Source organism: Cellvibrio polysaccharolyticus (genome assembly GCF_015182315.1).
GTDB lineage: Bacteria > Pseudomonadota > Gammaproteobacteria > Pseudomonadales > Cellvibrionaceae > Cellvibrio > Cellvibrio polysaccharolyticus.
Genome location: NZ_PRDL01000001.1, coordinates 2532714 through 2648056 on the forward strand (window position 1 = coordinate 2532714; position 115343 = coordinate 2648056).

The window sequence follows — 115343 nt, forward strand, 5'->3', positions numbered from 1 at the left end:
AAAGTCAGCCCGAGTGCTTCACTTTGCTTTTGATAATGCGCAGAGAGCTGACCTTCGGACAAAGAGTCAGACTGATTGGCCAGGTAGTCAACAAGGCGCCCGCCCAGTTGTTCTGTTTGCGTCGGTGTGCCATCGTCGGCGATGCGGTCAATAAAAAAACCGAGCAGAAAAAGCGACAACACACTGGCAACTATCAAACCGGCTATCAATCGCATCATGGTTTATGCCCAGGCATCTGCAACAAATAAATACCCCTCTCCCCATACCGTTTTAATCCGTTGCGGCTGGCTGCTGTTATCGCCAAGCTTACGGCGCAATACCGAAATCAACATATCCACGCGGCGATCAAGGCCGTCATAATCGCGGCCGGTCATTTCCCGAAACACATCCTGCCGCCCCAACACCACACCCGCCTGGCGAGCAAGAAACCAGAGCAATTTGAATTCGGTGGCCGACAGGTTTATTTCTTCATCGGCCAGGTTGACGCGCCGCGAGGAGTAATCAAGTAATAGTTTGCCAAATTGCAAGCGCTCGGCCTGCAGTGGCGATTGCTGCTGATATTTCTGGTGCTGCCGCAAAATACTGTTCAGCCTTGCCAGCAAGGCACGCGGTCTGACCGGTTTTACCAGATAATCATTGGCACCACTTTCCAGTGCCAGTACTTCATCCAGCTCTTCGCCCTGCGCGGTTAACATCAGCACCGGAATATCGGATTGCTGACGGATATGTCGGCAAATTTCCAGGCCGTTAACGCCGGGCAACATCAGGTCAAGCAAAATCACATCGGCGCCCGCTGTTTGCCATTGCTGCAAGGCTTCATCACCGCGAGCAAAATGCACCACGTTAAAACCTTTCGATTGCAAATAGTCGGCAATCCAGGCAGCCAAAGCGAGATCATCCTCGACCAATAATACGGTGCCGTAGGGCTCCATGATTTTCTCCTGTCGGATGCGCAGGCTCCCACTCTGGCAGAATGAAATACCCGCGCTGCCAATAACGTCAACATTAAAAGCGCAGCTTCATTGCCACATAAGGGAAGATGCCCAAATCGTCTTCGGTGTTAATACGGTAGCCCTGCTCACTGTCGTTGTTCAGCAAGTAATAGCCACTGACATTTTCACGGTTATAAAGATTTCTCACCGCCATCGTGTATTCCACCGGATGGTTAAACAACTCGGCGGAACGACGGAATTCCACATCCAACCGGTGATAGAACGGCAAACGTTTGCTGTTCAACTCACCGTACTCCGGCAACAAATAATCCGGATGCCAGGGGTTTTGTTTTGCGCCGACAATCGGCGAATACAAACTGCCGGAACGACCGGTAAACACCGCACCAAAGGTCCACGCCTTGCTCAATTCATAATTGAATACTGCCTGCACCACAATCGGCGTATCCAGCCGATAGGCGGTGGATTTTTCCGTTATCGGATCGGTTCGTTCCGATTGTGAATAGCTCACTGCAAGCCAACCGGACCACCTGTCCTCCCGCACTTTTTCCAGCATCAATTCAATGCCTCGACTGGTGCCTTTGACATCACTGACATAGCGTAACTTTTCGGCATCCTGCTGCGGATCAAGCGCGCGCGGCAAATGGCGCATGGTTTTCCGGTAGCCCTCCAGCTTGAGATTCCAACCCAACAGGCTGTAACGAAATCCGGCGGCGTAATGATCCGAGCCTGGCGATTGCAATAACGAGTTACCGGTTTCCGGCAAGGATTTATCGAGTTCAGCCATTTGCTGGTGACGACCGGCACTGGCGATCAACTCAAGCCCTGGAGTAACAAACCAGCTGACACGGGCGCGCGGCGCGAACAGCGATTCATCGCTGTATTCCTGTTTGTCATAGCGACCGCCAATCTCCCAGGTTAATGAGGGAATCACTTGCCATGTGGTACTCAGCCAGGCGGCCTGATACGGCCTGTTCACCTTGTCGCTGCCCTGCTCCCGTTCACCGCGATTGGCTTCACAATCCTGCTGGTGATCGGTGCAGTAATACATAATCATATCGTACTGATAGTCAGCTTCGCGCTGACCAGCTTCCACACCCGCCTGCCACGACAACCATTCCGTTACAGGTTGCTGCCAGACAAGCTGCACTTCATAAATATCTTCCTGCACGCGGTAAAATTGTTCGCTACCAAAACCCACGTGATCGCGTTGCGTCAGGCTGAGCAGAGACGCGGTAAAGGTTTGTTCCTGCTGCCCGATCGCTTCATAACGTAACTGTCGGCTTTGCCAGCGGTTGTTAATAAAAGCATCACCGATCACATCCGGATCAATACGCCCGGCTTCGGACGCCTCCGACAAATGCAGCCCGGCCTCTTCATCGACACCCAGCACTGTGAGGGTCAGTTTGTGCTGCTCATGCGGCTGCCACTGATAGCGCAGCTGATAATCATGAAGTGTGGGCAGGCGATTGATTTGTTCGCCATCGTCCAGTTCTTCGCCATCTTCCAAAAAAAACTGCATGGTGCTTAACCGGTAACTCGTATAAAAACGCTGGGTTTCACTCAGCGCGCCCTCAAAGAGCAAGGAGGTGCGCAACATATTGAGGTCTACCACCGTTTCTATCGGTTGATCACGGGGATCACGCAAACGCACATCAAAAACAGCACCGGTAGCGTTGCCGTAAGGCGCGGCAAACGCAGCGGGATATAACGTAAAATCCTGCAGCAAATCGCCATTAATCGCGCTGCCATACAACTGATTCAACAACGGGCCGGTGCGCTGTCCGTCCACCATAAAGTGGTTGTCACGCGGTGAAGAACCGCGCACCGCCGGTGCAGACTCAGCCGTGTCGTAGACCACGCCGGGCAAGGTATAAATGGCTTGTATCGGATCGCCCATTTGACCGGCGACACTTAATAATTTTTCTGCCTCATAGCTGACCTCGGCAGACGAACGCCCCCGCTCTCCTCTCACCAGCAATTGTTCTATCTCCGCAGAAGATGACCCGGTATTTTTTGGTTGGGCGCGCAACACCGATGAATGCGAGGCTATCGCAACGGCTAACAGGGATAAAACAAAGGGTTTGGCGTAACTCACAGCATTAGTCTCCGATATGAATAATGCTGTTATTGTGGTGAACACGACGACCGGATGATTTAGTCAGGTTGTTAGCAAAATGTCAGTAACTGTCAGATCAAAAGCGCCGCCACAAGCGTTTTTTATGCGTATCCTGCACCCAGCTGACTTCCACCTTTCCCGTCGCCAACGTTTCTGCCGGGACGCCATCCGGTAGCATCCTGCGCAAACTCAGCAACCGGGTGCGGGTGTCGGCAAACGACCACTGCCATTCCCCACGGGAGGCCTCGGCCCAGCACTGCAATAGCTGCTCATCAAGATAAAGGCACACCGCCTCCGCTTGCTGCAACTGCCACTGTATTTGCACCTGCGCATGACACTGCCGCCCTTCCTGCAAGGTGACACAAGTCGTTGGCCATAGCGTCAATGCCGTTTGCGCATGAACAACGGATGATAAAAACGCACTGGCCAGCCCGAGCAGCCAGGCGCGCTTAAAACAGATAACGAACCAGGCCAAACGACACCAGCTCCTTATTGCCACGGGTGAGAGGGCTACGGGAAAAACTGTTTGAATACCAGTTTCCACCCACGCCCGTTTCAAAAATCCAGCGTGTGCTCAGCGGATAAACACCGACTACACCGCTGTGCCAGCGCCACCCCTGATCCGCCCTGTAAACCGGGCGGCCAGCACGACTCTCCGCTGGCGTAACGCCGTAGTAATAATCCACCAGCGACGCGCTGTACCACTTGAGCTCGCTGTTCAAGTAAATATCCCAGTTACTTTTTTCGAAGCGAACACCATAAAACGCGCTGGCAACACTGCCTTGGTGCGTTCGCAAATCGCGCCCCCAATTCAGGCTTAGCAATTGTTTGTCGGTTGCCTGGTATTGATAGCGGAAACCGAGCAAAAGATCGTCTTCGCGATCATTCAGCCCCTCCAGCGCCCTGGTGCGAATGCCTTCCGCTGCCCCCACCGTTGGCCCGAAAGCTTCGTGGTTGCTCGCCAGAACCAGAGAAAATTCATGCAGGTCATTGCGCTGAAGTCGATACCCCAGCGTGGCATCGTCCACCAATCGGCCCGCTCGCAAGCCGGGTGTTTCCATAAACAGGTTTTTGTATTCCAGCGCGAACAACAATTGCAGTTGCGGCTTTTTATTCTGCTCATCGTCAAACTCAGGGATCAGGTTGTAACTGTGGTTAATGCCCAACCCCAACCCGAGCTGCCACGAAAAATCCGCAGGCGCGGCATAGGCTGGCGCGGCCAATGAAAGGCAGCCAATTAACAGCGATGACAACAGCTTTTTCATGAGGGGAAACCGGCTGGCCGATAAAAGGCGCCACTGTAGCGAATAACGGAAGAAAAAGTTGTCCGAAAAATGTCAGAAATTCGAGGAGGAAAACGCACAGGTGGTTACATCAGAAGGGATCGCAGCAAACACGCAGAATGACTTTTAAAAACACGGATAAAAAACGCAGCAACCCGCTATGGAGTTGCTGCGATCGAAGGGATTAACGCGGGCCCATGCCTGGTGGCAAACCGCCACCGGGAGGCAGCATACCGCCCATGCCGCGCATCATTTTCGCCATGCCGTTGCCTTTCATCTTTTGCATCATTTTCGCCATTTGCTTGTACTGCTTGAGCAAACGGTTCAGATCCTGAATCTGGGTTCCGGAACCCTGAGTAATACGGCGCTTTCTTGAACCGTTCAAATCGTCCGGGTTGCGGCGCTCTTCCGGTGTCATGGAATTGATGATGGCTTCCATGGTTTTGAATTGCTTGGTCATATTGGCTTGCTGGGCCATCTGCGCCATATTGCCCATGCCAGGCAATTTGTCGAGCATGGAGGTCAAACCACCCATGTTTTGCATTTGCTGTAACTGGTCGCGCAGGTCTTCAAGGTTGAAGCGCTGCCCTTTAACCACCTTTTTAACCAGCTTGTCGGCTTTTTCCTTATCGATGCTGCGCTCGGCCTGCTCGATCAGCGACAGCACGTCACCCATACCGAGAATACGCGAGGCAATACGATCCGGATGGAAGGGTTCCAGGGCATCCACTTTCTCGCCAACGCCCAAAAATTTGATGGGCTTACCGGTGATCTGACGCACCGACAAAGCCGCACCACCACGGGCATCACCGTCTGCTTTGGTAAGAATAATACCGGTCAGCGGCAAGGCTTCGTTGAAGGCTTTGGCGGTATTCACCGCATCCTGGCCGATCATGGCATCAATCACGAACAGGGTTTCTACCGGCTTGATTGCCTGATGCAGGTCCTGAATCTCTTTCATCAGGTCGCTATCAATGTGCAAACGGCCTGCGGTATCCACGATAACGACATCAAAAAATTGACGTTTGGCATGATCAATGGCGCCACGCGCAATGGCAACCGGCTGCTGGTCGCTGCTGGAGGGGAAAAATTCAACACCTACTTCAGTGGCCAGCGTTTCCAACTGCTTGATCGCGGCCGGGCGGTAAATATCCGCACTGACCACGAGGACTTTTTTCTTTTCACGCTCTTTCAGAAAGCGCGCCAGCTTGGCAACGGAGGTAGTTTTACCCGCCCCTTGCAAGCCTGCCATCAAAACAACGGCCGGTGGCTGTGCTGCCAGATCAAGGCTTTCGTTGGCTGCGCCCATTACCGAAACCAGTTCATTTTGAACAATCTTGATAAACTGCTGGCCCGGGTTAAGTGCCTTGGCAATCTGCTGCCCCAGCGCCTGGCTACGAACCTGATCAATAAAGGTTTTTACCACAGGCAAGGCTACGTCGGCCTCCAGCAATGCTTTGCGAACATCGCGCAAGGCATCCTTGATATTATCGTCACTCAGGCGAGCCTTTCCGGTAATGCTCCGTAGGGTGTGAGATAAGCGATCTGTCAGATTTTCAAACATAGGAATTCCGGCTTACTAGCGTTCACAATAATCGCCCGCACGGCGTGGGGCACACTAAATTCGCGATTATACCTGCATTCACTCGCAAGGAATAACCGTTTAATCGGCAACGATTATCAACTGCATGCATCTTCTCTTTAGGCGGCGGCTGTGACACACTCCCCTCCGGTATTTTTTTCTCAACCAGGTAACGCCGAATCTCCTTTTTTGACGGATAAGGCACTGATACACGGAACCCCATGGCAACCCAATACGCGAACCTGATCGCCATCTTTTTGTATGCGATAGCCAGTGTTTATCTGCTTCGCAAAGTGCTGCGCCAGGAAACACCGGAGCGTAATCTGCTGCTCGGTCTGGCACCATTAATTCTTATCGTGCACGGGGTGGGTGTTTACGGATTAAGTATCCATCAACACGGCTTCCAGCTGGGCTTTTTTGCTGTTTCGTCATTGATCTTCTGGGTAATTAACCTGATCGTGTTATTGAGCAGTATTAAAAAGCCGCTGCACAATTTGTTTATCATGCTGTTCCCGCTTTCCGCCCTTTCCGTAGCTGCCTCCATGATTGGCCATACGGACAAGCCGGACACCATGTTGAGCTTTACCCTCGCCAGCCATATTTTGCTGTCTATTCTCGCCTACAGCCTGCTGACCATTGCCACCCTTCAGGCCATGTTGCTGGCCTACCAGAATCATCAGCTGAAGCACCGCCAGGCGGCAGGCATCATTCGCTTGCTGCCGCCGCTGCAAACCATGGAGTCGCTGTTATTCGAATTGTTGTGGGCGGGGCAAATTATCCTCACCCTGTCGATTTTGACCGGTATTGTTTTTCTGGATGACATCCTTGCCCAGCGACTCACCCATAAAACCGTATTTTCAATACTGGCCTGGTGTATTTATGCTGTGCTGCTGTGGGGTAGACATGCGCTGGGTTGGCGCGGTTACACGGCCATTCGCTGGACTCTGGTAGGGTTTTCGATGCTGATGCTGGCCTACTTCGGCAGCAAGCTGGTACTGGAAATTATTCTGCAGGACATCTGAGACCTGCGGAAACTCTGAGTCCTGCAGAAACTCTGAAATTTGCAGGAGCTCTGAAACTTCCGCTCTGAAACTGCCACGCTAAAAATAGACGTTACAAAAAAACAGATGTTTCGCCCGATACCAGAGCGAAACATCCATTTTTGTTAGTCCCTGCGGTTCATTAATTTGTTCAACAAATAGCCGCCACCGAATGCCAATCCAATCACAATAACCAGACCGATAATCAGTGCCACCAGATAAGAAAACGCTTCTCTGACCGGCAAGCCCCAGCCATAAATAGCCAGAAAAATAAAAGCCAGACAGGCAATCAACTGTATTGTTATTGCGCGTCTGCGTTTGAATTTTCGAAAGAGAGCCATGGCTTTCCCCTGTAATATTGGGATCACCACTATGGGTGATCAGAAAAAGTTGCCGTACCTCTAGCAACGCAGACCGCTGACAAACGCACAGGCCTTTATGGCACAGCTGAAATTACTCCCGGCGCCAGAGCGTTGCTCCCTCTTTGGTATCTTCCAATACAATACCTTGTGCGGTCAGCAACTGGCGAATCTCATCAGCACGGGCAAAATTGCGGGTTTTCTTGGCATCAATACGCTCGGCGATCAACGCTTCAACGTCCTCACCGGTAATGCTGTCCGCACTGCCCGCCTGCAAGAAAGCTTGCGGGTCGTCGCCCAGAATACCCATCACAGCGCCCAGCGCCTTCAAAATAGCCGCCAGGTGGCGCGCTTTGGCAACATCACTGGTCGCATTCAGTTCACGCACCAGATCGTACATGCCGGCCAACGCCACACGGGTGTTGAAATCGTCCAGCATGGCATCAACGAAAGCCTTGTAATAGCTGCTGTCGGTAAGCGCATCGCCCGACAAAGGCGCAACATCCACGTAATCCCGCAAGGCGCTATAAAAACGCTCAAGGCCGGTACGCGCCTCGATCAGGTTGTCTTCTGCGTAGTTAATCGGGCTGCGGTAATGGCTGCTGATCAATAAAAAGCGCACCACTTCCGGGTGGTATTTTTCAAGCACGTCACGAATGGTGAAAAAATTGCCCAGCGATTTGGACATCTTTTCGCCATCCACTCGCACCGCACCGGCATGCATCCAGTAATTCACATACTTGCAACCATTGGCCGCTTCACTTTGCGCAATTTCATTTTCATGGTGCGGAAAGGGTAAATCCGGGCCGCCGCCATGAATGTCAAAGGTGGTACCGCAGCAGGATTTACTCATCGCTGAACATTCAATATGCCAGCCAGGGCGGCCATTACCCCAGGGAGACGCCCAGTGAACCTCACCCGGCTTGACCGCTTTCCACAAAGCAAAATCGCGCGGATCTTCTTTGGACTCACCAATATCGATACGTGCACCGGCCAATAGTTCATCCGGATTTTTATTGGTGAGCTTGCCGTAGTCAGCAAAGCTGCCAACACGGTAGTAGACATCGCCGTTGGCGGCCGGGTAAGCGTGACCACCATTGACCAGGGTGCCAACCATATCGAGAATATTATCGATATAAGCCGTAGCACGCGGTTCCTGATCCGGTCGCTGAATACCGAGGCGCGCCTCATCTTCATGCATGTACTGGATAAAGCGCGCCGTCAGATCGGTGTATTGCTCACCGTTGTCATTGGCTCTGTTAATAATCTTGTCGTCGATGTCGGTAATGTTTCTGACGTAATTGACATCCCACCCCTGGCTGCGCAAAAAACGGGTGATCACATCGAAAGCCACCAACACGCGGGCATGGCCAATATGACAGTAGTCATAAACGGTAATGCCACAAACGTACATGGAAATTTTTCCGGGAACCAAAGGAACAAATTTCTCTTTTTGACGGGTGAGCGTGTTGTATATGTGCAGCGCCATTAACAAAATTCCACAATCGACAGGCCGGCTTTAGCAACGCAGGCAGGATTAAAAAATTATCGGATGCCGTGGCATCCGATGTCGGTTTTCAACAACAGTGTATTACCGAAAACGGACGATTATTCGTCGTCCATTTTTGCCCAGGTATCACGCAATCCGATAGTGCGATTGAATACCGGTTTTTCCTTGCTGTGATATTTGCTATCCAGACAGAAATATCCCTGACGTTCAAACTGAAAGCGCTCATCAAGGGTCGCCTCGGCAAGACTGATTTCTGCTTTACAGCCCTGCAAAATTTCCAGGCTGTCGGCGTTAATCGTTTCAAGGAAATTTTTGCCACCGGCATCCGGCGCTTCATCGGTGAACAACCGATCGTAAAGTCGAACTTCACAATCAAGGTTTTCGGTAGCAGAAACCCAGTGAATAACGCCTTTGGGTTTAATGCCATCGGCGGGGTCTTTACCCAGCGTATCTTCAATAATGTGCGCAACAATTTCAGTAATGTTGCCGGCGTCATCACGAATTGCCAGGTCGGCTTCAATCACATACGCATTACGTAAACGAACGCGCTTGCCCAACACCAGACGCTTGTACTTCTTATTGGCTTCCTCGCGGAAGTCGTCCTGCTCAATATAAATGGTGCGGGTAAATGGCAATTTGCGCTCACCCAGCGACTCAAGAGTCGGATGGCGAGCAGCGGTCATGTACTCAACCTGTTCTTCGTCAACGTTGGTCAGCGTCACTTTGATCGGATGCAAGACGCACATCGCACGCGGCGCGGTTTTGTCGAGATCATTGCGCACCGAGAATTCATACATGGCTACGTCAACCAGACCATCTGAACGGGTAACACCGATACGCTCGCAAAAATCGCGCAGCGCAGCCGGTGTTACACCACGGCGGCGCATACCGGAAATAGTCGGCATACGCGGGTCATCCCAACCATCTACATGATTTTCATCAACCAGCTGCTTCAGCTTGCGCTTGCTGGTTACGGTGTAATTCATATTAAGACGGGCAAATTCATACTGATGCGGAGTTGAGGGCACCGGCAAGTTCTGAATAAACCAATCGTAGAGCGGACGGTGATCTTCAAATTCCAGGGTACAAATGGAATGGGTAATGCCTTCAATAGCATCGCTTTGCCCGTGAGCAAAATCGTAGGAAGGGTAGATATTCCACTTGTCGCCAGTCTGGTGATGGTGCGCTTTTTTAATGCGATAAATAATCGGATCCCGCAAATTCATATTGGGGGCCGACATATCAATTTTGGCGCGCAAGGAGCAGCTGCCCTCTTCCATTTCGCCCGAGCGCATTTTTTCAAACAACGCCAGGTTCTCGGCAACACTGCGATCGCGGTAAGGGCTGTTTTTGCCCGCTTCCACGAGAGTGCCGCGATAGTTTCTCGCTTCGTCCGGGGTCAAATCGCACACATACGCATTGCCTTGTTCAATCAGGTGAACAGCCCAGGCGTATAATTGGTCAAAATAGTCCGAGGTATAGCGAACCTCGCCATCCCAACGAAAACCCAGCCACTCGACATCGCGTCGAATCGCGTTAACGTATTCTTCGCTTTCTTTTTCCGGGTTGGTATCGTCAAAACGCAGGTTGCACACACCGCCAAACTCGTCGGCAACACCGAAGTTCAGGCAAATGGATTTGGCGTGTCCGATGTGCAAATAGCCATTCGGCTCCGGCGGGAAACGGGTAACAATTTTCTGATGGACCCCTTGCTCAAGATCCTTGCGAATCAATTGCTGGATGAAATGCGCCGGCTTGGTGGCATTTTTGTTTTCACTGTTTTCTGTGGCGTTCGAATGTTCGCTCATACTACGTTAGGTCCGTTGGGGTCTCTGGTCTGTTGTAACAATGCATTGCGCAAACGGGCTATTGTAACGACTCGCTGCTTTTTTTCCACCGCCAGCCATTGGCTGGCGATATCAGGGCGTTTGCCCCGGTTTCAGGGTAGACCGGTAATCCTGTCGACGCTGTATTTGATAGCGGCGTACCGCCTGGTTGTGTTGTTGCAGGGTATCTGAAAACTGCGTAGTGCCATCGCCTTTCGCCACAAAGTACAAAGCGGTGCCCTCCTCCGGGTTAAGTGCCGCCGCAATAGACGCACGCCCTGGCAAAGCGATAGGCGTAACCGGCAAGCCGGAAATTACATAGGTATTGTAAGGGGTGGATTCCTGCAAATCGGCGCGAGTGATTCGTCCCTGGAAGCGCTCGCCCATGCCGTAGATAACAGTCGGGTCAGTTTGCAAACGCATGCCTTGCTGCAAACGGCGCACAAACACGCCAGCCACTTTTTCCCGCTCCCAGGATGCACCGGTTTCCCGCTCGATGATAGACGCCATAATCAATACCTCATACGGGTCTTTGTAGGGCAAGCCATCCGGACGCGTTTCCCACAGCGGTAACAGCACTTGCTGCATGTGTTGCCAGGCACGGCGCAGCAGCTCTACATCGGTGGTACCGCGGGTAAAAGTGTAGGTATCCGGAAAAAACCAGCCTTCGGGGTGCTCAATAGGTAAATCCAGAATGGCCATGATGTCATCATCGCTCAGATCCTGAAGTTTTACTTGAACCGCTTCGTGGGCCTGCAGCGTTTGCAGCGCCTGGCGAAACGTCCAGCCCTCAACCAGCGTCAACTGATGAAGAACCACATCACCCTGATTCAATTTTTGCAGCAATTGCCGGGGAGTCAGCGCAAAGGGCAACCAGTATTCACCGGCTTGCACCCGGGTTTGCTCTTGCCAGCGGGCAAAATAGACCAGCCACTGTGCATGCGTGAGAATACCTTCAGCAGATAAATCGCGGGCCATGTGCCCGAGGCTTTTTCCGGGGGTCAGCAGGTAATAATGACCGGCTTCCGGCAAATTCATCGGGTGGTCAAGCCAGTTGTTAAGGTATCGCCATGCCGCCCAGACGCTGGCAACGGCCGACAACAGCAGAATGAACATTGCCAGCAAAATTTTTCGATAATGTCGGCGCAGCCAACCTGTAAACAACATCAAATCACCTTTCCGGAAAAGTATGCTCGAAGCGCTTGCTGCAGTGCAGCGGTTATATTTCCCTGAGAAAAGATCATCGGATTCGCCTCACTGCGAATTTCCACTACCGGCCAGATACCATTGACCGCATTACAAATAAAAACTTCGTCAGCCGATTGCAAATCCGACAAAGTGACGCTGCCGATTTCTGTGGTAATACCCGCACCGGGAGCAAGCACGTCCGTGATCAGCTGCCGCATAATACCGGCCACACCACAGCGCGAAAGATTCGGGGTTAGCAACTGGCCTTTTCGCACAATAAAAAGATTGCTGCTGGTAGATTCAATAAAATGACCATTCTTATCCATCAGTAAGCCATCAACAATCGCCGTATCCTGCCACTCGGTACGCGCCAGAATTTGCTCGAGCCGATTGAGGTGTTTGATACCCGCCAGGCTGGCATTGCGCGCAAGGCGCTGCTGGCAAACTCTCAGAACCACACCTTGTTGATGCGCCAGGTTAATAGCCGTGTCATACAACGCCAGGCAATAGGTCGGAAAAACCTCGGCAGGCAGTCCATAGCCGCGCCCGCCAACGCCGCGCGTTACGGTTACCTTGAAAATACCTTCTGCAAGGGCAGCAGCTGAAAGCAGCGCTGCCAGATAGTGCTCCAGCAGGGCTTCATCGAGAGGGATTCGCAAACGCTCGCAACCGGCGCGAAGCCGCGCTTTATGCAACGCCCACAGGGGAATTACGCCCCGGGTCAGGCGGCAGGTTTCAAACAGGCCATCGCCATAGGCAAAACCCCGATCCAATGGAGAAATTTGCTGGCCGATAACACCGTTAACAGAGATGAGCGGATAGGAATTTGACATGCCATGAGTCTATACAAAAACGCCGGTCTGTCTCCAGTCCGGCGTTAACATTCATGAAGCAGATTTTAAACGCTTCAGATTTTGCGGAAAATCAATGATCCGTTAGTGCCACCAAAACCAAAAGAGTTGGACAGCACGGCATCAATTTTACGCTCCTGAGCGGTATGCGGCACCAGGTTGATATCGCAGCCTTCATCCGGGTTATCCAGATTGATGGTTGGCGGAGCAACCTGATCGCGAATAGCCAATACACTGAAGATGGCCTCTACCGCACCGGCAGCACCCAGCAAATGGCCGATCATGGACTTGGTCGAACTGACCGCAACCTGATCAATAGCGCTGCCCATAATCGTTTTCACCGCATGGCATTCAGCCTTGTCACCGGCCGGCGTGGAAGTACCGTGCGCGTTGATATAGTGAATCAGCTCTGGCGAAATATTGGCATCCACAATGGCATTGCGCATGGAAGACGCAGCACCGGCACCGTCTTCTGGCGGTGAAGTCATGTGGTAAGCGTCACCGCTCATACCAAAACCGATCAGCTCGGCATAAATGCGCGCGCCGCGAGCCTTGGCATATTCGTACTCTTCCAGCACCAGCACACCGGCGCCATCGCCCAGCACAAAACCATCGCGGTCTTTATCCCACGGGCGGCTGGCCGCTTCGGGGTTGTCATTGCGGGATGACAGTGCGCGGGCCGCAGCGAAACCACCCAGACCGACCGGGGTGGTAGCCATTTCGGCACCACCGGCAATCATCACATCCGCATCACCGTATTGGATCATACGCGCCGCAAAACCAATGCTGTGCGTACCTGTGGTACACGCCGTGGTCAGCGCGATGTTTGGCCCCTGTATACCATGCATGATAGACAGGTTGCCGGAAATCATATTGATAATGGCACTTGGCACAAAAAACGGAGATATGCGTCGCGGCCCTTTATGCTCAACAACCAAAGCACCTTCTTCGATACTGCCAATGCCGCCAATACCGGAGCCGATGGATACACCGATGCGTCCACGGTTGGCATCGGTCACTTCCAGCCCGGCATCACGGATAGCCTGAATACCAGCCACCATGCCGTATTGGATAAACGGATCCATTTTGCGCGCTTCTTTAGCCAGCAAATAATCTTCAACAACCAGATTTTTGACTGATGCACTGAATTGCGTGGAAAAAGCAGAGACATCGAATGTCGTGATAGGAGCCACACCACTCTTGCCGTTGACAATACCGTGCCATGTTTCTTCGACAGTATTACCCAGTGAACTGACCATACCAAGACCAGTGATTACAACTCTTCTGCGCGACACGTAAGGGCTCTCCCGAAGCGTAAAAAAAGACGGGTGCGATTATAGATAGCACACACAATGAATACAGACGTCTGATCGGCAAGCTGAATAAATAAGTCCGTTATGCACAGAAATTATTATTAAATTCATTATTCCGAAAATAAAAAGCCGTATTATTTCTCAATAATACGGCTTTTCGCAAACTGGAAATCAGCTGGCTTGAAGATTACGCCAGATTGGCGTTGATGTAATCGATAGCCAATTGAACTGTGGTGATTTTCTCAGCTTCTTCGTCTGGGATTTCAGTTTCAAACTCTTCTTCCAGAGCCATAACCAGCTCAACGGTATCGAGTGAATCCGCACCCAGATCTTCAACAAAAGAAGCTTCGTTTTTAACTTCTTCTTCTTTCACACCCAGTTGCTCAGCAACGATTTTTTTTACACGTTCTTCAATGCTGCTCATGATGCTCTTTAACTCCTAGTGGTGGTATCGACGAAACCGTCATTCTATGAAACCACGAAGGGTGGTTCCTTCATTATGTTTCGGCCAAAATCGACGCGCATTTTACATCTATTTTCGCCACGTTGTAATGCATAGAGACAAAATTCTTCATTTTTTAAGAAAATTTCCTTAAAAAACAAAGAACTAAACACATCAGGACATATACATGCCGCCGTTAACATGGATAGTTTCGCCGCTGACATAGCCTCCTGCTTCGCTGGCAAGGAAGCCAACAACCGCAGCAATCTCTTCCGGCTTACCCAATCTTCCAAGCGGAATCTTTGACAACAATCCGTGCTTTTGTTCCTCGGATAATACCTTGGTCATATCAGTATCAATAAAACCTGGCGCAACCGTGTTTACTGTAATGCCCCGCGAACCGACTTCAGCTGCCAGCGAACGGGCAAAACCGGCCACACCGGCTTTGGTAGCAGCATAGTTGCTTTGGCCAGGATTACCCATAGCACCCACAACCGAGCTGATATTAATAATACGACCCCAGCGGGCTTTCATCATGCCACGCAATACCGCTTTGCTCAAACGGTAGACCGCACTCAAATTGGTATTGACTACATCAAACCACTCTTCTTCGCTCATGCGCATCAACAAGTTGTCTTTGGTGATGCCGGCATTATTTACCAGAATGGCCGGGGCACCAAATTCTTCCTGGATGCTGGCAAGCAGCGCTGCAACCGATGCAGGATCGGTCACATTCAACACTTTGCCTGCGCCGCGAACACCGGCCGCCTGCAGACGTTCGGTAATTTTTGCTGCGCCGGACTCACTGGTAGCGGTACCGATAACGATAGCGCCCGCAGCGCCCAACTGATCAGCGATGGCTGCACCGATGCCGCGGCTGGCACCTGTGACCAATGCCACTTTATTCTCAAGACTCATAATATATGCCTGCTTTAAAAAACCGTGCTCAACACCGTCTGCAACTCTTCCGGTGTTTCAATAGATAATGTGGTCAACTCTTTGTTGATCCGCTTGTTCAAACCTGACAAAACTTTACCAGGGCCACATTCCACTGTGAAATTTATCCCGGCAGCGCTGATGGCGTTTACGCAATCGACCCAGCGAACCGGACTGTAAATCTGCTCAATCATCAACGACTTGATAGCTGCCGGATCACTTTCAACAGCCGCCGTTACGTTATGAATAACGGGAATGGTCGGTGCGCTGAACAGCGTGCTATCAATAAGTGATCGCAGGCGCTCGGCAGCGGGCTTCATCAATGAGGTATGAAACGGAGCACTTACTGGCAATGGCAAGGCGCGCTTGGCACCCGCCTCTTTGCACAAAGCACTGGCGCGCTCAACGGCAGCCGCTGCACCGGCAATAACCACCTGGCCGGGAGAGTTGAAATTCACGGCAGAAACCACGTCGCCTTGCGCAGCTTCGGCGCAAGCGGCAAGGATTTTATCATCATCCAGCCCGATAATCGCAGCCATACCGCCCTGACCGGCCGGCACAGCTTCTTGCATGTAACGTCCGCGGTGTTGCACCAGCTTGACCGCATCGGCAAAAGCCAGCACATCGGAACACACCAGCGCAGACCACTCACCCAGGCTGTGCCCTGAAACCAGCGCTGGCGTAACGCCGCCCTGCTCTTTCCAAATTCGCCACACGGCAACACTGGCGGTCAGCAACAAAGGCTGGGTGCGCTCGGTGAGATTAATATCTTCCTGACTACCGGTTTGCACCAGTTGCCACAAGTCGTAACCCAAAACGTCAGATGCTTCGGCAAATAAATGTTGTACCAGAGGATATTGATTGGCCAGCTCAGCCAGCATGCCCGGCTTCTGGGAACCCTGCCCGGGGAAAACAAAGGCGAGATTTTTTTGCATGGAGAGATCTCTCAGGTTAAACAAGGGTAAATTTATTGATGCGCCAGTTGTGCGCCAATTTTCTCGGCAACACGCTGATCAATTTGCTCAATAGCAACTCGCAAAGCTTGCTCAAAGGCGTATTCGTCAGCACCGCCATGACTTTTTATAACTGTTTTTTGCAAGCCAAGAAAAATAGCGCCATTAAACCGCGCAGGATCAAATTCTTCTTTCAGCCGATAGAAAAATGGTCGCAACCAAAAGGCCATCAGCTTGCGCCAGAAACCGGCATGAAATGCCTGCTCCAGCTTTTTGGAAATAAATCGCGAAGCACCTTCACTGGCCTTCAGCGCAATGTTGCCGGCAAAACCATCACAAACAATGACCTGGGATTGACCGAGAAACAACTGGTCTGCCTCCAGAAAACCGGCGTAATTGATACGCGGATCTTCTTTGAGCAAATGTTGCGCAGCCCTTACCACAGCGGTACCTTTTTCCTCTTCGCGCGCTACATTCAGCAGCGAAACACGAGGATCAACCGTCAATGTCGCGCGAGCGAGAATGCTACCCATCAGCGCAAATTCAGCAAGCTGTTCGGCCGAGCACACCAGATTTGCCCCCATGTCCAGCATGTAGGTTCGTCCGGAAATAACCGGCAGGGATTTGCAAATGGCAGGCCGCTCAATACCGGGAAAGGTTTTTAACAGATGCTTGCTTATCGCCATTAAAGCGCCCGTATTACCGGCACTCACACACGCGTCAGCCTTGCCGTCGCGCACCATTTCCAGCGCCAACCACATGGACGATTGTTTTTTATGGCGCAATGCCACCAGAGGATCTTCATTCATGGTGACCACATCGGCCGCATGATGAATGGAAAGACGGGAAATAAAAGGTGCAGAAAAGCCGCTCAAAAGTTGTTCCAACTGGGCACTATCACCAACCAGTAACAACTCAAGACGCTCAAAAGAGGCAATAACTTTCAGTGCAGCCGAAATAACAACGCGGGGACCTAAGTCCCCGCTCATAGCATCAACGGCTATACGAATGTTGGCAGACAAGGTGCTGTCTGGTCTCAGAGATTACTCGTTGCTGCCAGTATCGATCACTTTACGGCCACGGTAGAAACCGTCTGCAGTAATGTGGTGACGCAAGTGTTTTTCGCCGCTGGTTGCATCAACTGACAGGGTTGGGCCAGTCAAAGCATCGTGTGAGCGACGCATGTCACGTCTGGAACGGGATTTTTTGTTTTGCTGAACAGCCATGATTTTCTCCTGATGACTTTACACTGAAGCCGAGGCGCCTCTTTCCCCGCAGGGTTATTTCGGCGAGCTCTTTAATTGCTCCAGCACTTGAAACGGGTTTTTCGCTTTTTTTACCACCACCGGCTCACCACTGGTCAACAACTTCTCATCAATACAAAGTGTTTCGTGGTAGGCCACTGCCGGCAAATTCAATAACAGCTCTTCTTCGATCATGCTGTAGAAGTCAGCTGCACCCTCACCGGTAATCCAGGGATCAAGATGCGAAGGCAATGCCTCCATATCTTCTTCACTCCAGATAATTGCCAGTGAAATGTCACAATGCACAGGGACCGCCGCAGGTTGCAAACAGCGCTGACATATCTGCGATACGTTAGCGACTGCAGTTCCGGTGACAACTCTGTGTCTATCTTCAGTCACACCAAACGCCAGGTTAACATCAACCTCACCGTCTCCGGATTCGACAGCTTCAAGCAGTCGTGGGAGCGATGAAACAGGTACGGTTCCGCTTACCGAAATGCCTTGTTGGGCAAATTTTCGCGGGTCGCCGAGTCTGGGTAGCGTTTTTTTTGAGAGTGCCTGAGACATAAGCGCGCCATAATAGGGATCACCAGGGGTTCTGTCAAAGAAAAAACGCATCAAAAGCACGCTATTACTGCCTTAGGCGTAGAATGGCGACTTTTTACCGCCAACCAGAGGCTTTTTGTCATGCTTCCCCTCATTCTTGCATCGAGTTCACGGTACCGCCGGCAGTTGCTCGACAAGCTACAGCTTCCTTATATATGGCATTCACCGGATATTGATGAAACACCGCAAGCGAATGAATCGCCAGAACAACTGGTGAAGCGCCTTGCCAGGCAAAAGGCGCTCGCCCTGCGCGACCACTTTTCTGAAAACCTGATTATCGGATCAGATCAGGTGGCCACCCTGGAGGGTCGCATCCTCGGCAAACCCGGAACTCACCAGAAGGCCGTGCAGCAATTGCTACTTATGCAGGGAAAGTCCGTTGACTTCATAACCGGACTGGCGCTCCTTAATAGCAAGAGCGGCAACCTGCAAGTAATCTCGGACATTTTTAGCGTAACTTTCCGCCAGCTCACAGCCGCCGAAATTGATAATTACCTGCTGCGCGAGCAACCCTACGATTGTGCGGGCAGCTTTAAATGCGAAGGATTGGGGATTGGACTTTTTTCAAGTATGAACGGTTCTGACCCTAACAGCCTGATTGGCCTCCCGCTGATTCAGCTGACAAATCTGTTGCAGCAGGAGAATGTGCACCTGTTCCGACAGGCGGTCGATTAAACCCCGCGCCACAACAAAAGCTGATCAATAGAATCCAGCACCATCTCCGGCTGATAGACTTTCAGCCTGTCCGGATGGTGCGCACCGTAAGCAACACCGATGCGCGGCATATCGATAACTTTCGCCATCTCCATATCGTAGGTAGTGTCGCCCACCATAACCGCCTGATCAGCCGCCACCGAAAAATGCTGCAGCAATTCATGCAGCATTTGCGGGTGCGGCTTGGATGCCGTCTCGTCAGCACAGCGCGTAGCATCAAAGGTTACCGCCATGGACTGCGCACTCAGGATACGATCCAGCCCTGCCCGGCTCTTGCTGGTAGCTATCGCCAACTGGTGGCCCTTTTGACGCAACACCGCAAGCGTCTCATCAACACCTGCAAACAAATCAACTGGCCGGGTATCGAGCAAGCGGTAGTTGCTGGAATACTGCAACTGAATATCCGCTCTCAATGCATCACTCAGCGCCGGAAACAAAACCTCCACAGCCACCGGCAACGCGAGGCCAATAATATTATGTACATCCGCCTCCGCCGGTACGGCCACCGCAAGATCCCGTGCCGCCGCCTGCATTGCCTGGGTGATTCTCGCGGTTGAATCGCTTAAGGTGCCATCCCAATCAAAAATAAATAACAAAACTTACTCCAACATCTACAACTTTCATCTATTGCAACCCGGTCAGCGCCTGCGCCAAATCATCCGGCAGTGCTGCATCCACACGAATGCGCTGCGGCACACCCGGCAAGTCAAACTCAAGCGCCGCCGCATGCAAAAATAAACGACGAAAACCATGACTTCTCATCGCCTCATTAATACCGTCATTACCGTATTTTTCATCGCCCAGCAAACTATGCCCTGCATATTTGGCATGCACGCGAATTTGATGGGTTCTTCCGGTAATGGGACGCGCCTCTATCAAGGTAAAATCCTGAAAGCGCTTCAGCACCGCAAACTCGGTAAGGCTCGGCTTGCCATCGGTGCTCACCCGCACAATGCGCTCACCACCAGCGACCTCGCGCTTGAGCAAAGGCGCATCAACACGCAAACAGCTATTCGGCCAATGGCCAATCACCAACGCCTGATACACCTTGCGAATAACGCCGGGGCCGGTTTTGTCCCGCAATGCGGACTGCAAGTGACGTAAGACACTGCGCTTTTTGGCAATCATGATGCAGCCGGAGGTATCTTTATCAAGGCGATGCACCAACTCCAGAAAGCGATTCTCCGGCCGGATCTGACGCAGAGACTCAATCAAACCAAGATTAACGCCGCTGCCGCCATGCACCGCAAGCCCGGAAGGCTTGTTAATTACCAGCAAACCGTCATCTTCATAAAGCACCGCCTGCTCCAGATGCTGAACCAGCGACTTTCCGGGCACCGCCACAGCGGCACTTTCAGCAACACGTACCGGAGGTATACGCACCACATCACCAGCTGCCAGCTTGTAGTCGGGCTTGCTCCTTCCTTTATTAACACGCACCTCACCTTTACGAATGAGGTTGTAAATTCTGGACTTGGGCACGCCTTTCAAGCGTGGCGATAAAAAATTATCAAGCCGCTGACCGGCCTGATCTTCGTCCACTGCTACCAAACGTACGGAGAGATTTCCGCCAGACGCATCGGTTTTAACCACTGTTGCTCACCACCATTATTGAGATGTGCGCATGATACAGGAGGGCGCCATCAAAAACCTGAGCCAATTGCTGCCTGCGCGGATAACTGCTATATTCAGCGGGCTGCTCAGGGCTGGTTTCCGGATAACGCGTAAAAGACAGGCGTATCGCTGGGAAATACCGCTGACAGCAGAAGCCTTTTCGCAACGCTCAGCCACCTTGCTGATCAGAATCCAAAGGCTTCCGGTAACTAAACAAAGAGTATTGATGTTTACCTTTTATAACGTCAGCACAACGTAAACTCGCGCGACATCGCGCAATAGCAGTAGCTAACACCGGATTTTGTAAAACTCGTATTGCAAGTATTGTTTGTTCCAAAGCCCAAAGCCCGCACTTCAGATGTTCTGACGGTCCCGGCAGTCGGGGAAGCATGAGAACAACCGCTAACCGGACTCTCCCCCTACCTGATTCGAGAGCAAACAATACCCTTAATCAAGCTGAATAATCAGCCCGATAAACAGAGTTAAATGGGAACAGAACTATTGATCAGCCCTGGATTTTTACCTGTCACCGGCAGAAGCATCGCCGCTGAACAAACTCCCGACTGAATTTCTGCCCGGCAGCAGTTGCATCGGGTGTTCAGCACCCTGGATTGCAACTGAACTACAAAAAACGCTGCAGGCTCCGGCTCTTGTGTATGTTTATGCGCAAAAACCGAGTATCTATAGCAAATGAAAAGAATGTTAATCAATGCAACCCAGCCGGAAGAGCTGCGCGTTGCGCTTGTAGACGGCCAATGGCTGTATGATCTGGATATTGAAAATCGCAACCGCGAACAGAAAAAATCCAACATCTATAAAGGCCGCATTACCCGTGTAGAACCCAGCCTCGAAGCTGCTTTTGTTGACTATGGTGCCGAGCGCCATGGTTTCCTCCCCCTGAAAGAAATCGGTCGCGAATATTTCAGCAAGCAATCCGGCGACTCCGAAGGCCGCATCAAGATTCGCGAAGTGCTGAAAGAAGGCACCGAAGTTATCGTTCAAATCGATAAAGAAGAGCGGGGCAACAAAGGTGCCGCACTGACTACTTTTATCAGCTTGCCCGGCCGCTATCTGGTTCTGATGCCCAACAACCCTCGCGCTGGCGGCATTTCCCGTCGCATCGAAGGTGAAGATCGCGCCGAACTGAAAGACGCCTTGAGCGCCATCGAAATTCCATCCGGCATGGGCGTTATTATCCGCACCGCTGGCGTTGGCCGCAGCCCCGAAGAACTGCAATGGGACCTGGATTACCTGCTGAAACTCTGGGCATCCATTGATTCTGCCGCCAAAGTTAACCCGGCCCCCTCCTTCCTGTTCCAGGAAAGCAACGTAATCATTCGCGCTATCCGCGATTACCTGCGTCAGGACGTAGGTGAAGTTATCGTGGATAACAAGGAAGCCTATGATCTGGTTTCCGGCTTTATTCAGCAAGTAATGCCCAACTACCGCAGCAAAGTAAAGCTGTATCAGGACGATATTCCGCTGTTCAATCGTTACCAGATTGAAAGCCAGATCGAAACCGCTTTTGAGCGCGAAGTAAAGTTGCCTTCCGGCGGCTCTATTGTTATTGACGTGACCGAAGCGCTGGTTTCCATCGACATCAACTCTTCTCGTGCCACCAAAGGCGGCGATATTGAAGAAACCGCCCTGCAAACCAACCTGGAAGCTGCTGACGAAATCGCCCGCCAATTGCGCCTGCGCGATATGGGCGGCCTGGTGGTTATCGACTTCATTGACATGCAGCCGGTTCGCAACCAGCGCGAAGTAGAAAACCGCGTGCGCGAAGCCTTGGAAATGGACCGTGCCCGTGTACAAATCGGCCGCATCTCCCGCTTCGGTCTGCTGGAAATGTCTCGCCAGCGCCTGCGCCCATCATTGGGCGAAACCCATTCCAAAGTGTGTCCACGCTGTAGCGGCCAAGGCACCATTCGCGGCACCCGCTCACTGGCACTCTCCATTCTCCGCCTGGTAGAAGACGAAGCACAGAAAGAGCGCAGCGCCGAAATTCGCGCGATTGCACCGGTACCGGTGGCCACTTATCTGCTGAATGAAAAGCGTAAAACCATTTCCAGCATCGAAGCACGCAACAACACCCGCGTGGTCATTGTTCCCGATGCAGAGATGATGACCCCGCATTTCGAAGTACAGCGCTTGCGCGACGACGACGAAGGCACTCTGGAAACCAGCTACAAAATTGTTGCCAATACCGAAGAGCATCATCACGAAGAGGAAGAGGAAACCAACGTCAAGGCGCCACCACTGCCAAAACCGCTGGTACAACACTCCGCCCCCAGCCAGCCAGCTCCTGCGCCGGTTGTACGCAAGCCGGAAGGTTTGATTGCCCGCTTTATCGCGCTCCTGGCCGGTCTTTTTGGCGGCAAAGCAGAGACTGAAGAACGCAAAAAGCAAAATCGACGCGAGCAGGGTCGTAATGGCCGCAATCGCCAGCAGACACAAGGCCGCAATCGTCGCGACAGCCGCAATCGCCGTGATCGCAAGGATGATCGCGACTCCCAGGAAATCACCACCAATCGTGACAACTACGAGAAGCGTGAAGCCCCGGAGAAACGTGACTCCCGCCAGAACACAAAAGATGCAAACGATACCAATGCGCGTGACGACCAGCCTCGCCAGAATGGCCGCCAGCCTCGCAACAATGATCGCAACGACCGCAATGCCGAGCGCAACAACGGTAACGAGCGCAATGGCAATGAGCGTAACAGCAACGATGGCGAAGTTCGCGAGCCGCGCCAGCAACGCCAGCCGCGCAACGCCCAGCGTGAAAACCCGGACGCTCGTCGTCAGGCGCCTGCTCAGGAAGCTGCGGTAGAGAACAAACCGCTGGTAGTTGATGAGCGCACCGAAAACAGTGAGCAGGACGATCAGCGCCCGGGCAAACGCCCAGCTGGCAGAAGAACCCGCTCACAGCAACGTCGTCGTGGCCGTCGTGATGAATCCGGAGCAGAAGTACAAACTTCAGAATCCGGCGATAACGAAGCTACCGAAAACACCAGCACTCGCCCGGAAGTTGCAAGCGCAGTAGCTGCCGAGGTGGTTGCAGAACAGGTACAACAACCGGTTCGAGCCAGACCGCAGCCAGCAAGAGAAGAAGCACCGGCATTTGCTGCTGAGAAATCTTCTTTTGAAGCCCCTGCCGCTGAAGTGGTTGCCACACCGGAGCCCGTCACCGCAGAACCGGCCGCACGTGAACCACGCCCGGTAGAGCGAGTTGAAGCTGCACCTGTGGTAGAAGCTGTTCGTGAAAGCAAGCCGGTAGCTGTCGAAGCGCCAGTCACACTTAAAGCGCCCGAAGCAGACGCTGTAGCCGCTCCGGTAGAACGCACGATTGCAGAAGCTATCGAAACACCTGCTCCGGCAGCCGAACCAGCACCTGTCGCAGTTGCAAGCATCACCGAAGAAGCACCCGTAGATGCAGACAGTAGCGCACCGGCAAAAAGAGCCAGTAACGATCCGCGTACCCGCTCTCGCGTAGTGACTGCATCCATCATTACCGAAACCATTGAGCGCCCGGTTGCAGACGCATTGAACACCGCAGAGCCGGCGGTAATCGAGCACAACCCACGCCCACTGCGCCGACCTACCAATGATCCGCGCAGATCACGCAGTGAGTCAGAAAGCAGCGAACAGGAATCCTGATTGCTGAAATTTTATTCAATACAAGGCGCAGGGAGTGCGCCTTAAAGTGATTTGCGTGTTTATTGATCGATCTATTTGATTATTCAGAATTTTTTCATTTTTTATCTTGCCGTATGAAAAAACCTATGTATAATCTGCACCACTTCGGAAGGGTGGCAGAGTGGTTGAATGCACCGGTCTTGAAAACCGGCGTAGGTTTATAGCCTACCCAGGGTTCGAATCCCTGCCCTTCCGCCATATTAAAAGCCGACTGCTAAAACAGTCGGCTTTTTTATTGGCCGCAAAAAAATAAAGTCGCGGCCCCGGGTGATTGAATTATCTACTCTGCCTCTGGTCATAGTTACAGCTTTTGTCGCTGCCAGGAAAACCCTTGGCATATGGCAACAGGATTTGTATGATTGGGATACCAATTTTTCAGCTTTAACGGAGATAACCATGCAAGAAGTCTATACACAGTCTGCTGCCAGTAGCAGTGTTGAAGTCAACAAAGTGTTGCGCAACACCTACATGCTGCTCGCTTTGACCCTGTTATTCAGTGCGGTAACCGCCGGAATATCCATGGCAATTGGCATGGGGCGCGGCACCGGTCTGGTAATGAGCCTTGCAGCCATGGCGCTGATCTGGTTTGTACTGCCAAGAACGGCCAACTCGTCCAGCGGTCTGCTGGTGGTGTTCGCATTTACCGGTTTGATTGGCGCAGGCATTGGCCCATTGCTTTCACACTACCTGTCATTCGCTAACGGCCCATCCATTGTGATGCAAGCACTGGGCGGCACCGCGATTACCTTTTTGGGCCTGTCAGCCTACACGCTGATTTCCCGTAAAAACTTCAACTTCCTGCAGGGCTTTGTCACCATCGGTATTATCGTGATGCTGGTTGCCATGCTGGTTCTGATCGGTGCTTCACTGTTCGGCTTTAATGTTTCCGGCTTGAGCCTGGCATTCTCTGCCGGTGTAATTCTGCTGATGTCTGCGCTGATTCTTTATCAGACCAGCGAAATTATTCATGGCGGTGAAACCAATTATTTGTTGGCGACCACTTCGCTGTATCTGTCTATCGTCAATATCTTTACCAGCCTGCTGCACCTGCTGGGCATGTCAGACGATTAATAAACCACCGTTGTTTTTAATCAGGAAAGCCCCTTTAAAGGGGCTTTTTTATTCGCCATGATATTTTCCCTTGCCGTTTACGGCGCCCCCTACTCTTCACAAGCCAGCTACTCTGCCCTGCAGTTCGCCAAGGCGACCCTTGCTAACGGCCATAGCCTTTACCGTGTTTTTTTCTACCACGATGGTGTACATAACGCCACGCATCTGGCTGCGCCACCGCAGGACGAATACAACCTGACTGGAGAATGGCGAACCCTGGCGATAGAAAACCGGACCGACATGGTCGTTTGTATCGCCGCCGCGTTGCGCAGAGGCATTATTGATGCTGACGAGCAAAAGCGTTACGAAAAAACAGCCAGCAATCTTGCCGCCCCTTTTGTTTTGGGCGGACTTGGACAACTGCTGGATGCCGCGGTCGGCTCCGACCGACTGATCACCTTTGGCAACTGATTCCATGAGCAAAAAGATTTTATTTATCTCCCGCCATGCACCTTACGGCTCATCTCTGGCCAGAGATGCGCTGGACGCCCTGCTGGCATCCGCCGCCTATGATCAGAGCCTTGCCCTGCTATTGATGGACGATGGCGTTATGCAGCTGCTGGCAGGGCAAAATGCCGACTTGATTGATCAGAAAAATTTCGCCAGCGTTCTGCCAGTACTTGAGCTGTATGATGTGGAGCAGATCTATGTGCACAGCGAATCTCTGCTGAAGCGCGGGATTGAAAAGAATGAGCTGATCGACCTGCCCCTTACTTTACTAAACAGTAACGAGGTCGCTGACCTCATTAGCAGCCAGCAGCAGATTTTGAGCTTTTAAAATGACCACGTTGCATACCGTTAATAAATCACCCTTTTCGCACTCGGAACTTGAGAGCTGTCTCGAGATCTGCCGCGATGGCGATGCCATATTATTAATTGAAAACGGCGTATTCGCCGCAAAGGCGGGCAATGTGTGGCACCAACGCCTGGCAGAAACCATCACTAAAGGCATACCGGTTTACGCCCTGAAAAATGACCTGATTGCACGGGGGCTGCCAGCGGAGCAATGTGAACCCATCCAGCTGGTGGACTATGCCGGCTTTGTGGAATTAACCTGCCATCATGAACGCACCCAAAGCTGGTACTAGACGATGCCGGACACTCTCCTCACCAATATTGAAACCGACAAAGATGGCTTTCTAAAAAACCTTTCCGATTGGAGTGCAACAGCAGCGAGCGATCTTGCGGCATCGGAAAAGGTTGTACTGACAGATGCCCACTGGGAAATGATTTATTTGTTACAAAATTTTTACAGGGAGTTTCAAATTTCCCCGTCCATGCGCGCGCTGGTGAAATATACCGCACTAAAGCTGGGCAAAGACAAGGGAAACAGTATTTACCTGCTGGAGCTCTTCCCGCCATCGCCGGCACGCGTGGCCAGCAAAATTGCCGGCCTTCCCCGCCCCGCAAACTGTCTTTAAACCAACCACCCTGCCACACCAAATCGCAGACATAAAAAAACCGGACGCATCTGGATGACTGCGTCCGGTTTTGCTTTTATCAGCTGGCTATCAGTCTTTCAGGCCATCGACTGACTTCAGCGTTCCTTTCGGCAGAACAGCGTGCACTGCAACCTTCTGGAACTTCAATTCGATGCCGTTGCCGGTTTCAAGCACAACGTAATTGTCATCAACCTTAATCACTTTACCCAACATACCGCTGGTCAGCACCACTTCGTCGCCTTTGCTCAAGGCAGACACCAATGCACTGTGCTCTTTTTGACGCTTACGCTGGGGACGAATAATGAAGAGATACATAAACAGAAACATGCCGCCAATCAGCAGCAAAGTCACCATTGGATCACTACCCTGAGGGCCAGCACCAGACTGGGCGTAAGCGGAGGAAACGAAAAAACTCATGAAAAGAACCTCTGACAATATTTTAGAGCGCTAACTCTACCTTGTTTATAAAGACCAGGCAAATACGTCAAAGATTAACCCGGCAGTCTGTTTAAGACCGCCAGGTTAGCAATCGGATATCACGCGTAATCGCGGAACAACTTGCGGAAAACACTGGGGGACAAACCGGTCCAACGCTTGAAGGCATTGGTAAAGCTGGTTCTGTCTGAAAAATCCAGCGCTTTGGAAACAGTGTCTACGCTCATGTTCTCATCAATAAGGTACTTGATGGCATAGTGAAAACGCATGGTATCGCGCAACTGGGCAAAATTCGCTTGCTGACTTTGCAGACGACGCTGCAAGGTTCTCTTGGAGAGATTAATGTCTTCAGCGATTTTGTCGATGGATAAACCCGACTTGCCGACACGTTGCTGTAACGAATCCATCACCTTGGCGGATACCCCATCAAACTGGGGAATAGCGGCCATATTAAGATATTGGTGGTATGAATGAATTCCTGTTCCTTCAAATGAACCTTCTGCAGCCGGTTCGCTATTGGTGTAAACACGCTGTAGTTGAATCATAACGGCCTCTCCTTATGCCAAAAACCAGGCATGTGATGTGAATTAACCTTGATCAAAATGGGTGATACGTTCATGCAGGGTACCTGTGTTCTGGTGAGCCTTCATCAAACGGCGCACCGGTTAACAACGAATGCGCGTGGAATCATTATAGGACAATATTTCTCATTACCAACTGAATGCGAAAGAAAAACATCGAAAACCTGTAAAAGATCACACTAATGTAACTATTTAATTTAAAAACTATTTTTTATGTAACCAATAACATCCTGATCGTGAGTTTTGGTATTAACCTTAGATAAAATATTTCTTAGAACACCCTCCTTGTCGATGATAAAAGTGGATCGGAGAATGCCATCGTATTCTTTGCCCATGAATTTCTTCGGCCCCCAGGCGCCATACCTTGAAGCCACCTCGTGATCCTCGTCGGACAACAAATCAAAATTAAGATCGTACTTATCTATGAATTTGGTTAACCGGGAAACCGGATCAGGACTCACCCCTAACACTACCGTATCCAGACTGGAAAAAATTTCGACAGAGTCACGAATACCACAAGCCTGCGTGGTACAACCCGGCGTTGAGGCTTTGGGATAAAAATAGAGGACTACATTTTTCCGGCCTTTATAAGCGTCCAGAGAAATGGTTTCTCCGCGCTGGTTAACCAGCGAAAACCCGGGTGCGGGCTTGTTCACTTCAGGGTGACTCATATTGACTCCTTAACAGTAGCGCCCTGCCCAACCAGCCGCAGCGCACTTTAAAATAACATTACCGGGGATAATGACAGCGCACTCCCCACAGAGACAAGGCTGCAATTTTTAATAGAAAAAGGGAGAAAGAATTTGTTAGCCATGAACGCAAAAAAAATAACAGCTCTACGAAATAACAGCATAGATTTTTTTGCAGATGTAAACGGTTTCGCAACACTTCACCAATTAAAAATTTCTGACCCACGCACAGAATAAAAAGTTTCCCGCACCACCAGGCATAAATACACGAGGATTACTGCCCCGGCTTCTACCGCAGCGATTGAAACACCCGAACACACCGCGTTAAATTAAAATTCCTGAAAAATAAATTTTTACAAACGCAGCTGTCACTACAAATTTAATTCAAACCCCGGTGAAAAAACATTCGATGTAAAGTTACATCAATAAGACAGTTTAATTTTTATTATAAAATCCATTCCCGTGGTGGAGCATTCCCTTCCAACACAAAAATGGAAGCGGGAACACATCGGTAATGCAGACTACACCTCAATCCTCGGGCGAATTGTAAAAAACATTAAAAAGCGCTGCTTTTTCTTCGCTGCTGACAAAATTTTCGCCACAGCTGACAGGCGGATGCTCAACACGATTACGCCCCGCCTGTTTTGCCTGATAAAGCCACTGATCAGTTCGGGCCAATAAAGAAACCGAGGTTTCGCCACGGTGGAAGGAGTATTCATCAACCCCCAGGCTTACCGTCAAAGTCACGGATGTGTCGTCGAGGGTCAGCGGATTCTCTTCAATCATTGCGCGCAGGCGCTCTGCGACCTTGATAGCCTGCTTGAGCGGGGTATCAGGCAGTATGATGACAAACTCTTCGCCACCGTAACGGCTGGCAATATCAAGCTTGCGCAAGGATTCATTGATCAAACCACCCACACGCTGCAATGCCTGATTGCCGGCTTCATGCCCCCAGCGGTCGTTAAAGGCTTTGAAGTGATCAACATCGAGCAAGATAATCGACAGCGGCTGGCCGGTGCGCAAGGTGCGCTCCATCTCAAGCGGGAGGACTTCCTGGAAGTAACGGTAGTTATGTAAACCCGTCAGTAAATCGGTGTGGACTTTTTCAGCCAGGTCACGCACCTGATCGCGCAACAATGCCATCTCCTGCTGCAGCTGACAGGCTTTTCCTGTTTCAGCGCAGGTAATAAGAGATGGAGACTGTAGGGGAATATCTGCCATGTGATATCAGTCACGAACCAACACAATATGAGCAGTCTAGCAGGGTATAAGAAAAATTTATGCGCCAAAATCCACTTTTTTAGAAGATTTTGACGCCAGTGACTTTTTAGTCACGATAAATCTTTAACAAATCCGGGTAATGGTCAATACGACGATCACGGAGATAAGGCCAGATGCGGCGAACGTCTTCTCCGCGCGCCAGATCTATCTCAACAACCTGGGCAACCTCGGAGGTTTGATCGGCCTGATAAAGAAATTCACCCTGGGGGCCGACCACAAAACTGCTGCCCCAGAAATCGGCGCCGGGTCCACCGGCCGGATCCGCTTCGTGCCCTACCCGGTTAACAGCCACCACAGGAACGCCGTTGGCGATGGCATGGGAACGCTGGATGGTGATCCAGGCCTGACGCTGGCGTTCTTTTTCATCGGCTTCATCCAACGGCCATGAACCGATGGCGGTGGGGTAGATTAACAATTCAGCGCCAGCCATTGCCATCAGGCGTGCCGCCTCCGGGAACCACTGATCCCAACACACCAGAATACCCAGCTTGCCAACCGAGGTTGTTATGGGCTGAAAGCCCAGATCACCCGGCGTGAAATAGAATTTCTCGTAATAGCCCGGATCATCCGGAATGTGCATTTTGCGGTATTTGCCCGCAATGCTGCCGTCAGCGTCGAGCACCACAGCGGTGTTGTGGTACAAACCGGTGGCACGCTTTTCAAACAGCGACGCGACAATAACCACCCCCAGCTCTTTGGCAAGCTGACCGAGCGCATCGGTAGACGGGCCGGGAATGGTTTCAGCCAGATCAAACACCGATACATCTTCCTGCTGACAGAAATAAACGCTGCGGTGCAATTCCTGCAATACCACCAGCCGCGCGCCCTCGGCAGCGGCCTGGCGAATCAACTGGATTGTTTTTTCAAGGTTGGCCTGCACATCCGTGCTGCAGGCATGCTGGATCAAACCGGTTTTTAACAGACTCATAAATACCCCAATACCCCTTCCGGAATTTGCATGGTGATGCAGTGCAAGCTGCCGCCCTGTTCTACCAGCGTGGCGCAAGGAATGCCCATCACGTCATAACCGGGAAAGGCTTGTGAAATTTGCTCAAGCGCGTCTTCATCGCTCAGACAATCATAGATGGGTACAAGCACCGCCTCGTTGACCACCAGGAAGTTGGCGTAAGTGGACGGCAAGCGCTCGTCGTCATCGTTATACAGGGCTTGCGGCCAGGGCAATGGCAACAAGCGGTAAGGTTGGCCGTCGGCATCCGTCAGCGCTTGCAACTCCGCTTCCATCGCTTTCAATTCGGCAAAGTGCTCATCTTCCGGGTCATCGCAGGCGGTATAAACGATCACGTTGTTGGGGCACAGGCGCGCCAGAGTATCAATATGGCTGTCGGTATCATCACCGGCCAGATAGCCGTGGTGCAGCCAGTTGATCTTGCGAACACCGAACGCTGCTTTCAAGCGATCTTCAATTTCCGCTTGGGATAAATGCGGGTTGCGGTTGCTGTTCAACAGGCAGGATGCCGTGGTCAGCAGCGTGCCGTTTCCATCTACCTCAATCGCGCCGCCTTCCAGCACCCAGTCGCACGCTTCATAAGTGGCCGCAGGAAATGCTTGCTGGTCAAACAGCTTTTTGTTGATAGCGTTATCCAGGCTGGCATCGAACTTGTTACCCCAGGCATTAAAGGTAAAGTCCAACAGCTTTGGCCCCTGCTCTGTCAGAACGGTTAACGGGCCGTGATCTCTCGCCCAGGTGTCATTGCTATCAACCGGGTATAAATAGATGTGCTCTTCAGGCACCCCCATGGATGACAACCGCTGGCGCACCTCTTCCAGCAAATTTGCCGGTACGGCAATCACCAGATCGGCGTAATCACAGATGACCGTTGCCAGCGCCTCGTACAAGGGCGTAACTTCATCGAGAATGTGGTTCCAGTCGGTGCCCTGATGCGGCCAGGTAAGCATCACGGCATCCAGAGGTTCCCACTCAGCCGGTAAACGCTGAACTGACATAAGATCTCCTTAACATTGGAAAAGGTGTGAAAAATGGCGGCATTATAGCCCCGAAACCGCCGCGTCTGTCTGAATTGCTGCTTGCACGCCGCTAAAGAACCTCCTGCCGCAATCCAGGTCTGAAGGCAACACGCCTTGCTGGTCGTCAGCGGCAGGTATCACGCTATAATGCCAGGCAATTGCTACTATCCGGTTGATCTATGATTCAAAGTATTCTGCTTATCCTGTTGGTGATTGGTGCTATCACCGGTATTCGCTGGTTTAAACAGCAGCCCCAGGCCGCGAGGCGCAAGGTTATGTTGCGCAGTCTGGCCGGCGCGGCAATTTTTCTGCTGATTACCCTGGCCGTTACCGGGCGTATGCATTGGCTGTTTGCCGTCATCGGTGCGTTGATCCCCTTTATGCGCGGTGCTTTGGGGCTTGGTATTCAGTTACTGCCTTTATGGTTGCGCCGCAAATCTGGCCAGAACACCACCGGTAATAACCAGCCGCCCGCCAGGCAGCCACTTGATCTCTCAATCGATGAAGCAATGCAGACACTGGGACTGGAAGGCGATCTTAATAGCGGGAATATTACCGTAACGATGGTGAATGACGCCCATCGCCGTTTGATTCAAAAAGTGCATCCGGATCGGGGTGGCAACGATTTTCTGGCGTCACGCGTTAACCGGGCCAGAGATGTGCTGATTGATCGCTTGAAGGTCTGACAAAGTCCGCATCTACTCTTTTTGCGCCAGCAAATGAATGTACCGCCCCAGATCCACATAAGGCATTTGCCGGGAAAGCACTAACTCCATCTCCAATACCCCGGCGGGATCCACCTGCCGCTGCTGCGGATCAAGAATATAATCGTGGAATACCCGTATACCGCTCTTCACCAGTAAATGACATTGTTGCTGTTGCAGCCAGCTTTCAACCTCTGCGGGCTGCATCGGGCTGATGGGTGTGAGACTGCCGCGCGCGCCGGAAAAATCATTGTCCCGGACTTTTTTGTAATTGGTGCGCAGCAGATTTTTATAGATCAGCGCGTTACGGTTGTAGAAGGTTAATGACAGGTGACCGTCGCTTTTCAAATAACGCGCCAGCGTTGGCAGCAGCGTTTCCGGTTGTGCCATCCATTCCATCACCGCATGGCACAACACCAGATCGAACTGACAATCTTCAATATGATCAGCCAGCTGCTGAATAGCGCAATGTACCAGCTGCACATTGCCGGACCAGGCTTTCTCTGCCAGCGTTTCAGCAGCAACGGCCAGCATATCGGCGGAAATATCACACAACACTACCTGATGACCGGCTTCTGCCAGTGTCAGTGAAAATTGTCCCTGTCCGCCTCCGGCATCGAGAATACGCAACGGACGCGATTGATCGCCAAACGGCGCTATCGGCAGGTATTCGGTAAAGTCTCTGGCCAGCACCGCCAGGCGAATTTGCCCTTTAAGACCGCCGTAAATATTCTTTTTGAATCGTGCCGCAAGACCGTCAAAATTGCGGTCAACGGTAACTGCCTGTTTTGCCATAGCGCACTGACCTTGATGAACGTAACTCAGTAACGTTTCCGATTGCTTGCAATTTTATCGGCTACTGCCGCTTCCAGCGAGATATCCAACTGTTCCGACAGAGCCACCAGGTACATAAACACATCAGCAATTTCATCAGCTACCGCCTGTTTTTTTGCCGGCTCAGCGGCCAACGCACGCGATTGTTCATCGGTCAGCCACTGGAAAATTTCCAGCAATTCAGCCGACTCAACGGCAACCGCGGCGGCAAGGTTTTTGGGCGTATGGTATGCTCCCCAACCTTTCGCTTCAGCGTGAGCCTTGAACGCTTCGCTGACTTTTTGAATATCCAGTGACGTTGATTGCATGTTGGACTGGCTCGTTAAGTGGGATTGGCTCGATAAAATGCAGGTCATGTTTTGACGGCAAATAACTGGTTGGTCTATATGATTCTGACCGACGATCAGCGGCTGTATACCGGTATTACTACCGATATGCAACGGCGCTGGCAACAGCATACATCCGGTAAAGCCGGCGCCCGCTTTTTCCGGGGTCGCAAACCGCAGCAACTGTGTTTTCTTGAACTTCACCCCGACCGCAGCAGCGCCAGCAAGCGCGAATACGCCATTAAGCAGTTGGCGCGCACCGCCAAGGAAAATTTGTTGCAGCTCACCGATGGCAACACCCGCGTACTGCTTGCCGAATTGCAATTGAATCTGCCGGATCAACCTGCATGAGTGCCACCCCGAAACGAAGCCTTTGCCCGCGCTGCGATCGCCCGCAAGTCACCTGCCTTTGTTCACTGGCCACGCCTATTGCCAACCGGGTAGAAGTCATTATATTGCGGCACCCGCAGGAAACCGGCAACGCCAAGAATACCGCCACTTTGTTAAAACTGTCGCTGGCCCGCATTCGAGTACTGGAAGGTGAAACCTTTGCCGCTGCCGACTTGAAAAACCTGCTGGATGACCCGATCTATACCGAGGTTTTACTGTATCCGGATACCCCGGAAAGCGCAGCGCTTGGTATTGCTTCACCGCCGCCACTGCAGCAGAGCGCTATACAACGGCCGGAAGCGATTCGCCTATGGGTGCTGGATGCCACCTGGCGAAAAAGCCGCAAGATGCTGTATCTCAATCCGGATTTGCAAAGGTTGCCCCGGCTGTCATTGACCGATACGCCCGCGTCACGTTATGTGATTCGCAAGTCGCATCTTCCGGAACAACTGTCTACGCTGGAATCTACCTGTTATGCGTTGCATCAACTGGAGCAGGGCCAGGTAAATTACACCCCGCTGCTAAAGGCTTTTGATCAATTCATTAGCCGGCAACTGACCTTTTTACCCGCCGAGCGGTGCAACAACCACTGATATGATGCGGGACGATTTCCCCCTAAATCGGGCATAGCCCACTGGAAGAGAACAACTATGAGCCAAACCCACCCCGGTTTTGAATTTATTCGCAGCCAAACTATTGATGCCCTGAAGATTGAAGTAGAGGAATACCGCCACAAAGTGACCGGTGCCCAACACATCCATATCGCTGCCGATAACAACGAAAACGTGTTTCTGGTGGCGCTACGTACTGTTCCCCATGACTCCACCGGGGTTGCCCATATTCTTGAACACACCGCCCTGTGCGGTAGCGAAAAATACCCGGTACGCGATCCGTTTTTCATGATGATTCGCCGTTCACTGAATACCTTCATGAATGCCTTTACCAGCTCTGACTGGACGGCCTACCCTTTTGCCAGCCAGAACCGCAAGGACTTCAACAATCTGTTGGACGTTTATCTGGATGCGGTGTTTTTCTCCCGTCTGGATGAGCGCGACTTTGCCCAGGAAGGCCATCGGGTGGAATTTGCTGAAACCACCAACCCGGACAGCGAACTGGTGTTCAAAGGGGTGGTATTCAATGAAATGAAAGGTGCGATGAGCTCGGTGCCCTCGCAGTTGTGGGCAACACTGTGCAAATACCTTTATCCGTCCACCACCTATCGCCACAACAGCGGTGGTGAACCGGATTGCATCCCCGACCTTACTTACGAACAACTCAAGGCTTTTTATCGGGTGCACTACCACCCGTCCAATGCCATCTTCATGACCTACGGCGATATTCCTGCTTACGAACATCAGGAAAAATTTGAATCGCGCGCGCTGTCACGTTTTGAAAAATCCGATGCCGTGATCGCAGTGCCGGACGAAAAACGCTACTACGCCCCCATTACCGTAGAAGAAGCCTACCCGCTGGACAATGAAGAAGACACAGCGAACAAAACCCACATCGTGCTCGCCTGGCTGCTGGGTAAATCGACCAACCTGGAACAAACGCTGGCCGCACAAATGCTGTCGCATATCCTGCTCGATAACAGCGCCTCACCGCTGCAACATCTGCTGGAAACCAGCGAACTGGGTGAAGCACCATCCCCCCTTTGTGGCCTCGAAGATTCGCAGCGCGAACTGGCGTTTATTTGCGGCCTTGAAGGCTGTGATGAACACAACGTAGCCGCGGTAGAAAAAGAAATTCTCGATACCTTGAAGCGCATTGCCGAAGAAGGTGTTGCCCAGCAGGAACTGGAAGCCGCCTTGCACCAGTTGGAACTGCAACAACGTGAAGTGGGTGGCGATGGTTACCCCTACGGTTTGCAATTGGTTATGTCGGCTCTCACCTCCGCCACCCATCGCGGCGACCCGATTGCCCTGCTTGATGTAGAGGCGGCGCTGGCCAGCCTGCGTCAACAAATTGAAAACCCCGATTTTATTCAATCATTGATTCGCGAACTCCTGCTGGATAACCCGCACCGCGTGCGACTCACCCTGCGCCCGGACAGCGGCATCAGCGCCCGCAAACAAGCCGCCGAAAAAGCGCGCCTTGCAGCATTGAAAGAAACCCTCACGGACAGCGACAAACAGCGCATCATTGAGATGAGCCTGGCGTTGCAGCAGCGTCAGTTGCAACTGGACGATGACAGCATTTTGCCAGGCGTTACCCTGCAGGATATTCCCGAGTCATTGCATTACACGCCCGGTAGCAACGAAACCATCAACGGTTATCCGCTGCGACGTTATGCAGCAGGCACCAACGGTATTGTGTACCAGCAGGTGGTGTGCAAATTACCGGCGCTGGATGATGAACTGTTGCCACTGTTGCCCTGGTACACCAATTGTTTAACCGAGCTGGGTTGCGGTGAGCGCGATTATCTTGATAACCAGCGCTACCAGGCAGAAGTTGTTGGCTCATTGAGTGCATTCACCAACGTGCGCGGTAACAGTGACGATGTACAAAATATCGACGCCTACCTCACTATTTCTTCCAAAGCCCTGGTGCGCAACCATGGCGCAATGGATGCCTTGCTGTTTGAAACCTTGCATAAAGCCCGCTTTGATGAGCTGCCGCGCATTCAGGAGTTGATTACCCAGGCGCGCGCGCGCCGCGAGCAGAGCATTACCGGTCACGGCCACAGTCTGGCAATGACCGCAGCCAGCGCCGGCATGAGCCCCTCGGCAAAACTGTCCCATCAACTGGGTGGTCTTGAAGGCATTGCCTCACTCAAAGCGTTGGACCAGGCGTTGGAAAGCGAAGAAAACTTGCAGGCATTTGCGGCAAAACTGGCCACTATTCATCAACGGGTTTTACAGGCGCCGCGCCAGTTTTTGCTGATTGCCGAAGAAGAAAACCTGGATACCTGCAAACAGCAACTGGCCAACACCTGGCCGGAAGCCGGTAGCGCAGCATCTTTTGATGCGTTACTGCTGCCTGCGGTGCAACAGATTATTCAGGAAGCCTGGTTCACCGCCACGCAAGTAAACTTTTGTGCCAAGGCCTACCCCACCGTGCCCAGCGACCATCCGGATGCAGCTGCACTGACTGTGCTGGGCGGTTTCTTGCGCAACGGTTATTTGCACCGTGTAATTCGTGAACAGGGTGGCGCCTATGGTGGTGGTGCCGGGCAAGATAACAACATTGCCGCCTTCCGCTTTTATTCTTATCGCGATCCGCGTCTTGCTGAAACGCTGGATGATTTTGATGCGTCGCTGGTGTGGCTGCAAACTCATGAACACCAGCCACAGGCATTGCAGGAAGCCATTCTCGGTGTGATTGGCAGCATGGACAAGCCAGGCTCGCCGGCCGGTGAGGCCAAGCAAACCTTCCAGGCCGAACTGTTCGGGCGCAACCGCGAAAAACGCGAACGTTTCCGCGCCAGAATTTTGCAGGTCACCCTCGATGACTTGCGCCGGGTAGCTCGCAACTGGTTGCAGCCGGAGCGCGCCAGTGTGGCGGTAGTCACCCACGCCGGCCAACGCGACGCCATTGAAAAACTGGGTCTCACCATCAAACAACTGTGATAACCATGCCGGATTGTTGAATTATTTTTAGCAATCCGGCGTGATCAGCCCATGGTGTTATAAGTCAAAGTCTACTAGTATTGCCCTTCTGTACCAGATGGTTGTAGCGGCTTTGCCGGATATTCCCCGTCGAGGCAACCACGAAATAATGGATGTTGTATGTTGATGTCAGTTAACCGACCCATCGCAAGGATTAGACGCTCAATAGCCACCTGCGCTACAAACCCGGGACAGGCTCTTTTTTACATCAATTTCAATTCGCCGGTATTGATGCGTTGGTTATGACTGCTCCCAATCCTCTTGTTTTCAGCGCAGTGACTCACGCGGGTCTCGAACGTGACAACAACGAAGACTCATTTTTAAGTCTTCCCGATCAGGGCGTGTGGGTTGTTGCCGATGGTATGGGCGGTCACGAGGCGGGCGAAATTGCCAGCGCTATTGTTCGTGACACCATCCAGAAGGTATGGATCGATGATCCTTCACCCTCGCTGAGTCGTTCACTTCAGGCCTCCCATCAGGCCGTGTTACATGCATCGGCACGCGGTATTGGTGCCAAAGGCATGGGCTCCACGGTGGTGGCTTTACACAGCACGCAAACCGAATACGAAGTCGCCTGGGTCGGCGATAGTCGCGCTTACCTGTGGTCGTTTGATGACAGTGACGGCAAACTGGAGCTGCTAACCCGCGATCATTCCTATGTACAAATGCTGGTCAATTCAGGCGCTATAAAAGAAGAAGAAGTCGATAGCCACCCCGAGCGCAATATCATCACCCAATGCCTCGGCTCGGTGGAGCTTGATCGGGTGCACGTTGATACGGTGCACGGCCAGTGGAAAGTAAACCAGTGGATATTATTGTGCAGTGACGGATTGACCGACGAAATCAGTTCCGCAGCGATCAGTAAATTGCTCAACAATAATCGCAACAGTGTTGAGGCAGCCAATCGTTTGCTGGAAGCAGCCCTGGCCAAAGGTGCGCATGACAATGTCACTTTGCAAATTATCGAATCGCCGTTGCAACAAAACCGGCTGGCCAGCCAGCTATGGCGCTGGGTGCCTTTTTTTACCAATCACAGAACCTGGGATGCATGGATCTTTGCTGCAGCGCTGGCTGCACTCATTCTATTATTAATCTGGACTCTGATATAAAAGAGAATAACGCTTTAAGCGCACTATGATGCACATTCCTGGCTATCGCGTAATACGCAAACTCAGTCAAGGTGGTATGTCCACCGTTTACCTCGCGATCCAGATCAGCGTGGGTCGGGTTGTTGCACTTAAAGTAATGTCACCGCACTTATCCAGCGACCCGGCTTTTGGTGAACGCTTTCAGCGCGAAGCCAACATTATTGGTCAACTTTCCCATCCTCATATTATTCCTATCTATGACATAGGTGAGCACGATTCACTGAACTACATCGCCATGGATTATTTATCCGGCGGTACTGTTCATGAACGTATGGCGAAAGAATTCACCGTTATTGATGCCCTGCGGGTAACCCGCGAAATTGCCACAGCGCTGGATCACGCGCACGAAAAAGGCTACATCCACCGCGATATCAAACCGGAAAATATTCTGTTCCGTGCCGATGGTTCATCGGTACTCACCGACTTTGGTGTAGCCAAAGCCGTTGCCGGCGGCTCTCGCATGACCAATGCCGGTCAGGTAGTGGGCACACCGCATTACATGAGCCCTGAACAAACCCGGGGCAAGCCGGTAGATGGCCGGTCAGATCTTTACAGTCTCGGCGTGGTGTTTTATGAAATGCTCACCGGCTCAGTGCCCTACCAGGGTGATGAAGCGGTTGCGATTGCCATTAAACACCTCAGTGCGCCTATTCCTATCCTGCCGCCGCATTGTCATGCCTATCAATTAATCATCGACAAGTGTCTGGCCAAAGACCCGGATCAACGTTTCCAGCGCGGCAACGACCTGGCGGCAATGATTGAAGCACTGGAAACGGCTTACAGAACCGGTGTAACCGCCACCCTTGCGGTCACTCCGCCGGGTGCCGGTGCTTTGTTCAAAGCGTTGCTGGCGACCTTCTTCCATAATTTGCGCTGGCGTATGCAGTCAGTGCTGAACAAGCGCGAAGAAAAAGAAAAGGACAGAGCCTGGTTTCAGCCCGGCGATACCCATTACGCCGTGTTGACCGATGGTGCCGGTGAAGCGCAAGCAACCGTGGTGGCCTCTCCATCCGCGCAAATTACCCAGTTCCAGGCAACCGCGATCACGCAAAAGCCACGCGGCAAACGCAGAGTCGTTACGGCTATCCTGATCGGCCTTACTGCATTGGCCGCCGGTGCGACCTGGTTTGGCTATCAGCCAGCTACGCCCGACACGTCGCCAATAGCTGTTGTTGAACAGGCAACGTCGAGCGCTCGACCGCAGTTTACCGCGGCCGATTCATCGTCCTCGCACAACGGCAATAATCCGATTCAAAACTGGATTGCCGAAACACTGGTAGTTGAAGATGAGCCAGTGGTGGTTGTACCGATTGTTACCTCATCCGTAGAAACCTCCAGTGCGTCTTCTGCGCAAAGCAGCGAGGCACCACCGCCGCCACAACAATATCAACTGGTAGTTACCACCGCGCCGGAAGATGCCCGTGTGCGTATTCTTAATATCGGGCCGCGCTATGAAGCCGGCATGCGATTGAGACCCGGCCCTTACCATATTGAAGTGAGCCACCCGGATTACATCACGCATACCAAATGGATCACCATTTCTGACAGTGATATGCACAGCGTGGTAACGCTCAAGCCCACTCTGGCGGCCGGTGAAAAATTCACCACCAAACTGATCAATGGCCAGCAAAGTCCATTGATGGTGAATATCAAACCGGGCACCTATATTCAGGGCGACGACAACCACGCCAACACCTCACCGGCACATCCGGTAACGGTGCAAAAGAACTTTGCTATCAGCCAATATGAAATTACCTTTGCCGAGTACGATGTGTTTGCCACGGCGACTTATCGACCGCTACCCGACGACAACCGCTGGGGCCGGCAAAACCGCCCGGTCATTAATATTTCCTGGCAAGATGCAAAAGAATATACCGAATGGCTCAGTGAAATGAGCGGCAAGGTGTATCGCTTGCCCACCGAAGCCGAATGGGAATATGCCGCGCGCGCCGGAACCACCAGCTCCTGGTGGTGGGGCGATGATCCCAAAGAAGCCCAGGGCAGCGCCAACTGTCGCCGTGGTTGCAACAGTTCTTTCTCCGGATTGTTCGGCACCAAAACCGCACCGGTGGGCAGCTTCGCCGCCAATGAATTTGGTATTCACGATACCGCCGGCAACGTTGCCGAATGGGTAGACGACTGCTACGCAGAAGATTACTTGTTACAACTGGCTCAACAGCCAGGTGGCAGTTGTGAAGTGCGTGTGGTGCGTGGCGGTTCAGCGAAAAGCACACTTGAACAAATTGCCGCCACTTTCCGTGAAGGAATTAATGCAGAAACCCGTAGCGAACACATTGGTTTTCGCGTGGTAATGGAAATCGACTGATGAATATTCAACAGTCGATTATGAAAGAAAAAATTCACGTAAAGAACTGTTAATCGCGCATTTTTTTTGCCAACATCTGGCGTAAAGTAATCTAAAAATAAAAGACAAATACCAAGGAGGTTATCACTACCAGGAAGCAATGAACCCGGCTACTTGCCCATAAGGTTTGTTGAATCAACCGGCTTATGTTTTATCTACCCGGTGCCCCTCGCCGGGAAAGTTCCTACCCAAGTGCAATAATAAGGATAACGTATGGCAGCTATTACGATTGACCAAATCAAACACCAACCTGAATACCTTGCTCTCACCCGTGCCCGAAGTCGCATCACCTGGACACTCTCGATAGCCACTTTCGTAGTTTATTTCTCTGTTATTTTATTGATCGCCTTTGCACCGGATTCGCTCGGTGAACCTATCAGTAGCGGCGTCACTTCCATTGGTATTTTACTCGGCCTCGGTGTCATTCTTTTCTGTTTGCTGGTTACCGGCATTTACGTCTACTACGCCAACAAGGTGCTTGAGCCGTTAAAACAAGCGGTGGTACGCAAGCTGGAGGGCGCCGTATGAAAAACCTTTTCGCCAGTTTAATGCTGTTACTGGCAACAGCACCGGTGTACGCTCAGGCTCAGGGTGGTGGTGCACACATCTCTGCAATTCTTATGTTCGTTGCCTTCGTCATGGTGACACTGGGCATTACCTGGTGGGCGGCCCGACGCACGCGCACCGCACGGGATTTTTACGCGGCTGGCGGTGGCATTACCGGCTTTCAAAATGGTCTGGCTATTGCCGGTGACTATATGTCGGCGGCTTCCTTTCTCGGTATTGCCGGGCTGGTGTATCTGTCCGGATTCGACGGTCTCATTTATGCCATCGGCTTTTTGGTCGGCTGGCCCATTGTATTGCTGCTGATTGCCGAACCTTTACGCAACCTCGGCAAATATACCTTCGCCGACGTGGCATCTTTCCGTTTGCAACAACGCCCTATTCGTATTCTTGCCGCCAGCGGTTCGCTGGTTACGGTTACCTTTTATTTGATTGCGCAAATGGTTGGCGCTGGCAAATTGATCGAAGTATTGTTCGGCCTGCCTTACGAATTTGCAGTGGTCATTGTCGGTGTATTGATGACACTCTACGTGACCTTTGGCGGCATGCTGGCCACCACCTGGGTGCAATTGATCAAAGCGGTATTGCTGCTCTCGGGCGCCAGTCTTATGGCCTTCCTGGTGCTTTACCATTTCAATTTCAGCTTTGAAAATATGTTCTCCTCCGCAGTCGATGTACACGCCAGAGGCATTGACATCATGGCCCCTGGCACGCTGGTATCTGATCCTATTTCCGCTATCTCGCTAGGCCTGGCACTGATGTTCGGCACCGCCGGTTTACCGCATATTCTGATGCGCTTCTTCACCGTACGGGATGCCGTGCAGGCACGCCGTTCAGTGTTTTACGCTACCGGCTTTATTGGCTACTTCTACATTCTTACCTTCATCATCGGCTTCGGCGCCATTGTTCTGCTGCTGAATAACCCCGGATATTTTGATGGCAGCGGTTCGTTGATCGGTGGCGGTAATATGGCTGCTATTCACCTGTCCCATGCATTGGGCGGCGATATTTTGCTCGGGTTTATTTCTGCGGTTGCTTTTGCCACCATCCTCGCGGTGGTATCCGGTTTGACACTGGCAGGCTCCAGCGCCATCTCTCACGACCTTTACGCCACCTTGTTCCTGAAAGGTAAACACGACGAGAAAAAAGAAATCCGTGCATCGCGTATTGCAACCATTTGCCTGGGGATTCTTGCGGTCATGCTGGGCATTGTATTCGAGAATCAGAATGTGGCCTTTATGGTCGGTCTCGCCTTCTGTGTAGCTGCCAGTGCCAACTTCCCTATCCTGCTGCTTTCCATGTACTGGAAAAAACTCACCACACGCGGCGCCGTGATGGGCGGTTCGGCCGGTCTGATTACCGCAGTGCTTCTGGTGGTGATTGGCCCAACGGTCTGGGTAGATACCTTCGGTTTTGCTGAAGCGATTTTCCCCTACAAGTACCCGGCTATTTTCTCAATTTCCATTGCCTTTATCGGTATCTGGTTGTTCTCGGTATTGGATAAATCGCCAGCGGCCAAACGTGAACAGGAAGCCTTCGATGCACAACTGGTTCGCTCACAAACCGGTGTTGGTGCTGACTCGGCCAGTGAACATTAATTGATACCTACCCGTTCTGCCGGTGCAACACTGGCAGAGCATTTCTCTGCTTGACGCTCCTGTTTTTCCTCCTGATACTACTCGCCTTTTTAGCGCATCGCTCTAATCTGAACCTGGATTTACGTAACTCAACAGCACCTTAAAGCTACACTGCCTGACAATTGCATTGTCTCCGGGCAGCGCAAAATTTAATAACTTATAAGGACATAGCATGATCCTATTGCATCGGTTTTCTCTTCCGTTACGCTCTATTATTAAACGCTATCCAAGCGCCCTGCTCATCGCGCTTTCATTACTGGTGCCTGCCCTCCAGGCGAGCCAACCTGATCACCATATTGATACCGCCGATTTTTATCAGGGCGAGGCGTTGCATCACCCGCAGTTATCCCCCGACGGAACACACCTTGCTGTATTGCAGGATGTTGGCAACGAAACCATTATCATGGTGCGCAACCTGGTTACCGGAGACAGTTTTTACCCCATCAAAAGTGACAACGAAAGATTCAAGTTCAACTGGATTGCCTGGGGCAACAACGACCGCCTTTTGCTGAGCGTACGTTTCAGCAATAACCGTGGCATGCGTATTTTATTTACCGAAACCCGTCTGCTTGCCATTGATGCAAAAAAACCTTCCGAAGTCACTACGCTGATTCGTCCGGATGCCAAAGCCGATGGCTGGATCAGTCAGTACCAGGACAATATTATTCATTGGTTGCACGATGACCCGGAACATGTGTTGATCAGTGTGGACCGCGAATCACCGGCCAAACAATCTGTCTACAAGTTGAATATTTATAACGGCAAAACCCAACGCGTTAAAAAATTCAATGCCGGTATCCGCTCGTGGCTGGCAGATCAGCAAGGCGAAGTGCGAGTGGGCGTTGGTTACAACGATACCAAGCGGGAAACCATCATCCGTGTGCTTCCAGCCGGCAGCAAAAAATGGCAAACCGCCTGGCGTTACACCTTGTTTGAAGATCCATCCATTACACCGCTGGGTTTTGGTCACAACCCCAATGAACTTTATTTACTGGCAGACCACGACGGCCGCAAAGCCGTTTTCAAATCCGATTTATCCAAAGAGGGTTTCCCGCTGGAACTGGTGATCAGCCATCCACAATACGATATTGCAGGTTCGCTGATTTATTCTCACGCGAACAAGGAAGTGGTTGGCTTGTATTACAGTAACAGCGCATTTGGCAGCGTTTTCTGGAATGAAGAATTCAAAGCGTTTCAGGCGGGGCTGAACAAAGCGCTGCCAGACAGCGCCAATTACATATCCAGCCTGAGTAACGATGGTCGCAAATACCTGCTGTTTTCCAGCCACCAAACTGACCCGGGCACTTACTATTACGGCAATCGCGATACCAAAGAGTTGGCCGCGATTGCGGAGGTTTATCCGAACATTGACCGCCGCAAACTCACGGCAAAAAAAATGTTGCGATACAAAGCACGGGACGGCCTGAAACTGGAAGGTTTTCTTTCATTACCCGCCGGTGATGGCAAAAATTTGCCAACTCTGATTTTTCCGCACGGTGGCCCTATGTCGAGAGACGGAAACAACTTTGATTCATTTTCAGCTTTTTTTGCCAATCGCGGCTACGCGGTATTCCAGCCCAACTTCCGGGGCTCGTCCGGTTATGGTCACGATTTTATGATGATGGCGGTTGCCGGGATGGGGCTGGCAATGCAGGACGACCTGGAAGATGCCGTGCGTTTTCTGGCAAAGGAAGGCATTACCGATGAAAAGCGGGTTTGTATTGTGGGCGCCAGTTACGGTGGTTACGCTGCCTTGAGCGGCGCCACTAAAACGCCTGATCTTTATCGCTGTGCAATCAGTTTTGCCGGCATCTCGGATATTGTTCGCTTGCGCGAAACGTCAAAGTATTTCATCAACGGTCGGGCGATGCAGGACCAACTGGGGCGCAACACCGCGCAACTGCGCGAGACCTCTCCGGCGCGTTTTGCCGAACAGGTGAAAATTCCCATCCTGCTGGTGCACGGCGACAACGACACCGTTGTGCCGGTAAATCAAAGCCAGCTGATGCATGAGCGATTAAAGCGTGCCGGAAAAGATGTAACCTACATCGAACTGGAAGATGGCAGCCACTTTCTGGATTACTACGAACATCGCAAAATCACGTTTGAAGCGATGGAAGCTTTTTTGCAAAAACACCTGCCGGTTAATGTAAAAACTGCCAGCGCATCCCTGCACTGACAGACCGGTAATCTGATAAAAAACGGCAACCTTCACGTTGCCGTTTTTTTATGCCTTTACTGACAACTGCGCTCCAGACTCCAGGCATTTGCCCAGGCCCAACCGCTGCCCGGCGCATAAGGCCCGCCCACCGTACACCAGCCCGCTACCAGACAGCGGTATTCACTACCACCGTTTTGTACCAGTGCACCGTTGGCATAGGAGGCACCATCCGAGTAAGTCGGCGATGAGCAAACACCACCGGCCACCGATGAAGCTGCGCTGCTTTGCGAGCTGACCGCAGCCGCCGATGAACTGGAACTGCTGGATGAAACCGGTGAACCACCACAAGCACCAAGATCCAGCCAGACGCCACTGGCATCAGAGTTGGTTGCCGGGTTTTGCCCTTGCGTCCACCATTTGGCCTGATAACGTTTGCCGTTGTGGCGCACTTGCTGGTTACCGTTATAAACCGCCGAGGCATTCCAGTCGGTCAGTGCAGCACAAGTATCGTTGGAAATACTGGAGCTGGATGAGCTGACCGCCGTAGAAGATGACGAGGAAGAAGAACCCGGGCCGCCGGTACCATCACCGAAGTCCACGTCGATACATTGGTAGAAACCTTCTGCCGCATCTCTTACCCAATCGCGCTGCCAAATGCTGTAAACGATGTGTTTACCGGTGCGATACGGCAGAGCAACGTTGTGATAGGAAAACAGTTCCTGGTCGGCCGGGCCGGAATCGTGGATCAATTCCAGATCATCCCACTTCAATGGCTGGGTAAGATTATGGCCTTCACGGGTGATGTAATAGCGGAAGTAAGTGGTTTTGTGTGCGGCCGTATTGGTCCAGACAAACTGGCGAACGCCCGGTGTTACGCTGGTTGCCGGCCAATCGGTGCGGTTGAGATCCATACCCGCAAGATTTGAGCGCCCCACGCTACAAAGTTGGCCATCGGGAATAAAGTCGCGGTGATCATCCCGCACACCGCCAACCGCCACTTCCTGAGGCGTATACAAACCCCCGTTACCCGCCGCTTTGGCCGCAATACAAGCCGGATGCGTAGGGTTTTCGATGCCGTTTTCCTTACACATAATCACACGGCTTTTCGGGGAAGATACATAACCGTGAGCCTGGGTTTCAGCTACGGGCATCATGGTCGCTATGCCCGCCAGCAACGTCAGAGCCGCCATGCTCTTGCGGGGGGACAGTCCGGTTATCGCTTTTGAAAACACATTATTTTTATTGATCGCGTTCACGTTATTTTCTCCTGACATGATGATTGCGAGGCGTACGAAGTCGTTCAACACACTTCTATAGCTGCAGGTACATCCATACCTCTCCTTCAACTATCAGGGCGATACTATCGCTCAAGATATAAAATAACAATTTATATTTATAAAATATGTTACTAAATATCTTTCAATAATGAACAAATCCACAAAATGACGGCTTTATCGCAATCATTTTGTGGAGAGTTTTTTAATCAGGAAAATAAAATTTGTACGTGAAATACCGGGGCAACGCACCGGAAAAAATGAAACCGTTTACACCCGGCGCAGTACCGCAACAAACATGGTATCGGCGTCTTTTTCCGGAGCACCGGTGAGCGTCATGGACTCCAGCGCGAAAGTCGGATGCGCCGCAAGAAACTTTTCTACCTGCTCTTCATTTTCGACCACACACCAACTACAGGTTGCGTATACCAGCGCACCCGCCGGCCGCACACTGGCGCTGGCCTGATGCAACAATTGTTGTTGCAACTGCAACAGCGAATCCATGGACTGCGGATTGAAATGCCAGCGCGCATCAGGATTTCTTCGCCAGGTACCGGATGATGAACAAGGAGCATCGACCAATACCCAATCAAAGCCGGCTTGCCTTGCAACTTCTGCCGGTAAACGCAACGGCGCCTCACCATCCCAGGGGAAAGTACGGATATTAAAAAATTCCGCACGCTTGGCACGCCGTTTAATTTCTTCCAATTTGAACGCTTGCAAATCGGTGGCAACCACCACACCTTTGTTATCCATGCGCGCCGCAATTGCCAGGGTTTTGCCACCGGCACCGGCACAGGCATCCCATACTTTCTGGCCGGGTTTTACCGCTATCGCCGCTGCAATTTGCTGGCTGGCGAGATCCTGAATTTCAATATCGCCCTCGCGATAGGCCTGGCTGGTAACAATATTTTTACCGCCCTGAACGCTAATGCCGTCATCGGTTTCGCTGGCATGAATACCCGAGTGCCGCAAACCCGCCACTACACTGTTCGCTTTTACGCCGTGCTGTAAACGCAGCCACAGTGGTGGTTGCACCGTTTGTTTGTCCAGAAAAGTTTGATAGCTTTCTGTGCTCCAGTGGCTTTGGCGAGCACGTTCGTCCAACAGCGGTTTCAAGGAAGGGCGAACCCCTTGCCACAACCAGTAGTGCGCGTTGTTATGATCGGCTTCGCTGCGCGCACGCCACTGCAAAAAAAACTGATGACGCTGGTGCGCATCACGCAATTTTTTTGGCGCCGCTACGGTAGCTTGTTGGCCTTCCGCAGCGCGCAACGCCACCCAATACCACAAGGCCTGTGCAGGTACTTTTTTAATATCGGCTAATGACCAGCTTTGATCCCACGCCTGAATATCCAGCGTTTCCTGCGGGTTTTTATAAGCGGATTCCAATGCACAAGCAAGGTGCAAAAAACGCATCGCGGCATGCATCGCAATACCGGCTTGCAGCGGATCGCGGGACATTTTCTTTTGCGATTTCAACCAGCGATCCAGCGGTTGCCATTGCGGTTGGTCCAGCCATTGGAACCAGAGAGAAACCAGAAATTCGTAATCAGTTGTCAAATTGGGAGTCATTAAATTTATTTCAGGAGGGAAAATTTCACATGGCAGGCCAGCCGATTGCTGCTTGCCACAAGGTAAAAATTACTGTGCCATGGCTTTCTTTTTTAGCGATTCAAGCTGGTCACGCAAGCGGGCCGCCACTTCAAACTCCAGATCTTTGGCCGCCTGGAACATTTGTTTTTCCAGCATATCAATGGTTTTCCAGAGATCACCGCCCTGCATTTCCACAGCGTATTTGTTTTGCTTTTCCGCCGCCATGGCTTTGTTGCGCGCACCGCGACCACCGGCACCCGGCACTTGCGCGCCTTCCATTACATCCGACACCGACTTGCGGATGCCTTTCGGAGTAATGCCATGTTTCAGGTTGTGCTCAATTTGTTTTTGACGGCGGCGATCGGTTTCTTCAATAGCGCGCTGCATGGAACCGGTCATTTTATCCGCGTACAAAATGGCTTTACCATTAACGTTACGGGCGGCGCGACCAATGGTTTGAATTAATGAGCGGTCAGAACGCAGGAAGCCTTCCTTATCGGCATCGAGAATCGCCACCAGCGACACTTCCGGCATATCCAGACCTTCCCGCAGCAGGTTAATACCCACCAGCACATCAAAATGGCCAAGCCGCAAATCACGAATAATTTCTACCCGCTCTACGGTGTCAATGTCCGAGTGCAAATAGCGAATGCGCACGCCGTGCTCCGCCAGGTATTCGGTCAAATCCTCCGCCATGCGTTTGGTCAGTACGGTGATCAGAATGCGCTCATCTTTTTCAACGTGCGCGCGAATTTCTGACAACACATCGTCCACCTGCGTGGTGGCCGGGCGAATCTCAATTGTCGGGTCAATCAAGCCGGTCGGGCGCACCACCTGCTCGACGACCTGGCCCTGATGTTCAGCCTCGTATTTACCGGGCGTGGCGGATACAAAAATCATCTGCGGCGCCAAAGACTCCCATTCGTCAAAACGCATCGGACGGTTGTCCAGCGCTGACGGCAAACGGAAACCGTATTCCACCAGGGTTTCCTTGCGCGAGCGGTCGCCTTTGTACATAGCGCCAATTTGCGGCACGGTGACGTGAGACTCGTCAATGACCAGCAGCGAATCTGCCGGCAAATAATCAAATAAGGTCGGTGGTGCTTCGCCAGGATCACGCCCGGACAAATAGCGGGAATAGTTTTCAATGCCGTTGCAGTAACCCAGCTCCTGCATCATTTCCAGGTCGTATTTGGTGCGCTGTTCGAGCCGCTGCGCTTCCAGCAATTTGTTGTTTTCACGCAGGTACGCCAGGCGTTCACGGCACTCTTCCCTGATCTTATCAATCGCCTCAACAATCGTTTCGCGCGGCGTTACATAGTGCGATTTCGGGTAAATACTGAAACGCGGCACCTTGCGCAATACTTCACCGGTTAATGAATCGAACACCGAAATTTGTTCAATTTCATCATCAAATAATTCCACCCGCACTGCATCACAGTCGGAGTCGGCCGGGTAGATATCAATCACATCGCCGCGCACACGATAGGTGGCACGGTGAAAATCCATATCGTTGCGGGTGTATTGCAGCTCGGCGAGACGACGCAAAATAAAACGCTGGTCGATGCGATCACCACGCACCAGATGCAACAGCATCTTCATGTAGGATTCAGGGTCACCGAGGCCGTAAATCGCCGATACCGTGGCAACCACAATCGCGTCTTTACGTTCCATCAAAGCCTTGGTGGCCGACAGACGCATCTGCTCGATGTGCTCGTTCACCGAGGCATCTTTCTCGATAAAAGTATCGGAGGAAGGTACATAGGCTTCCGGCTGGTAGTAGTCGTAGTAAGACACGAAATACTCCACCGCGTTATTGGGGAAGAATTCCTTGAACTCACCGTACAGCTGCGCTGCGAGGGTTTTGTTGTGCGCCATGATCAGCGTCGGACGCTGCAACCTGGCAATCACGTTGGCGATGGTGAAGGTTTTGCCCGAGCCGGTTACGCCCAACAGCGTTTGGTGGGCAAGTCCGGCTTCGATACCATTCACCAGCCCTTCAATAGCAGCGGGCTGATCACCCGCCGGGGCAAAATCACTGGCAACCACAAATTCTTTGGATGAGGACACGGGCAACAACCTGAATAGTCAAAACGGTGGAATTGTAGCGGAAAAAGCCCGCCCCGGTTGAAGAAGAGACGCCAGCTTGACCAAAGCGGGATGAATTACCGGGCAAAAGTCATTATCCAACACCGTTACACCGAATGTTGTCAGGAGAAATGGCAAAAGGTCATATTTTTCAAGCAGTACGACAGGAGCCAGGTTTCCGCTGGTTTTCGGGCTATTGGTTTCAAAAACGCATAAATGAAAAATATTCTCATTAGCCTCTGTTTTTCTGCGAAATCAGGATAGAATCCTGCTCCATCATAAAAAGCACTACCCTTACAGAAGATTCGCACCAAAACCGGCCAGAGTTCGTAGAAAAAATTTTCCGAAACCGGTTCAGTAGCCCTGAGCGACTATTGCAGTCACCAGCCCCTATGAACCGCTTACTGACGACAGAGGTAACGCATGAGTTTTCGCACTGAAACCGACAGCATGGGTGATGTTCAGGTACCCGCTTCCGCCCTCTACGGCGCCCAGACACAGCGCGCCATCAATAACTTTCATATCAGCGGTACGCTGCTGCCCCCGGCATTTATCAAAGCCGTGGCGCTGATCAAAAAAACGGCCGCCGAAACCAATCAGCAACTGGGCTTGCTGAAAGATGAACTCGCCAGCGCTATCGCCGCCGCCGCCGACAAAATTCAGGCCGGTGAATACGCCGATCAATTTCCGGTGGATGTGTTCCAGACCGGCTCTGGCACCAGTACCAATATGAATGTCAACGAAGTCCTGGCGCACCTCGCCAGCGAGCCGGGCGCCAAGGTTGACCCCAATGATCACGTTAATATGAGCCAAAGCAGCAATGACGTGATTCCCACCGCAATTCACGTCAGTGCTGCGCTGGAAATTTCATCCGGTCTGCTGCCGGCTCTGGAACACCTGCATACCACCCTGCTCGGCAAAGCCGCCCAGGTGCAGGATGATGTAAAAACCGGCCGCACCCATTTGATGGACGCCATGCCGGTAACACTCGGGCAAGAACTGGAAGGCTGGGCGGCGCAAATCGAAGCTAACTACCAACGTCTGCAAACCTTGCTACCGCAACTCTTATCGCTGGCACAAGGTGGCACGGCGGTAGGCACCGGCATCAATGCCCACCCGGAATTTGCTACCAGGTTTGCCGCGCGCCTTTCAGAAAATACCGACCTGCCCTTTAGTGCTGGCGAGAACCTGTTTGCTTTGATCAGCAGCCAGGATACGGCGGTGGCGGTATCCGGTGCGCTGAAAACCCTGGCGGTCAGTTTGATGAAAATTGCCAACGATCTGCGCTGGATGAACTCGGGGCCATTGGCTGGCCTTGGCGAAATTACACTGGAAGCATTGCAACCCGGCTCATCCATTATGCCCGGCAAGGTCAACCCGGTCATTCCGGAAGCCGTGGCTATGGTTGCTGCGCAAGTCATTGGTAATGACGCCACCATCACGGTTGCCGGTCAATCCGGTAATTTTCAACTGAATGTAATGTTGCCGGTGATCGCCTTGAACCTGCTGCAAAGCATTGAACTGCTCACCAATGCCTCGCAAGTATTAGCCGACAAAGCTATTGCCAGCTTTAGCGTCAATAAAGACAACCTGACCAAAGCGCTGGCACGTAACCCGATTCTGGTAACGGCGCTTAACCCGGTTATCGGTTACAACAAAGCCGCCGCGATCGCCAAAAAAGCTTACAAGGAAGGCCGCAATATTGTTGATGTCGCCGAAGAGGAGACCGATATCCCTCGTGAACAACTGCTGAAACTGCTCGACCCCGCCAAACTCACCCACGGCGGTTTGTAAAATAAAAAACCCGCGCTGGTGAAACAGCGCGGTTTTTTTAGAGGAGAGCCAGAAATATTTTTTGGTTCATAAATACCAATCGGAGCTTTCCCGCTCCTCTCTTTATTCATAACCCACTATTCATCGCCCACTATTTTATTACCCACTATTTATCGCAGATCGCTTCAACGTCTCAATAATAAACCATCTGATCGCGACCATTTAACTTGGCCTGGTAGAGGGCTTTATCGGCGCGGGCGATGAGGCTTTCGAGAGTATCATTACTCCGGCGCGATGTTACGCCGCCGGATACCGTAAGTTTTCCAACCGGAACAAATAACTTGTTGCCGGTAGCATCACGCAGGCGCTCGGCAACGGCCAGTGCGTCTTCTTCGGCAATGCCGTGAATTAACACCAGAAATTCTTCGCCACCCCAACGGATCAAATAACCATCGCTGCGTAGCGCATCATTTACCCGCGCAGAAAATTGCTGCAATACGCTATCGCCAGTCTGATGACCAAAAGTGTCATTGATCGTTTTAAAGTGATCAATATCCAGCATGATGATGCTGCCGCGAGCACCGCTTTGCATAAATTCGTCCAGCAGTTGTTGGCCACCCCAGCGGTTATATTGTCGGGTTAAGGCATCGCGCTCTGCCAATCTATGCATTTGGGAATTGTCCCGGCGCAAACGTTCAAGTTGTAATCTGGCTCTTTGTTGAAAAGGTATTAGCACCAGTAACAGCAAGATCGCAAGGCCATAGCTAACAAACATTTCCTGGCCGCGCGCCGTCCATAACTCGTCCTGGTGGACCAATAAGTAACTCAAAATGGGCAATGCATTTAACGTCCATATGGCGATGATAATAGGCACTGCCCGCCTGGGCGGAAGCATGACCATAACCAGCACAATAAGAATAATCAGCAGCGAGGAAATGGGAGGGAAGATATCAATCAGCAGAATGTCAGGATTGGCTTGCGCACGCAGGCTGTAAAACCACGCCGGCAACGAGAGGGTAAGTAGCGCCGTTACCAGCGCTGAATAAATGACCCGCAAAATACTTTTTGGCCGGCACATCAGCCACACCGCCAGCCCCAGATTAGTCAACGCGGCAATGGGCGGTACGATGAGATCCATCAGTTCCGGCTCGGGTTCGATGTAGTGCAATACACTCGCTACCACCGCAAAAAAACCGGTAATCGTCAACCACACCAGCACGCCGCGATAAAAAGCGCGTTCATCTATCGATTGGTTTTGCATTCTTTACCCGGTAAACCTTTAGGTTGCAAATTGGGAACAGTGATCCGGCTTTAACACCGAATTTTCATCATGAAACCCTGCATCTTAAAGTCTTAAGGTAAAATGACAGGAATCCTCAGGAAATACAAAATCCTTCCAGGACAGCCTTCCTTCTTGCTATGGATATTTCAAACCTGTGACAAGGGCGAACGCCGCCAATGGAGAAGCAAGTCATATTCCGGGCTATAACCCTCCGCTCGCCACACCGGTAACTGGCAAACACTCACCACCCGATACGCCCCGCTACTATCGCCCTCAGACCAATCAGCTCGGCAATCTCTGCGGTGCAGTTGTTGTTGGCTGTTTACCTGATATTAGTCGTGGCGCGTATTATTGCAAGTAATTTTGCGCGGCAAGCAGTATATATTTAACCGTGAAATAGCCGCACAAAATTTGCAGGTTCTGCCGCCTGTCGAAAAAATTTACTGGTGGATAAACCCTTCAACATTTTGTACATCTACCGGCTTACCATGAATTTTCTCAACGGTAATATTGGACAGGCGGACATGGGTAACCGGTTGCTCGGCAGAGGCTTTGATTTCACAAATAAATTTTGCCTCTTTAACGGTTACGTTACTCACTTGAATATTGGCGATAGTGGTCAGTGCTTTGTCCAAAGTCGGGGTGAGTGTACGCCATTGATAAAGCACATCGGTATCAATACAAAGCACACCACCTTCAACATTGGCGGCTTCTATATTGGAGACGTAAATATTTTTTACATAACCGCCGCGCCGTTCGTTGGTCTTGATAAATAAGATATTGGTGAGCAGCGCCACGTTGGCCTGCCTGGAGATAGGTTCAATTTTGCAATTATCGACAAAAATATTTTCGATACCGCCCGACAACTCACTCCCTACTGCCAACAGCTGATGGCCATTTCTCACCAGGCAATTTCGAATAACGCCGTTTCTGGTGGGCATAGCCAACCGCCAGGCTTCATGATCACGACCGGATTTTACCGATACCGCATCATCGCCCTGGTCGAAAATGCAATTTTCAACCAGGAAGTTTTGACACATCTCCGGGTCAACCCCGTCATTATTGTGGCCGTGCGCGCGAATACTCACCCCGCGAATAACAACATCGGTACACATGTAAGGGTGAATCACCCAGAAAGGACTGTTTTCAATACTGACATTTTCCACCAGTATGCGCTGGCAGCGGTTGAACTGAATAAACTGCGGACGCAGGTTCGCCTCGCCCCGCGTCATGTCCCGTTCGGCCACCGGTACATTGCGGTGCGCCATATAATAAAGCGCCACCAAAGCCTCCATATGCGCTGCGGGGCGCGCATACCATTCGCGCCAGATATCGAGTTTGGCCGTCAGTTTGCCCGAGCCGGTAATCGCTACGTTGCGGCATTGGTAGGCGTAAACCAGCGGTGAATAGTTGTAGCACTCAATACCTTCCCAGCTGGAATGCACCGCGGGCAAATAGTCCTGCGGGTTTTCCGAAAACACCAGCTCGGCGCCCTCCTCCAGATGAAGATTAACGTTGCTCTTTAAATGAATTCGCGCCGTTGGCCATTGGCCGGGCGGGATAACAACCCTGCCCTTGCCCGCTTTGGCCGCCATATTGATGGCCGCTGCAATAGCGCGTGAGGTTTTTTCCTGATTTTGCGGGTCTGCACCCAGGTCGGTAATAACAAACACCGGCGCGTCTGAAAAATCACACTCCTTGATGTCCGGCATGGGAAAAGGCGCTTCAACCTGCAAGGTTTTTTCCTTTTCGGGAGCCTCGGAGGTTGCGCAGGCATTTAACAAGGGCAGACAAGCTGCACTTTTAAGCAAAGTTCGACGTGATACCGGATTCATGGCATATATTCCGGGTAGGTAACCCTGATAGAGGAAGGTATAAATCGGTTTGCAACTCGACCGTGAGCCTCGTTTCGAAAACCCGATTATTGCTGTTATAAATTTTCAACCAATTGATAGTTATAGCTTTTTTATTCTTTAACGCTTTCGCCCGTGTTTTTTCACCAGGTAATGTATCTGCGCAAATGCCCCGCGACGCCGGACGCCGCTCGCAAAGTGGTCATTTTGGGACTTTTCCGACCACATTCGATCATAAATTATAGCCCGCCGGGAGAAAACAACTATTTTCAGCCTTGGCACAGCGGCCCAAGCGGAAGTTGATTTGACGTTCAGAATCAATTCCCCCGGCCACCTTTTGCTGTATATAATGCGCGCCGAATCCGCTCGGATTTCCAACGGCACCATCCCGCATTATTGATTGGTTTATCCTGGTTATAACAGACACCTGAATATTCAGGGGCATTACTGCGTCCGCCAGGACCGTTCCCCTTTATACGTTTTTTCAGGACTGTTTTATGCGTGCAGCTGTTCGCTGTGTTTCACCCAAAAGATTTACCCGTGCCGCCATCATTCTGGTGATAACCCTGATGCTGTCAGCCTGTGCCGCGTCGGTACTGGTAGGCAATGCGCAGAGCCGCTTGTTGTGGTCATTTCTGCAGCCGCTGGTCGGTTTCAACCCGCATGAGATGAACCTGCTCGAAAGCCCGCTGATCAAACCGCGTATGCAAGCGCTGCTGGGGTCGCGTTATGACTCCACGGTGAAGATGCTGCGCACTGCCAATCAGCTGCAACAGGAAGGCGCCCTGTTCTTTCTGGTGTCCCGTTACGCCCCCGACAGCGTCAAAAACATTACCGACAAAGCCGGTTTTGTGTGGAATGCCGATACCAACCAAATGGCGGTGCTGCTGATTGAAAACGGGCTGCCGCGGGTGTTTAGCGAGTCCACCAACAACACCATCGAAAAAGCGGTGCCTCAGTGGCCGCGGGAATTAAAAACCGCCTTAACCGATGCCGATGCCTGGCAAAAATCCTTGAAAGAACGTGCAGAAGAAAAAACCACCAAAGTGGTTGCCGAAAAACTCGGGCTGGAAGGTTTGGAGCAACCGTTGAAAGAGGTATTAAAAGGAAAGTCGGCCGAAGATGCCTTAAAAGACACGATTGAAGATAGCAGCGGCGACTTGATAAGGCAGCCGGTGATTGTCGCGCCTGATATTTCCGTACCGGACAGGGTCGCACCCGCAGTAACGACGCCCAAGGCAGCTCCCGCGACTCTGCCAGCAAAAATGCTGGAGCCAGAGGCGCCCGCCCTGGTAACACCACCCAAAGCGCCGAAAAAAACGAGTAGCAAAAAAACCGTCAAAGGCGCGGCTGCGCGGTTTTCACAAGAGCGGGAAGATGACTTTTTAAAATCACTGGAGCGGGAAGAAGCAGAATTGTTGCAGATCAATACCCCGGCGCCAAACGGACAAACAGCAGAATAAATTTTTAACGCACAAAAAACTGCACCCAAAAAAAGGGGCTACCTCTTTTGACATAAATACGCATATCTATGTCAAAAGCCGATAGCCCCGTTTTTACTGCTTTACGAATTTCCTTTTCCTTTGGCTTATTCCTTCAAACCACAGGATGTTGTCCGTTTCCCTGACAACGCTCCCTCCTTGCTTGCGCCAGGCGATAGATTATCGCTTGGCGTCGAGATCCGGATTGTCACTGCGGCGCAGGAACTCAAGCGTTACTGCTGGCAGGTTTTCCTGCAGCCAGGCCGCCATTTCTTCTTCCTGCGCTTTGATTTGACGGAACACGGTAGCACCTTCGAGATCGCCCACATATTCAGCGGCAGAAATAAGCGCAGAATAGGAAGCAACTTCCATATGTTCAAATACATAGCCAGCCATGCCGCCTTTAACCACTTCATCACTGGCAAACAAACCACCAATACCTTGTCCAAAGGCGCTGATTTTTGCAGCGGCATCTTTCAACACAGAATTGGATTCATCCAGTCTTTCAAGCACAGCGCGAACCAGTCGTTGCTGGTTCTGTGTTTCAGCAATGTGCTGCACGATACGCTGTTGAAGCAAAGGGTAGTGCTCCAGGCGATCCGCCATTTTTTTAAGCATGGTTTCGGCCTGCTCTTCCATGGCATGAGCGTCTCTAACCCAATCAACATAATGTTTAAATGATTCTCTATCGGTCATCGGTAATTCTCCTGAATACATGGAATTTGTCTATTTTTTACTTTTTATTCGCCGGCAATTTGTGTCAGCTTTTCGTCGGTGCTTTTTTCTTCTTCCAGGGTTTCATGCAGCAGTTTTGCCGCTTCGGTGTAACCCAACTTTTTCGCCAGCGCTGTCAGCGTGCCATAGGCAGCGATTTCATAATGCTCAACTTTTTGTGCGCCGCCGATCAGGCCGGCATCAAGCACTTCGCCTTTTTCTACCGAGTCAATCAGCTCTTTGGCTTCTTCGACCAAACCTTCCATCGCGTGGCACTTCATGCGCTTGAGGCGCAGACCTTCGATAGATTCAACAACTTGGTCCAGCCGTTCAATTTGTCCCTGGGTTTCTTCCAGATGCAATTTGAACGCTTCAATCAAATTCGGATTGGTTGCCGCACGAGCCATTTTTGGCAAAGCTTTGGTCAATTGTTTCTCTGCGTTGTAAACATCAGACAAGTCATGAACAAACAATTCTTCAAGTGATGTAATAGACATTCAAACCTCCGGCCATGAATTAAGTAACTGAATTCAAAGAATAGGCTTAACCTGTAGATTTTCCATCACAGTAGCTTGCGCTACTGCACAGAATAAGATGGATTAAGGAATTGAAAATAAGAAGTGTGACGGGGCGAGGATTATTGCAAAGAGTTAGACGCCGTGGCGTCGATCGTCAGGGGACGATCGACACGACAGACGGCTTATTGTTTTGATCCAGTGATTTCAGCTCACGAACAAAGTTGTCTCGCCAGGCGACCACATCATCGGTTACCACGCCATGCATCAGCGCTTCGTAACGCGCGATACGCTCACGAAGCGGCATTGCCAAGGCTTCACGAATGGCTTCTGCTACCGTTTCGCGATCAAACGGATTCACGATCAATGCATCTTTCATTTGCGCAGCAGCACCGGCAAACTCGGACAGAATTAATACGCCCGGGTCTTCCGGATCCTGGGCGGCAATGTATTCCTTGGCCACCAGATTCATACCGTCGCGCAAAGGCGTTACCAGGCCTACGTGGGCGGCGCGATAGATACCCGCCAATTCATCGCGCCGGTAGCTGCGGTTAACGTAGCGCAATGGCACCCAGTCCACCGTGGCATGTTCGCCATTGATATGGCCCGACATGCTGTCGAGCTTTTCGCGAATACTTTGGTAGGCATTCACTTCACCACGGCTCGGCGTTGCTATCTGCAGAAAAAATACATTGCCCTGGTAATCCGGGTGGTTACGTAAAAACTGGTCGTAAGCGACGAAACGCTCTTCCAGCCCTTTGGAGTAATCCAGCCGGTCAACCCCGACAATCAACTTTCGACCGGCGGAGGAATAACGCATCAGTTCGTAGTACTCACGCGCTTTTTGCGAAGTTGATGCCTCCATAAATTCCCTGGCATCAATACCGATAGGAAAGGCTTTGATAGAGGTGGTTTTGCCGTAAGCACTGATACGACCATCCGGGAGCATTTTTCCATCTGCCACTTGCAAAATGTACTCAATTAACGAATTGGCATTTTCTTCGTTTTGCAAACCGATCAGGTCATAGTCGAATAAAGATTCCACCAACTCCTGATGGCGCGGCAAGGTGGTTAACAGGGCCGGGGCCGGCCAGGGAATATGCAGAAAGAAACCGATGCGGTTCTTCAACCCTTTTTCACGCAGGCGTTTACCCATCGGGATCATATGGTAATCATGCACCCAGACAATATCGTCGGGTTCGATCAACGGAAACACCGTGTTGGCAAAGCGCTGGTTTACACGGGAATAACCTTCATCGAAGCTGCGCTCAAAAGCGACCAGGTCAGGACGATGGTGAAACAGGGGCCACAAGGTTTTATTGGCATAACCGTTGTAATATTCCTGTAAATCCTGCTGCTCAAGGTTGATCAGCGCCACCGTTACACCGCCAATGCGCTGTATCGCAATTTGATTGGAAAAGCGTGGGGTGACCTTGCCACTCCAACCGAACCAGAGACCGTTCTCCTGGCGCAAGGCAGCACTTAGTGCCATTGCCAGACCACCCACCGATGCAACTGCAGTATCAGCGGGCGGATTTACCCGATTCGAAATTACAATCAAGCGACTCATCGTATCTCCTTCCACGGACGGCTTATTAAAACCGCACAGTTAATAATACCCACCAGCGAATACGTTTGCGGGAAATTCCCCCATAAGGTTCCATCTTCAAAGGATGTATCTTCTGATAGCAATCCGGATGCTGTTCGCTGATTCAGCATCCCTTGAAACAAGCCACAGGCCTCATCGTCCCTGCCTGCGTAATGCAGGGCTTCAATCAACCAGAAAGTGCAAAAGTTAAAGGCAGTTTCCGGCTCACCAAAATCATCGGGCGCGGCATAACGCAACATATGATGACCGCGCCGCAAGCTGCGCTCTACCGCGTCCAACGTGGCAAGAAAACGCGGGTCTTCCGGGTTGATATAACCCAGGTCAATCAATTGCAACAAACTCGCGTCGACTTCGTATTGATCGAACACCGAGCTGTATAAACCGGGCGTTACAGCCATCGCACGGGCGTCAATAGTTTCGCGTATGGATTCAGCTTTTTGTCGCCAGTAATTTTGTCGGTCTTTCAAATCCAGCTTGCCAGCCGCTTTGCTCAAGCGGTCGCAGGCAGCCCAACACATCACCGAGCTGTAGGTGTGAATATCGGCTCGTGAGCGAAATTCCCACAACCCTGCATCCGGTTTATCAAATACCGCGAAAGCTTTCTCGCCAATAACTTCCAGCGCCTGAAAATCTTTTACCGTACCCGGGCGCAATAACCGGTGGTCAAAAAACGCATGCATGGCTGATAAAATAATTTGCCCGTACACATCGTGCTGATGTTGTTTGTAGGCCAAATTACCGATTCGCACCGGCTCCATATTGCGATAACCCGCCAGATGGGAGGCTTCGGTTTCGGTCAGCACCGCTTCATAGCCAATACCATAGACCGGTTGTATCTTGCCGTCCTCCGCCAGGTCGACAATATTGCGCAGATACTTTAAATAGTTTTCCAAAATGTCGACCGCACCTAATCGGGTCAGTGCCTGCACCACATAATAGGCGTCGCGTATCCAGCAGAAGCGGTAATCCCAATTGCGTCCGGAGTGCGGCGCTTCCGGGATGGACGTGGTCATGGCTGCAACAATAGCGCCGGTTTCTTCGTAGACACAAAGTTTTAAGCCAATCGCAGCGCGAATAACTTCTGTTTGCCAGTCGAGCGGCAACGCCAGGGTACGCACCCATTCCTGCCAATAGATCACCGTTTTTTCGAGCATCTCGTAAACGCCGAGGCGAATATCGGTTGAAAAACTTTCATCCGGCCCGAGAAAAAATGCCATCTCTTCTTCGAGCCGGAAAGTGCGCTCCTGCAAAATATGAGACACCGCACAATTGGTAGACAGGCGCAACACCGTATCACTGCATACGTAACGAATATGGTTGGAACCGAAGGTGGATGGCGCCAGACATTCGCCATAACGGATGGTGGGGCGAATACGAAAGCGCAAACGCACTGAACCTTTGATGGGTTTTACCACGCGGCAAAATGAAACCGGGGTATAAAGACGGTCATGGCGTTTGAAGCGCGGGCAAAAATCGATAATTTCTACTTCGGCACCATGCTTGTCCGTAATAATGGTGTGCAACACCGCGGTGTTACGCTCGTAGAATTGTCGGGTCGATTGCTTGTCCTGAACATCAATCGCCCATAAACCCTGCGACTGTTCTTCATCGGGAACCACGCCACTGAGCTGGTTGGAAAATATGGGGTCGCTGTCAAAGCGCGGTGCGCAGGCCCAAACCCAGTTAGCTTCCGCGTCGATTAGCGCATTGACCATGCAATTACCGATGGGCGATAACTCCAGACTGTGCTGGGAGAAAGGGGATGATTTTTTCGTTTGAACATCGTGCTTTTGTTCCGAGGGAATTCTTTCCGGCTCGTACAATTCATCAACGCCATCATTACTCATTACAACTTTCCTCCAGCCAGGTTAATACGCTTTCCACAGTCGGCAAACGATAACGTGCCACGCTATCGCCCTCACCGACTTTGACAGTAATGCCACCCAGCGCATTAACCGCCTGAAAAGCCGTTTCATCGGTCAGATCGTCGCCGGCAAATACCGGACGATAACCTTTGAATGGCGATTCCTGCATAAATGCAGCAACCGCGTCACCTTTATGACGCCCCGGGGTTTTTAATTCGACCACCGCGCGCCCGTGTTGCAACTCCAGTTGAAAACGAAATGCCAGCGCTTCCAACCGTTGTTTAACAATAATTTCTACCTGCGGAATTTGTCTGAAATGCACTGCAAGGCTGGAGTCCTTATATTCCAGAATCAGCTCCGGATATTCCTTGCGTAGCTCATTCAATTCGGCGAAACATTCGGCAAGTCGTGTGTGGGGAGGAATATCATCGCGCTGCCCGGTTGCGGTGCGACGCTGTAGTCCATGCACACCGGCTAAAGCGATCACGCTGTCCTCTGTTAGAAAATCCAGCACTTCGATAGAGCGACCGGACACAATAGCTAACCGGCCTTCGAGCTGATGTTGCAATTTTTTTAACAAGTGTGTGCGGCGGGGCTCTGGCAAAACTTCTTCAGGGCGCTCTTCGAGCGCGGCCAGCGTGCCATCAAAATCGAGAAATACTGCAAATTGGTCTAACTGTAAAACGTCGGGTTCAGATTTCATCATGCCTTCTTAAGCGGCGCACCAATCGTCCTGCGCGCACAATCTCCTGAGTGAAATTGGAAAGGTATCAAGGAAAAAGTATAGGCACGGAATGACACACTATTGGCAGCGCGTTGAAAAAATGAGAAACAGAACAAAAAGAAAGCAGAGGAAAGAGCAAAGCGGAGAGGAGACGGGTACAGCAGATGCAATGACGATAACGTGGGAAAAGCAGGCTGGCACCTTTGCCAGCCTGCACAAATTAAAGCCTTACAACGGGAATTCAGACCAGTCAGTCAAGATACGCGTCAAACCGAAGTCGGCAATTTCATCGGCGGTTAAATGTGGACGATAGCCCCACACGGTGGCTCCACTGCGGGTGCCGGCGGTGATACCCGGAAAGCTGTCTTCCAGAATCAGACACTGGTGAATATCGACGCCTAAAGATTTTGCCGCCAACTGATAGATAGCCGGGTCGGGTTTGGCAACCCCCAGCGTTTCGGTATCAAAGCGGCGCTCTGCCGGAAAATACGCATCCAGACCGGCATACTTCAGCTTGTTATTCATTTCCTGATATTGGGAGTTGGTTACCACCGCAAAAGGCACCTTGAGGCCGCTCAGCACGCGCTCAATGCCCGGCATGGATACCAATTCGTCTTGCAACAAGGTGCGAAAATAAGTGCGGTTATTAGGCACAAAAATATCAGGGATAGGCCCACCCAGTCGCTTTTCAATAAGCAGCAGACAATGGGCAAAACTTTGGCCGGTAAAGGTGTTGGCAACTTCGTCCAGAGTCATTTCCAAACCGATATCCTGCAAGGTGCGGTGTAACGCCCGGTTGGCGATACTTTCGGAATCTACCAGCACACCATCACAATCAAACAACACAGCCTGAAAATCAGCAGAGGTAACAGACATAACAACAATTTCCTCGAGTAAACAAAAAAAGCCGGGAAACCCGATGCAAAGCATCAGGCAATAACCAACCGGATGAAAGGGTTAATTCCCGAGGGGGATTTATGAAGACGGTAATTATTACCGCCACATTTCATAAAACGGATGAAAAAATAGATATACCGCGTGCTTGCCACGAATGCAAGCATGACACGGCTAACGAAAACCGGGGTTGGTTTCCGTCAGCGGTAAATTACAACCAATCCTTGCGTTTGAAATACCAGTAAGGCGCAACACCGGCCAACACCATAATAAACAAGCCCCAGATGTAGCCGTATTTCCAATGCAGCTCTGGCATAAAATCAAAGTTCATACCGTAGATACTGGCCACCACCGTGGGCGGCAGAAAAACCACCGCCGCGATGGAGAAGGTTTTAATAATCTGGTTTTGTTCGATACTGATAAAACCTTGCGTGGAGTCCATCAGGAAGTTGATCTTGTCGAACAAAAACGCGGTGTGCGACATCAATGTATCTACGTCGCGTTTAATTTCCCGTGCGGTTTCCTGCAATTGAAAATGTTCGCGCAGGTGGCGCTGCAAAAAAGAAATGGAGCGCTGGGTATCCATCAAACACAAACGGATTTTTCCGTTGCTGTCTTCCAGTTTTGCCAGGCGATCAATCGCTTCTTCCAGTTCGGAATCGTTATCTTCCAGCACCATGTGGCTGACATCTTCCAGCTTGCGGTGAATATCTTCCAGGGCATCCGCAAGATTTTCCACTTTCTGTTCAAACATGGTGATCAGCAAATCCTGTGCGGATACCACTTGCACTTGCCCGCGGCGGGCGCGCATACGCAACAAACGAAAATCGGCAAGATCACCGTCACGCACGGTCAGCAAGCGTTTTTCCTGCAAAATAAAAGCAACGGTCGCCGTGTTGTGGCGACCGTTTTCACCGGGTGCGAGAAACAGCGAATGCACGTGAATACCGGCGCTGTCCTGAAAATAACGCGCCGAGAATTCAATTTCGTCCACGTCATCTGATTCGGGCAACTCGGCTCGCAAATAACTGTTTAACTCTTCCCGCTCTTCTTCACTGGGCTCATGCGCATCAATCCAGATGGCATTGTCCATCACCACCTTTTTGTTTTCTTCCTGAATGCTTTCCTCGCGCAGGGTGGCACCCTGAATTTTAAACATTCTTAACATCTGTATGCTCCTTTCTGACGGTCCGGCGACCCGGCGGCTGCGCAGCCGCTACCAGCAGACGCAAAACGCGAGATTAATCCGTTGTCGATCAACCATTTACCAGTTTATGCCGCATTTATGACAATTGGCATACAGCAGTCAGTTGGCTCTCTTTTTTTTCTTTGGCGGATAGAAGGAAGGTTCTCCTGGCGGCCGGGTTTTGAAACGGCGATGCACCCATAAATACTGTTCGGGGTGTTTTCGCACCGCCACTTCAATGACCTGGTTAATGCGGGTTGCATCGGCCACTTCATCACCGGACGGAAAGTTCTCCAACGCCGGTTCAATAACAATATGGTAGAAACCTTTTTCATCACGGTAGTGCGACAAAGGCACCACTGCCGCACGGCCCAGTTGCGCAATCTTGGTGGTGGCAGTAATGGTGGCTGCATTCACACCAAAAAACGGCGCAAACACACTGTGGTGTGCGCCGTAATCCTGATCGGGTGCGTACCAGACGACCTTGCCCTCGCGCAAACGACGCACCAGCTGGCGGGTATCGCTGCGCACAATGGCAGAGCCGGCAAAGGTTTCGCGGGCTTCGGTGATCTTGTAGTCGAGCAACAGGTTTTTGTTCTTTCGATACAACACATCAAACGGAATTTTTTGAGTAAGAACCCGCGCCGATGAGTCGATGGTGGTGAAATGCGCACCAACCAATAACACGCCCTGCCCGCGTGCTTGCGCGGCTTCAATATGTTCGAGGCCGGTAACGGTATGACCGGCTTTTTGAAAATCGCGGTTGGAACCCCACAGGGAGACCGAGCCTTCAGTAATATTACGGCCAACCGCGCGCAGAGTGCGTTTCACCAGATCTTTTTGCTGTTCCGCATTCAATTCAGGAAAGCACAGAGCGATATTAATTTCGGTTATACGACGGCGATCTGCTGCAATGTAATACAACAGGCGGCCAATCCAGTCACCCAGACCGGAGGCCACATTTAATGGCAAACGCCCCCACAACCACATAAAGCCGAAAGCAATCCAGGTGGTCCAGTATTTGGGGCCGTAAAAAGAAGCGTCGAATTGGGTTTGCGTATCTTTATTCACACCGTCTCACACGATTGATCAAACAGTTGTTGAAGGGACGAAAAGGGAAAATGCGATCTTTTCGACCAACTGGTATAGGATGTTCTCAGCGTCACGTCAAAGACTGACTTACTCATATGCCCGGGAAGACACCATGAAAGTTAAACAGCTATCGGCCAGGATTGACCAGCAACTGGCCACCATTGATGCCAAATTGGCAAAGCTTGGCGATAGCAGCAAGGACGCAACCACGGATGCTTCTTCACAGGAAGAAAGGATTGCCTTGCTAAATATCAGAGAGAAATTGCTTAAATCAAAAGACATCGTCTGGCGTGCACATAATCTGCAAGAGCAGGATGACGTGCAACGCCAGCTTCGACGCACCCACCAGGTGGGCATTGCTTTGTGCCTGATCAGTGTGGTGGCCATTATTGCATTACTTGCCGGCTATCTGATGACAGCCTGAACCTTCAGGCACCGGTTATCAGCTTGCTGTTGCTTCATCAACCAGGGTTTTCAGTTCACCCTTTTCGTGCATTTCAGTAATGATGTCGCAGCCACCAATCAGCTCACCTTTTACCCACAGTTGCGGGAAAGTTGGCCAGTTGGCGTATTTCGGCAGCTCGGAACGGATTTCCGGGTTGCTCAGAATATCAACATAGGCAAAACGCTGACCACAGGCCATCAACGCCTGGGAGGCGCGCATGGAGAAACCGCATTGCGGCGCGTTGGGTGAACCTTTCATGTAAAGAATGACGGTATTTTCGCTGATTTGTTGCTTGATAGTATCGAGAACGTCCATAAAACTGCTCTACCTCATGGAATGAATTCACAGGCGGGCGGGTTATTTCACCGCAATTCCGACCAATTACTCCGCTATTCTACCCTGAACCGGCTTATTCCTCTATGGGTTACCACCACCGGGTTGCTCGCGCAGGCGCCGGTTGGTAAGCGCGGTCGGCGCATGAGCCAATGGATCATCCGGCCAGGGATGGCGCGGGTAACGACCACGCATTTCTTTTTTCACTGCCGGGTAAGCCTGCCGCCAAAAGCTGGCGAGATCGGCGGTCAATGCCAGCGGGCTGCCATTGGGCGATAGCAATTGAATGCGCAAAGGAAGCCGCCCGTTGGCGAGCGTTAGCGATTCGCACCCGAAAAACTCCTGCAATTTGGCGGCAATGGTGGGCGTGCCGTCGTCGGCAAAATCCACCTTCACATGACGTCCGCTGGGCAACACCAGCTGTTGCGGGAAGAGATGATCGATTTTCTGTTCGTTGTCGTAGCCGATATAAAACGCCAGTGCAGCTTGCCAGGGTAAGGCATCCGCACGGCAATGCGGCTCCAGGAACGGCGCCAGCCAAACCTCCAGTGATGCCAACAGAGGCGCATCGCCCAGCTCTGGCAGCGCCAGCAAACCGGCATTTTTTAATGCTTGCGCCCGCGAGCGCAGCTGTTGCACGGCCGCAGGAAATGGCAAGGTTTGATGGTGTTGGCGAATCCAGCCGGCCACCGCAAGGGGCAATTCCTCAAGAGTAACGGCTGACCAGGACTCGTCAATAACCACCCCGCCCATCATCCGACGATGGTGCCAATGCCAGGCGGAGGCGCGGTAAACCGGCTCACGCTCTACTTGCCCGAGGGTTTTCTTCAGCGCATCGGTAATTTGTAACGGCAAGCCGATACCGGCGTGACCTTTGGCGCGGGGTTGAATGGCGGGAAATATCAACCAGTCACTGTCGACCGCATTAACAGGCGCGACGCTGATACCTGAGTTAAGACGGTAGCGACCCGACTCTTGTCGGTAGCCGATGCGATCCACAAAAATACGGGCCATCAATTCATTCGGCCAAACTGTTTGCGCCTGTGCCGATGGAGCATCCACACCCAGAACTTGCAGCCAGCGTTTTTGCATAATGCGCCAGTGCTGATGATCCTGCGCCTGCTTTGCCAACGCCGCAAAGTCATCACTCAGCGGCCAATCAAAATGTAATGCCAGCGCCAACTGCAATACCGATGCAGAAAGCTGCTTGTACTGGTTCGCCAATAATAACAAGGCAGCAACACGCGGATGCGTGCCGAGATCGCTGACCTTTTCACCGTTTTTCGTAATACGGAAATTTTCATCCAGCAACTGCCATTGTTGTAATAACTGGCGGGCATAATTCATGGCCAGCACATTGGGCGCTTCGAGCCACTCAAGATCACCAGGCTGGCTGCCCCAATGCGCCAGCATCAACGCCAGCGGCGCATAATCGGCACTGCGTATTTCCGGCAAGTCGGCCGGTGCCAGAATCTGATCCTGCGACCACAAACGAATACAACGACCGGGGCGCACACGCCCTGCCCGACCACTGCGCTGACGGGCGCTGGCCATACTGATGCGCCGCGTAGCCAAACGGGTAATACCGCTTCGCTGCTCAAACTGCGCTGCACGCAGCAAACCGCTATCTATGACCAGGGTGATATCAGCAATGGTGAGCGAGGTTTCGGCGATATTGGTAGAAAGAATAAGCCGCGACCCGCTGGCCGGATCAATAGCGCGCTGCTGCTCCTTTGCATCTACCTGGCTGTGCAAACAACACACCGCTGCTGCCGGAAAGCGCGCCCGCACCGCACCGGCGCAAGCCTCAATTTCTTTCCAACCCGGCAGAAAAACCAGTACCGTTTCCTGCTGCCAATCCGGGTGGCTCTGCAAGGCGCGCAACAATTGCTCCGGCAAGGCTTCCGGGTAGCGGTCAGACGCATTCATCGGTGGCTGATAATCCACCTGCACCGGAAAACAGCGCCCCTCGGCAAATAATCGATTACCGATTTTTGCAGAAAGTGCCGGGTCGGGCGTGGCCGACATCAGGACCAGTTGCAAACCATCGCGCAGAATTGCCGCTTCCTGTAAAAATGCCCAGCCAAGATCCTGATGCAAGGCCCGTTCATGCACTTCATCGAGCATCACAATGGCCACACCGTCCAACGCAGGATTGTGCAATAGCATCTGCAGCAAAATGCCCGGCGTCATCACCAGCAAACGGGTATTGACGGACGTTTTTTTATCGAAAGGAACTTGATAACCAACGGTATTGCCCACCGCTTCACCCAGCAAACTTGCGAGCCGCGATGCCAATGCGCGTGTTGCCAACACCCGCGGCTGAATCAACCAGACACAACCACGACCTTGCGCCGCCTCAAGCGCCCACAAAGGCGCGAGCGTGGATTTACCGGCACCCGGTTCTGCTTCGAGCAGTAAAGGCCCTGCCGATAAGGCTGCCATAAAAGCCGCTTTAAACGGCATTAATGGCAGTGCATTCAATTCAGGAGCGATGGGGATTGTATTCATAGATCGTTCGACACAAATAGCCGGGCAGTGAGCCTTAAAGTGCGCGAACTATAGCGGGAAAGGGGCAGTGGCGTAAAACGCTGGCCAGGAGAAAAAGTCAGCCTGTCCGTTCGCCATCAGGTTGTTTGTTCCAAAAACGCATGAATACAATCCCTGTAGCTCCGACGAGTCATCCCTCGCCGGGCGCCCCTGACTAACGGTTTTGGAACAAACAACCTGATGGCGAACTAGCAGTGTGCCGATGTGCTATTTCTGTAAAAGATCAGGGCAAAACATCCAGTGTATTCTCAGGCTTGCTCCATCCACCACCAAGCGTTTTATACAAATTAATCGCCGCATTCAAACGGGAAACCCGCAACTGCACCAGTGAATCTTCCGCCTGATACAGGCTGCGCTGGGCATCCAGCAATGACAGCAGATCATCACTCCCCTCACGATAGCGCACCTCGGTAAGGCGCAATGTGCGGCGCGCTTCATTAACGATTTCAGTTTGCTGTGTCTCCTGTCCATCGAAAGTGGCGGCGCTATCCAAAGCATTATCCACCTCTTGCAACGCAACCAGAATAGCCTTGCGATAAGACTCCACCAGCTCCACCCGGCGCGACTCACTGATAGCAACCTGATTGCGCAAACGGCCACCATCAAAAAGTGTTTGCGCCAATGACAAGCTCCAACCTACCGATTGACTGGCGCTGGCGAGTGAAAACAAATCACTACCGGACAAGCCACCCGAACCACTCAAACTGATCCCGGGCAAGAGCGCAGTACGGGCTGCGGTAACGTTAGCATTGGCCGCGTACAATTGTGCTTCTGCGCTGGCAAGATCGGGACGGCGAACAATAATGTCAGCCGGCAAACCGGCATCAATCATCGGCACCCGAATATCTTGCAAAGCAACGCTGGCAAGCTGCAATGACTCGGTCGTTCTACCCAACAGAATGGCAATAGCACTGAAGGCCTGGCGGGATTGCAACTCAAGGGGCAATAACGATGACTGCAAACTCAACACGCTACTGCGCTGACGAGAGAGATCCGCAGCACTGGCAACACCGTTGTCGTAGCGGACTCTGACAACGCGTTCAATACCTTCGGCAATGGCGAGGTTTTCCCGTGCAGTAGCAACCCGCGCCTGCAACGAAAGCCATTGAAACCAGGCATTGGCAACCGAGGCGGTGATGCTCAGAGTCGCGGCTTCCTGATCAAAGCGGGTAGCGGCGAATCCGTAGCGCGCCGATGCCACACCCGCGGCAACACGGCCCCACACATCCACTTCATAATTAACACCCAGGCTAAGGCTGGAAGAATCGCTGTCTTGCCATTCGCCACCATCAGGACGGTTGCGGCGCGAACCGGTACTGGCCGAAGCAGAAAGAGAAGGAAATAACGAAGCGCCGGTGCTGCGCAATTGCAACTCGGCCTGACGCACCCGCTCGGCGGTAATGAGAATATCCGGGCTGTTTTGCAATGCTTCGGCAATCAGGGCATTCAGTTGCGGCGCCTGAAAGGAATCCCACCATTCGCGTTGCACCTGAATAGCATCGGCATCGGTGACGGTTTGCCACTGCGCGGGATAATCCAGCGGCGGTTGCTCCACTGCATCATAGTGACGACACCCGCTCACGGTGAGTGAAACCAGCAGTGCCAACGAAGATAAGGTTTTTAACGAAGCCATAAATTATTCCGTAGCCAAAGCTGCAACAGGGTCGAGACGTGCCGCTTTGCGAGCGGGCAAATAACCGAACACCAGCCCGGTAAGAAATGCACAACTGAATGCCAGTACCACCGGCGTGAGCGAGTAAGTAATCGGCGTTCCAAAACTGGCAATCAACGCGGCGGTGCCCAGCCCGATAATCACCCCGATCACCCCGCCCAGTGCAGAAACCACAACGGCTTCAATTAAAAACTGCTGCAAAATATGTCGCGTACGCGCCCCGGTGGCCATGCGAATACCTATTTCGCGGGTTCGCTCGGTCACGCTGACCAGCATAATATTCATCACCCCGATGCCACCCACCAACAGCGATATAGCCGCGATGGAACCGAGCAACAAGGTCATGGTGTTTTGCGTGGCCGATACGGTATCAATCAACGATGCCATGTTATGAATTTGAAAATCTTCGGTACCGTGGCGTTGCAGCAACATCGCATGGGCGGCATCCTGCACTTCAGTCATACGCGTTTGATCGGCTACCGCAATAGTGGCGTTACGCAAAAAACGCTGGCCGAACAACCGCAAACTGCCGGTACTGAACGGAACGAAAACCACATCGTCCTGATCCTGTCCCATCGGTGAACCGCCGCGCTTGCTCATCACGCCAATCACCTGAAAGAGAATGTTATTTACCATCACGTATTGACCCAGCGCATCACCTTGCGGAAAAAATTTATCCGCCACGGTTTGGCCAAGCACGGCAACGGTGGAATATGTTTGCTCATCTTCTTCCGAAAAAAACGTGCCGCTTTCTACCGGCCATTGCCGGGCAACCGGAAAACGATATGAAGTTGCATTCAATTCCGCAGAATGGTCGTTGTTGTCGTAACGCAAGGTTTGCGAACCGGTCAACTCCGGAATAGCTGCAAGAATATGCGGCAGCTCATTCAAGGCTTCGACGTCTTCAATCACCAGCGTTGACACACTCCAGCGACCGCCGCGCATATCCGGGCCGCCGGGCCTTACCAGCAAAAGATTGCTGCCCATGGAACTGATGCGATCCACCACCGCTTGCTTGGCACCATCACCAATTGCCAGCATGGTAATCACCGAGCCAACGCCGATAACAATACCCAGCAACGTCAGTACAGTACGGAAAACATTGCTGTGTAATGAGCGAAAGGCGGTGCGTGCCGCTTCGAGTAATTCCTGACCCAGTGTGGATTCACGGGCAGACGATTCCGGCAGGATGACACCGGGCTTTTCAGCATCGGCCGACTTGCCGCCATCCGACACAATGCGGCCATCGCGGATTTCAATAATGCGATCCGCATGACTGGCCACTTCGGCATCGTGCGTAATCAGAATAACCGTGTGACCTTTTGCAGAAAGATCTTTCAGCAATGCCATTACATCGCGACCGCTGCGGCTGTCCAATGCGCCGGTCGGTTCATCGGCGAGAATAATATTGCCGCCGTTCATCAATGCACGGGCAATAGAAACCCGCTGCTGCTGCCCGCCCGATAATTGCGATGGGGTGTGATCAAGACGTTCACCCAACCCCAGCGATGTCAGCAAACCGGTAGCACGCTCGCGGCGTTCGGTTACCGACAAACCGGCGTACACCGCCGGCATGGATACGTTGTCTACCGCAGAAAGACCCGCCAGCAAGTTGTAGCTTTGAAACACAAACCCAAAGGCTTCACGGCGCAAATGCGCCAGGCCATCGCGATCCAGCGTGGCAACATCGCGCCCGTTAAAACGGTAATCACCCTCGGAGGCTTTATCGAGGCAACCGAGAATATTCATCAGTGTGGATTTGCCCGAGCCGGACTGTCCGACAATCGCCACAAACTCACCCGGGTAAATATCCAGATCAATGCCATGCAATACCGGCGTTTCAATTTCGCCGTTGCGAAATACGCGAGTAACACCGCGCAATTCAATCAGGGGATGGGTCATCGCCAGAATTCCTCTGAAATAACAGATCAACGACCCATACGGGGCATGCCACCCATAGGACGATTTTGTGATGGCGACGATGACGAAGCCGCCGCAGACTGACGAACACCGGTAACCACCACGTCGCCCTCGTTCAAGCCTTCAAGAATTTCTGCCTGAATGCGGTTGGTTACACCGACCACCACCGGGCGCACTTCGCGTGAGCCGTTGGCTTTTACCACCTCAACGGTTGCCGGGCGGCGAGTATTTTCACCATTACCTTGTGCACGACGCTGCCCCCAACCACGCCCTTCTCCACCGTCAGGCATCATGCGCGGACGACGCTCACCATCCGGCAATGATGTGCGCGGGCGATCCGCATTGGCGCTCTCAAGATTTTCATTACGCGCCTCGCCATTGGCTTGTGTTTGCCCTTCTACACGCGGCTCGCGCGGCGGCATGGCAGGTGCTGTAAAAGTCAACGCCGATACCGGCACAGTCAGGGCATTACGCGCTTGCGACGTGATAAAGAAAACCTGGGTGGTCATTTGCTTCATCAGCACGCGTTCACTGTTGGGTACGTCGAACAACGCGTTATACAACACCACATTATTGAGTACTTCCGGCGTTGGCTGAATACGGTCCAGGGTGCTGTACCAGCGACGGCTCTGGCTGCCCAGCGTGGTGAAATACACCGCCATACCGGTTTTCAATTTGCTGATATCTGCCTCGGAAACCTGGGTTTGTACGGTCATGGTGCTCAGGTCAGCAATGGTCATAATGGTTGGCGCTTGCTGGTTGGCATTGAGCGTTTGCCCTTGGCGCGATGTTAATGACACCACTGTGCCATCCATCGGAGCGTAGATGTTGGCGTAGTTGAGGTTGGCCTCCTGCACCCGCAGGTTGGATTCGGTTTGCTGAATCTGGGCTTTAAGCACATCCAATTGCGCTTTGACCGACGTTAAGGAGGCTTCAGCACTTTCCAGGGATTCTTTGGTGGTAGCGTCTTCCTTGTGCAAATTGACCTGACGCCGGTAGGTAATTTCTGCCAGCTTGAGCTGCGACTGACGATCGCGCAGCTGCGCCTGCTGGCTGGCCAATTGCGCACGGGTACCGTCGACGTTGGCGGCATAGACGGTGGCATCAATCTCTGCCAGCAAATCGCCTTGTTTAACTTCGCTGCCAATATCAACGTGCAACACTTTCAACTGGCCGGATACCTGTGCACCCACATCCACATAATCACGTGGTTGAAGCGTACCGGTGGCGGTTACCAGATTTTCAATATCGCCACGCTCAACCACGCTGGTGGTAAATTGAGGTTTTTCTTCCCGCTGCATGAGTAGCGTGGCGGTAACGGCAACAGCACCGACCAGCACGAAGGCAATGAGTACAATTGGCAAGGGAGAACGGAGAGAAAAACGTCGGGGATTTGCATTCGACGGGGGCATAAGGTCATCCTGGCAATCACGAAAGAGTTGGATCTGATTGCAGGCAGTATACCGCGAACCCTTATATGGCCAGCGTCAAGGAAAGTGAATCCACATTTATTTCATATTCGGAGAGATTGTGGATTGAAGTGTTCTTGTGCGAGGTACATAGAATCCCCGATGCGAAGGCGCCTGACCTGAAGCGTCAAGAGAACCGTCTGCCGCAGGGATGCGGCAGTCGAGCCCCCATGGATGGGTTCACGGCGTGTTCGCTTGACGCTTCAGGTCAGGCAACTGACACCGTGACCACCCGGTTATCGCCGCGCCAATCAATAAACATCCCGACAATAACGACCATTCTCTGCAAGCAGCTCCAGTGCTTCTTTACCCAGGATCATTTCCAGCTCGGTTTCAACACCCTGTGCCATGCCTTGCAAACTGCCGCAGATATAAATGGCGGCTTGCTGATTTTCTACCCAGTCGCGAAGGCGTTCTGCGTGCTGGCGAACCAGATCCTGTACATAACGCGCCGGGCTATCCGCATCGCGCGAGAAAGCCACATCAAGATGCGCAATAAAACCGGACTGCTGCCACTGCTGAATATCCTCGCCGAAGAAAAAATCCGCGGCGCGAGTGCGCTCGCCAAACAACAGCCAGTTTTGCTGCTGGCCTTGTGTAGCACGCCAGCGCAAATGTGCGCGTAAACCGGCGATACCGGTGCCATTACCAATAAGAATTAATGGCACACCATCGGCCGGTGGATGGAAGCGCGGATTGCTGCGCACCCGCAATAAAATCTGGTCATCCAGCTGTGCGTGTGCGGTAAGCCAGCCGGAACCCAACCCCAACTCGCCCTGCTCATCACGAGTCTGGCGCACCAGCAAATCAAGATGTCCTTCTTGCGGCAGCGAGGCAATGGAATATTCACGGTGCGGCAAATCCGGTAGTGCTTCGATCCACTCAATAGAGTTTTCCGCCGGTAATCCGGCGATTTCATCGGTGCTCACAGGCAAGCGTTTGCGTTGCAGTAAAGCTTCGCACGAGCGCAGGTGAACAGAATCAATACCGGATAACGCGAAAAATTTGTTCAGCCGCTCGCGGCTATTGCCCGGGCCGATTTCAACAATATCGCCGGCCTGCCAGTTCAGCCATTGCGCATTGCCAGGCACCAGTTGCACACGAAAAGCCGGTAAACCCGGGCTGCCCGGATTAAGGCATTGGCGATGCGCCAGGGTCCAGGGTTGATACTCAACCGGCAACCAATCTTCAAAATTGTGCTGGCCGGTTAATTGTCCGAGGTGATATTGCCAATGGCGTAAAGCGCTGGCATCACGCTGGTCAACCTCAATCAAATCACCCAGCGCAGTAGCGCCCTGTTGATGCAGCGCCACATGCACGGCATGCCCGAAAGCACAAAAATGGCGGTAACTGCTGTCACCCAATGCCAGCACCGCATATTGCAATGAAGAGAAAGAAAGATTATCGAGGCGGGAGATAAAGCGATTACCGTTATCCGGCGCTTCGCCTTCACCGTAGGTGCTCACCACCAGCAAGGCACCGGCGCAATGTTGTAATTGCGAGGGCGTGACATGGTTAAGTGGAATCAGCTGAATAGCTTTACCGGCTTGCTGCAATTGTTGAGCCGTTTGTTCGGCAATGGTCTGCGCATTGCCGCCCTGGCTGGCATAAGCCACCAGCCAAACGTCCGTACCGGATGCGGTGTTATAAGCCGATAACAACCTGGCCTGCCGGCGTTGAAAACGCCACCAGCAGAGGTAACAAAACACCGCATAAACCAGCAGAATAAAAGCGACGAGAAGATAACGCGACATGACGGCACAACCTGGTGAAACAAAAAGGGAGCGCAGCGCGCTCCCGATTCAGAAGGACTTATTCCGGCAATACTTCAAAAGTAGCAACGTAGCTGCCTGAACGTGAGGTCGCAGGTGCTTTTGCCTGGTTGTCGCGGTAAGAAGCGCTCAACCAGTAAAGACCGGCTGCCGGCCAGGTAATTGCAAACTTACCGTCTTTGTCCGTTTCTACTTCAATGGCGTCCTGACCGTTGCGGTAGCGCATACCACCAGGAATTACCGTCACTTTGGCACCCACTGCCGGCTTGCCATCAATGATCAAACCGAACTCGGCTTTTTCGCCAGCGAACAGGTCATTCGGGTGAGTGACCGGCACCAGTTCCAAACCGCTGTTGGTAGGTTTCAATACGGTTTCGCTGGGAGAGCCCGCCGTTACGAACGTTTCCATACGGCGTGAAGATTGGGACACTTCGAGGTTTTTGGCTTTGGCCGGTACTTCTTTAGCGAAGGCGGCGGCATCCGGGGTTTGACCGCGTGGCGGCCAAAAACGACGCTCGCCCTCTTCAGTTTCCCAACGGGCATTCAAACCGCCACTGGCACTGAACACTTTGTAAGTGCCACGCTGTGACAAATTCAAATCAAATGTGCTGCGGTATTTGCCGGTAGCGCCATTTTGCAATTCAACCGCTTTGCCATCCGGACCGGTAACTTTAATACCTTCCAGGCGCATGGCAGCATGGTCAGCGTGAAAAATATCGTTGGAGATAGCGGCATCAAAAGTTACCCACGGATCATCACCGGACAAGACGGTAGCGGCTGGCACAATCCAGGCGCGGTGCGCTTGCGCGGCCAGCGGCAGCGCCAGAGAGACGGCAACAACAGTGGCCATTTTCATAAAATGCTTCATGAGATTTTCCTTATAAAGTGGTTGAATCAGTTAAACATTAAACCCGCAAAAAAATAATCCGAGCACAACTTACTGCGATAATTTCACACCGATTTTGCCCAGCTCGCTTTCGCCTTTGGCTTCGAGTGTTTCATTTTTCTTTGGTGGCCAATGGAAAGGAATTTGCACCACTTCACGGCCGCCCACTTCACGGGAGGCTTCAACCATCAGCTTGTACTCACCATCGGGCAAGTTGCCCAGCGGAGCTTTGCCCTGGCTGAAAGTGATGGTGTGCAAACCTGGCGCACGGGTAGCACCGGAAACGCCATCGACCGGAAATTCCAATTCGCGGCCGGTGCGACGCCACCATAAACGCATGTCTTTCAACCACTCCATGCCCTTGTTTTCGCGCATTTTTACGTCGTACCAGACCGCCAGGTTGGTAGCCACACCGCCACCTTCTTTTTCAATCCAGATAGCCACGTAAGGCCGATGGTATTCGGCAACATTCAAGCGGGGAATTTCAAGCATGACCTGCAGGTCTTTCGCCATCAGCGGGGTAGCTATCAGCCCCAGTAACAGCACTATCCAACGATTTGCCATAAACAATCTCCTAGTGAATAAACAGTAAAATCAATACCAGTGGCAGTACCAGCCCTGCCCCGACCAGCGGCCAGGTGGAAGGACGGCTACCCGCATGCCGCGCCAGCAGCACCAGCCCGGTGATGGAAAAAATCACACAAGCCACCGAAAACACATCAATAAACCAGAACCACACCACACCGGTGTGCCGGCCTTTGTGCAGATCATTGAAATAGGAAACCCAGCCGCGATCGGTTTTTTCAAACTGCACTTCGCCGCCCAGCAAATCAATGGTTAACCAGGCGTCGCCGCCGGGGCGTGGCAACGACAGATAAATTTCATCGTCACTCCATTCCGCCGCCTGATTGGCAATACGGGTATCGAGGGTATCGCTCAACCAGTCGCGTAAAAAAGGTGGCAAAGGCGCCCGATCGTCATCCGGCAGTTCAAGCTGCTCCAGCATGGCTTCGGGCAAGATGGCTTCTTTGGTGATGACGACCGGCTCTACAGGGATGTCGGCAGCATGGTTCAGGGTAATACCGGTAATGGCGAACATCAGCATACCCACCAGACACATGGCCGAGCTGATCCAGTGCCACTGGCGGACGGTACCGAGGAGCCCTGCTCGCCCCTTGAGTAGAAAACCTTTCATATCAATACAAATACCTGAGTGCCACCATCGGAACAGCAGAGAAGTACACGGCCACGCTGCTTGTCGGGTTCAAAAATCGATGGAATAGTAACGGCTGAGGCAACAAATGACAATTATTATCAAATGAAAATCATCTCGCGAGCTAATGAAAACGGGAATTGAATGCCATTAACCCGCCAGGCTCCTCACATAAATGCCCCTTAAAACGACCTATAATTGCTGCTAACCACGCTGGTTACCTAACCTTCCACTGCATCGCAAAGGATCTCTTATGATCGCCCGCTACCAAACAGTCCTCGATTTCTGGTTTAACACACTTACCCCCGCACAATGGTTTGCCAAGAGCACACAACTCGATGAACAGATTCGCGAACAGTTTTCCGCCCTGCTGCAACAAGCCAGCGCCTGCGAATTGTGGCAATGGCGCAACGAGCCTCGCGGACGTCTCGCTGAAATCATCGTGCTTGACCAGTTTTCGCGAAATATTTTTCGGGATACGCCCCGCGCCTTTCAACAGGACTCACTGGGTCTGGCACTTGCCCAGGAAGCGGTCGCACTGGGTGCCGACCAAACATTAACCGCGGTTGAACGCAGCTTTTTATATATGCCTTACATGCACAGCGAATCGCCGTCTATCCATGAGCGTGCTGTTGAGTTGTTCAATCAACCGGGGCTGGAAAACAATCTGGATTTTGAATACAAACACAAAGCCATTATTGATCGCTTTGGCCGCTACCCGCACCGCAATGCCATTCTGGACAGAACATCATCTGCTGAAGAAATTGAGTTTTTAAAACAACCGGGTTCAGGTTTCTAAACGACGAAAAAAATGCCAGCAACCCGAAAATTGCCGGCATTTTTATTTCCAATATTTACTCAATCGTAAATATTAGAATCTTACGTTAACACTAACCCAGAAGTTACGAGCCTTGTCGACGTTGTTGTAGTGATCAACGAACGTAGGTTGCTGTCCGTCCAGACAAGCAGCACCGGTTTCACAATCAACGAAGTAGTAATCGTAGGTAGCGAAGTCACGGTCAAACAGATTGTTTACGCGAGCATTGAACGTAACAAACTCACTGGCCTTGAAAGACGCACCCAAATGCACCACTTCGTAATCTTTGTAGAAAATCTCACGTTGCTGATCGGTATTGAAAGCATTGTAACGTTTGGAACGCAATTCTGTTGTGAGGAATACATTCAACTTATCGGATGCGTCCCAATCCAACGTCACATTAGCCATATGCTTTGCCGTTTTACCCAGCGGACGCCCTTTGTTAACACCACTTTTTTGTTCACTATCGGTGAATGTGTAGTTAGCGCGGAATGCCAGCTTATCGGCAATTTGCCAACGACCAGCCAACTCCAGCCCTTGAATAACAACTTTATCAATGTTCACTGTTTTGTTGCTGGTGGAATAACCCAACTCAGCATACTGCCCAGTACTTGCACAGGTGATGTTAGTAGCGGGACCACAAGGCTGCGAAGCAATTTTATCGTCAAATTCATTATGGAAAACAGTGGCGTTGAAGTTGTGCCCCGCATCAGTTTGCCAGTAGACAGCAAGCTCGGTACTGGTGCTGGTTTCCGGCTTCAGGTCAGGATTGCCGTACATGGGAGAAGCGCCCTGACCACCAAAACCGACCACACCGTCATACAGCTGGGTTGTTTTGGGGGTTTTAAAGCCCGTGCTCACGCCACCTTTAAAAGTCCAGTTATCATTCAACGTATAAACGCCATACAAGCGTGGGCTCAGGTGATCACCAAATACTTCATGATCGTCGTAACGCAGGCCGCCAGTGATAGCGAAAGGACTGATTACATACCAGGTGTCTTCAGCAAACAGCGAGTACATGTTGTGGTCCTGAACCGCGCCAGGTGTGCCACTTTCCATACCGAATACGCCATCTTTCAGCTCACCACGAATCACCTGCGCACCGACAACAGTAATGTGTTGTTGGCCAGCCAGCTCAAATGGCATATCCAGCTTGGCATCCAGAGTGTACTGGCTGCTTTCAAGATCACGCTTGGGGCGCGGCAAGAAAGTCGAGTCGGCCAGTTTGCGACGATCTGCTTCTTCCATTCCGGCGTAGGCGCCAGTTCCATCAATCATTTCCAGCAGGTGACGACGCTCCGCAACGGTAAATGGCAGAGTACGCCCGTCATTATTGGTTTCAACATGAGACAAAGACACAAAACTATTGCCGATATCCCATGTTCCCTCATGTGTTAATGACCAGGTATCACGAGTGAATTCCTGAACACCGGTATAGCCCGCACGAGGATCAGCACGGCGAGTCCACGTACCGCCATTATTGCGGCATGCATTCTGGTTGGCGCCAACACCACCACTACAGAAGTTACCAGTGCGCCAAATACTGGTCAGGTTATCTACAGTACCTACTGGATACTCATATTCGCCATCATCATTAATACGAGGCTCATTGTCGTACTGTTGCTTGGAGGTCTCTACATCAAAAGCGATACTTTGGTTTTCTGTAGGAGTCCATGACAAGCGAGCCCCCAGCACTTCGTTTTCATTTTCTACTGTTTTACCGCCACTACCAAACCCGAGCGAACGGGTTCTTGTTTCACCGTTGGGGTAAACCACATCAGCAAAAGTGGGGTTTGAAGCCAGACGATTATAGGTACTGCCACGAACAGTCAGACCAAGTTTGCCAGGGATCAGTGGTCCCATTACGTTGAAATCCGTGGTGATGTCTTCACCAAATCTGTCGTCAGTTTGGAAGGTGCGACTGTGAGTTACAGAACCTTGCCACTTATCACTTACTTTTTTGGTGATGATGTTAATTACACCACCCATCGCATCCGCACCGTACAGAGTAGAAGCCGGGCCACGGATAACTTCGATACGCTCAATCGCATCCAGCGGCGGCATATGGCCAAACTGGTTGCCGCCAAAGTTGTTCGGGTAAATATCACCGTGGTTGTTCTGGCGCTTGCCGTCAACCAGGATCAAGGTGTAATCAGAACCCATACCACGCATGGAGATGGTGCCCTGCCCGGTTTTGTCACGGGTTTCACCAATATCAACACCTTCCAGATCACGCACCGCGTCCAGCAAGGTGGTGTAAGGTTTTTTAGCCAGCTCTTCGGTGGTAACCACACTGATACTGGCCGGTGCGTCAGTTACTTTTTGTTCGTAACCCGCAGCGGAAACCACTACTTTGTTCAGCTCGGTAGACTGGGCGTGCGCAGTACCGGCGATCATGGCGGGAGCCAACAAAGACAAGGAAGCGAAACGAACAGCTACAGCGAGACGGCTGCGCATGGTGGTGCAGGAAGTTTTCATAGTGTGTAAACCCTGAATAATTAACGGTTCCAGCGATAAAAAAGACAAATTCCGTTTATGCCGACGCTCTTTATTGATAATGAGGCGTCTTATTTGGCGGCAACGCTTAACAAAGGCGAATGATAATATCTATCATCAATGGTAAATTCAACCAAAATAAAGGGAACTTTTGGTTTTTTTGGAGGTACCACCTGCGCGGTAAGGCTGGCGGAAGGCGCAGGTAAGCAATTCCTTACCCGTCGATATAGACGACAGGCAGGTTATGGGCTTTTCAGTCCGGGAAGATGGGAATACAAGCTTAAAAATGGGATACCCGAGTAACCATTCGGGTAGCGCTCGCTTTTTGGGTAAAAACGGGCCGGAAAGGATAAAACGCCGGAAACCTTTCTCCTTGAAAGGTTTCCGGCAGAAGGATTTAATTAAAAATCGTAAGCGAGGGTAATTTTGTAGTTACGACCCGCTTCGGTGTAACGGTTAATACCATCGCCACTGATACCACCACGCGCACCGCCCGCCGCAGAACCCTGGTTGGCAAAGCGGATACGCTGCCAGCGGATATATTCTTCATCAAACAGGTTGTACACACCCATATTGATTTTGAAGTTACGCGTTACGTTGAAATGACCTTGCAAATCCACCACGGTAAAGCCGTTATCGCTGGCGAAATAATCCGTCGGGATTGCCGTCATATTGAAATCATTCACCGGAATAGTGTCTTCAATACTTTTGTTGGCTGAGCGCACGAAATTGGTATTTACACCCCAGCGACCATTGGGTGCATCGTATGCAAGGCCAACTACACCCGAATTCGGCATGATACTTTGCAACGGTGTACCATCCTTCTCTTCGCCTTGTGTCCATGACCAGGCAAGGCGTGCACTCCAGTCATCGGTAATCGCCCAGCGCCCTTCCAGCTCAATACCTTCAACCGTCACTTCACCGATGTTGTCGAGCATTTCATAAGTGTCACCGAAGAAGTTGCTACACCCGGTGCCACCCGCGTTACAAGTTTGGTATTCCACATCCGCATTGCGAACAAACGACGCGTAATCAATAAAGTTGCTGTATTTATTGCGGAACGCAGAAACACCGAGGATGTGGCGCTCACCCTGCCAGCGGTAACCCACTTCAATATTACGACTTTCTTCCGACTCCAGATTCGGGTTGGAAACGGTATTCCACAAATCAACCTGCTGGCCAGTCGCTACTACCGTTGCAATGGAGGTAGACGGAGAGAAATACATATTTTCCACGGTAGGAGCACGGAAACCACCGCCCGCTTGCGCCCAGATAACATGCTCGGGCGTGAGGTTCCAGCTGGCACCCAGTTGCCAGGTTGGAGAAGAGAAAGTTACTTCGCCTACCGTGCCGGATTTATCGCTAAATTGCGCACCACCTTGCGGGGAATATTTGTAGTGGTCGTAACGCACACCGGCATTTAACAACAGGCGGTTATTAACCAGGGCAACCTGGTCACGCGCATACAAGCTGTAAACTTCTACATCGGTGTTCGGCACAAAGTCGGAACCGAGTTGCGGCCAACCAACACCAACCTCGGAGGTTGTACCCACATAGCGGGTTTTTACGTCGGTGTAATCCACGCTCTTTTTCTCGGCAGAAACGCCGTAGCTAATACTGTGATCGCCTGCTTTTTTATCAAAGTGCAACAGCGCTTTATGCAACGCCTGATCAAAATCGCGGTGCTCGGTACGGTAGCAAGGTGCAACCGCCGGGCCATTGGCACCGGCAGGACAACCGGTGGGAACGGTCATCAAAGTATGACCCAGTGAATAGGATTCCTGATAATCGTAACGCGCATCCAGTTCGTCAAAGAACGGATTATTGGCCTTCCACAAATAATTAACGCCGTAACGCTCGCGCTCTGTTTTATCGTCAGAAGTACGGGTCAAATAGGCAGAACTGACGCGGGTCAGGTTATTCAATTCGGTGTTGCCGTTGTAACGCTCGGCTACAAAACCAAGGCGATGATTTTCGTTGGCATTGAAGTAAAGTTTGAACAGTAAATTGTCATTATCGAAATCCACCGGATCGGGAATTTCACGGGCAGTACCGGCAATGTTCGGGCGCTTGCCGGAATAGAAAGATTCGGTTTCATGACCTTCACGCTGGGTGTAAACCAACAGGCTTTCAAAACTGCCAGTGCGATTGGCCAAGGTACCCGTTACCAAACCTTCTTCGTTGGCACTGCTGTAGCCCGCTTTAATACCAACATGGGTATCGTTGCCTGTGGGATTCAAATAATCAGATGGATCTTTGGTAACAAACACTACTGCACCACCCAGCGCGCCATTACCCGCGGTAATGGAGTCAGCACCTTTAATCACTTCAATGGCTTTCATGGCATCAACATCAATACCACTGCGGCCAGCGCTGAAAAATTCGTAAGGGGCATTGCTGGCCGGGTTCAAGGTTTCCCCCAGGCTCAAACCATCTACCGTAATGGCAACACGGTCACCGTCCATACCGCGAATATTGAAACCGGTTGAACCGAAACGGCCGCTGTCATCCACATCGACACCCGGTGTATAACGCACCAGATCATCCCAACTGCGCACCTGATTTTTTTCTACTTCGGTAGTAGAAATAACCTGGGTGTTTTCGGTGGTGGACTGAATAGTCTCACCGGCGATCACCACCTTATTCAGGCTGGGCGCGGGGTTAGTGCTTTGCGCTGCAGCGTGGTTGGCCAGCATAACGGCCAGCGCCAGCGGTAATAAGGGTATAGCAGGGGCGAAACGTGATGTGAATGTCATTAAACTTTCCTCTTTAAAAGACCTTGTTTAAAAGATCCGTACTTGAAAGACCTGCGCACTTATCAAGATAAATACACAAACATTAATGAGAAGCATTTCTATATTTATACAAAGCAATCCCCTGCCGTTTGTATCCGGAAATTACAGAGGGGGAGTTTTTCGGGCGAGAGCAGCCCGCAGTCAGGCGTTTATGCCCAACCGTTTACCGGGATGTCACGATCGCTTTCGGAAGTTGATCGATACACTGCCCAATTCGGCGTTGCCTTTCGCAGCAGCATTAAAAGTGCTGCCGGAAAGTGTGAAAGGAAGTGTTACCAATTCGCGCTCGCCATGTTCACGAGCGGCTTCAATGTGAAGAATGTAATTTCCTTTTTCAATTTTGTTGCCGCGATCATCGCGACCATCCCACACCAGCATATGCTGACCGGGTAACGGCGTTGCCCGTGCGAGACCATCAATCATGGTTTCATCGCGTCGGCCATAGCGACGCCACCACAAAGGAATTTCACGCAACCAGCGCAAACTTTCACCATGCACCAGCAACTGGCGTACCGAATTTTTGTCGGTATCGGTAATCCATACCGCAAGGTAAGGCCGGCGGTATTCAGCAACGGCCTGTGGCAGAGTTTGATACTCCACCAGAAATTCCATATCGCGCTCCCACAGTGCCTGGTGAGATTCATCAGGAATTAACAGCGAATACCAACCGTCAGACGCAAAAACTTTTCCCATGCTTGTCATTATCAGTGCCTCTGTTTCTGGCAAACGATTAATGAGAGCAATACCCTTGGCAATATTCATAACCGTTAACGCATTAGCCAGCGCTTCGGCGGTTATCGCATCAGGGGCAACCACAACCACTGATGGTGAGAATTCTTTTGGCCAGCCATCAACCGGATTTATCAACCGGCTGAAGCGGCGATGTTCAGATTTCCATTCCAGTTTTTTGTAAGCATTGATCGCCACAGCCCGGTTGTTCATCACCAGGCTACCTGGCGCGTCGGCAACAGCAACATGGTGTAAATCGTCACTCAACTGCAAGGCATAATCAGAGGCATTTTTTTCGCGGCTGTACTGCACCAGCCGATCATTCAAACGCAACTCAATCGCTTCGATACCCGGCCAACCGGTAACCAGATGCTTTAACGCATTGTCGAGTAGAAACCCGTTTAATACCGGCTGATAATCCCAACGCAAAACATTATTACTTTGCTGCGGCAGATCTTCTACTTTAAGGCGTGCCAGCGCCCTCGCCTGCTTGCGTATTTCGCTGCGCTCCGGCAAGGCGCTCTGTTCTTTCGCCACGCCTTGCCATAGATCGGTTAAATTACCTAACCGGCAACTGACATGATTGGCGGTTTTTTCCCGCCATGTTTCACAGGCCGTGCGCAATGCTGCGGGCATTTCATGCGATGGCTGTTCAGCCGATAAAGCGGTTTGCCATTGCTGAAGTTGTTCGTTCAACGAAACAGCGAGTGCGCCCACCTCCTTGCGGGACAAGCCCTTCACACTCACTGATAACGCCTCACCCTGCGCGGTGAGAAGATCCTCCCTGATCCATGCATCCTTGCCTTGCCCTGAAACCTGAGCTGCTACCTGTACGCTGAAAAAAACCAACACCCAAAGCAGCCAGCATTTCATGATTTTCGTCCGTTTTTATTGAGCAGATTTTTTGTTTGCAGCAGCATCTTTACCGCTGCGTGGCATTTCCTGGCGTACCGGTAACGGATCAGCGGCAGAAACCACACCGTCACCGTTGGTATCCCACCGCTTGAAGGTACGCTCGCCCGACGCCAGATATTCTTCCAGCGAAATGGCTTTGTCTTTGTTGGTATCCAGCACACCAAAACGAACATGCGCCTGTTTCAATTGTGCTTCACGAACGCGATTGGCCTGACGATCCACCCGACCTTCAAATTCATCCTGATATTCTTCAAGGCTCAGCTTGCCGTCACTATTGGCGTCAGTGGCTGCAAAGGATGCATCGCGTTGACGCTGATAATCTGCCCGGCTGACAACACCTTCACCGCTCTCGTCATACAACTCCATAAAACCGCTGATGTTGTGTGAGGTCGGCATACCCAGCACGGAACGAAAACCCTGGCGTGGTTGTTCTGTTTTGTGTTCAGCGGTTTTAATAACACCGGCATTTTCTTTATCGAAAAGCTGCCAGGCGCGATCACCGGAGGCGTTGTATTCTGCCGGAGAAATAAATCCGTCCTTGTCTTTATCCAACGCGTTGAAACGCGCCAGAGTTTGCTCGGCATGACCTTTGCGCTCACCGGCAATTTGTTGCTCCAGACGGGTTGCATATTCGTCCACGTATTCATCTTCACTCAGGCTGCCATTACCATCCTGATCGCCGCCATTGAAGCGCTCGGTACGAAAAGCTTTGAAAGCTTCCCAGGTCAATTCCTCACTGGCATCGGTGACATGCTCAGCGATAAACGCTTTGCGCTCCTGTTCGCCCACCGCACCGTGACGACCGGCCGACAAACTGGTCGGTTGTTTTTCAGTGTTCGCAGCAGCGGCGGTATTTTCCGGGCCGCTGGTCTGGCAAGCGGCCAACAAGGATGCCATCAACACTGGTAGTAAAAGACGTGTGGTTTTCATTTGCAAAATCCCCGGTTACGTTGTTTTTGTAAAAAAATTACTGCTTGCCAACTTCAAATGACAAGGTGTAGGTGTAACTGTATTGCGGTGCCTCTGCGCCTTTGGGTGCAGCGTGGCGATAACGGGTTTGCAATAAATAAGTGGCGGCCTTTGGCAGCGCCAGATCAGCAAAACCTTTGCTATCGGTTTTTACATCCAGAATCGCTTTGGCATGGCCATCTTTACCCACATACGTCGGGAAAATCTGCACGCTTTGGTCTGCCAGCGGTTTGCCATCGAATTGCACCTGTACGCGGAATTTTTCGCCCTCGTACACATCGTTAGGGTGGGAAACTGGCACCACTTCCAAACCTTTACCATAAGGCTTGAGTGCATTTTCATTCGGCGCACCGAGGGTGATATAGCTTTCTGCGAGGGTAACTGACTGGAAGTGATCCAGCAGTTTGGCGCCTTCCGGCAAGGCTTCGTTCGGATCGCGGAGAGACTTGCGCTCGCCGTTTTGCTCGTAGGTTCTGAAAATGGCGCCATGGCGAACACCGGTACTAAAACGGTAAGTGCCCTTTTCTTTCAGCTGATGCTCCACCACAGCGCGGGTTTTCAAGCGCTCTACGGTAAGCGGTGCAGACTTCACCCCGGCCGGATCAATGACGTGAAACTCGCTGTTATCAAACACCACTTCCGGGATAAAAAACGCATCGGCGAAAGAGGCATCCATCGTCACCCAGCCTTGAAACAAGGGATCAAAGGTGGCGGGAGCAATGTAAGGGGTATGTGCGCTGGCAAATGAGCTGCCAAGGGCGGCAGAGAAAAGTCCAACAGACAGGAGCTTGCGGAAGCTGGGCATAGGGGATTCTCCAAAAAAGACCCGCACGGGGCCATCCAGTGGTAACGGTGGCGTAATTTAATACAAACAATAACTATTATCAATTAATTATAATTATTATTACCTGGCGAGATTGATTATCACCTTCTGGCACAAGCCGAATACCGGGAAAAACATAGGATTTAGGGAAAGCCGGGGTTATCATGGCCACCCTTTTTAGTACCTGAAAGTGCCGCCCTGCCCCATGACTCTCCCCGCAGAAACAGATGTATTGATTATTGGTGCCGGTGCTGCCGGGTTGTTTTGTGGTGCGACTGCGGGTAAACGCGGACGCCGCGTACTGGTGGTTGATCACGCCAATAAGCCCGGCAAAAAAATTCTGATGTCTGGTGGTGGCCGCTGCAATTTCACCAACCTGTTTACCGAACCCGGCAATTACCTGTCGGAAAACCCCCACTTTTGCAAATCGGCGCTAAAGCGTTTTACCCAGTGGGATTTTCTGGAGCTGGTCAATAAACACGGTATTACCTGGCACGAGAAGAAATCCGGGCAATTGTTTTGCGACACCAAAGCCCAAGCCATTCTGGATATGTTGCTGGATGAATGCGCAGAAGCCGGCGCCAATATTCGAATGCATTGCACCATTGAAAAAATAGAAGCCCTGGGCGAAGGTTCTGCGCCCTTCCGCTATCGGGTGTCTACCAGCCAGGGGATTATTCGGGTGGAATCACTGGTTATTGCTACCGGCGGTTTATCTATTCCCACCCTGGGAGCAAGCGGTTTTGGTTACAACCTCGCGACAGAATTGGGTTTGCAGCTCTATCCGCTGTCCGCGGGGCTGGTGCCATTTACCTTGTCACCGGAACAACTACAACCCTTCAAAGATTGTGTAGGCAACTCTCTTGAAGTAACCGCACACTGCGGTGAGCAACAATTTACAGAAAGCTTGTTGTTCACACACCGCGGCTTAAGCGGCCCGGCGATGCTGCAAATTTCATCTTACTGGCGACCGGGGAAAACACTTTCCATTAATTTGTTGCCTGCAATGGATTTGCTTGCGCATTTGAAAGATTTGCAAAAGCAACGCCCCAAAGTCCATCTATTAACAGTGATCGCCGAATTAATGACCCGTAGCCTGGCGGAAACCTTGTGTAATCTCTGGTGCAGCAACAAGCCACTGGCCGATTATTCACACAAGGAATTTGAAGCCATTGCCGATCATTTTCACCGCTGGGAATTGATACCGGCAGGCACCGAGGGTTATCGCACCGCAGAAGTGACGCTGGGTGGTGTAGATACCGATGAACTATCTTCAAAAACCATGGAAAGTAAACAACATCCCGGCCTGTTTTTTATTGGCGAAGTGGTTGATGTAACCGGCCACCTGGGCGGTTTCAATTTCCAATGGGCCTGGGCATCGGCTCATGCTTGCGGCACTTACGCATAAAATACCGACGCTGTGAAATTTCCTTTATAAAAACACAGGGATATTCACGCTATTGTGTTCCAAATAAATACACAATTTTTTTAGCTGCACTTTTTTAAGGCAACCCCCACCTTTTAAAAAAGTCATTTATTGGTGCAAATCCTTAAATTGACTGACTTTTCTGCACCACAAAAAACATTTCATCGTTTTCATGTAAACCTGTCAACCTGGCCTCATCATTGCTTTATATCGTTATATCCATACAGATATAGCGATAAAATTTTATGAACAAAACATCACGCTTAAAGCGCCAATGGTTAAAAACATGTTAACCACCAAAAACAGACTACAAAAAGCGCTACTCGCCTTTTTTATTAGCGTCACTTGCCAGTTTTTTTCAATCGGCATAGCTCACGCCGATGAAATCAGGGTATCTGCCGCTGCCAGTCTCACCGACGTTATGCAGGAACTCAACGAACAATGGGAGCAAGAGCATCCGCAGCAAAAAATTAAAACCTCCTTTGCCGGATCGTCAACTTTAGCCAAACAAATAGAACACGGAGCCCCGGCGGATATATTTATTTCTGCGGATAAAGACTGGGCTGATTATCTGGAACAACGCAAGCTTCTGGATTCGACCAGCCGAATGGATTTACTACAAAATGATCTGGTCATCATTACCCCTGTAAACAATGATATCGCGATCGTTATGGATAAAAATTTTGATACCTCGGTATTTGTAAAAAACAGATTGTGCACTGGCGATACCGCCTCTGTGCCCGTCGGTAAATATGCCAAACAGGCCTTGCAATACTATGGCTGGTGGGATGCAGTTACCCGCAATCTGGTAGAAACAGAAGATGTGCGCACCGCACTGGCATTTGTGGAACGCGGTGAATGCAAATTGGGTATTGTTTATAGAACCGATGCACTGATGACCGGTAAAGTAAAAATTATTGCTACTTTCTCCAAAGAAAGCCATTCCGCTATTGTTTATCCCGGCTCACTCACCGCCAGATCCAGCCCCGAAGCCGAACAATTCTGGTTGTTTTTACAGTCACCAAAGGCAGCAGCAGTGTTTGAACGCTACGGGTTTACCCTCTTTCAATAAATATTTTTTATGTACACCGTTCAGGAGTGACTATTTCCATGCTGACCGATGCAGAATGGGAAGTACTGATACTTTCAGCACAGGTAGGTATCAGTGCAACACTGGTGTGCTTGATTCCAGGCGTTTTTTTCGGCTGGCTGTTAGCACGAAAAAACTTTATGGCGAAGCCGATTGTTGAATCTATTTTATTCATGCCCATGGTGCTACCGCCTACGGTACCGGGTTACTTGTTGCTGGTTACCTTTGGCAGCCAGGGGGTTGCCGGGCAGTGGTTGAAAAACAATTTCGGTATTGAGCTTGCTTTCAACTGGAAAGGCGCCGTTCTGGCTGCCGCCACTATTGCTTTCCCATTGATGGTGCAAGCGGCAAAACTGTCGGTACAAATGATCGATAAACGTTTTGAACTGGCAGCCAGCACACTTGGCTCCAGCCCCGTTAAAGTCTGGTTTACCGTTACCCTGCCGCTGATGCTACCCGGCATTCTGATTGGCTCCATTATGGTGTTCAGCCGCTCATTGGGAGAGTTCGGGGCAACCATTACTTTTGTGGGCAATATTGCCGGTGAGACAAGAACCCTGCCGCTGGCTATTTACTCTGCGACCAACCAGATTAATGGTGAAGCGATTGCCACACGGTTAATCCTGATCTGCGTAACGATTGCTTTCCTGTCATTGTTACTCAGTAATTTGCTAACACGCCGGGTAGAACGTTGGCTGGGAGTGCAAAATGCTTGATGTGAATATCACCTGCCCCAGACACGCTTTTGTACTGAAAATAAAACAGACCTTTAATGAACCTGTTACAGCCATTTTGGGAGCATCGGGCAGTGGCAAAAGTACGTTACTGGCGCTTATCGCCGGTTTGCTCAAACCGGAACAAGGCACCATTACGCTGAATCAAAAAACATTATGTGATACCCGATCCAGCGTGTGGGTTCCCCCACACAAGCGCCATATTGGTTTGGTGTTTCAGGACGGGCAACTCCTGCCCCATTTGTCTGTTCACAATAATTTGCTCTACGGCTACAACAATATAAACCCGCAGCAACGGCGTTTTTCATTGGAGGCTGTCGCCGACTTGCTGGAAATTTCGCCCTTGTTAAACAGAAAACCCGGGGCGCTTTCCGGCGGTGAAAAACAAAGGGTAGCTTTGGGCAGAGCAGTGCTTTATTCACCGGAGCTGTTATTACTGGATGAACCTTTATCAGCGTTGGATGAACGCTTGAAACAGCAAATATTGCCCTTCTTCTTGCGCATTGCCGGCGAGTGCCAAATCCCGATGATGTATGTTACGCATTCTTTATCTGAAGCAAAGTATCTCACCAACAGCCAATATTGGATGAGCAAAGGCGAACTGGTAGAGCAACCTTAATCAGGCAGTTGCCGGCAAAGGGCTTGATCGTAACCAGGGTTGAAACACAGGAAAGTGTTCCCGGGTCACAAGGTCAATAGCAGCTTGTAATTCCCGGTAGTGCTTGAGCACCTCAACACCCAAGGCAGAAAGCTGGCTACCACCCCCTTTAGCCCCGCCAGTCGCCGTTTCCACCAAGGGCTGCTGAAAGCAGCGATTCATACTATCCACCAGCATCCAGGTACGTCGGTAACTCATACCCAATTGTTTACCCGCAGCAGAAATAGAGCCGGTAGCATGAATAGCATCCAGTAAATCGGCCTTGCCGGGCCCAAAAGCAATTTCCTCATCCAGCATCAGCCGTGCCTGCACTTTAAGATGTGAACCAGCAAGGTGCTTATGTGGTTTGTTACTCATACTTCGCCCCTCTAACCCACCCGCAATAAGGTTACCAATACCATGCATTTTCCGGTCATTATAATAAGCTTCAGGAGAATCCCTCGGGAAGCCCACCCATAAAAGAGGAAGCTGATCCTGCTATAATGCACGATTTATACCGCTCGGGACTTTTTAATCAGAACTTTCACTCAGGATTTTCGCTCGAAATTTTCAGCCACCTGGAACAACTGTTTTCATCCCTCACAGCGAAAAACACTCCACACCTAATAAATATTTATTGATAAATTATGGCAAAAAAGAAAGTTGAAGTACGCTTGATGACCCGGGGCATTTACACCCAGTGGGACAACAAATCCAAAGAATTGCCCGAGTTAATAAAAATGACCCGGGATATCCCCTGCGAACTGGACATTGAATTCGGTTATGTAGTCAATATCAAAAAAGCGAAAAATAAAAAACTGCATTACTGCATCTACCACCCGAACATTCCCGATGAAGACGGCAAACCCATGCCGCCTTTCGCAGGTGAAGAATACGTAAAGCAAAATGACTGGAATTTTTTCATCGGCGACACCATCTGGAAACCGGTAGAAAACAAAATCGGCAACTGGCGAATCACCTTGATGATTGAAGACGAACTGATTGCGGACGAGACATTTAATCTTTACTGAAGAAGCTGATATTGAGATGCAAAAAAGCCCGGAAAGCATACACTCTCCGGGCTTCTTCACTTTCAATTACCCATCATCACTCAGGGGAGCAAAACGCAACGCCTTCGCCAGTCCAACCCTGGTGGATCATGGATTGATACGCCTCAGCATCCGTCGTGAAACGATGATTCATCGTAGATGAGGGCATGCGGTCTATATAAAGACGCAAAACAGCAACGGTACCGGATGGGCACACGCCACCTACCGCTGGAATTGCCTTGAATGCATCTCCCTGAAATTGCCAGCCAAGAGTTTGTAAAAAATCACACTCTTCTTCATCTATCGTATAGTAATGTGATTCAACATGTGCCGAGTAAAGTCGACACACCGGCAACGCAGTAGAAGGTGCAGCACCTTCTACTGCCCATGCTTTGAAGCCAGCACTTATTTCATACCAATGATTAATACCCCAGGAAATATCTGGCTGACTGATCAAGTGATCGCGCTCTGATGAATCTTGCGTGATAAAGTAACTTCTATAGGTTGTATTAAATAATTCATAGACATCGATAGTGGCCGGAGAATCTTCCACTACAAGCTCCACTTCATCTTCAAGAGATAGCGCATTGAAACTGTATGGCAAACCTATTGTCTTCAGGGTGTAGACTCCACCAGGAAGCCCATTAAATGTTACCAATGGAATAACAGGAGGCGTTTCGGGTTCAGGATAGTACCCGAAAGATCCCACGCTATTTCGTTCATGGGTATAAACTATTTCTATCTCATTACCCACTATTTTTTTTGAAAAAATATAGATAGAAGGATGATTCGTGGTGTTTTTGACAAAAACAGTGAAGGGTTCAAATGCAGATATTGGTTGAGTAATTGGCTGAATAACGGCATTTTCTTGTTGATCATAAGCCATCAATGATGAGCTGGCTAACAGTGTACCCATTAGTAAATATTTATTTAACATCATGTATCTCCATGTAATAGAAAAGCATCCAAAAAAGAATGGTATTTTATTCTTAAATATCAGTCAAAGTTGAAAAAACTCAAATATAGAATTCCTACACCCAATGTACATTGATTAGGGAGTTACAGGAATTTAACCTTACGCATTGGCTTTCATCCTCCCTGGCATGCTAGCTGCATTGGCAGATATAGTAACAAAACAAGGAGGTTTTACATGAAAATTGACTTTCCAAACTACCGAATTGAAGCCTACAACCCCCCAAATCCGACAACACCTGCCGCCCAGCGGCAAGATAATGCCGCCTCAACGACCCCACAAGATAAAGTAACGCTAACTCCCCAGCTGCGAACCGGAATAGATAATGTAAGAAGTTTGGGAATGCTGGTGCTGGGTGGAGAAAAGACGATAGATGAGTGGGAAAAACGCGGATTGACAATCACTGACGAAACACTGCAAGCCGCTTATGAAGTTTTTAACGATGCGTTTCGAGATAGCGTGAAAAATAAAACCAATGGCTTTGGTTTTAATCGCCATCAAATAGTCGCCAACTCCCAACCAGTGCCCGAGTGGTTTCTGGTTGAGCAGGAAGCCGAACTGGCAGCGATGGAAAATAAAGATGTTCGCGACGCATTTATGGCTGGCAAGTTGTATTACTCAACGTCCAATAACAGCCCCGCTACGGACACCTACCGCAGAATTTATAATGCATAAAATTTTTCTGGCAGCCCAATAAAAAACCGGAGACAAATAGCCTCCGGTTTTTTATTGAATTAGCAACTCACTTTTCTATTATTCAGGAGAGCAGAACGCAACGCCTTCTGCCTGAAAGGCAGCCATTGCACTAACCTGGTAGATATTTTGATCGGTGGTAAAACGGTGATTGACCGTGTTGATCCATTGGCCTTCCCATTGGCGGTGACCCGTTGCGGGGTTAAACATACGCCAAACCGGCTCAGTGCCTTCGGCGCAAACTCCGTTTATTGGAGGGATTGCTTTAAAAGCAATTCCTTCATAGGTCCATCCATGCTGCTCGTCCTTCAGGAATTCGCACTCTTCCTCATCAAGCGTGTAGAAATGCGAATTTACTTTCTCGGAGTAGAAGCGACAAACCGGTAACGCAGTTTCAGGCGCATCTCCTTCCGAGGGCCATGCGTTAAAACCTTTATCAATTACATTCCAGCCGTACTGAGTAATAAAATCCCGCTCTTCAGTATCCGCAGTGATAAAGAAGTGTTCGATTTCAGTATGGAACATGCCATATACCGGAATAGGTTCCGGGCCAGCCTCAATGGAAAGTAAGACTTGGTCTTCTTCAGCCACTTCGCTTGAACCCGTCTCCAGACGTACGACTTTCAAGGTGTATTCGCCCTCTGGAAGACCGGGGATTACGAACCCTCCTATGTAAGGCGGTAATGTCCCAAACGTGAATCGGTTAGGCAAAGTATATGCAAGAGTGACGGTGAGAACGTTATTTTCTATTGTCTGGGAAAATAAGTTAATTTCACTATTATTAGGAATATCTATATGTACATTAAATTGTTCATATTCAGATGTTTTGTATTCAACTCTTTGAATTAGAGGACGTTCAGTTCCCGGATGAGGCAAACTATCAGCGCTGGCAGCAGAAGCCAAACCCAACGAAAGAAGAGTCATTAAAAAGCGGTTAATCATTACACTACTCCCTGTCATTAAATGAAAAAAACATTTTATCGGCAAAGATAAAATGTTTTCAGATTTTTCCTGTTTTGTACAGCCGACTGCATCACCCCTCGGGCAATACAGCCGTTATTTACTTACATATACGCATTACTACGGTCTGTATGGTCAGTTACGTCGCGGATGCCTTTGAGTTCGGGCAGTTTGTCCATCAATTGAACTTCGATGCCCTGCTTCAGAGTAATCGCTACAGAACCGCAACCCTGACAACCGCCGCCGAATTGCAATACGGCGATCATATCATCGGTCACTTCTACCAGGCTCACGTTGCCGCCGTGGGAGGCCAGGCTGGGGTTTACGTCGTTGTACAGCACGTAGTTGATGCGATCTTCCAGCGGGCTGTCGTCGTTGACGCGTGGCATTTTCGAGTTGGGGGCACGGATAGTAAGCTGGCCGCCCATTCTGTCGGTGGCATAATCGACTTTGGCATCTTCCAGAAACGGCAAGCTGCGGCCTTCAAACCAGGCGGTGAATCCATTCAGTTCTACAGCAACGTCTTCTTCCTTTTCTTCACCCGGGCGGCAGTAGGCGATACAGGTTTCAGCCTGGGCGGTACCCGGGCTGGCAACGAACATGCGGATACCGATGCCATCGTTGTCTTTTTGACGGTCCAGCAGGTCTTTCAAATAGGCCTGAGCGGATTCAGTAATTTCTACATTAACCATGGGAGTTTGCAAACCTCTATACCCGATTAAATTACTCGGGTATTTTACTGCAAACCCCGCCCCGGCGACAGCGGGATTTCACTATAAATGCGATAGCCAAATCCTTTGTCGTTGATTGTTCTATAAAAACCACTGCATCCGACAGCCATTCTCTTTTGCAAAAACAAATCAATTTTATTGGGCAGCAGGGTAAAAAATGCCGTTCAAAAATGTCAGTATGTCATCCAATGCCACTGGAGCATCCCGATCAAAGCAGACTTGCAAAAACTCATTGCAACCATTGTCGAGAAACGCGTGGTTACGGCCAGGATACAGGGTGTAAGTCACCTCCTGCCCCGCTTTTTCCAGTAAATCGACATACTTTTTAATCGATTCCGGCGTTGTTACCTTGTCATTTTCAGCCACATGATGGAACTGTGGCGGCAGCTTGTATTGCTTCGCATCAGGAATGTTATAAATGGGCGACACGGCCTTGTACCAGGCTTCGGCATTATCGGTATTTTTATCCGGACCAAAAATCCCGCGCGGCCTGGCTTCCGACATCATCCAAAAAACATTGGATTCCGTTTCAAAGCCGTTTTTTGCGGCCTGATACAGGTCAAAAGCGCCATAACTGATAACGGCCGCCTGAACCTTCAAACCATCCCGACTGGCGACGCTTTCAGCACTTTCCCCTTTGGGCAGGTAAACCGGATTAAAACCCGGCTTTTCCGCGTCAAAGCCCTTGCTGTTCAAATTTCGACCAGCGACCAGAATCATGGACGTCAGGTGCCCTCCCGCGCTGTCGCCCGTTACAGCCACCCGCTCGGGGTCACCTTTATATGTAGCGATATGCTCTTTTACCCAGAGCAAACCACCGAAAACATCTTCTACGATCTGATTGGCGGTGACACTATTGTTGTTATCGCCCAACAGGCGGTAATTCATATTGGCGACCACATAGTCGCCATGGCTGGCGATGTACTTTGACATCTCATTCATGATCGAATTGTTGTTAATCAGCCAGCCGCCACCGTGATAAATCACCAGCACCGGGTAAGATGACTTGCCGGTATCCGGCACGTAGATATCCAGCGTCAGCGGGTGGCCGTCGGGATCCGCCCATTGGATGTTGGTATGGGCTGAAAAATTGTGCGCCTGAGCGTTCACTGCCAGCAGCAACATCGCCAGCGCCGAGGTGCAAACCTGCCAAAAATGCCGATATTTCATCCTTATTCTCCGATTTTTATCAAGATGGTCGCAGCATAGCGCCTCCCGACCCTGCCAGCTACGGCGCACACCGCCCCTTAACAAATCCTGGCAAACGCCTGTCGCCACCCGGAAACGGCCACGTGAGGCGGCTTTTCTGCTAGAATCGCCGCAATTTTTTTGTACATTGCCGACAGGTTTTTCATGAGTATTCCCAGCACCAGCCAGGCCCGCATCGACGCACTCCATAAAGCCATTAAAGAACGTATCCTCATCCTTGATGGCGGTATGGGCACCATGATTCAGAGCTACAAGCTCAAAGAGGCCGATTATCGCGGCGAGCGCTTTGCCAATTACCACATGGACATTGCCGGCAATAACGATTTGCTGTGTATTACCAAGCCTGAGGTTATTCGGGAAATTCAGCATGCTTACCTCGAAGCCGGTGCCGATATTCTGGAAACCAACACCTTCAACTCCACGCGCATTTCCATGGCTGACTACGACATGGAAGACCTCAGCCACGAATTGAACTTCGCCGCCGCCAAACTGGCCCGCGAGTTATGTGATGAGGTGACGGCGAAAAACCCGGCTCGCCCGCGCTTTGTTGCCGGTGTACTTGGCCCGACCAGCCGCACCTGCTCCATTTCTCCCGACGTTAATGACCCCAGCGCTCGTAATGTGACCTTTGATCAGTTGGTCGAAAACTACGTGGAATCGGTCGATGGCCTGGTAAAAGGCGGCGCTGATCTGATTATGATCGAAACCGTGTTCGATACCCTCAACGCCAAAGCGGCGGTATTTGCGGTACAACAATATTTTGATGAAATCGGCTACAGCTTGCCGATTATGATCTCCGGCACCATTACCGATGCCTCTGGCCGCACCCTGTCCGGCCAGACCACCGAAGCGTTTTACAACTCGCTGGCACACGCCCGCCCTATTTCCATGGGCCTTAACTGTGCGCTTGGTGCCAAAGAATTGCGCCCTTATGTACAGGAACTGTCTCGCGTTGCCGCCACCTATGTGTCCGCGCACCCCAATGCCGGTTTGCCCAACGAATTTGGTGAATACGATCAGACGCCGGAAGAAATGGTCGCGGTGGTTGAAGAATTCGCGGCCAGCGGCTTTCTGAATATTATTGGTGGTTGTTGCGGCACCACGCCTGCACACATCAAAGCCATTGCTGAAGCCGTAGCCAAGCATTCTCCGCGTGTGATTCCCGACATCGAACCGGCGTGCCGTTTGTCTGGCCTTGAGCCGTTCAACATCACTAAAGATTCGTTGTTTGTAAACGTTGGCGAGCGCTGTAACGTTACCGGCTCTGCTCGCTTCAAACGCCTGATCGTAGAAGAAGATTATTCCACCGCGCTGGAAGTGGCGCTGGAACAGGTTGAAAACGGTGCGCAAGTTATCGACATCAACATGGACGAAGGCATGCTGGATGCGCACAAAGCCATGGTGCGCTTCCTCAATTTGATTGCCGGTGAACCGGATATCGCCCGCGTTCCCATTATGGTTGACTCCTCCAAATGGGATGTTATTGAAGCCGGTTTGAAATGCATTCAGGGCAAGCCCATTGTTAACTCCATCAGCCTGAAAGAAGGCGAAGAAGAGTTTTTGCAAAAAGCCAAACTCTGTATGCGCTACGGCGCAGCAGTGGTGGTGATGGCATTTGATGAAACCGGCCAGGCCGATACGCAAGCGCGCAAGATGGAAATTTGTGAGCGTTCTTACCGCACGCTGGTCGACAAACTGGACTTCCCGCCACAGGATATTATTTTCGATCCGAATATTTTTGCAGTCGCTACCGGTATTGAAGAGCACAACAACTACGCGGTCGATTTTATTGAAGCCACTCGCTGGATTCGCGCCAACCTGCCCCACGCCGGTGTCAGCGGCGGCGTCTCCAATGTTTCCTTTTCTTTCCGCGGTAACAACCCGGTTCGTGAAGCCATTCACTCGGTGTTTTTGTATTACGCCATTAAAGCCGGCATGAACATGGGTATCGTCAACGCCGGTCAGCTGGCCCTGTACGATGACTTGCCACAAGAACTGAAAGACCGCGTTGAAGATGTCATTCTCAACCGCACACCTGGCGGCACCGAAGCCTTGCTGGATATTGCCGAAAAATATCGCGGCGATGGCAGCACCGGCGAGAAAAAAGAAGATCTCGAATGGCGCAGCTTGCCCATTGCCAAGCGTATTGAATACGCCCTGGTAAAAGGTATTTCAACGCACATTGAAGCCGATACCGAAGAAGCCCGCCAGTTCTATCCACGCCCGCTGGATGTCATCGAAGGCCCGTTGATGGACGGCATGAACGTGGTCGGCGATTTATTCGGTGAAGGTAAAATGTTTTTGCCGCAGGTGGTGAAATCTGCCCGGGTAATGAAACAGTCGGTCGCCTACTTGCAGCCGTTTATTGAAGAAGAAAAAACCGAGGCATCCAAACCTAACGGCAAAATTTTGATGGCCACCGTGAAAGGTGACGTACACGATATTGGCAAAAATATTGTGGGCGTAGTACTGCAATGTAATAACTTCGAGGTTCTCGACCTTGGCGTGATGGTGCCTTGCGATAAAATTCTTGAAACTGCCGTGAGAGAAAACTGCGATATTATTGGCCTTTCCGGCCTCATTACCCCGTCGCTGGATGAAATGGTATTTGTTGCGCGGGAAATGGAACGTTTGGGCATTAACAAACCGCTGATGATTGGTGGCGCCACCACCTCCAAAGCGCACACAGCGGTAAAAATTGACCCGGCGTTTAAACTTAATCAGGTGGTCTACGTTGCCGACGCGTCACGCGCCGTTGGCGTGGCCAGCACCTTGCTGTCAGACGAACTGCGCCCGCAGTTTATTGAAAACCTGCAAGCGGAGTACGTTGTGGTGCGTGAGCGCACCGCCAACCGTAAACCCCGTGGCACAGTACGCAGCTACCCTGATTCCATCAAAAACAAATTCAAGCTGGATTGGGACAACTACACACCGCCCACACCGATTTTTACCGGCATCCGCTTGTTCGAAGATTACCCGCTGGAAACGTTGATTGAATACATTGACTGGACGCCTTTCTTTATCAGCTGGGATCTGGCCGGTAAATTCCCGCGCATCCTTGATGATGAAATCGTCGGTGAAGCCGCGCGCAACCTCTATGACGACGCACAAAAAATGTTGCGCAAGCTGGTGGATGAAAAACTGATTAAAGCCTCCGGTGTGATTGGTTTCTGGCCAGCCAATACCGTTAACGATGATGACATTGCCGTGTATAACGATGCCGGTGAACAAATCAGTACCCTGCACCATATTCGCCAGCAACAATTAAAAGCAGGCAATGAATCCTCACCGCATTTTTCATTGGCTGACTTTGTAGCACCGAAAGATTCCGGCAAGCAGGATTACATTGGCGGCTTTGTAGTAACGGCGGGTATTGGCGCCGAAGAATTGGCCAAGGCGTATCAGGACGCCGGCGATGACTATAACTCGATTATGGTTAAAGCTCTTGCTGACCGCTTTGCAGAAGCCTTTGCTGAACATATGCATGTGCGTGTGAGAAAGGAGTTCTGGGGCTACGCCGCCGATGAACAACTGGACAACGAAGATTTGATCCGCGAACAATACAAAGGCATCCGCCCGGCGCCCGGCTACCCGGCCTGCCCGGATCATACTGAAAAAACCCAGCTGTTCCAGCTGACCGATGCACAGCAGCAAACCGGTATATTTTTGACCGAACACTTTGCCATGTTCCCCACCGCGGCGGTATCCGGCTGGTATTTCTCCCACCCGGAATCCAAATATTTCCCGGTAGGAAAAATCGAAAAAGATCAGGTAGAAAGCCTGGCGCAGCGTAAAGGAAAAAAGCTACAGGAAATGGAGCGTTGGTTAAGTCCGATATTGGGCTACGAACCGCAATAACTGAATGCCCGGCCAGCAAAACACTGGCCGGGCATTTGCTATCTAGGGCGCAGGATTTGCCACGCCTCTCTTATCGCCTGTGTCATTATTAAACAACCACCATAACCCCTGCGCTGAAGTTACCGGAAAGGCTGTTGCGTGATTCGCGTGCTCAATAACCCGCATTTCAAATTTGCTGTTTTTCAGATCTCTGGCTTTTAAGCGGTCAAACATTTCCCTAGCCTGCCCCACCATATCGTTTTTTGGACTATCCCTTCCTGGGATTTCATCCGCCCCCACCGCAATAAATATATTTACCGCAAGATCGGCAGGTAGCTTTGTTTTTGCTTCCGCAGCAAGAATATGCTTTTCTCCCCACCAGACCGATGGACTTCCTATGACGTAGTTTTTAAACAAATAGGGATTGTTAAGCAGGATATAAAAACCAAACAAACCGCCCAGAGAATTACCCACATAGGTTCTGTTAGTTATCTCGGTACTAAAGCGGGTATCAATATAAGGAATGACTTCATTGCGAATAAATTCCAGATGTTTGTCGGCCTCAGCGGCGGGATCATTCGCCCAGAGGGCATCTACTGTAGGCGTGTAATCACGACGGCGGCTGGCCGCCGGCGAATAGCCGGTTTGCCAGGAAATGCCCACAAACATGACATCCCTCATGCGTTCATTATTCACCGGATAGCGCGCCGCCCCGGTAACAATGGGAAAGGTATAAGGGGAGTCTGTCATATAAACCACGGGGTACTTTTTATCTTCCTGATACTTCGCAGGCAACTGAATATGGATTTCATAAACCCTGTCGTTTTTTCGATCGGGAATACTAATAACTTCACTTCGTGGCAGCTCAAAGGGAATTTTTTGATCTGCCAACAGATTACCGGCAAAAAGCCACAACAGAATGCCCGTATATATTTTTATTAAACGCATCATTTCTCCCTTGAAATTATTACAGCGTAATACCGCCAAACGACATAAATGCCAGTGCAATAAGACCCGCGCTGATAAAGGTAATACCCAAACCTCTCAAGCCATCCGGGATATCAGAGTATTTCAGCTTTTCACGAATGCCGGCCATGGCCAGCAGTGCCAGCGACCAGCCAACCCCGGCTCCAGCACCAAATACCGTGCTTTCTACCAGATTGTATTCGCGCTCTACCATAAACAAAACGCCGCCCATTATTGCACAGTTAACCGCGATCAACGGCAGGAAGATACCCAGCGTGCTGTAAAGCACCGGTGCGTATTTATCCAACACCATTTCCAGTATTTGCACCATGGATGCAATTACACCGATAAAAACGACCAACTGCAAAAACCGTAAATCAATATGTTCGTAGTCGGGCCCCAGCCATTTCAGAGCGCCCTCATCCAGCAACCGGGTGTAAATCAGATTGTTCAACGGCACGGTAATGGTTAACACCAGGATAACAGCAACCGACAAACCGGCAGCCACATCGATTCTTTTGGAGATAGCGAGAAAGGTACACATGCCTAAAAAATAGGAGAGCGCCATGTTTTCTATAAAAATTGAGCGTACGAAGAGGCTAAGCAGATTTTCCATGAAAGAAACCACCGAATAGTTATGCAGATTGTTTTCAATTTTTTTGAATTGTTAAAGCAGGATCAACAGCTCAAAAAGCAGCAATCGCATAACCACAAGCATCTTGAAGAGGAAAATGGCTTTGATAATAAAGAAAAGAAGATCACGATAAAACGGAGACACAGCTTGCAGCGGAATAAAGCAAAAACTTTCCGGATGCCATAAAAAACAATGGAAACGGGAATGTCGCGGCAATGACACCGAAGAAGAAAAGGAGAAACGAGAACGACAAGGTTGCTGACCGTGATACCGGGCAGCAGAGAATGGATATTCAAAAAGCAGGTGCACGCGAAAAATACGCGTGCACAAAAAAAGCATCAAGTGCTGATTCATGGACAGGCAAGCTCCGCGTGGCGGCCCGACCTACGCATAAACCTGCCTCACTGCAAACCGCAGCTGGCACCCTGCGCGAATTATAGGAACGGAGCTATTGAAAATGCAACCGTATTTTAAAATAATCCTCAGCGGCTACAGCACGCCCAGAACTTTTAAACTCGCCTTACCCAGTGGAATGCGTTTTGGCCCATCGGCCTCGCCAAGCACATCGATGTTTAACGCAAAGCTGTAGACTTTGCCATCCTTCACTACCCAACCTACCCACCAGCCGATATCCGGTTCAGGCGCATCTGCCCAGCCGGTTTTTCCGTAGAGCGAGCCGGTTTCAGTTTTTTCAAGCAATACAATTCCCTGCGTAGTTTCCTGAATTCGTACAGGAAACGGCAATGTTTTTTGTGCAAGTTTTGCAAGAAAAGCGGTTTGCTCAACCGCACTGATTTCAAGAGGACCAACCAGCCAGAAATTGTCAACGGTAGTACCAATATCGTTATTCCCGTAATTCAACGCACGAAGGTTACTGCTCATTTTTTCAAGGGTGATTCGACGAGCCAATTCCTTGTAAACTGGCACATTGGATATTTTTATCGCATCGCGAAGAGACATATCTTTTTCCCAGGAGGGAAATGGCTGGGGAGCCCCGCCATAAGGCAAAATTTCATCGACATTATCGACCGCGCCCACCGCAAGCCCGATCAGGGTATTGGGGATCTTGAAGGTTGATGCCGGGAAAAATCGGGTTTCCGCCCGCGATTTATTAAAACCGGTCAATTTGTCTTCAGCCACATCATAAAGGACAAATGTTCCGGTAACCTCTGCCTCGGAAAACAGTGCTTCAATTTTTTTATTATCAACCCAATCAGCAGCCGACACACCAACAGAGATCAGCATTGAAAAAGCCAGTAGAATACTTTTTTTCATTGTTACGTCCTTAGCAAAACCCTTTTAGAGAGGTTTTGTTGATTATGTTTACAGGGAGACCATTTAACCCAAAGCCGGGTTATTTAAACAGGGAGCTTAATTGTTGATTTTGGCTGGAGAATTTTTAGCCAACAGACCATAAAGCGCAGAATCTGAAATAACCCCATTGATTTGCCAGCGCTCACGCAGCAGGCCTTCTTGCACAAAGCCCAGCCTTTCCAGCGCTTTGCCAGAAGCGCGATTCTGCGGATCAATTTCGGCTTCAATACGGCGAAGATGCATAGTGTTAAAACCATAATCAATCAGCGCAGCACCGGCTTCCTGAATGTAACCTTTGCCCCATGTAGAACGGGCAATACCAAAACCGATTTCAGCACGACGGGATTCGCGATCGTAATGAAACAACATGCATTTGCCGACCAGGGCATCCTCGTCGCGGGCGAAGATACCCAGCGTGACCCACTCACCGGATAACATGCCTGCCTGATGCTCCCTGATAAATTGTTCTGCATCCACAATAGAAACCCAGGGCGGCGTATTCCAGTAGCGCATCACCTCGGGATCGGAAAAAATGGAGAAGAGCGCTTCGCTATCTGATGGGATTAACGTCCGCAAGGTGAGTCGCGGGGTATGAATTTGAGCCTGTGTAAAATCCTGCAAATTTACCTCGTTACCTGTATCTGGCAGTAGTTTTCAAAAATGCCGCGTGGCGTGGCATTGAACTGACACCTGAGGATGCGGTTAGTTTGCAGCTATTCTATAAATTTTTATGGAGGAAGGGCCATCCATGGACCGCGGGATTATAGGGAATCACTTCTCGAAGCTGATATCCTGCAACGCCAGTTCACCGGACGCTCCGGCTTCCATTTTAACTTGCAGGTAAAGCTCAACAAAGCCTGCTGTTGGTGTGACTTCTATTTTAGTACGCTGATAGGCGCGGAGTTCATCCGGCGTTAAAACACCTGACGCGAGAACTTCCCCTGCTGCATTATCCCGGCGTAATTCAAACTGCCAACTCACCTCCTTTTTAAAGAAGTAAGCGCCCAGCTGAACCGCATGGATTTCCGTCAGATCAAAGCTGCCCAGCGCAAAACCTGACCAGTCTGCCACTGTCGGCATATGCACGGTGTTGATCTGGCGGAAGGTATTGCGTTTTACATCACGAGTGGCAGTGTTTGCATCGAAAATACTATCAAGGCTGAAACGATGAGGCACCAGCGCAAACGATTGCTCCACCCTGATTGAAGCAGCACCGTTAACCGGCTTGTCGGTGTAGCTCGCACTCAACAGATAGGCCTCGCCGGAGGTGGTAACCGGCGTATTGTCAGTCAGCCATGCGTTGTTTGCCTGGTGTTCATCCAGCAATAACTGCCCGGACAAAGGTAAGGACGCGACTTCAATGTCGTCATTGAGCGAGAGCACATAGGTTGCCAATATTTTAAGATCAGCCTCACCCAGCCCGGCGAACGCCGGCATATTCATTTCACCCCAAACACCACTGCCACCATTACCAATTTTATTCACCAGATAAGCCATTGCTTTGGGATCATTCTGATATTTTTTAGCAACATCACGCAGCGCTGGTCCCACCACAGTTTCTTCCATTTTGTGACAACTCATACAACTGTTGGCGTCCAGCAAGCTTTTCGCCTGATCGGCAACGCTGGCCAGCTGATGCCCTTGCGCTTGCGGTTCCCGGGCGGCGCTGTAGGTAAATTGAACACCGGGATTGTTGTTATCTATCTCGCTGATTACACCGTCTTCCTGATCATTAATAACCAGTTGATAAGCAAAATTTTCCGTATCGCCCCAGAAAAAAGATTTGTTCTGCGCAGACGCCAATTCAATGGTCGCCGGTTCATTACCGATTTCCAATGTCTGGCTGGCGGTCGAGGTTGCACCGTGCACATCGGTTACCCGCAAATTCATTATAAAATTACCGGCATTGGTGAAGGGCAAAGTAATCTCTTCCGCATCACCCAGCGCTTTGGTCGCACACGAATTGTCTGCACAGGCAAGCGTCCAGTGGTAGCTGATATTGTCACCGTCCAGATCCACAGATTCCGCAGCGGATGCCTGAATGCTTGCGGGCAAGCCGGCCTGATTTTTATTCAGCGTAATCGCCGCCAGCGGTGGACGATTCCCGGCGCCGACATATTCAATGCACGCAAGGCGAGCATCGGGGTTGCCGGTAAACCACGACATGCCGTACTCCAGTACATAGAGGGTTCCATCCGGAGCAAAGCGCGAGGCAATTGGCAATGAGTAATTGATTTGTGGCGCAAAGGGTTCAATTTTTATAATGCGGCCCTGATTGTCAAAGCTGACAACCTTCACCCAGGCGCGCATAAACTCGGCAATGAACAATTTGTTATCGTAATAACCCGGGTAGCGATTGACCGATTCCGGGTATTCATCTGCGCGGTACACGTCTGCTACCAACGCCGTGCGACCGCCCGCCCCCAGCTCCGGGAACACGTCGGACACTGCATAAGGGTAAGCAATAAAAGCAGGCTGCGCCGGTGGTAATTGTTTTGCCCCGGTATTGCGCGGCGAAATATTCATCGGCGCATTAACATTCACCGTTTCGCCGCCTTTCTGATTGATGTAATCGTACATTTTGTATGGCCGGTTCTGACCAATCACCAGCGGCCAGCCAAAATTACCGGCAGCGGTTACCCGGTTAATTTCATCATAGCCGCGTACACCTTTTTCATCAGAATCCACGTTGGCATCCGGGCCGACATCACCATAAAAAAGTGTGTTGGTTTTTTTGTCGAAGGTAATGCTGTAGGGGTTACGCGCGCCCATCACATAAATTTCCGGGCGGCCTTCGGCAGCATCAACAAACAGATTGCCGGCAGGAATGTCGTAGCTGCCGTCAGCGTTGGGCTTGATACGCAGAACCTTGCCGCGCAAGTCCTGAGTATTGCCCGGTGCACGCAAGCCATCGTTCTTTTTCATGTCAGGGCGGAAATCCAGCGGTGCATAACCATCCTGATCGTGAGGATTGGTGTTATCGCCGGTAGAAAAAAACAATTCGCCGTTATTGCCGAAGCGCAAATCACCGCCGGTGTGGCAGCAGTTGTGATCTATACCGTAACGCAGAATTTCCTGCTCACTGCTTTCATCTACCTGATTATTCTTCCACTGAAAGCGGGACAGCTTCTGGTAATAGTTTTCGGCCTCATCTTTTACATTGAACGCCGCATAAATCCAGTTAGTGTTGGCAAAGTCCGGGTCAACAGCCACACCCACCAGGCCCCACTCTTCGATTTTTTTATACTCAACCGCAAGGGTTCCGGCCGGATGAGACTGGCCGGTTTTGTAGTCAACCCGCACAAACTCGCCGGGGCGCAATGCGATGAGCGCATCGCCATTCGGGAAGAAGTCAAATTTGACTGGCTCATTCAAACCTTCTACGAGGGTCTTTTTAATAAAGCGGTTATTTTCGGGGCGTGATTTGCTGTAATCCAGTTGCGGCTTTTGTTGGCCTCGGTGATTTAAACCCACCGCGTAGTTGATGCCACCGAGCAGATGTTTCAGGAAATTTTCATTGGCAAAGGTTTCTGCCGAATGGCCGAGGCCGGTATAAAAAGAGCGGCCGCCATCAAATTCGTGATACCAGGAAACGGGATGATTTTCACCCTCTGCACCAACACCGTTCACACTGGCAACAATATTGATAAATTGATAAATCTCGCGATAGCGGTAGCCTTCGTCCGCCAACTCAAATTGATCGGGCAACGTTTCTGTAAAAATGTGATCTTTGTTGTTTATGTGTACGTGCGTTGTTGGCTCGGCAGCTTCGCTGCCATGACGCTGAGCAACAGCACCTACCAGCTTGCGGTACCAGAACCAGTCACCTTCCCATTCGGTTTCAGCCGCTGAGTGGATGCCCACAAATCCGCCACCGGCCTGAATGTAACGTTCCATCGCCAGCTCTTGCTGTTCATTCAATATGTTATTGCTGGTGTTTAAAAATACCACCGCATTAAATTGGCTTAGCGCCGCATCGGTAAAGAGTGAGGAGTCTTCACTGGCTTCAATTTTAAAACCGTTGTCTTGAGCTAAAGTTTTTAGCGCCTCGATACCCGCCGGAATTGATTCATGACGCTCTCCATCGGTTTTGCTGAATACCAGAATATTGGCGCCACTCAAACTTTTGCCATCTGCCAGAACTTCGCCTCCGGCTTTTTCAGTGGTTTGATCACTGCACGCTTGCAGGAGCAACAAAATAACCAAACCTGATGTTACCAGGAAAAGTTTTTTTACACAGGAAGAGAATCTGATCATAGAAAGGCCTTTATAGAGAATGCTTTTTATGTGGCTATTAAGGGCGAAACAGGTGCGCTGAAATGCAGGATGACACGCAATAAAAAATGCCGCTGATTGTATCAACGGCACTCAGATTTTACCTTGAGGTTTACGCTTATAAACGCTTCTTAGCCAAGCGTAATAGATTTGATAAATCGAACTTGCCCATCGTCTTGCATTCCTGCTTCCTGCCAACCGAGATGCCGGTAAAAGCCATTGGCTCGCACACGATGATCCGCATCGGTCTCCAGCCATATTTCCTTGCAGCCTTGCGAGGCCAACCATTGCTCTGCTTGCACCATCAACAAGCGGCCGATGCCTTTACCTTCATATTCCGCCCGCACAAACAAGGCAAAAATAGTCGCCTCTTCCGCATCGGCCATCGAGAAAGCAATTGGATAATTACCGTCTTCCGCCAGCCAACCTCTTCCGGTGCCAACCAACATGCCGGGCAGGCTCCCGGGCGTAATGCCCAGTTCAGCCAACTCTTCAAGAGACATATGATTTTGTCGCACACTGGTGCGGATGGAAAACAGGGCTGCGACATCGCTGGCAACCGCAGGACGAATATTCATAAGTACACCAACAAACGTAGTTATCCGACAGGTAATAAGACAGCCAGCAAAAACGGCAGAAAGATAAACGCCAACAGCGTTGAAACCACTACCATCGCGGCCACCTCTTCCGGGCTGCGGTGATAACGCAACGCCAGCAAATAATTGAATACTGCCACCGGCATAGCCGATTGCAACAGCACCACACTGCGCGAAACGCCCTCCACACTGAGTATCCAGCAAGCGACAAATCCGAATGCCAAACCGCCCAGAATACGCGCCAGGCTGAAACCGATGCTGCGCCGCCAGGTGACAATGCGCAAGGTAGATAGGGAAACGCCCAACGTGATGGTCATGAGAGGAATGGCAAAACCGCCGATCAGCGTCACGCTGTTATCCAGCCAGAGCGGTAAGGCCGTTCCGGTCATCAACATGGCGATGGCAATGATCATCGAGTAGATCACCGGCTGGCTGGCGAGGTCTTTCAGTCGGGCGCGCCAGCCACCCTGGGAGTTGGAAACAATCACCAGCCCCACGGTGAAGGTGGCAATCATCATCACCATGAATGAACCCAGGGCAAGCGCCAACCCCAATTCGCCAAAAGCAAACAGGCATAGCGGCAAACCCATGTTGCCGTTGTTGGGCAAAATCAGCGGTGGTAAAAAAGTGGGAATATCCATTTTAGTGGCTTTGAGCAAAGCCCAGCCAGCAATGCCCATCAACGCCATGGCCAGCGCCGTCGCCAACATCACCTCGCCCATTACCGCAGGGTCAACCTCCACTTTGGCCATGGCAGATACAATCAGGCAGGGTGTGCCGACATACATGACGATGCGGGAGACAAAATCCGCCGGGTAATCCGTTCCGGATTTCCCCCAGATGTAACCAATAACAACAGAAATGATGATTGGAGCAAGAATAGCGAAGAGTTCGCTTAACATCCGATATCCCGAGCCAGCTGGTAAAAGACCAGTTTATCAGGGCGCCGGTCTGTTCGGCAGGAGAAAACCCTCAATTTGTATGATTAATATCAACAAGCCGGAGAGTCTGTGGAAAATCATCCCGACTCGGCCATCGCCGCTTTAAAGCCATCGCGGTAACGCCGCGATAACGACAACTCTTCACCGGAGTTTAAAAACAGCTGGTAGTCGCCAGCATCGGTAGGTTGGATATGGCTAACGTGGCCCAGGTTGACAATAAAAGAACGGTGCACCCGCACAAATGCCCCGGATGGCAACAGCGCCTCCAGGCGAGCCATGGTAATCCGCATCGGATACACGCTGTCTTTCACATGCAAATTGGCGTAATTTCCCGATGCCTCTACCCAGCGGATATCTGCCACTGCAACCAGGAACTCCTTACCCAGCTTTTTTACCAGCAGGCGATCCGGCAAGGGTTTTGAGGAGCTCTCGCTTTCGTCCACATAACTCGCCTCGCCTTGCAAACGGCGCAGAATAAATTGATAGCCGCTGACCGCGACCAATACCAGCAGGTAGGCCATGGCATCCTTACGGTATTCATACAGAAATTCGTACAGCACATTGCCGAACTGGTAATGCTCCCCCATCAACCCATACACCAGCTTGCGCACCATCACCATGCCTGCCACATGCACCAGCGAAAAAGGCACGGTTAGCAGCGCATGAACAACCACCAACTGTGGCCAGAGCAGCCTGGTTTGCAACCACCGATGCAGACGGATGACCGGCCAGATACACAGCAGCATCACGAAGGTACTGCTCGCCTCCCAACAAAAGGCTTTCCAGGTATCCAGTTCGCCGCCAAACCGGCGCGCTTCCATCAACGTACTGGAAGCGAGCAACAGTACATTCAGCACGCCCCAAAGCAGTAATAAACCGGGCGCCCACCATTGCTGATGAGCAAGAAAATGGGTTTTCAGCCGTTCGGCCAACGAGCTAGTCGGTTTCAAAATATACCCTGCATAAAAGCACGCTGCCGTTCGTCCCGGCAGGCTGCCGGTTATCACAACGCCTTGTTATTCAATCACTTAAGGAGACAAAACCAATAATACCCAGCGCACAATAAGCCGTGCCTCCATCATCGCCCATGCTATCAGGCAATGGTGCACGGCACGAGTCAGCGGTTCACCGGAGATTTTTATGCCCGCCTTATCGGATATTTCACCTTCACCCCAACCCTGGTACAACCAGCGCCGTCACGCACTCGACTGGCTTCGCGTACTGGCATTCGCCCTGCTGATTTTTTATCACCTGGCGATGGCCTATGTTGCAGACTGGGGGTTTCATATAAAAAGCCTTTACCTGGCAGAATGGCTGAAGCTGCCCATGCTGTGGTCCAACCCCTGGCGTATGTCGCTGTTGTTTTTCATCAGTGGCGCAGCCATTTCCTACCAGCTTCATCGTCACCACGGCTGGAAATTTCTCACCGGTAACGGCCGTAAACTCATACTGCCGCTGCTATTTGGCAGCGCGGTCATTGTAGCGCCCCAATCCTGGATTGAAGCCAAACTGGCCGGTGCCATTGGCGATATGGGTTATTGGGAATTCTGGCGCAATTACGTGGGTTACTCGTTCGGCTTCGGCGAGCCCTTGTCAGGTTACCGTCGGCTGGAGGTGGCCAATATTATCTGGAACCACTTGTGGTATCTGCTCTATCTGTTCACCTATATCGCCATTCTCTGGCTGCTGTATCCGTTATTGATGCGCTCGCGGATTACAAAGTTCTCCATCACTCTGGCAGAGCGAGCCCCCAGGGTGATGCTGTATTTATTCCCTCTCGCGCTGTTTTTCGCCATTAACCTTTGTTTAGGGAAACACTACCCCATCTCCAACGCATGGATTGGAGACTGGTTTAACCACGCCCGCTATCTCTGTGTGTTCATCATGGGTTTTGCACTGGTGCGCAGTGAGCGCTGGTGGCAGGCGTTTGCCGATTTTCGCCACTGGTCGCTGGGGATGGCTGTTTGCACCTATATAGGTGTTGTCTTATACGACGCCGGTTGCCAACTGAAAAACCTGGCGCCATTTCTGGCAAATTTCGAAACGCCTGTACGTAGCCTGGTATGGTCAGCCGATGGCTGGTTATGGATTATGGCCATCATCGGCTACGCCCAGGTGTGGCTGAACCGACCTTCTGCGCTGATTCAATCGGCCAATCGCGCCGTGTATTGCTGGTACATTCTCCATCAAACGCTGATCGTGATTGGCGTGTATGTGTTGCGAACTTATGAGGTTGGGCCGGTATGGGAGCCGTTACTGGTTACGCTATGGGTAGTGGGCGGTTGTTTGATGGGTTATCAGCTGATTAAAACCCTGCCGGTGATCAGGGAGCTTATGGGGGTATTCCCCGCAAAGACGGCTTCCATGGAGTCATGCCCTCGCCGTTCACCCTGCTCTCACCAGTAATCGGGTCACACACCAGCAAAATGCAGAGTTTTGCTGGTGCCTCTCCGCCGGTTGGCGCAAGTGATAGCCAGCCCCCGATCAGGTTTCCCAAGGTGCATATTTAATGTCGTAATAACTTTCCACATTGGTAAGAAATAAAAAATCTTAGCGCTTAAAACCCTTGCAAAAAAGCAAAGCCGCGCCTGCCGTGGGCTGGCGAGGAACCCGAAGGGGTACTACCAAAAAAATAGCACCGGGGCTAGACTTGTTTTAAAGAGCAAACCGCACTATCTTGTATCCCACACACCAACAACCCCTATATATAGGGGTTTTGTGATTTAGCGCACTACTCGGTAATAACTCTTGTGTCAACATGTTTTCCGGCATTTAACGCCGATCTCTGCGTCTCTGACGGGGGATATTGAAGCATTCTGAACGCCGGAATGCATCGCGCCCAAACCGGCCTGTCCGGAACTGTACCGTAACAACATTACTGATTTTGATGTCCCGGCTGGATCGTTTATCGCATCTTTTATGCGACCTATTCTCCCCGGGATAGCTGTGCTATCAAGCATGGCTCCCTGCAAAAGCGGTGTCATTGACCCCGCTTTTTGTTCACCTGATTTTTGTTTACCTGATTGAAACGCGTTAACCCATTTTTCTAACGCATGGAATCACGACCTGTCACGCGGAGACACCAATGCACACACAAACTGAACAGTCCACCAGTAAAGGCCAGGCTTCACCCAAGGGTTCGGACGATTCGTCATCTTTCAGCAGTACCGCTCCCGGGCAATTACGTGTTATCAAGCGTAACGGTACCGTGGTGCCGTTTGATGCCGGAAAAATTGCTGTTGCCATGACCAAAGCATTTCTGGCCGTTGAAGGTGGTACTGCAGCAGCCTCCTCCCGTGTGCGTGAAACCGTAGACAACCTCACCAGCCAGATCATCGCCACCTTCAAACGCCGTATGCCTTCCGGCGGCACTATTCATATTGAAGATGTTCAGGATCAGGTCGAATTGACCCTGATGCGCGCCGGCGAACAGAAAATCGCCCGTGACTACGTTCTCTATCGTGAAGAACACGCCCGTTTACGCGCACAAAAACGCGCTGAAAATGTAGTGCCAGACCCCGACTACCCGGCTCTGAACGTGACACTGGACGATGGCAGCCGCACCCCGCTGGATATCGCCCGTTTGCGCACCGTAGTAAGCGAAGCCTGCTCCGGCCTGGAGAACGTGAACGAAAAAGCCATTCTCGACGAAGCCATGCGCAACCTCTATGACGGGGTTGCCCTGAAAGACGTTAACACCTCACTGGTGATTACCGCTCGCACCCTGGTAGAAAAAGAACCCAACTACTCTTTTGCCACGGCGCGCCTGTTGCTCGACAAACTGCGCGGTGAAGCACTTGGCTTCCTCGGTCTTGCTACCCAAGCCACTCAGACCGAAATGACCGATTACTACCAGCGCGCCCTGCCGATTTACCTGAAAAAAGGCGTTGAGCTGGAACTGGTTTCCCCTGAGCTGCTGAACTTTGACCATGAAAAACTGGGCAAAGCCATATTGGCAGAACGCGACCTGCAATTTACCTACCTCGGCCTGCAAACCCTGTACGACCGCTACTTCATTCACAGCAATGACGTGCGCATTGAACTGCCGCAAATTTTCTTTATGCGCGTGGCAATGGGCCTGGCGATTGAAGAAGACAACCGTGAAGACCGCGCTATCGAGTTCTACCGTTTGCTGTCTTCTTTTGACTACATGAGCTCTACCCCGACCCTGTTCAACGCCGGTACTTTGCGCCCGCAGCTGTCTTCCTGCTACCTGACCAATATCCCGGATGATCTGCACGGTATTTACGGTGCCATTCAGGACAACGCTATGCTGAGCAAGTTTGCTGGCGGCCTGGGTAATGACTGGACGCCGGTGCGTGGCCTGGGTGCTTACATCAAAGGCACCAACGGCAAATCACAAGGTGTTGTTCCTTTCCTGAAAGTAGCCAACGATACCGCCGTTGCGGTTAACCAGGGCGGCAAGCGCAAAGGCGCTGTGTGTGCCTACCTGGAAACCTGGCACATGGATATTGAAGAATTCCTTGAGCTGCGCAAAAACACCGGTGATGATCGTCGTCGTACCCACGACATGAATACCGCCAACTGGATTCCTGACTTGTTCATGAAGCGCGTCTTTGATGACAAGCCATGGACGCTGTTCTCGCCTAACGATGTTCCTGACTTGCATGACCTCTACGGCGAAGCCTTTGAAACACGTTACGCTGAATACGAGCAACTGGCCGCTGACGGCAAAGTGCGCTTGTTCAAAACCGTTCGTGCGCTGGACCTGTGGCGCAAAATGTTGGGCATGTTGTTTGAAACCGGCCATCCGTGGATGACCTTTAAAGACCCGTGCAACCTGCGTAGCCCGCAACAACACGTTGGTGTAGTGCACTCGTCCAACCTGTGTACTGAAATTACACTCAACACCAAAGCCAATGAAGAAATTGCCGTGTGTAACCTGGGTTCTGTTAACCTGGCACAACACATTGAAAACGGTGTTTTGAACCAGGAAAAACTGGCCAACACCGTAAAAACCGCTATCCGTATGCTCGATAACGTTATCGACATCAACTACTACGCGGTAGAAACTTCACGTGCATCCAACCTGCGTCATCGCCCGATTGGTCTGGGCTTGATGGGCTTCCAGGATGCGCTCTACAAGCAACGTATTGCTTATGGTTCAGCGGAGGCCGTTGCGTTTGCTGACACCTCTATGGAAGCTATCAGCTATTACGCCATCAAAGCGTCTTCCGAACTGGCCACCGAGCGCGGTGCTTACTCCACGTTTGACGGCTCTTTGTGGAGCAAAGGCATTCTGCCCATCGACTCCATTGACCTGCTGGTGAAAAACCGCGGTGAAAAATACATTCAGGTAGATCGCAGCCAGACACTCGATTGGGCCAGCCTGCGTGAAGAAGTTAAAACCAAAGGTATGCGTAACTCCAACGTAATGGCGATTGCCCCAACGGCAACCATTTCCAACATTACCGGTGTAACCCAATCCATTGAACCGACTTATCAAAACCTCTACGTAAAATCCAACCTGTCCGGCGAGTTCACCGTGGTAAACCCTTACCTGGTGCACGACCTGAAAGAGCAAGGTTTGTGGGACAGCGTGATGGTGAATGACCTGAAATATTACGAAGGTTCATTGCAAAAAATTGATCGCATTCCGGATGACCTGAAAGCGATTTATTCCACCGCGTTTGAAGTAGAGCCGCGCTGGATTGTAGAAGCCGCCAGCCGTCGCCAGAAGTGGATCGATCAGGCGCAAAGCCTCAACCTGTACATTTCCGGAGCTAACGGTAAAAAGCTGGACGTTACCTATCGCATGGCCTGGTACAGCGGTTTGAAAACCACCTATTACCTGCGCGCGCTGGCAGCGACCAGTACTGAAAAATCTACCGTCAACATCGGTACGCTTAACGCCGTATCATCCGGAGCAAGTGCGCCCACCGTTGCAGCGACAGCACCCGTAGCAGCGCCGATTGCCGAAACTGATTTCAGCCAGGCGGCGCCGGTTCCACAAGCCTGCTCTCTGGATAACCCGGACTGCGAAGCCTGTCAGTAACCATCTGAATCACACCTGCGCGAGA

Annotated in this window: 98 protein-coding genes, 1 tRNA gene and 1 pseudogene (1 of these 100 only partly in view); 32 read left to right on the forward strand and 68 right to left on the reverse strand. The window is 51.2% G+C overall.

Annotation, left to right across the window (positions count from 1 at the left end; translation table 11 throughout):
- The 6 genes from C4F51_RS10880 to ffh all read right to left on the reverse strand — a co-directional run.
- Positions 1 to 218, reverse strand: the beginning of a protein-coding gene (locus C4F51_RS10880; RefSeq protein WP_193909714.1) for a sensor histidine kinase. Its footprint begins 1072 nt before the window's first position; the window shows 218 of its 1290 coding nt (coding positions 1-218); it begins with the start codon at positions 216 to 218; its stop codon lies beyond the left edge, outside the window.
- Between the two features lie 3 nt (positions 219 to 221).
- A complete protein-coding gene (locus C4F51_RS10885) occupies positions 222 to 932 on the reverse strand; it encodes a response regulator transcription factor (protein ID WP_193909715.1) in 711 nt (236 codons plus the stop codon).
- 73 nt (positions 933 to 1005) lie between these two features.
- Positions 1006 to 3048 carry a TonB-dependent receptor plug domain-containing protein gene (locus C4F51_RS10890; RefSeq protein WP_193909717.1) on the reverse strand — a complete coding sequence of 681 codons (2043 nt, stop codon included), beginning with the start codon at positions 3046 to 3048 and terminating at the stop codon, positions 1006 to 1008.
- 97 nt (positions 3049 to 3145) lie between these two features.
- Positions 3146 to 3544, reverse strand: coding sequence for a DUF3019 domain-containing protein (locus tag C4F51_RS10895; RefSeq protein ID WP_193909718.1), 399 nt, complete (start codon positions 3542 to 3544; stop codon positions 3146 to 3148).
- Entirely contained in the window at positions 3519 to 4334 is an 816-nt protein-coding gene (locus tag C4F51_RS10900; protein WP_193909720.1) for a MipA/OmpV family protein, read from the reverse strand. The genes C4F51_RS10895 and C4F51_RS10900 overlap by 26 nt, the downstream gene beginning before the upstream one ends.
- 202 nt (positions 4335 to 4536) lie before the next feature.
- Positions 4537 to 5916: a signal recognition particle protein gene (gene ffh / locus C4F51_RS10905; protein ID WP_193909721.1), complete on the reverse strand. Its 1380-nt coding sequence runs from the start codon at positions 5914 to 5916 to the stop codon at positions 4537 to 4539.
- A 239-nt stretch (positions 5917 to 6155) separates the two neighbouring features.
- On the opposite strand from ffh, the gene C4F51_RS10910 reads away from it, so the two are divergent.
- Entirely contained in the window at positions 6156 to 6956 is an 801-nt protein-coding gene (locus tag C4F51_RS10910; RefSeq protein WP_193909723.1) for a cytochrome C assembly family protein, read from the forward strand.
- Between the two features lie 143 nt (positions 6957 to 7099).
- On the opposite strand, the gene C4F51_RS10915 is transcribed toward C4F51_RS10910, so the two are convergent.
- From C4F51_RS10915 to C4F51_RS10970, 12 genes are all read right to left on the reverse strand, one after another.
- The gene (locus C4F51_RS10915) at positions 7100 to 7315 is read right to left on the reverse strand and encodes a hypothetical protein (protein WP_193909725.1); all 216 of its coding nucleotides are present in this window, start codon (positions 7313 to 7315) and stop codon (positions 7100 to 7102) included.
- Between the two features lie 112 nt (positions 7316 to 7427).
- The gene (cysS, locus tag C4F51_RS10920) at positions 7428 to 8822 is read right to left on the reverse strand and encodes a cysteine--tRNA ligase (RefSeq protein ID WP_193909727.1); all 1395 of its coding nucleotides are present in this window, start codon (positions 8820 to 8822) and stop codon (positions 7428 to 7430) included.
- 119 nt (positions 8823 to 8941) lie between these two features.
- A complete protein-coding gene (locus C4F51_RS10925) occupies positions 8942 to 10651 on the reverse strand; it encodes a glutamine--tRNA ligase/YqeY domain fusion protein (protein ID WP_193909729.1) in 1710 nt (569 codons plus the stop codon).
- Positions 10652 to 10762: 111 nt separating this feature from the next.
- Positions 10763 to 11836 (reverse strand): endolytic transglycosylase MltG, encoded by a 1074-nt coding sequence (mltG, locus tag C4F51_RS10930; protein ID WP_193909731.1) that lies wholly within the window; start codon positions 11834 to 11836, stop codon positions 10763 to 10765.
- Positions 11836 to 12690, reverse strand: a complete 855-nt coding sequence (gene pabC, locus C4F51_RS10935) for an aminodeoxychorismate lyase (protein ID WP_193909733.1) — start codon at positions 12688 to 12690, stop codon at positions 11836 to 11838. The genes mltG and pabC overlap by 1 nt, the downstream gene beginning before the upstream one ends.
- Before the next feature lie 74 nt (positions 12691 to 12764).
- Positions 12765 to 14003: a beta-ketoacyl-ACP synthase II gene (gene fabF, locus C4F51_RS10940; protein ID WP_193909735.1), complete on the reverse strand. Its 1239-nt coding sequence runs from the start codon at positions 14001 to 14003 to the stop codon at positions 12765 to 12767.
- Positions 14004 to 14208: 205 nt separating this feature from the next.
- The gene (gene acpP, locus C4F51_RS10945) at positions 14209 to 14445 is read right to left on the reverse strand and encodes an acyl carrier protein (protein WP_012487300.1); all 237 of its coding nucleotides are present in this window, start codon (positions 14443 to 14445) and stop codon (positions 14209 to 14211) included.
- 192 nt (positions 14446 to 14637) lie between these two features.
- On the reverse strand, positions 14638 to 15381 hold the full coding sequence (gene fabG, locus C4F51_RS10950) for a 3-oxoacyl-ACP reductase FabG (protein WP_193909737.1): 744 nt from the start codon (positions 15379 to 15381) through the stop codon (positions 14638 to 14640).
- 14 nt (positions 15382 to 15395) lie between these two features.
- Positions 15396 to 16334, reverse strand: a complete 939-nt coding sequence (fabD, locus tag C4F51_RS10955) for an ACP S-malonyltransferase (RefSeq protein WP_193909739.1) — start codon at positions 16332 to 16334, stop codon at positions 15396 to 15398.
- A 32-nt stretch (positions 16335 to 16366) separates the two neighbouring features.
- Complete coding sequence (gene plsX / locus C4F51_RS10960; RefSeq protein ID WP_193909741.1) at positions 16367 to 17374, reverse strand: phosphate acyltransferase PlsX; 1008 nt, start codon at positions 17372 to 17374, stop codon at positions 16367 to 16369.
- A 21-nt stretch (positions 17375 to 17395) separates the two neighbouring features.
- A complete protein-coding gene (gene rpmF, locus C4F51_RS10965; RefSeq protein ID WP_193909742.1) occupies positions 17396 to 17578 on the reverse strand; it encodes a 50S ribosomal protein L32 in 183 nt (60 codons plus the stop codon).
- 54 nt (positions 17579 to 17632) lie between these two features.
- Positions 17633 to 17995 (reverse strand): YceD family protein, encoded by a 363-nt coding sequence (locus tag C4F51_RS10970; RefSeq protein ID WP_328701431.1) that lies wholly within the window; start codon positions 17993 to 17995, stop codon positions 17633 to 17635.
- A gap of 288 nt (positions 17996 to 18283) precedes the next feature.
- Here C4F51_RS10970 and C4F51_RS10975 point away from each other — a divergent pair, with 288 nt between their 5' ends.
- Positions 18284 to 18877 carry a Maf family protein gene (locus C4F51_RS10975; RefSeq protein WP_193909744.1) on the forward strand — a complete coding sequence of 198 codons (594 nt, stop codon included), beginning with the start codon at positions 18284 to 18286 and terminating at the stop codon, positions 18875 to 18877.
- On the opposite strand, the gene C4F51_RS10980 is transcribed toward C4F51_RS10975, so the two are convergent.
- On the reverse strand, positions 18874 to 19512 hold the full coding sequence (locus C4F51_RS10980; protein WP_193909746.1) for an HAD-IA family hydrolase: 639 nt from the start codon (positions 19510 to 19512) through the stop codon (positions 18874 to 18876). The genes C4F51_RS10975 and C4F51_RS10980 overlap by 4 nt on opposite strands.
- Before the next feature lie 28 nt (positions 19513 to 19540).
- Positions 19541 to 20509 carry a 23S rRNA pseudouridine(955/2504/2580) synthase RluC gene (gene rluC / locus C4F51_RS10985; RefSeq protein WP_193909747.1) on the reverse strand — a complete coding sequence of 323 codons (969 nt, stop codon included), beginning with the start codon at positions 20507 to 20509 and terminating at the stop codon, positions 19541 to 19543.
- 711 nt (positions 20510 to 21220) lie between these two features.
- Here rluC and rne point away from each other — a divergent pair.
- From rne to C4F51_RS11020, 7 genes are all read left to right on the forward strand, one after another.
- The gene (gene rne / locus C4F51_RS10990) at positions 21221 to 24187 is read left to right on the forward strand and encodes a ribonuclease E (protein ID WP_193909749.1); all 2967 of its coding nucleotides are present in this window, start codon (positions 21221 to 21223) and stop codon (positions 24185 to 24187) included.
- Between the two features lie 146 nt (positions 24188 to 24333).
- Positions 24334 to 24424, forward strand: a tRNA-Ser gene (locus C4F51_RS10995).
- Between the two features lie 198 nt (positions 24425 to 24622).
- Positions 24623 to 25297 carry a Bax inhibitor-1/YccA family protein gene (locus C4F51_RS11000; RefSeq protein WP_193909751.1) on the forward strand — a complete coding sequence of 225 codons (675 nt, stop codon included), beginning with the start codon at positions 24623 to 24625 and terminating at the stop codon, positions 25295 to 25297.
- Positions 25298 to 25354: 57 nt separating this feature from the next.
- Positions 25355 to 25747 carry a sulfurtransferase complex subunit TusD gene (tusD, locus tag C4F51_RS11005; RefSeq protein ID WP_193909753.1) on the forward strand — a complete coding sequence of 131 codons (393 nt, stop codon included), beginning with the start codon at positions 25355 to 25357 and terminating at the stop codon, positions 25745 to 25747.
- A 4-nt stretch (positions 25748 to 25751) separates the two neighbouring features.
- Positions 25752 to 26114: a sulfurtransferase complex subunit TusC gene (tusC, locus tag C4F51_RS11010; RefSeq protein WP_193909755.1), complete on the forward strand. Its 363-nt coding sequence runs from the start codon at positions 25752 to 25754 to the stop codon at positions 26112 to 26114.
- 1 nt (position 26115) lies between these two features.
- Positions 26116 to 26424 carry a sulfurtransferase complex subunit TusB gene (tusB, locus tag C4F51_RS11015; RefSeq protein WP_193909757.1) on the forward strand — a complete coding sequence of 103 codons (309 nt, stop codon included), beginning with the start codon at positions 26116 to 26118 and terminating at the stop codon, positions 26422 to 26424.
- 3 nt (positions 26425 to 26427) lie between these two features.
- Positions 26428 to 26757 (forward strand): TusE/DsrC/DsvC family sulfur relay protein, encoded by a 330-nt coding sequence (locus C4F51_RS11020; RefSeq protein ID WP_193909759.1) that lies wholly within the window; start codon positions 26428 to 26430, stop codon positions 26755 to 26757.
- Positions 26758 to 26847: 90 nt separating this feature from the next.
- Here C4F51_RS11020 and yajC read toward each other — a convergent pair whose 3' ends face one another.
- The 6 genes from yajC to C4F51_RS11050 form a co-directional block, all read right to left on the reverse strand.
- Positions 26848 to 27195, reverse strand: coding sequence for a preprotein translocase subunit YajC (gene yajC / locus C4F51_RS11025; RefSeq protein ID WP_193909761.1), 348 nt, complete (start codon positions 27193 to 27195; stop codon positions 26848 to 26850).
- 119 nt (positions 27196 to 27314) lie between these two features.
- Positions 27315 to 27758, reverse strand: a complete 444-nt coding sequence (locus tag C4F51_RS11030; RefSeq protein ID WP_193909763.1) for a helix-turn-helix domain-containing protein — start codon at positions 27756 to 27758, stop codon at positions 27315 to 27317.
- Positions 27759 to 27991: 233 nt separating this feature from the next.
- Positions 27992 to 28465 (reverse strand): thioredoxin-dependent thiol peroxidase, encoded by a 474-nt coding sequence (gene bcp, locus C4F51_RS11035; RefSeq protein WP_193909764.1) that lies wholly within the window; start codon positions 28463 to 28465, stop codon positions 27992 to 27994.
- Between the two features lie 546 nt (positions 28466 to 29011).
- Positions 29012 to 29704: a GGDEF domain-containing protein gene (locus tag C4F51_RS11040; RefSeq protein WP_193909766.1), complete on the reverse strand. Its 693-nt coding sequence runs from the start codon at positions 29702 to 29704 to the stop codon at positions 29012 to 29014.
- Positions 29705 to 29810: 106 nt separating this feature from the next.
- Complete coding sequence (locus C4F51_RS11045) at positions 29811 to 30692, reverse strand: carbon-nitrogen hydrolase (protein WP_193909768.1); 882 nt, start codon at positions 30690 to 30692, stop codon at positions 29811 to 29813.
- Positions 30689 to 31729 (reverse strand): agmatine deiminase family protein, encoded by a 1041-nt coding sequence (locus C4F51_RS11050; RefSeq protein ID WP_193909770.1) that lies wholly within the window; start codon positions 31727 to 31729, stop codon positions 30689 to 30691. The genes C4F51_RS11045 and C4F51_RS11050 overlap by 4 nt, the downstream gene beginning before the upstream one ends.
- A 200-nt stretch (positions 31730 to 31929) precedes the next feature.
- On the opposite strand from C4F51_RS11050, the gene C4F51_RS11055 reads away from it, so the two are divergent.
- Positions 31930 to 32436, forward strand: a complete 507-nt coding sequence (locus C4F51_RS11055) for a J domain-containing protein (protein ID WP_193909772.1) — start codon at positions 31930 to 31932, stop codon at positions 32434 to 32436.
- A gap of 12 nt (positions 32437 to 32448) precedes the next feature.
- On the opposite strand, the gene C4F51_RS11060 is transcribed toward C4F51_RS11055, so the two are convergent.
- Both C4F51_RS11060 and C4F51_RS11065 read right to left on the reverse strand, forming a co-directional pair.
- Entirely contained in the window at positions 32449 to 33249 is an 801-nt protein-coding gene (locus C4F51_RS11060) for a methyltransferase domain-containing protein (RefSeq protein ID WP_193909774.1), read from the reverse strand.
- Positions 33250 to 33275: 26 nt separating this feature from the next.
- Positions 33276 to 33596, reverse strand: coding sequence for a nucleotide pyrophosphohydrolase (locus C4F51_RS11065; protein ID WP_193909775.1), 321 nt, complete (start codon positions 33594 to 33596; stop codon positions 33276 to 33278).
- A gap of 51 nt (positions 33597 to 33647) precedes the next feature.
- Here C4F51_RS11065 and C4F51_RS11070 point away from each other — a divergent pair, with 51 nt between their 5' ends.
- The 8 genes from C4F51_RS11070 (at position 33648) to C4F51_RS11105 (ending at position 45505) form a co-directional block, all read left to right on the forward strand.
- Positions 33648 to 33965 carry a GIY-YIG nuclease family protein gene (locus tag C4F51_RS11070; protein ID WP_268905036.1) on the forward strand — a complete coding sequence of 106 codons (318 nt, stop codon included), beginning with the start codon at positions 33648 to 33650 and terminating at the stop codon, positions 33963 to 33965.
- Positions 33962 to 34597: a tRNA-uridine aminocarboxypropyltransferase gene (locus tag C4F51_RS11075; RefSeq protein ID WP_193909779.1), complete on the forward strand. Its 636-nt coding sequence runs from the start codon at positions 33962 to 33964 to the stop codon at positions 34595 to 34597. Before C4F51_RS11070 ends, C4F51_RS11075 begins: the two co-directional genes overlap by 4 nt.
- 57 nt (positions 34598 to 34654) lie before the next feature.
- Positions 34655 to 37573 carry an insulinase family protein gene (locus C4F51_RS11080; RefSeq protein WP_193909781.1) on the forward strand — a complete coding sequence of 973 codons (2919 nt, stop codon included), beginning with the start codon at positions 34655 to 34657 and terminating at the stop codon, positions 37571 to 37573.
- A gap of 281 nt (positions 37574 to 37854) precedes the next feature.
- Entirely contained in the window at positions 37855 to 38721 is an 867-nt protein-coding gene (locus C4F51_RS11085) for a PP2C family protein-serine/threonine phosphatase (RefSeq protein ID WP_193909783.1), read from the forward strand.
- Positions 38722 to 38749: 28 nt separating this feature from the next.
- Entirely contained in the window at positions 38750 to 41086 is a 2337-nt protein-coding gene (locus C4F51_RS11090; protein WP_268905091.1) for a bifunctional serine/threonine-protein kinase/formylglycine-generating enzyme family protein, read from the forward strand.
- A gap of 252 nt (positions 41087 to 41338) precedes the next feature.
- The gene (locus tag C4F51_RS11095; RefSeq protein ID WP_193909787.1) at positions 41339 to 41653 is read left to right on the forward strand and encodes a DUF485 domain-containing protein; all 315 of its coding nucleotides are present in this window, start codon (positions 41339 to 41341) and stop codon (positions 41651 to 41653) included.
- Positions 41650 to 43287, forward strand: a complete 1638-nt coding sequence (locus tag C4F51_RS11100) for a cation acetate symporter (protein ID WP_193909789.1) — start codon at positions 41650 to 41652, stop codon at positions 43285 to 43287. The genes C4F51_RS11095 and C4F51_RS11100 overlap by 4 nt, the downstream gene beginning before the upstream one ends.
- A 211-nt stretch (positions 43288 to 43498) precedes the next feature.
- A complete protein-coding gene (locus C4F51_RS11105; protein WP_193909790.1) occupies positions 43499 to 45505 on the forward strand; it encodes an alpha/beta hydrolase family protein in 2007 nt (668 codons plus the stop codon).
- Positions 45506 to 45561: 56 nt separating this feature from the next.
- On the opposite strand, the gene C4F51_RS11110 is transcribed toward C4F51_RS11105, so the two are convergent.
- From C4F51_RS11110 to uvrB, 3 genes are all read right to left on the reverse strand, one after another.
- Entirely contained in the window at positions 45562 to 46743 is a 1182-nt protein-coding gene (locus C4F51_RS11110) for a lytic polysaccharide monooxygenase auxiliary activity family 9 protein (protein ID WP_328701352.1), read from the reverse strand.
- Positions 46744 to 47031: 288 nt separating this feature from the next.
- Positions 47032 to 48336 carry an RsmB/NOP family class I SAM-dependent RNA methyltransferase gene (locus C4F51_RS11115; protein WP_193909792.1) on the reverse strand — a complete coding sequence of 435 codons (1305 nt, stop codon included), beginning with the start codon at positions 48334 to 48336 and terminating at the stop codon, positions 47032 to 47034.
- Positions 48337 to 48405: 69 nt separating this feature from the next.
- On the reverse strand, positions 48406 to 50427 hold the full coding sequence (gene uvrB, locus C4F51_RS11120; RefSeq protein ID WP_193909793.1) for an excinuclease ABC subunit UvrB: 2022 nt from the start codon (positions 50425 to 50427) through the stop codon (positions 48406 to 48408).
- 441 nt (positions 50428 to 50868) lie between these two features.
- Here uvrB and C4F51_RS11125 point away from each other — a divergent pair, with 441 nt between their 5' ends.
- Positions 50869 to 52239 (forward strand): class II fumarate hydratase, encoded by a 1371-nt coding sequence (locus tag C4F51_RS11125; protein ID WP_193909795.1) that lies wholly within the window; start codon positions 50869 to 50871, stop codon positions 52237 to 52239.
- A 172-nt stretch (positions 52240 to 52411) separates the two neighbouring features.
- Here C4F51_RS11125 and C4F51_RS11130 read toward each other — a convergent pair whose 3' ends face one another.
- The gene (locus C4F51_RS11130; protein ID WP_193909797.1) at positions 52412 to 53479 is read right to left on the reverse strand and encodes a GGDEF domain-containing protein; all 1068 of its coding nucleotides are present in this window, start codon (positions 53477 to 53479) and stop codon (positions 52412 to 52414) included.
- A gap of 461 nt (positions 53480 to 53940) precedes the next feature.
- On the reverse strand, positions 53941 to 55335 hold the full coding sequence (locus tag C4F51_RS11135; protein WP_193909798.1) for a glycoside hydrolase family 28 protein: 1395 nt from the start codon (positions 55333 to 55335) through the stop codon (positions 53941 to 53943).
- Positions 55336 to 55850: 515 nt separating this feature from the next.
- Between C4F51_RS11135 and C4F51_RS11140 the strand changes: the two genes are divergently transcribed.
- Entirely contained in the window at positions 55851 to 56816 is a 966-nt protein-coding gene (locus C4F51_RS11140) for a hypothetical protein (RefSeq protein WP_193909800.1), read from the forward strand.
- 198 nt (positions 56817 to 57014) lie between these two features.
- Here the strand turns inward: C4F51_RS11140 and C4F51_RS11145 are convergent, their stop codons facing one another.
- The 8 genes from C4F51_RS11145 to lpxL all read right to left on the reverse strand — a co-directional run bounded on the left by C4F51_RS11145 (position 57015) and on the right by lpxL (position 65412).
- Positions 57015 to 57530 carry a ferritin-like domain-containing protein gene (locus tag C4F51_RS11145; protein ID WP_193909802.1) on the reverse strand — a complete coding sequence of 172 codons (516 nt, stop codon included), beginning with the start codon at positions 57528 to 57530 and terminating at the stop codon, positions 57015 to 57017.
- 44 nt (positions 57531 to 57574) lie between these two features.
- Entirely contained in the window at positions 57575 to 58045 is a 471-nt protein-coding gene (locus C4F51_RS11150) for a YciE/YciF ferroxidase family protein (protein WP_193909804.1), read from the reverse strand.
- Between the two features lie 175 nt (positions 58046 to 58220).
- Entirely contained in the window at positions 58221 to 59633 is a 1413-nt protein-coding gene (gene otsA / locus C4F51_RS11155; protein ID WP_193909806.1) for an alpha,alpha-trehalose-phosphate synthase (UDP-forming), read from the reverse strand.
- Positions 59630 to 61519, reverse strand: a complete 1890-nt coding sequence (locus C4F51_RS11160) for a glycoside hydrolase family 15 protein (RefSeq protein WP_193909808.1) — start codon at positions 61517 to 61519, stop codon at positions 59630 to 59632. The genes otsA and C4F51_RS11160 overlap by 4 nt, the downstream gene beginning before the upstream one ends.
- The gene (gene otsB, locus C4F51_RS11165; RefSeq protein WP_193909810.1) at positions 61512 to 62240 is read right to left on the reverse strand and encodes a trehalose-phosphatase; all 729 of its coding nucleotides are present in this window, start codon (positions 62238 to 62240) and stop codon (positions 61512 to 61514) included. Before otsB ends, C4F51_RS11160 begins: the two co-directional genes overlap by 8 nt.
- 249 nt (positions 62241 to 62489) lie before the next feature.
- The gene (locus tag C4F51_RS11170; RefSeq protein WP_193909812.1) at positions 62490 to 63137 is read right to left on the reverse strand and encodes an HAD family hydrolase; all 648 of its coding nucleotides are present in this window, start codon (positions 63135 to 63137) and stop codon (positions 62490 to 62492) included.
- 229 nt (positions 63138 to 63366) lie between these two features.
- Complete coding sequence (gene corA, locus C4F51_RS11175) at positions 63367 to 64323, reverse strand: magnesium/cobalt transporter CorA (RefSeq protein WP_193909814.1); 957 nt, start codon at positions 64321 to 64323, stop codon at positions 63367 to 63369.
- Between the two features lie 138 nt (positions 64324 to 64461).
- Entirely contained in the window at positions 64462 to 65412 is a 951-nt protein-coding gene (gene lpxL, locus C4F51_RS11180; protein ID WP_193909816.1) for an LpxL/LpxP family Kdo(2)-lipid IV(A) lauroyl/palmitoleoyl acyltransferase, read from the reverse strand.
- Between the two features lie 133 nt (positions 65413 to 65545).
- Between lpxL and C4F51_RS11185 the strand changes: the two genes are divergently transcribed.
- Entirely contained in the window at positions 65546 to 65857 is a 312-nt protein-coding gene (locus tag C4F51_RS11185; protein ID WP_193909818.1) for a hypothetical protein, read from the forward strand.
- 18 nt (positions 65858 to 65875) lie between these two features.
- Here the strand turns inward: C4F51_RS11185 and grxD are convergent, their stop codons facing one another.
- From grxD to C4F51_RS11230, 9 genes are all read right to left on the reverse strand, one after another.
- Positions 65876 to 66193, reverse strand: coding sequence for a Grx4 family monothiol glutaredoxin (grxD, locus tag C4F51_RS11190; RefSeq protein WP_193909820.1), 318 nt, complete (start codon positions 66191 to 66193; stop codon positions 65876 to 65878).
- A gap of 102 nt (positions 66194 to 66295) precedes the next feature.
- Positions 66296 to 68722 (reverse strand): ATP-dependent helicase HrpB, encoded by a 2427-nt coding sequence (gene hrpB, locus C4F51_RS11195; RefSeq protein WP_193909822.1) that lies wholly within the window; start codon positions 68720 to 68722, stop codon positions 66296 to 66298.
- Between the two features lie 262 nt (positions 68723 to 68984).
- Positions 68985 to 70394, reverse strand: coding sequence for an efflux transporter outer membrane subunit (locus C4F51_RS11200; RefSeq protein ID WP_193909824.1), 1410 nt, complete (start codon positions 70392 to 70394; stop codon positions 68985 to 68987).
- A 3-nt stretch (positions 70395 to 70397) separates the two neighbouring features.
- On the reverse strand, positions 70398 to 72335 hold the full coding sequence (locus C4F51_RS11205; protein WP_193909826.1) for a MacB family efflux pump subunit: 1938 nt from the start codon (positions 72333 to 72335) through the stop codon (positions 70398 to 70400).
- Positions 72336 to 72361: 26 nt separating this feature from the next.
- Entirely contained in the window at positions 72362 to 73765 is a 1404-nt protein-coding gene (locus C4F51_RS11210; RefSeq protein WP_193909828.1) for an efflux RND transporter periplasmic adaptor subunit, read from the reverse strand.
- Positions 73766 to 74073: 308 nt separating this feature from the next.
- On the reverse strand, positions 74074 to 75576 hold the full coding sequence (locus tag C4F51_RS11215) for a sulfite reductase subunit alpha (protein ID WP_193909830.1): 1503 nt from the start codon (positions 75574 to 75576) through the stop codon (positions 74074 to 74076).
- Positions 75577 to 75634: 58 nt separating this feature from the next.
- On the reverse strand, positions 75635 to 76462 hold the full coding sequence (locus C4F51_RS11220) for a DUF4198 domain-containing protein (protein WP_193909832.1): 828 nt from the start codon (positions 76460 to 76462) through the stop codon (positions 75635 to 75637).
- A 69-nt stretch (positions 76463 to 76531) separates the two neighbouring features.
- The gene (locus C4F51_RS11225) at positions 76532 to 77044 is read right to left on the reverse strand and encodes a DUF2271 domain-containing protein (RefSeq protein ID WP_193909834.1); all 513 of its coding nucleotides are present in this window, start codon (positions 77042 to 77044) and stop codon (positions 76532 to 76534) included.
- 10 nt (positions 77045 to 77054) lie between these two features.
- Positions 77055 to 77675, reverse strand: coding sequence for a PepSY-associated TM helix domain-containing protein (locus C4F51_RS11230; protein WP_193909836.1), 621 nt, complete (start codon positions 77673 to 77675; stop codon positions 77055 to 77057).
- Positions 77676 to 77946: 271 nt separating this feature from the next.
- Between C4F51_RS11230 and C4F51_RS11235 the strand changes: the two genes are divergently transcribed.
- Entirely contained in the window at positions 77947 to 78492 is a 546-nt protein-coding gene (locus C4F51_RS11235; protein ID WP_193909838.1) for a DUF924 family protein, read from the forward strand.
- A 72-nt stretch (positions 78493 to 78564) separates the two neighbouring features.
- On the opposite strand, the gene C4F51_RS11240 is transcribed toward C4F51_RS11235, so the two are convergent.
- The 5 genes from C4F51_RS11240 to C4F51_RS11260 form a co-directional block, all read right to left on the reverse strand.
- A complete protein-coding gene (locus C4F51_RS11240) occupies positions 78565 to 80988 on the reverse strand; it encodes a TonB-dependent receptor domain-containing protein (protein WP_235992323.1) in 2424 nt (807 codons plus the stop codon).
- Positions 80989 to 81407: 419 nt separating this feature from the next.
- Positions 81408 to 83762, reverse strand: coding sequence for a TonB-dependent hemoglobin/transferrin/lactoferrin family receptor (locus tag C4F51_RS11245; protein WP_193909840.1), 2355 nt, complete (start codon positions 83760 to 83762; stop codon positions 81408 to 81410).
- A 213-nt stretch (positions 83763 to 83975) separates the two neighbouring features.
- On the reverse strand, positions 83976 to 85403 hold the full coding sequence (locus tag C4F51_RS11250) for a DUF2271 domain-containing protein (RefSeq protein WP_193909842.1): 1428 nt from the start codon (positions 85401 to 85403) through the stop codon (positions 83976 to 83978).
- 15 nt (positions 85404 to 85418) lie between these two features.
- Positions 85419 to 86375, reverse strand: a complete 957-nt coding sequence (locus C4F51_RS11255) for an EF-hand domain-containing protein (RefSeq protein ID WP_193909844.1) — start codon at positions 86373 to 86375, stop codon at positions 85419 to 85421.
- A gap of 37 nt (positions 86376 to 86412) precedes the next feature.
- A complete protein-coding gene (locus C4F51_RS11260; RefSeq protein ID WP_193909846.1) occupies positions 86413 to 87219 on the reverse strand; it encodes a DUF4198 domain-containing protein in 807 nt (268 codons plus the stop codon).
- A gap of 223 nt (positions 87220 to 87442) precedes the next feature.
- Here C4F51_RS11260 and C4F51_RS11265 point away from each other — a divergent pair, with 223 nt between their 5' ends.
- From C4F51_RS11265 to C4F51_RS11280, 4 genes and pseudogenes are all read left to right on the forward strand, one after another.
- Positions 87443 to 88645 (forward strand): BaiN/RdsA family NAD(P)/FAD-dependent oxidoreductase, encoded by a 1203-nt coding sequence (locus C4F51_RS11265; protein WP_193909848.1) that lies wholly within the window; start codon positions 87443 to 87445, stop codon positions 88643 to 88645.
- A 304-nt stretch (positions 88646 to 88949) separates the two neighbouring features.
- Positions 88950 to 89735, forward strand: a complete 786-nt coding sequence (modA, locus tag C4F51_RS11270; protein ID WP_202987667.1) for a molybdate ABC transporter substrate-binding protein — start codon at positions 88950 to 88952, stop codon at positions 89733 to 89735.
- Positions 89736 to 89773: 38 nt separating this feature from the next.
- Complete coding sequence (gene modB / locus C4F51_RS11275) at positions 89774 to 90469, forward strand: molybdate ABC transporter permease subunit (RefSeq protein WP_193909851.1); 696 nt, start codon at positions 89774 to 89776, stop codon at positions 90467 to 90469.
- A pseudogene (locus C4F51_RS11280) lies at positions 90462 to 90956 on the forward strand (ATP-binding cassette domain-containing protein); the annotation flags it as partial. The gene modB and the pseudogene C4F51_RS11280, both read left to right, overlap by 8 nt.
- Positions 90957 to 91106: 150 nt before the next feature.
- Here C4F51_RS11280 and C4F51_RS11285 read toward each other — a convergent pair.
- Positions 91107 to 91502, reverse strand: coding sequence for a winged helix-turn-helix domain-containing protein (locus tag C4F51_RS11285; protein ID WP_193909855.1), 396 nt, complete (start codon positions 91500 to 91502; stop codon positions 91107 to 91109).
- A gap of 269 nt (positions 91503 to 91771) precedes the next feature.
- Here C4F51_RS11285 and C4F51_RS11290 point away from each other — a divergent pair, with 269 nt between their 5' ends.
- Positions 91772 to 92155, forward strand: a complete 384-nt coding sequence (locus tag C4F51_RS11290) for a DUF3859 domain-containing protein (protein WP_193909857.1) — start codon at positions 91772 to 91774, stop codon at positions 92153 to 92155.
- A 76-nt stretch (positions 92156 to 92231) separates the two neighbouring features.
- Here the strand turns inward: C4F51_RS11290 and C4F51_RS11295 are convergent, their stop codons facing one another.
- Complete coding sequence (locus tag C4F51_RS11295; protein WP_193909859.1) at positions 92232 to 93113, reverse strand: hypothetical protein; 882 nt, start codon at positions 93111 to 93113, stop codon at positions 92232 to 92234.
- Between the two features lie 210 nt (positions 93114 to 93323).
- Between C4F51_RS11295 and C4F51_RS11300 the strand changes: the two genes are divergently transcribed.
- The gene (locus C4F51_RS11300) at positions 93324 to 93821 is read left to right on the forward strand and encodes a hypothetical protein (RefSeq protein WP_193909861.1); all 498 of its coding nucleotides are present in this window, start codon (positions 93324 to 93326) and stop codon (positions 93819 to 93821) included.
- 78 nt (positions 93822 to 93899) lie between these two features.
- Here the strand turns inward: C4F51_RS11300 and C4F51_RS11305 are convergent, their stop codons facing one another.
- The 3 genes from C4F51_RS11305 to C4F51_RS11315 form a co-directional block, all read right to left on the reverse strand.
- Positions 93900 to 94781, reverse strand: a complete 882-nt coding sequence (locus C4F51_RS11305; RefSeq protein ID WP_193909863.1) for a hypothetical protein — start codon at positions 94779 to 94781, stop codon at positions 93900 to 93902.
- Between the two features lie 122 nt (positions 94782 to 94903).
- Complete coding sequence (nfuA, locus tag C4F51_RS11310; protein WP_193909865.1) at positions 94904 to 95491, reverse strand: Fe-S biogenesis protein NfuA; 588 nt, start codon at positions 95489 to 95491, stop codon at positions 94904 to 94906.
- 174 nt (positions 95492 to 95665) lie between these two features.
- Positions 95666 to 97039 carry an alpha/beta hydrolase gene (locus C4F51_RS11315; RefSeq protein ID WP_328701355.1) on the reverse strand — a complete coding sequence of 458 codons (1374 nt, stop codon included), beginning with the start codon at positions 97037 to 97039 and terminating at the stop codon, positions 95666 to 95668.
- On the opposite strand from C4F51_RS11315, the gene metH reads away from it, so the two are divergent.
- Positions 96953 to 100597, forward strand: a complete 3645-nt coding sequence (gene metH, locus C4F51_RS11320; protein WP_328701432.1) for a methionine synthase — start codon at positions 96953 to 96955, stop codon at positions 100595 to 100597. The two genes, C4F51_RS11315 and metH, sit on opposite strands and share 87 nt — an antisense overlap.
- A 42-nt stretch (positions 100598 to 100639) precedes the next feature.
- Here metH and C4F51_RS11325 read toward each other — a convergent pair whose 3' ends face one another.
- Both C4F51_RS11325 and nqrE read right to left on the reverse strand, forming a co-directional pair.
- Entirely contained in the window at positions 100640 to 101524 is an 885-nt protein-coding gene (locus tag C4F51_RS11325; protein ID WP_193909869.1) for an alpha/beta hydrolase, read from the reverse strand.
- Between the two features lie 19 nt (positions 101525 to 101543).
- Positions 101544 to 102158, reverse strand: a complete 615-nt coding sequence (gene nqrE / locus C4F51_RS11330) for an NADH:ubiquinone reductase (Na(+)-transporting) subunit E (RefSeq protein WP_193909870.1) — start codon at positions 102156 to 102158, stop codon at positions 101544 to 101546.
- A gap of 233 nt (positions 102159 to 102391) precedes the next feature.
- Between nqrE and C4F51_RS11335 the strand changes: the two genes are divergently transcribed.
- The gene (locus tag C4F51_RS11335; protein ID WP_193909872.1) at positions 102392 to 102616 is read left to right on the forward strand and encodes a hypothetical protein; all 225 of its coding nucleotides are present in this window, start codon (positions 102392 to 102394) and stop codon (positions 102614 to 102616) included.
- Positions 102617 to 102665: 49 nt separating this feature from the next.
- Here the strand turns inward: C4F51_RS11335 and blaOXA are convergent, their stop codons facing one another.
- The 6 genes from blaOXA to C4F51_RS11365 all read right to left on the reverse strand — a co-directional run bounded on the left by blaOXA (position 102666) and on the right by C4F51_RS11365 (position 110252).
- Positions 102666 to 103451: a class D beta-lactamase gene (blaOXA, locus tag C4F51_RS11340; RefSeq protein ID WP_193909874.1), complete on the reverse strand. Its 786-nt coding sequence runs from the start codon at positions 103449 to 103451 to the stop codon at positions 102666 to 102668.
- A 96-nt stretch (positions 103452 to 103547) separates the two neighbouring features.
- Positions 103548 to 104111, reverse strand: coding sequence for a GNAT family N-acetyltransferase (locus C4F51_RS11345; RefSeq protein ID WP_193909876.1), 564 nt, complete (start codon positions 104109 to 104111; stop codon positions 103548 to 103550).
- A 150-nt stretch (positions 104112 to 104261) separates the two neighbouring features.
- Positions 104262 to 107687 carry a ThuA domain-containing protein gene (locus C4F51_RS11350; protein ID WP_193909877.1) on the reverse strand — a complete coding sequence of 1142 codons (3426 nt, stop codon included), beginning with the start codon at positions 107685 to 107687 and terminating at the stop codon, positions 104262 to 104264.
- Between the two features lie 209 nt (positions 107688 to 107896).
- Positions 107897 to 108343 (reverse strand): GNAT family N-acetyltransferase, encoded by a 447-nt coding sequence (locus tag C4F51_RS11355; protein WP_193909879.1) that lies wholly within the window; start codon positions 108341 to 108343, stop codon positions 107897 to 107899.
- A 20-nt stretch (positions 108344 to 108363) separates the two neighbouring features.
- The gene (locus C4F51_RS11360; protein ID WP_193909881.1) at positions 108364 to 109263 is read right to left on the reverse strand and encodes an AEC family transporter; all 900 of its coding nucleotides are present in this window, start codon (positions 109261 to 109263) and stop codon (positions 108364 to 108366) included.
- 116 nt (positions 109264 to 109379) lie between these two features.
- Positions 109380 to 110252 carry a LytR/AlgR family response regulator transcription factor gene (locus tag C4F51_RS11365; RefSeq protein WP_235992324.1) on the reverse strand — a complete coding sequence of 291 codons (873 nt, stop codon included), beginning with the start codon at positions 110250 to 110252 and terminating at the stop codon, positions 109380 to 109382.
- 190 nt (positions 110253 to 110442) lie between these two features.
- Between C4F51_RS11365 and C4F51_RS11370 the strand changes: the two genes are divergently transcribed.
- A complete protein-coding gene (locus C4F51_RS11370; protein WP_193909883.1) occupies positions 110443 to 111708 on the forward strand; it encodes an acyltransferase family protein in 1266 nt (421 codons plus the stop codon).
- Between the two features lie 679 nt (positions 111709 to 112387).
- Positions 112388 to 115318 (forward strand): ribonucleoside-diphosphate reductase subunit alpha, encoded by a 2931-nt coding sequence (locus C4F51_RS11375; RefSeq protein WP_193909885.1) that lies wholly within the window; start codon positions 112388 to 112390, stop codon positions 115316 to 115318.
- Positions 115319 to 115343 lie beyond the last annotated feature (25 nt).

Excerpts from the sequence above, each read along its gene's own strand:
- mltG (WP_193909731.1), bottom strand. The coding sequence starts at position 11,836 with ATGTTGTTTACAGGTTGGCTGCGCCGACATTATCGAAAAATTTTGCTG.
- C4F51_RS11135 (WP_193909798.1), bottom strand. The coding sequence starts at position 55,335 with ATGAATCCGGTATCACGTCGAACTTTGCTTAAAAGTGCAGCTTGTCTG.
- C4F51_RS11300 (WP_193909861.1), top strand. The coding sequence starts at position 93,324 with ATGAAAATTGACTTTCCAAACTACCGAATTGAAGCCTACAACCCCCCA.
- C4F51_RS11020 (WP_193909759.1), top strand. The coding sequence starts at position 26,428 with ATGCCGGACACTCTCCTCACCAATATTGAAACCGACAAAGATGGCTTT.
- C4F51_RS11045 (WP_193909768.1), bottom strand. The coding sequence starts at position 30,692 with ATGAGTCTGTTAAAAACCGGTTTGATCCAGCATGCCTGCAGCACGGAT.
- C4F51_RS11370 (WP_193909883.1), top strand. The coding sequence starts at position 110,443 with ATGCCCGCCTTATCGGATATTTCACCTTCACCCCAACCCTGGTACAAC.
- C4F51_RS11055 (WP_193909772.1), top strand. The coding sequence starts at position 31,930 with ATGATTCAAAGTATTCTGCTTATCCTGTTGGTGATTGGTGCTATCACC.
- C4F51_RS11185 (WP_193909818.1), top strand. The coding sequence starts at position 65,546 with ATGAAAGTTAAACAGCTATCGGCCAGGATTGACCAGCAACTGGCCACC.
- C4F51_RS11090 (WP_268905091.1), top strand. The coding sequence starts at position 38,750 with ATGCACATTCCTGGCTATCGCGTAATACGCAAACTCAGTCAAGGTGGT.
- C4F51_RS11285 (WP_193909855.1), bottom strand. The coding sequence starts at position 91,502 with ATGAGTAACAAACCACATAAGCACCTTGCTGGTTCACATCTTAAAGTG.
- C4F51_RS11080 (WP_193909781.1), top strand. The coding sequence starts at position 34,655 with ATGAGCCAAACCCACCCCGGTTTTGAATTTATTCGCAGCCAAACTATT.
- nqrE (WP_193909870.1), bottom strand. The coding sequence starts at position 102,158 with ATGGAAAATCTGCTTAGCCTCTTCGTACGCTCAATTTTTATAGAAAAC.
- C4F51_RS11255 (WP_193909844.1), bottom strand. The coding sequence starts at position 86,375 with ATGAAAACCACACGTCTTTTACTACCAGTGTTGATGGCATCCTTGTTG.
- C4F51_RS11295 (WP_193909859.1), bottom strand. The coding sequence starts at position 93,113 with ATGATGTTAAATAAATATTTACTAATGGGTACACTGTTAGCCAGCTCA.
- C4F51_RS10925 (WP_193909729.1), bottom strand. The coding sequence starts at position 10,651 with ATGAGCGAACATTCGAACGCCACAGAAAACAGTGAAAACAAAAATGCC.
- ffh (WP_193909721.1), bottom strand. The coding sequence starts at position 5,916 with ATGTTTGAAAATCTGACAGATCGCTTATCTCACACCCTACGGAGCATT.
- C4F51_RS11240 (WP_235992323.1), bottom strand. The coding sequence starts at position 80,988 with ATGAAAACTTCCTGCACCACCATGCGCAGCCGTCTCGCTGTAGCTGTT.
- C4F51_RS11325 (WP_193909869.1), bottom strand. The coding sequence starts at position 101,524 with ATGCGTTTAATAAAAATATATACGGGCATTCTGTTGTGGCTTTTTGCC.
- C4F51_RS10900 (WP_193909720.1), bottom strand. The coding sequence starts at position 4,334 with ATGAAAAAGCTGTTGTCATCGCTGTTAATTGGCTGCCTTTCATTGGCC.
- C4F51_RS11355 (WP_193909879.1), bottom strand. The coding sequence starts at position 108,343 with ATGAATATTCGTCCTGCGGTTGCCAGCGATGTCGCAGCCCTGTTTTCC.
- C4F51_RS11145 (WP_193909802.1), bottom strand. The coding sequence starts at position 57,530 with ATGACCGATAGAGAATCATTTAAACATTATGTTGATTGGGTTAGAGAC.
- rpmF (WP_193909742.1), bottom strand. The coding sequence starts at position 17,578 with ATGGCTGTTCAGCAAAACAAAAAATCCCGTTCCAGACGTGACATGCGT.
- C4F51_RS11335 (WP_193909872.1), top strand. The coding sequence starts at position 102,392 with ATGACACCGAAGAAGAAAAGGAGAAACGAGAACGACAAGGTTGCTGAC.
- C4F51_RS11160 (WP_193909808.1), bottom strand. The coding sequence starts at position 61,519 with ATGAGTAATGATGGCGTTGATGAATTGTACGAGCCGGAAAGAATTCCC.
- C4F51_RS11105 (WP_193909790.1), top strand. The coding sequence starts at position 43,499 with ATGATCCTATTGCATCGGTTTTCTCTTCCGTTACGCTCTATTATTAAA.
- tusB (WP_193909757.1), top strand. The coding sequence starts at position 26,116 with ATGACCACGTTGCATACCGTTAATAAATCACCCTTTTCGCACTCGGAA.
- otsB (WP_193909810.1), bottom strand. The coding sequence starts at position 62,240 with ATGAAATCTGAACCCGACGTTTTACAGTTAGACCAATTTGCAGTATTT.
- C4F51_RS11150 (WP_193909804.1), bottom strand. The coding sequence starts at position 58,045 with ATGTCTATTACATCACTTGAAGAATTGTTTGTTCATGACTTGTCTGAT.
- C4F51_RS11065 (WP_193909775.1), bottom strand. The coding sequence starts at position 33,596 with ATGCAATCAACGTCACTGGATATTCAAAAAGTCAGCGAAGCGTTCAAG.
- C4F51_RS11060 (WP_193909774.1), bottom strand. The coding sequence starts at position 33,249 with ATGGCAAAACAGGCAGTTACCGTTGACCGCAATTTTGACGGTCTTGCG.
- C4F51_RS11205 (WP_193909826.1), bottom strand. The coding sequence starts at position 72,335 with ATGACCCATCCCCTGATTGAATTGCGCGGTGTTACTCGCGTATTTCGC.
- modA (WP_202987667.1), top strand. The coding sequence starts at position 88,950 with ATGTTAACCACCAAAAACAGACTACAAAAAGCGCTACTCGCCTTTTTT.
- C4F51_RS11290 (WP_193909857.1), top strand. The coding sequence starts at position 91,772 with ATGGCAAAAAAGAAAGTTGAAGTACGCTTGATGACCCGGGGCATTTAC.
- modB (WP_193909851.1), top strand. The coding sequence starts at position 89,774 with ATGCTGACCGATGCAGAATGGGAAGTACTGATACTTTCAGCACAGGTA.
- pabC (WP_193909733.1), bottom strand. The coding sequence starts at position 12,690 with ATGTCAAATTCCTATCCGCTCATCTCTGTTAACGGTGTTATCGGCCAG.
- C4F51_RS11030 (WP_193909763.1), bottom strand. The coding sequence starts at position 27,758 with ATGATTCAACTACAGCGTGTTTACACCAATAGCGAACCGGCTGCAGAA.
- C4F51_RS11115 (WP_193909792.1), bottom strand. The coding sequence starts at position 48,336 with ATGACTCCCAATTTGACAACTGATTACGAATTTCTGGTTTCTCTCTGG.
- C4F51_RS10975 (WP_193909744.1), top strand. The coding sequence starts at position 18,284 with ATGCTTCCCCTCATTCTTGCATCGAGTTCACGGTACCGCCGGCAGTTG.
- C4F51_RS11200 (WP_193909824.1), bottom strand. The coding sequence starts at position 70,394 with ATGGCTTCGTTAAAAACCTTATCTTCGTTGGCACTGCTGGTTTCACTC.
- C4F51_RS11250 (WP_193909842.1), bottom strand. The coding sequence starts at position 85,403 with ATGAAATGCTGGCTGCTTTGGGTGTTGGTTTTTTTCAGCGTACAGGTA.
- C4F51_RS11050 (WP_193909770.1), bottom strand. The coding sequence starts at position 31,729 with ATGTCAGTTCAGCGTTTACCGGCTGAGTGGGAACCTCTGGATGCCGTG.
- C4F51_RS11075 (WP_193909779.1), top strand. The coding sequence starts at position 33,962 with ATGAGTGCCACCCCGAAACGAAGCCTTTGCCCGCGCTGCGATCGCCCG.
- C4F51_RS11210 (WP_193909828.1), bottom strand. The coding sequence starts at position 73,765 with ATGCCCCCGTCGAATGCAAATCCCCGACGTTTTTCTCTCCGTTCTCCC.
- cysS (WP_193909727.1), bottom strand. The coding sequence starts at position 8,822 with ATGGCGCTGCACATATACAACACGCTCACCCGTCAAAAAGAGAAATTT.
- tusC (WP_193909755.1), top strand. The coding sequence starts at position 25,752 with ATGAGCAAAAAGATTTTATTTATCTCCCGCCATGCACCTTACGGCTCA.
- C4F51_RS11305 (WP_193909863.1), bottom strand. The coding sequence starts at position 94,781 with ATGATTAACCGCTTTTTAATGACTCTTCTTTCGTTGGGTTTGGCTTCT.
- corA (WP_193909814.1), bottom strand. The coding sequence starts at position 64,323 with ATGTTAAGAATGTTTAAAATTCAGGGTGCCACCCTGCGCGAGGAAAGC.
- C4F51_RS11170 (WP_193909812.1), bottom strand. The coding sequence starts at position 63,137 with ATGTCTGTTACCTCTGCTGATTTTCAGGCTGTGTTGTTTGATTGTGAT.
- C4F51_RS11265 (WP_193909848.1), top strand. The coding sequence starts at position 87,443 with ATGACTCTCCCCGCAGAAACAGATGTATTGATTATTGGTGCCGGTGCT.
- C4F51_RS11375 (WP_193909885.1), top strand. The coding sequence starts at position 112,388 with ATGCACACACAAACTGAACAGTCCACCAGTAAAGGCCAGGCTTCACCC.
- rne (WP_193909749.1), top strand. The coding sequence starts at position 21,221 with ATGAAAAGAATGTTAATCAATGCAACCCAGCCGGAAGAGCTGCGCGTT.
- tusD (WP_193909753.1), top strand. The coding sequence starts at position 25,355 with ATGATATTTTCCCTTGCCGTTTACGGCGCCCCCTACTCTTCACAAGCC.
- C4F51_RS11095 (WP_193909787.1), top strand. The coding sequence starts at position 41,339 with ATGGCAGCTATTACGATTGACCAAATCAAACACCAACCTGAATACCTT.
- C4F51_RS11085 (WP_193909783.1), top strand. The coding sequence starts at position 37,855 with ATGACTGCTCCCAATCCTCTTGTTTTCAGCGCAGTGACTCACGCGGGT.
- C4F51_RS11245 (WP_193909840.1), bottom strand. The coding sequence starts at position 83,762 with ATGACATTCACATCACGTTTCGCCCCTGCTATACCCTTATTACCGCTG.
- grxD (WP_193909820.1), bottom strand. The coding sequence starts at position 66,193 with ATGGACGTTCTCGATACTATCAAGCAACAAATCAGCGAAAATACCGTC.
- C4F51_RS10910 (WP_193909723.1), top strand. The coding sequence starts at position 6,156 with ATGGCAACCCAATACGCGAACCTGATCGCCATCTTTTTGTATGCGATA.
- C4F51_RS11220 (WP_193909832.1), bottom strand. The coding sequence starts at position 76,462 with ATGAAGCATTTTATGAAAATGGCCACTGTTGTTGCCGTCTCTCTGGCG.
- nfuA (WP_193909865.1), bottom strand. The coding sequence starts at position 95,491 with ATGGTTAATGTAGAAATTACTGAATCCGCTCAGGCCTATTTGAAAGAC.
- C4F51_RS11260 (WP_193909846.1), bottom strand. The coding sequence starts at position 87,219 with ATGCCCAGCTTCCGCAAGCTCCTGTCTGTTGGACTTTTCTCTGCCGCC.
- hrpB (WP_193909822.1), bottom strand. The coding sequence starts at position 68,722 with ATGAATACAATCCCCATCGCTCCTGAATTGAATGCACTGCCATTAATG.
- C4F51_RS11130 (WP_193909797.1), bottom strand. The coding sequence starts at position 53,479 with ATGCAAAACCAATCGATAGATGAACGCGCTTTTTATCGCGGCGTGCTG.
- yajC (WP_193909761.1), bottom strand. The coding sequence starts at position 27,195 with ATGAGTTTTTTCGTTTCCTCCGCTTACGCCCAGTCTGGTGCTGGCCCT.
- C4F51_RS11100 (WP_193909789.1), top strand. The coding sequence starts at position 41,650 with ATGAAAAACCTTTTCGCCAGTTTAATGCTGTTACTGGCAACAGCACCG.
- C4F51_RS11040 (WP_193909766.1), bottom strand. The coding sequence starts at position 29,704 with ATGGCAGATATTCCCCTACAGTCTCCATCTCTTATTACCTGCGCTGAA.
- C4F51_RS11235 (WP_193909838.1), top strand. The coding sequence starts at position 77,947 with ATGATCGCCCGCTACCAAACAGTCCTCGATTTCTGGTTTAACACACTT.
- otsA (WP_193909806.1), bottom strand. The coding sequence starts at position 59,633 with ATGAGTCGCTTGATTGTAATTTCGAATCGGGTAAATCCGCCCGCTGAT.
- blaOXA (WP_193909874.1), bottom strand. The coding sequence starts at position 103,451 with ATGAAAAAAAGTATTCTACTGGCTTTTTCAATGCTGATCTCTGTTGGT.
- fabD (WP_193909739.1), bottom strand. The coding sequence starts at position 16,334 with ATGCAAAAAAATCTCGCCTTTGTTTTCCCCGGGCAGGGTTCCCAGAAG.
- C4F51_RS11125 (WP_193909795.1), top strand. The coding sequence starts at position 50,869 with ATGAGTTTTCGCACTGAAACCGACAGCATGGGTGATGTTCAGGTACCC.
- C4F51_RS11215 (WP_193909830.1), bottom strand. The coding sequence starts at position 75,576 with ATGTCGCGTTATCTTCTCGTCGCTTTTATTCTGCTGGTTTATGCGGTG.
- C4F51_RS11225 (WP_193909834.1), bottom strand. The coding sequence starts at position 77,044 with ATGGCAAATCGTTGGATAGTGCTGTTACTGGGGCTGATAGCTACCCCG.
- C4F51_RS11360 (WP_193909881.1), bottom strand. The coding sequence starts at position 109,263 with ATGTTAAGCGAACTCTTCGCTATTCTTGCTCCAATCATCATTTCTGTT.
- fabG (WP_193909737.1), bottom strand. The coding sequence starts at position 15,381 with ATGAGTCTTGAGAATAAAGTGGCATTGGTCACAGGTGCCAGCCGCGGC.
- C4F51_RS10915 (WP_193909725.1), bottom strand. The coding sequence starts at position 7,315 with ATGGCTCTCTTTCGAAAATTCAAACGCAGACGCGCAATAACAATACAG.
- bcp (WP_193909764.1), bottom strand. The coding sequence starts at position 28,465 with ATGAGTCACCCTGAAGTGAACAAGCCCGCACCCGGGTTTTCGCTGGTT.
- C4F51_RS11140 (WP_193909800.1), top strand. The coding sequence starts at position 55,851 with ATGCGTGCAGCTGTTCGCTGTGTTTCACCCAAAAGATTTACCCGTGCC.
- C4F51_RS11000 (WP_193909751.1), top strand. The coding sequence starts at position 24,623 with ATGCAAGAAGTCTATACACAGTCTGCTGCCAGTAGCAGTGTTGAAGTC.
- C4F51_RS10885 (WP_193909715.1), bottom strand. The coding sequence starts at position 932 with ATGGAGCCCTACGGCACCGTATTATTGGTCGAGGATGATCTCGCTTTG.
- acpP (WP_012487300.1), bottom strand. The coding sequence starts at position 14,445 with ATGAGCAGCATTGAAGAACGTGTAAAAAAAATCGTTGCTGAGCAACTG.
- C4F51_RS11230 (WP_193909836.1), bottom strand. The coding sequence starts at position 77,675 with ATGAAAGGTTTTCTACTCAAGGGGCGAGCAGGGCTCCTCGGTACCGTC.